101 protein-coding genes, 1 tRNA gene and 1 pseudogene (2 of these 103 cut by a window edge) are annotated in these 113,318 nt (G+C 72.6%); 54 read left to right on the top strand and 49 right to left on the bottom strand.

Annotated elements, in window-relative coordinates:
• The 3 genes from GBN72_RS07355 to GBN72_RS07345 all read right to left on the bottom strand — a co-directional run.
• Nucleotides 1–831, bottom strand: the 5' portion of a protein-coding gene (locus GBN72_RS07355; protein WP_151770753.1) for a hypothetical protein. 201 nt of this gene lie to the left of the window's left edge; the window shows 831 of its 1,032 coding nt (coding positions 1–831); its start codon is at nt 829–831; its stop codon lies beyond the left edge, outside the window.
• 124 nt (nt 832–955) lie between these two features.
• A tRNA-OTHER gene (locus GBN72_RS07350) sits at nt 956–1,074 on the bottom strand.
• 379 nt (nt 1,075–1,453) lie between these two features.
• Nucleotides 1,454–2,302, bottom strand: a complete 849-nt coding sequence (locus tag GBN72_RS07345; protein ID WP_151770752.1) for a LysR family transcriptional regulator — start codon at nt 2,300–2,302, stop codon at nt 1,454–1,456.
• Between the two features lie 104 nt (nt 2,303–2,406).
• On the opposite strand from GBN72_RS07345, the gene GBN72_RS07340 reads away from it, so the two are divergent.
• Nucleotides 2,407–3,150, top strand: a complete 744-nt coding sequence (locus tag GBN72_RS07340; RefSeq protein WP_151770751.1) for an SDR family oxidoreductase — start codon at nt 2,407–2,409, stop codon at nt 3,148–3,150.
• 386 nt (nt 3,151–3,536) lie between these two features.
• Here GBN72_RS07340 and GBN72_RS07330 read toward each other — a convergent pair whose 3' ends face one another.
• Entirely contained in the window at nt 3,537–4,268 is a 732-nt protein-coding gene (locus tag GBN72_RS07330; protein ID WP_151770750.1) for a dienelactone hydrolase family protein, read from the bottom strand.
• Between the two features lie 322 nt (nt 4,269–4,590).
• Here GBN72_RS07330 and GBN72_RS07325 point away from each other — a divergent pair, with 322 nt between their 5' ends.
• The 5 genes from GBN72_RS07325 to GBN72_RS07310 all read left to right on the top strand — a co-directional run bounded on the left by GBN72_RS07325 (nt 4,591) and on the right by GBN72_RS07310 (nt 10,244).
• On the top strand, nt 4,591–5,130 hold the full coding sequence (locus GBN72_RS07325) for an ArsR/SmtB family transcription factor (protein WP_151770749.1): 540 nt from the start codon (nt 4,591–4,593) through the stop codon (nt 5,128–5,130).
• Nucleotides 5,127–6,422 carry an MFS transporter gene (locus GBN72_RS07320; protein ID WP_151770748.1) on the top strand — a complete coding sequence of 432 codons (1,296 nt, stop codon included), beginning with the start codon at nt 5,127–5,129 and terminating at the stop codon, nt 6,420–6,422. Before GBN72_RS07325 ends, GBN72_RS07320 begins: the two co-directional genes overlap by 4 nt.
• 353 nt (nt 6,423–6,775) lie before the next feature.
• The gene (gene rsgA, locus GBN72_RS34785; protein WP_246212296.1) at nt 6,776–7,873 is read left to right on the top strand and encodes a ribosome small subunit-dependent GTPase A; all 1,098 of its coding nucleotides are present in this window, start codon (nt 6,776–6,778) and stop codon (nt 7,871–7,873) included.
• Nucleotides 7,870–9,186 (top strand): bifunctional class I SAM-dependent methyltransferase/N-acetyltransferase, encoded by a 1,317-nt coding sequence (locus tag GBN72_RS07315; protein WP_246212295.1) that lies wholly within the window; start codon nt 7,870–7,872, stop codon nt 9,184–9,186. The genes rsgA and GBN72_RS07315 overlap by 4 nt, the downstream gene beginning before the upstream one ends.
• 569 nt (nt 9,187–9,755) lie before the next feature.
• The gene (locus GBN72_RS07310) at nt 9,756–10,244 is read left to right on the top strand and encodes a phosphatase domain-containing putative toxin (protein WP_151770746.1); all 489 of its coding nucleotides are present in this window, start codon (nt 9,756–9,758) and stop codon (nt 10,242–10,244) included.
• 869 nt (nt 10,245–11,113) lie between these two features.
• Here the strand turns inward: GBN72_RS07310 and GBN72_RS07305 are convergent.
• Nucleotides 11,114–11,767: a YwqG family protein gene (locus GBN72_RS07305; RefSeq protein ID WP_151770745.1), complete on the bottom strand. Its 654-nt coding sequence runs from the start codon at nt 11,765–11,767 to the stop codon at nt 11,114–11,116.
• Between the two features lie 104 nt (nt 11,768–11,871).
• Nucleotides 11,872–13,431, bottom strand: coding sequence for a S1 RNA-binding domain-containing protein (locus tag GBN72_RS07300; protein ID WP_151770744.1), 1,560 nt, complete (start codon nt 13,429–13,431; stop codon nt 11,872–11,874).
• Between the two features lie 168 nt (nt 13,432–13,599).
• Here GBN72_RS07300 and GBN72_RS07295 point away from each other — a divergent pair, with 168 nt between their 5' ends.
• From GBN72_RS07295 to GBN72_RS07280, 4 genes are all read left to right on the top strand, one after another.
• On the top strand, nt 13,600–14,133 hold the full coding sequence (locus tag GBN72_RS07295; protein ID WP_151770743.1) for a hypothetical protein: 534 nt from the start codon (nt 13,600–13,602) through the stop codon (nt 14,131–14,133).
• A gap of 500 nt (nt 14,134–14,633) precedes the next feature.
• Complete coding sequence (locus GBN72_RS07290; RefSeq protein WP_151770742.1) at nt 14,634–15,221, top strand: SMI1/KNR4 family protein; 588 nt, start codon at nt 14,634–14,636, stop codon at nt 15,219–15,221.
• Between the two features lie 271 nt (nt 15,222–15,492).
• Entirely contained in the window at nt 15,493–16,596 is a 1,104-nt protein-coding gene (locus GBN72_RS07285) for a hypothetical protein (protein WP_151770741.1), read from the top strand.
• A gap of 273 nt (nt 16,597–16,869) precedes the next feature.
• The gene (locus GBN72_RS07280; protein WP_151770740.1) at nt 16,870–17,712 is read left to right on the top strand and encodes a helix-turn-helix domain-containing protein; all 843 of its coding nucleotides are present in this window, start codon (nt 16,870–16,872) and stop codon (nt 17,710–17,712) included.
• 12 nt (nt 17,713–17,724) lie between these two features.
• On the opposite strand, the gene GBN72_RS07275 is transcribed toward GBN72_RS07280, so the two are convergent.
• Nucleotides 17,725–18,141 (bottom strand): hypothetical protein, encoded by a 417-nt coding sequence (locus tag GBN72_RS07275; protein ID WP_151770739.1) that lies wholly within the window; start codon nt 18,139–18,141, stop codon nt 17,725–17,727.
• Between the two features lie 189 nt (nt 18,142–18,330).
• Between GBN72_RS07275 and GBN72_RS07270 the strand changes: the two genes are divergently transcribed.
• Nucleotides 18,331–18,837 carry a hypothetical protein gene (locus GBN72_RS07270; RefSeq protein ID WP_151770738.1) on the top strand — a complete coding sequence of 169 codons (507 nt, stop codon included), beginning with the start codon at nt 18,331–18,333 and terminating at the stop codon, nt 18,835–18,837.
• A gap of 27 nt (nt 18,838–18,864) precedes the next feature.
• Here the strand turns inward: GBN72_RS07270 and GBN72_RS34005 are convergent, their stop codons facing one another.
• Nucleotides 18,865–19,011, bottom strand: coding sequence for a hypothetical protein (locus tag GBN72_RS34005; RefSeq protein ID WP_164540426.1), 147 nt, complete (start codon nt 19,009–19,011; stop codon nt 18,865–18,867).
• Between the two features lie 50 nt (nt 19,012–19,061).
• On the opposite strand from GBN72_RS34005, the gene GBN72_RS07265 reads away from it, so the two are divergent.
• Nucleotides 19,062–19,454: a VOC family protein gene (locus GBN72_RS07265; protein WP_151770737.1), complete on the top strand. Its 393-nt coding sequence runs from the start codon at nt 19,062–19,064 to the stop codon at nt 19,452–19,454.
• 148 nt (nt 19,455–19,602) lie between these two features.
• Here the strand turns inward: GBN72_RS07265 and GBN72_RS07260 are convergent, their stop codons facing one another.
• A complete protein-coding gene (locus tag GBN72_RS07260) occupies nt 19,603–20,469 on the bottom strand; it encodes a GNAT family N-acetyltransferase (RefSeq protein ID WP_246212294.1) in 867 nt (288 codons plus the stop codon).
• A 205-nt stretch (nt 20,470–20,674) separates the two neighbouring features.
• Between GBN72_RS07260 and GBN72_RS35095 the strand changes: the two genes are divergently transcribed.
• Nucleotides 20,675–21,253 (top strand): hypothetical protein, encoded by a 579-nt coding sequence (locus GBN72_RS35095; RefSeq protein WP_246212293.1) that lies wholly within the window; start codon nt 20,675–20,677, stop codon nt 21,251–21,253.
• A gap of 96 nt (nt 21,254–21,349) precedes the next feature.
• Here the strand turns inward: GBN72_RS35095 and GBN72_RS07250 are convergent, their stop codons facing one another.
• Nucleotides 21,350–21,703: a hypothetical protein gene (locus tag GBN72_RS07250; protein WP_151770735.1), complete on the bottom strand. Its 354-nt coding sequence runs from the start codon at nt 21,701–21,703 to the stop codon at nt 21,350–21,352.
• 214 nt (nt 21,704–21,917) lie between these two features.
• On the opposite strand from GBN72_RS07250, the gene GBN72_RS07245 reads away from it, so the two are divergent.
• Nucleotides 21,918–23,069 carry an SMI1/KNR4 family protein gene (locus GBN72_RS07245; protein ID WP_151770734.1) on the top strand — a complete coding sequence of 384 codons (1,152 nt, stop codon included), beginning with the start codon at nt 21,918–21,920 and terminating at the stop codon, nt 23,067–23,069.
• 87 nt (nt 23,070–23,156) lie between these two features.
• On the opposite strand, the gene GBN72_RS07240 is transcribed toward GBN72_RS07245, so the two are convergent.
• The 4 genes from GBN72_RS07240 to map all read right to left on the bottom strand — a co-directional run bounded on the left by GBN72_RS07240 (nt 23,157) and on the right by map (nt 27,371).
• A complete protein-coding gene (locus GBN72_RS07240) occupies nt 23,157–23,585 on the bottom strand; it encodes a VOC family protein (protein WP_151770733.1) in 429 nt (142 codons plus the stop codon).
• A 165-nt stretch (nt 23,586–23,750) separates the two neighbouring features.
• On the bottom strand, nt 23,751–25,130 hold the full coding sequence (locus GBN72_RS07235) for an MFS transporter (RefSeq protein WP_151770732.1): 1,380 nt from the start codon (nt 25,128–25,130) through the stop codon (nt 23,751–23,753).
• 436 nt (nt 25,131–25,566) lie between these two features.
• On the bottom strand, nt 25,567–26,253 hold the full coding sequence (gene xynA, locus GBN72_RS07230; protein WP_151770731.1) for an endo-1,4-beta-xylanase XynA: 687 nt from the start codon (nt 26,251–26,253) through the stop codon (nt 25,567–25,569).
• A 350-nt stretch (nt 26,254–26,603) separates the two neighbouring features.
• On the bottom strand, nt 26,604–27,371 hold the full coding sequence (gene map, locus GBN72_RS07225) for a type I methionyl aminopeptidase (RefSeq protein ID WP_151770730.1): 768 nt from the start codon (nt 27,369–27,371) through the stop codon (nt 26,604–26,606).
• A 60-nt stretch (nt 27,372–27,431) separates the two neighbouring features.
• On the opposite strand from map, the gene GBN72_RS07220 reads away from it, so the two are divergent.
• Nucleotides 27,432–27,704, top strand: a complete 273-nt coding sequence (locus GBN72_RS07220; protein WP_151770729.1) for a helix-turn-helix domain-containing protein — start codon at nt 27,432–27,434, stop codon at nt 27,702–27,704.
• A gap of 160 nt (nt 27,705–27,864) precedes the next feature.
• On the opposite strand, the gene GBN72_RS07215 is transcribed toward GBN72_RS07220, so the two are convergent.
• On the bottom strand, nt 27,865–28,812 hold the full coding sequence (locus GBN72_RS07215) for a helix-turn-helix domain-containing protein (protein ID WP_151770728.1): 948 nt from the start codon (nt 28,810–28,812) through the stop codon (nt 27,865–27,867).
• 103 nt (nt 28,813–28,915) lie between these two features.
• Between GBN72_RS07215 and GBN72_RS07210 the strand changes: the two genes are divergently transcribed.
• The 3 genes from GBN72_RS07210 (at nt 28,916) to GBN72_RS07200 (ending at nt 31,762) form a co-directional block, all read left to right on the top strand.
• Nucleotides 28,916–29,944, top strand: coding sequence for a saccharopine dehydrogenase family protein (locus tag GBN72_RS07210; protein ID WP_151770727.1), 1,029 nt, complete (start codon nt 28,916–28,918; stop codon nt 29,942–29,944).
• 162 nt (nt 29,945–30,106) lie between these two features.
• The gene (locus GBN72_RS07205; protein ID WP_246212292.1) at nt 30,107–30,946 is read left to right on the top strand and encodes an aminoglycoside adenylyltransferase domain-containing protein; all 840 of its coding nucleotides are present in this window, start codon (nt 30,107–30,109) and stop codon (nt 30,944–30,946) included.
• A gap of 87 nt (nt 30,947–31,033) precedes the next feature.
• On the top strand, nt 31,034–31,762 hold the full coding sequence (locus tag GBN72_RS07200; RefSeq protein WP_151771003.1) for a formylglycine-generating enzyme family protein: 729 nt from the start codon (nt 31,034–31,036) through the stop codon (nt 31,760–31,762).
• 84 nt (nt 31,763–31,846) lie between these two features.
• On the opposite strand, the gene GBN72_RS34580 is transcribed toward GBN72_RS07200, so the two are convergent.
• The 4 genes from GBN72_RS34580 to GBN72_RS07180 all read right to left on the bottom strand — a co-directional run bounded on the left by GBN72_RS34580 (nt 31,847) and on the right by GBN72_RS07180 (nt 41,339).
• Complete coding sequence (locus GBN72_RS34580) at nt 31,847–33,688, bottom strand: N,N-dimethylformamidase beta subunit family domain-containing protein (RefSeq protein ID WP_246212290.1); 1,842 nt, start codon at nt 33,686–33,688, stop codon at nt 31,847–31,849.
• A complete protein-coding gene (locus tag GBN72_RS07190; RefSeq protein WP_164540424.1) occupies nt 33,685–34,977 on the bottom strand; it encodes a condensation domain-containing protein in 1,293 nt (430 codons plus the stop codon). Before GBN72_RS07190 ends, GBN72_RS34580 begins: the two co-directional genes overlap by 4 nt.
• On the bottom strand, nt 34,974–35,222 hold the full coding sequence (locus GBN72_RS07185) for an acyl carrier protein (protein WP_151770726.1): 249 nt from the start codon (nt 35,220–35,222) through the stop codon (nt 34,974–34,976). The genes GBN72_RS07190 and GBN72_RS07185 overlap by 4 nt, the downstream gene beginning before the upstream one ends.
• Before the next feature lie 123 nt (nt 35,223–35,345).
• On the bottom strand, nt 35,346–41,339 hold the full coding sequence (locus tag GBN72_RS07180; RefSeq protein WP_151770725.1) for a non-ribosomal peptide synthetase: 5,994 nt from the start codon (nt 41,337–41,339) through the stop codon (nt 35,346–35,348).
• A gap of 620 nt (nt 41,340–41,959) precedes the next feature.
• Here GBN72_RS07180 and GBN72_RS07175 point away from each other — a divergent pair.
• Genes GBN72_RS07175 through GBN72_RS07155 form a run of 6 tightly spaced genes read left to right on the top strand, consistent with a single transcriptional unit; the run spans nt 41,960 to nt 53,311 of the window.
• Nucleotides 41,960–43,354, top strand: coding sequence for a class I adenylate-forming enzyme family protein (locus tag GBN72_RS07175; RefSeq protein WP_151770724.1), 1,395 nt, complete (start codon nt 41,960–41,962; stop codon nt 43,352–43,354).
• Entirely contained in the window at nt 43,351–44,874 is a 1,524-nt protein-coding gene (locus GBN72_RS07170; protein WP_151770723.1) for a condensation domain-containing protein, read from the top strand. The genes GBN72_RS07175 and GBN72_RS07170 overlap by 4 nt, the downstream gene beginning before the upstream one ends.
• On the top strand, nt 44,871–45,785 hold the full coding sequence (locus tag GBN72_RS07165) for a thiamine pyrophosphate-dependent dehydrogenase E1 component subunit alpha (RefSeq protein ID WP_151770722.1): 915 nt from the start codon (nt 44,871–44,873) through the stop codon (nt 45,783–45,785). The genes GBN72_RS07170 and GBN72_RS07165 overlap by 4 nt, the downstream gene beginning before the upstream one ends.
• Nucleotides 45,782–46,747, top strand: a complete 966-nt coding sequence (locus GBN72_RS34575) for an alpha-ketoacid dehydrogenase subunit beta (RefSeq protein ID WP_174887075.1) — start codon at nt 45,782–45,784, stop codon at nt 46,745–46,747. The genes GBN72_RS07165 and GBN72_RS34575 overlap by 4 nt, the downstream gene beginning before the upstream one ends.
• Nucleotides 46,740–47,921 (top strand): 2-oxo acid dehydrogenase subunit E2, encoded by a 1,182-nt coding sequence (locus GBN72_RS34570; RefSeq protein ID WP_174887074.1) that lies wholly within the window; start codon nt 46,740–46,742, stop codon nt 47,919–47,921. Before GBN72_RS34575 ends, GBN72_RS34570 begins: the two co-directional genes overlap by 8 nt.
• Nucleotides 47,921–53,311: a non-ribosomal peptide synthetase/MFS transporter gene (locus GBN72_RS07155; RefSeq protein WP_151770721.1), complete on the top strand. Its 5,391-nt coding sequence runs from the start codon at nt 47,921–47,923 to the stop codon at nt 53,309–53,311. The genes GBN72_RS34570 and GBN72_RS07155 overlap by 1 nt, the downstream gene beginning before the upstream one ends.
• 51 nt (nt 53,312–53,362) lie before the next feature.
• Here GBN72_RS07155 and GBN72_RS07150 read toward each other — a convergent pair whose 3' ends face one another.
• A complete protein-coding gene (locus GBN72_RS07150; RefSeq protein WP_151770720.1) occupies nt 53,363–55,498 on the bottom strand; it encodes an MMPL family transporter in 2,136 nt (711 codons plus the stop codon).
• A gap of 92 nt (nt 55,499–55,590) precedes the next feature.
• Here GBN72_RS07150 and GBN72_RS07145 point away from each other — a divergent pair, with 92 nt between their 5' ends.
• Nucleotides 55,591–56,091 (top strand): MarR family winged helix-turn-helix transcriptional regulator, encoded by a 501-nt coding sequence (locus GBN72_RS07145; protein WP_151770719.1) that lies wholly within the window; start codon nt 55,591–55,593, stop codon nt 56,089–56,091.
• A 72-nt stretch (nt 56,092–56,163) separates the two neighbouring features.
• Here the strand turns inward: GBN72_RS07145 and GBN72_RS07140 are convergent, their stop codons facing one another.
• Nucleotides 56,164–57,012 (bottom strand): helix-turn-helix domain-containing protein, encoded by an 849-nt coding sequence (locus tag GBN72_RS07140; RefSeq protein WP_151770718.1) that lies wholly within the window; start codon nt 57,010–57,012, stop codon nt 56,164–56,166.
• A 270-nt stretch (nt 57,013–57,282) separates the two neighbouring features.
• Here GBN72_RS07140 and GBN72_RS07135 point away from each other — a divergent pair, with 270 nt between their 5' ends.
• Entirely contained in the window at nt 57,283–57,543 is a 261-nt protein-coding gene (locus GBN72_RS07135; protein ID WP_151770717.1) for a hypothetical protein, read from the top strand.
• A gap of 205 nt (nt 57,544–57,748) precedes the next feature.
• Nucleotides 57,749–58,363, top strand: a complete 615-nt coding sequence (locus tag GBN72_RS07130; RefSeq protein WP_151770716.1) for a DUF4865 family protein — start codon at nt 57,749–57,751, stop codon at nt 58,361–58,363.
• A gap of 43 nt (nt 58,364–58,406) precedes the next feature.
• On the opposite strand, the gene GBN72_RS07125 is transcribed toward GBN72_RS07130, so the two are convergent.
• Nucleotides 58,407–59,489 (bottom strand): DUF2332 domain-containing protein, encoded by a 1,083-nt coding sequence (locus tag GBN72_RS07125; RefSeq protein ID WP_151770715.1) that lies wholly within the window; start codon nt 59,487–59,489, stop codon nt 58,407–58,409.
• A gap of 161 nt (nt 59,490–59,650) precedes the next feature.
• On the opposite strand from GBN72_RS07125, the gene GBN72_RS07120 reads away from it, so the two are divergent.
• A complete protein-coding gene (locus tag GBN72_RS07120; protein ID WP_164540422.1) occupies nt 59,651–59,995 on the top strand; it encodes a DUF6233 domain-containing protein in 345 nt (114 codons plus the stop codon).
• A 27-nt stretch (nt 59,996–60,022) separates the two neighbouring features.
• On the opposite strand, the gene GBN72_RS07115 is transcribed toward GBN72_RS07120, so the two are convergent.
• Nucleotides 60,023–60,847, bottom strand: a complete 825-nt coding sequence (locus GBN72_RS07115) for a MurR/RpiR family transcriptional regulator (RefSeq protein WP_164540420.1) — start codon at nt 60,845–60,847, stop codon at nt 60,023–60,025.
• Nucleotides 60,848–60,912: 65 nt separating this feature from the next.
• On the opposite strand from GBN72_RS07115, the gene thrC reads away from it, so the two are divergent.
• Complete coding sequence (gene thrC / locus GBN72_RS07110; RefSeq protein ID WP_151770713.1) at nt 60,913–61,977, top strand: threonine synthase; 1,065 nt, start codon at nt 60,913–60,915, stop codon at nt 61,975–61,977.
• 125 nt (nt 61,978–62,102) lie between these two features.
• Here thrC and GBN72_RS07105 read toward each other — a convergent pair whose 3' ends face one another.
• The 4 genes from GBN72_RS07105 to GBN72_RS07090 all read right to left on the bottom strand — a co-directional run bounded on the left by GBN72_RS07105 (nt 62,103) and on the right by GBN72_RS07090 (nt 66,948).
• Entirely contained in the window at nt 62,103–63,539 is a 1,437-nt protein-coding gene (locus GBN72_RS07105; RefSeq protein WP_151770712.1) for a GH1 family beta-glucosidase, read from the bottom strand.
• A 61-nt stretch (nt 63,540–63,600) separates the two neighbouring features.
• On the bottom strand, nt 63,601–64,530 hold the full coding sequence (locus GBN72_RS07100) for a carbohydrate ABC transporter permease (protein ID WP_151770711.1): 930 nt from the start codon (nt 64,528–64,530) through the stop codon (nt 63,601–63,603).
• Nucleotides 64,531–64,544: 14 nt separating this feature from the next.
• Nucleotides 64,545–65,543 (bottom strand): carbohydrate ABC transporter permease, encoded by a 999-nt coding sequence (locus GBN72_RS07095; protein ID WP_151770710.1) that lies wholly within the window; start codon nt 65,541–65,543, stop codon nt 64,545–64,547.
• A 94-nt stretch (nt 65,544–65,637) separates the two neighbouring features.
• Entirely contained in the window at nt 65,638–66,948 is a 1,311-nt protein-coding gene (locus GBN72_RS07090; protein ID WP_151770709.1) for an ABC transporter substrate-binding protein, read from the bottom strand.
• 332 nt (nt 66,949–67,280) lie between these two features.
• Here GBN72_RS07090 and GBN72_RS07085 point away from each other — a divergent pair, with 332 nt between their 5' ends.
• A complete protein-coding gene (locus tag GBN72_RS07085; protein WP_151770708.1) occupies nt 67,281–68,297 on the top strand; it encodes a LacI family DNA-binding transcriptional regulator in 1,017 nt (338 codons plus the stop codon).
• 104 nt (nt 68,298–68,401) lie between these two features.
• On the opposite strand, the gene GBN72_RS07080 is transcribed toward GBN72_RS07085, so the two are convergent.
• A complete protein-coding gene (locus tag GBN72_RS07080; RefSeq protein WP_151770707.1) occupies nt 68,402–69,184 on the bottom strand; it encodes a DUF899 family protein in 783 nt (260 codons plus the stop codon).
• 228 nt (nt 69,185–69,412) lie between these two features.
• Between GBN72_RS07080 and GBN72_RS07075 the strand changes: the two genes are divergently transcribed.
• The gene (locus GBN72_RS07075) at nt 69,413–69,664 is read left to right on the top strand and encodes a hypothetical protein (protein ID WP_151770706.1); all 252 of its coding nucleotides are present in this window, start codon (nt 69,413–69,415) and stop codon (nt 69,662–69,664) included.
• Nucleotides 69,664–70,035, top strand: coding sequence for a toxin Doc (locus GBN72_RS07070; RefSeq protein WP_151770705.1), 372 nt, complete (start codon nt 69,664–69,666; stop codon nt 70,033–70,035). Before GBN72_RS07075 ends, GBN72_RS07070 begins: the two co-directional genes overlap by 1 nt.
• Nucleotides 70,036–70,104: 69 nt before the next feature.
• Here the strand turns inward: GBN72_RS07070 and GBN72_RS07065 are convergent, their stop codons facing one another.
• Nucleotides 70,105–71,145, bottom strand: a complete 1,041-nt coding sequence (locus GBN72_RS07065; RefSeq protein ID WP_151770704.1) for a hypothetical protein — start codon at nt 71,143–71,145, stop codon at nt 70,105–70,107.
• Between the two features lie 158 nt (nt 71,146–71,303).
• On the opposite strand from GBN72_RS07065, the gene GBN72_RS07060 reads away from it, so the two are divergent.
• The 3 genes from GBN72_RS07060 to GBN72_RS07050 all read left to right on the top strand — a co-directional run bounded on the left by GBN72_RS07060 (nt 71,304) and on the right by GBN72_RS07050 (nt 74,394).
• The gene (locus tag GBN72_RS07060) at nt 71,304–72,515 is read left to right on the top strand and encodes a glycosyltransferase (RefSeq protein WP_174887073.1); all 1,212 of its coding nucleotides are present in this window, start codon (nt 71,304–71,306) and stop codon (nt 72,513–72,515) included.
• Between the two features lie 190 nt (nt 72,516–72,705).
• Complete coding sequence (locus tag GBN72_RS07055; RefSeq protein ID WP_151770703.1) at nt 72,706–73,569, top strand: alpha/beta fold hydrolase; 864 nt, start codon at nt 72,706–72,708, stop codon at nt 73,567–73,569.
• A gap of 27 nt (nt 73,570–73,596) precedes the next feature.
• The gene (locus GBN72_RS07050; protein WP_151770702.1) at nt 73,597–74,394 is read left to right on the top strand and encodes an alpha/beta hydrolase; all 798 of its coding nucleotides are present in this window, start codon (nt 73,597–73,599) and stop codon (nt 74,392–74,394) included.
• Between the two features lie 35 nt (nt 74,395–74,429).
• On the opposite strand, the gene GBN72_RS07045 is transcribed toward GBN72_RS07050, so the two are convergent.
• The gene (locus tag GBN72_RS07045) at nt 74,430–74,897 is read right to left on the bottom strand and encodes a MarR family winged helix-turn-helix transcriptional regulator (protein WP_151770701.1); all 468 of its coding nucleotides are present in this window, start codon (nt 74,895–74,897) and stop codon (nt 74,430–74,432) included.
• Between the two features lie 30 nt (nt 74,898–74,927).
• Here GBN72_RS07045 and GBN72_RS07040 point away from each other — a divergent pair, with 30 nt between their 5' ends.
• From GBN72_RS07040 to GBN72_RS07030, 3 genes are all read left to right on the top strand, one after another.
• Complete coding sequence (locus GBN72_RS07040; protein WP_151770700.1) at nt 74,928–76,004, top strand: bifunctional NAD(P)H-dependent oxidoreductase/GNAT family N-acetyltransferase; 1,077 nt, start codon at nt 74,928–74,930, stop codon at nt 76,002–76,004.
• A 125-nt stretch (nt 76,005–76,129) separates the two neighbouring features.
• On the top strand, nt 76,130–76,681 hold the full coding sequence (locus GBN72_RS07035; protein WP_151770699.1) for a hypothetical protein: 552 nt from the start codon (nt 76,130–76,132) through the stop codon (nt 76,679–76,681).
• 145 nt (nt 76,682–76,826) lie between these two features.
• Nucleotides 76,827–78,131, top strand: a complete 1,305-nt coding sequence (locus GBN72_RS07030) for a vanadium-dependent haloperoxidase (RefSeq protein WP_151770698.1) — start codon at nt 76,827–76,829, stop codon at nt 78,129–78,131.
• Between the two features lie 106 nt (nt 78,132–78,237).
• On the opposite strand, the gene GBN72_RS07025 is transcribed toward GBN72_RS07030, so the two are convergent.
• From GBN72_RS07025 to GBN72_RS07005, 5 genes are all read right to left on the bottom strand, one after another.
• On the bottom strand, nt 78,238–79,041 hold the full coding sequence (locus GBN72_RS07025; RefSeq protein WP_246212289.1) for a phosphotransferase: 804 nt from the start codon (nt 79,039–79,041) through the stop codon (nt 78,238–78,240).
• Between the two features lie 32 nt (nt 79,042–79,073).
• Nucleotides 79,074–81,203, bottom strand: coding sequence for a HelD family protein (locus GBN72_RS07020; protein ID WP_151770697.1), 2,130 nt, complete (start codon nt 81,201–81,203; stop codon nt 79,074–79,076).
• Nucleotides 81,204–81,333: 130 nt separating this feature from the next.
• On the bottom strand, nt 81,334–82,434 hold the full coding sequence (locus GBN72_RS07015; RefSeq protein WP_151770696.1) for an ABC transporter substrate-binding protein: 1,101 nt from the start codon (nt 82,432–82,434) through the stop codon (nt 81,334–81,336).
• A gap of 316 nt (nt 82,435–82,750) precedes the next feature.
• Nucleotides 82,751–83,554, bottom strand: coding sequence for a hypothetical protein (locus GBN72_RS07010; RefSeq protein ID WP_246212288.1), 804 nt, complete (start codon nt 83,552–83,554; stop codon nt 82,751–82,753).
• 120 nt (nt 83,555–83,674) lie between these two features.
• Nucleotides 83,675–84,094: a nuclear transport factor 2 family protein gene (locus tag GBN72_RS07005; RefSeq protein WP_151770695.1), complete on the bottom strand. Its 420-nt coding sequence runs from the start codon at nt 84,092–84,094 to the stop codon at nt 83,675–83,677.
• A 137-nt stretch (nt 84,095–84,231) separates the two neighbouring features.
• Between GBN72_RS07005 and GBN72_RS07000 the strand changes: the two genes are divergently transcribed.
• From GBN72_RS07000 to GBN72_RS06985, 4 genes are all read left to right on the top strand, one after another.
• Nucleotides 84,232–84,801 (top strand): PadR family transcriptional regulator, encoded by a 570-nt coding sequence (locus GBN72_RS07000; protein ID WP_151770694.1) that lies wholly within the window; start codon nt 84,232–84,234, stop codon nt 84,799–84,801.
• A 96-nt stretch (nt 84,802–84,897) separates the two neighbouring features.
• The gene (locus GBN72_RS06995) at nt 84,898–85,845 is read left to right on the top strand and encodes an aldo/keto reductase (RefSeq protein WP_174887072.1); all 948 of its coding nucleotides are present in this window, start codon (nt 84,898–84,900) and stop codon (nt 85,843–85,845) included.
• Between the two features lie 31 nt (nt 85,846–85,876).
• On the top strand, nt 85,877–86,224 hold the full coding sequence (locus tag GBN72_RS06990) for a MerR family transcriptional regulator (protein ID WP_151770692.1): 348 nt from the start codon (nt 85,877–85,879) through the stop codon (nt 86,222–86,224).
• Nucleotides 86,225–86,274: 50 nt separating this feature from the next.
• A complete protein-coding gene (locus GBN72_RS06985; RefSeq protein ID WP_151770691.1) occupies nt 86,275–86,787 on the top strand; it encodes a DinB family protein in 513 nt (170 codons plus the stop codon).
• A 132-nt stretch (nt 86,788–86,919) separates the two neighbouring features.
• On the opposite strand, the gene GBN72_RS06980 is transcribed toward GBN72_RS06985, so the two are convergent.
• Nucleotides 86,920–87,768, bottom strand: coding sequence for an NAD(P)H-binding protein (locus tag GBN72_RS06980; protein WP_151770690.1), 849 nt, complete (start codon nt 87,766–87,768; stop codon nt 86,920–86,922).
• A gap of 146 nt (nt 87,769–87,914) precedes the next feature.
• Here GBN72_RS06980 and GBN72_RS06975 point away from each other — a divergent pair, with 146 nt between their 5' ends.
• Nucleotides 87,915–88,307 carry a winged helix-turn-helix transcriptional regulator gene (locus GBN72_RS06975; RefSeq protein ID WP_151770689.1) on the top strand — a complete coding sequence of 131 codons (393 nt, stop codon included), beginning with the start codon at nt 87,915–87,917 and terminating at the stop codon, nt 88,305–88,307.
• Nucleotides 88,308–88,447: 140 nt separating this feature from the next.
• On the opposite strand, the gene GBN72_RS06970 is transcribed toward GBN72_RS06975, so the two are convergent.
• A complete protein-coding gene (locus tag GBN72_RS06970) occupies nt 88,448–88,642 on the bottom strand; it encodes a hypothetical protein (RefSeq protein ID WP_151770688.1) in 195 nt (64 codons plus the stop codon).
• 175 nt (nt 88,643–88,817) lie between these two features.
• Here GBN72_RS06970 and GBN72_RS06965 point away from each other — a divergent pair, with 175 nt between their 5' ends.
• On the top strand, nt 88,818–89,729 hold the full coding sequence (locus tag GBN72_RS06965; protein WP_151770687.1) for an NAD-dependent protein deacetylase: 912 nt from the start codon (nt 88,818–88,820) through the stop codon (nt 89,727–89,729).
• Between the two features lie 93 nt (nt 89,730–89,822).
• Here GBN72_RS06965 and GBN72_RS06960 read toward each other — a convergent pair whose 3' ends face one another.
• Nucleotides 89,823–91,583 (bottom strand): glycoside hydrolase family 6 protein, encoded by a 1,761-nt coding sequence (locus tag GBN72_RS06960; protein ID WP_151770686.1) that lies wholly within the window; start codon nt 91,581–91,583, stop codon nt 89,823–89,825.
• 442 nt (nt 91,584–92,025) lie between these two features.
• Here GBN72_RS06960 and GBN72_RS06955 point away from each other — a divergent pair, with 442 nt between their 5' ends.
• Nucleotides 92,026–93,177 (top strand): glycoside hydrolase family 12 protein, encoded by a 1,152-nt coding sequence (locus tag GBN72_RS06955; RefSeq protein WP_151770685.1) that lies wholly within the window; start codon nt 92,026–92,028, stop codon nt 93,175–93,177.
• 119 nt (nt 93,178–93,296) lie between these two features.
• Here the strand turns inward: GBN72_RS06955 and GBN72_RS06950 are convergent, their stop codons facing one another.
• Nucleotides 93,297–93,701 carry a VOC family protein gene (locus tag GBN72_RS06950; protein ID WP_151770684.1) on the bottom strand — a complete coding sequence of 135 codons (405 nt, stop codon included), beginning with the start codon at nt 93,699–93,701 and terminating at the stop codon, nt 93,297–93,299.
• Between the two features lie 98 nt (nt 93,702–93,799).
• The gene (locus tag GBN72_RS06945) at nt 93,800–94,255 is read right to left on the bottom strand and encodes a nuclear transport factor 2 family protein (RefSeq protein WP_151770683.1); all 456 of its coding nucleotides are present in this window, start codon (nt 94,253–94,255) and stop codon (nt 93,800–93,802) included.
• Nucleotides 94,256–94,387: 132 nt separating this feature from the next.
• Between GBN72_RS06945 and GBN72_RS06940 the strand changes: the two genes are divergently transcribed.
• From GBN72_RS06940 to GBN72_RS06925, 4 genes are all read left to right on the top strand, one after another.
• Nucleotides 94,388–95,203, top strand: a complete 816-nt coding sequence (locus GBN72_RS06940; protein WP_164540417.1) for a helix-turn-helix transcriptional regulator — start codon at nt 94,388–94,390, stop codon at nt 95,201–95,203.
• A gap of 110 nt (nt 95,204–95,313) precedes the next feature.
• Complete coding sequence (locus tag GBN72_RS06935; protein ID WP_151770682.1) at nt 95,314–96,057, top strand: FG-GAP repeat domain-containing protein; 744 nt, start codon at nt 95,314–95,316, stop codon at nt 96,055–96,057.
• Between the two features lie 136 nt (nt 96,058–96,193).
• Nucleotides 96,194–96,544: a hypothetical protein gene (locus GBN72_RS06930; RefSeq protein WP_174887071.1), complete on the top strand. Its 351-nt coding sequence runs from the start codon at nt 96,194–96,196 to the stop codon at nt 96,542–96,544.
• Nucleotides 96,545–96,652: 108 nt separating this feature from the next.
• Nucleotides 96,653–97,750, top strand: a complete 1,098-nt coding sequence (locus GBN72_RS06925; RefSeq protein ID WP_164540415.1) for a MerR family transcriptional regulator — start codon at nt 96,653–96,655, stop codon at nt 97,748–97,750.
• Between the two features lie 55 nt (nt 97,751–97,805).
• Here GBN72_RS06925 and GBN72_RS06920 read toward each other — a convergent pair whose 3' ends face one another.
• Nucleotides 97,806–98,297: an NUDIX hydrolase gene (locus tag GBN72_RS06920; protein WP_164540413.1), complete on the bottom strand. Its 492-nt coding sequence runs from the start codon at nt 98,295–98,297 to the stop codon at nt 97,806–97,808.
• Between the two features lie 178 nt (nt 98,298–98,475).
• On the opposite strand from GBN72_RS06920, the gene GBN72_RS06915 reads away from it, so the two are divergent.
• Nucleotides 98,476–99,105, top strand: a complete 630-nt coding sequence (locus GBN72_RS06915; protein ID WP_151770679.1) for a DinB family protein — start codon at nt 98,476–98,478, stop codon at nt 99,103–99,105.
• Nucleotides 99,106–99,186: 81 nt separating this feature from the next.
• Here GBN72_RS06915 and GBN72_RS06910 read toward each other — a convergent pair whose 3' ends face one another.
• Nucleotides 99,187–102,528 (bottom strand): tetratricopeptide repeat protein, encoded by a 3,342-nt coding sequence (locus GBN72_RS06910; protein ID WP_164540411.1) that lies wholly within the window; start codon nt 102,526–102,528, stop codon nt 99,187–99,189.
• 210 nt (nt 102,529–102,738) lie between these two features.
• Here GBN72_RS06910 and GBN72_RS06905 point away from each other — a divergent pair, with 210 nt between their 5' ends.
• Nucleotides 102,739–102,969 carry a hypothetical protein gene (locus tag GBN72_RS06905; protein ID WP_151770677.1) on the top strand — a complete coding sequence of 77 codons (231 nt, stop codon included), beginning with the start codon at nt 102,739–102,741 and terminating at the stop codon, nt 102,967–102,969.
• A gap of 688 nt (nt 102,970–103,657) precedes the next feature.
• Here the strand turns inward: GBN72_RS06905 and GBN72_RS35090 are convergent.
• Nucleotides 103,658–104,521: a TrbL/VirB6 family protein gene (locus tag GBN72_RS35090; protein ID WP_246212287.1), complete on the bottom strand. Its 864-nt coding sequence runs from the start codon at nt 104,519–104,521 to the stop codon at nt 103,658–103,660.
• 291 nt (nt 104,522–104,812) lie between these two features.
• Between GBN72_RS35090 and GBN72_RS06890 the strand changes: the two are divergent.
• Nucleotides 104,813–104,968 (top strand): annotated as a pseudogene (locus GBN72_RS06890) (IS5/IS1182 family transposase); the annotation flags it as partial.
• Nucleotides 104,969–105,254: 286 nt separating this feature from the next.
• On the opposite strand, the gene GBN72_RS06885 reads toward GBN72_RS06890, so the two are convergent.
• Together GBN72_RS06885 and GBN72_RS06880 are read right to left on the bottom strand one after the other, a co-directional pair.
• On the bottom strand, nt 105,255–105,620 hold the full coding sequence (locus GBN72_RS06885) for a hypothetical protein (RefSeq protein WP_151770676.1): 366 nt from the start codon (nt 105,618–105,620) through the stop codon (nt 105,255–105,257).
• A gap of 426 nt (nt 105,621–106,046) precedes the next feature.
• Nucleotides 106,047–106,454 carry a hypothetical protein gene (locus GBN72_RS06880; RefSeq protein ID WP_151770675.1) on the bottom strand — a complete coding sequence of 136 codons (408 nt, stop codon included), beginning with the start codon at nt 106,452–106,454 and terminating at the stop codon, nt 106,047–106,049.
• A 166-nt stretch (nt 106,455–106,620) separates the two neighbouring features.
• Here GBN72_RS06880 and GBN72_RS06875 point away from each other — a divergent pair, with 166 nt between their 5' ends.
• Nucleotides 106,621–107,532 carry an ADP-ribosylglycohydrolase family protein gene (locus tag GBN72_RS06875; RefSeq protein WP_151770674.1) on the top strand — a complete coding sequence of 304 codons (912 nt, stop codon included), beginning with the start codon at nt 106,621–106,623 and terminating at the stop codon, nt 107,530–107,532.
• 71 nt (nt 107,533–107,603) lie between these two features.
• Here GBN72_RS06875 and GBN72_RS06870 read toward each other — a convergent pair whose 3' ends face one another.
• From GBN72_RS06870 to araD, 3 genes are all read right to left on the bottom strand, one after another.
• Nucleotides 107,604–108,248, bottom strand: coding sequence for a dihydrofolate reductase family protein (locus tag GBN72_RS06870; RefSeq protein WP_151770673.1), 645 nt, complete (start codon nt 108,246–108,248; stop codon nt 107,604–107,606).
• 286 nt (nt 108,249–108,534) lie between these two features.
• Nucleotides 108,535–110,097 carry an alpha-1,2-mannosidase gene (locus GBN72_RS06865; protein ID WP_151770672.1) on the bottom strand — a complete coding sequence of 521 codons (1,563 nt, stop codon included), beginning with the start codon at nt 110,095–110,097 and terminating at the stop codon, nt 108,535–108,537.
• 199 nt (nt 110,098–110,296) lie between these two features.
• Complete coding sequence (gene araD, locus GBN72_RS06860) at nt 110,297–111,052, bottom strand: L-ribulose-5-phosphate 4-epimerase AraD (RefSeq protein ID WP_151770671.1); 756 nt, start codon at nt 111,050–111,052, stop codon at nt 110,297–110,299.
• A gap of 320 nt (nt 111,053–111,372) precedes the next feature.
• Here araD and GBN72_RS06855 point away from each other — a divergent pair, with 320 nt between their 5' ends.
• A complete protein-coding gene (locus GBN72_RS06855) occupies nt 111,373–112,395 on the top strand; it encodes a LacI family DNA-binding transcriptional regulator (protein ID WP_174887089.1) in 1,023 nt (340 codons plus the stop codon).
• 151 nt (nt 112,396–112,546) lie between these two features.
• Here the strand turns inward: GBN72_RS06855 and yjfF are convergent, their stop codons facing one another.
• On the bottom strand, nt 112,547–113,318 hold the 3' portion of the coding sequence (yjfF, locus tag GBN72_RS06850; RefSeq protein ID WP_151770669.1) for a galactofuranose ABC transporter, permease protein YjfF. Its footprint extends 254 nt past the window's final position; 772 of the gene's 1,026 nt are visible here — the last part of the coding sequence; its start codon lies off the right edge, out of view; it ends in the stop codon at nt 112,547–112,549.

Below are 113,318 nucleotides of genomic sequence, written 5' to 3'. Positions count from 1 at the left end.
CCCGCAGGTCCGACAATTCATGGGGTACGGGTCGGTCTTGTGCCAGGAGGCGAAGCCACCGACGCGCCATCCCGGCGGGATGGACAGGTCGTACTGGTAGCCGACCGGATCGGCCGCGTTCTCGTCGGTCGACTGATCGGCCTCCGCCTCCTGGGCTTCCTCCCATGCGTCGAGCCGGGCGCACAGCTCCTCGGGCAGAACGCCGGCGAACGGGTAGCTGACCACCTGCTCCGGGTGCAGTACGCAGGGCTCGGGCACGAAGTCGTCGGACCCGACGACCGGCGGTTGTGGGGGTGTGGCCAGCACGCCCCCGACTTCCCACGACCGTCGCCAGCGCAGGTGCAGCTCCAGGTCGTATCCGCTCGGGCCGTGCGCGTTGAAAGGGCACCAGAACACCTGGAGCAGGTCGCAGTCGTCCGGCCCCGCCGACAGGTCCGGGACATCCCGCCGGTACAGCTGGGCCAGGCCGATCATCGGCAGCGGATCCGTCTCCGACACCTGAGGGAGCCGGTGCTCCAGGTGCAGCTCGGCCAGGAGCTCTCGTTCCTCCTCCGTGGGGCCCGGGGTCTGTTCCCGGGCCCACGCGGCAGCCTGGATCCGCCGGTAGCGGTGGATGTCGGCGGGGCGTCGACCCCACCCGCGGCCGTGGGCCTCACCGCATACCGGCCACGGCTCGTCCGCCGGCCACAGCATCGGGCCGCCCACCGAGCCGGCCGACATCTGAGGGCTGCCCGGCCGCGGGTGGAGCCGCGTCGTCGTACCTCGGTAGGCAGTCAGTTCCGGAAAGAGCACCTCGATATCGAGCGGGCGTGGGGGCGTGGTCCTCGTCATGGGACTCGACCTTAGGCACCCGGTTGCCCCGGCCCCCGAGCACCCCGGCAGCAATTTCGCATGACCAGTGCTGCGACCTGGGTCGACTCGCAGTGCCTGCGCTGCACAAGTTCCAGGTCGGCTGCGGTGCCGACGGGATTTGAACCCGCGGACGGATAGGGGCAGGCCCGCCCCATCTCCGTCAGTCGCCGTGAGCGGGACCTCGTCCACGGCGATCGCAATGGGCCGCTCTGCCACGGCACCGCAGCCTGCGAGAATGCGCGCCATCCCGCTCCGGCCCAAGGTAGAGGATCGTCCGGTGTGCGGCGAGCCCTCGTCCAGCACGAACCGGCGTCGGGGCCGGTCCTGCTGCGGCCGATCTGGAAGGAGGCGCGGTCCAGCAGACTCCCGTTGGTGTACAGGCGAGCCTCCTTCGAAGGCGCCGACCCAGTCACCGTCCCGGACGAGGCCGGCGCAGCCGACGCGCTCACCCTGCACGGAGGTGGCGTCCCGACGGACACCTGGCAGGTCGACGTGGACGGACTGTCGCTGGACGGACTGTCGCTGGACGGCACCGCCAGGCTCCGACGCGCAGTGACAACAGCACCTGCCAGCACGGTGTCCCGGCGTTCACCGCCGTCGGTCACAGGGCAGTCGCGGCGCGGACCAGCCCCGCGACCGCCGTTGAGCGGCTGTGCGGTGGCCAGGCGATGACCGTGGTGACGCGGGGGGCGTCGGGGACCGGTACGGCGGTGAGGTCCTCGCGCAGGCCGGTGCGGCCCGACTCCGGCACGACCGCGCAGGCGCGTCCGAGGGCGATGAGCTGGGTGAGTTGCGTGTGGTCGCGCACCTGCGGTCCGGAGCCGTCCGGGAAGGTGCCGTCCGGGTGTGGCCAGCGGGGCAGGGGCAGGTCGGGAAGGCCGGTGACCTCGGCGAGCCGCAGGTAGGGGCGGGCGCTGAGAGGGTGGCCCGCCGGGAGGATCGCGACCTGACCCTCGGAGTGCAGGTCCTCGGTGTCGAAGCCGGCTGTGTCGTCGAACGGCCGATGCAGCAGGGCTATGTCGGCCCGGCCGTCGTGCAGCAATCGTGTTTGCTCGCCCGGCCCGCACAGCGCGACGTCCACGGCGACGGCGCCGGGCTCGGCGGCGTAGGCGTCGAGGAGTTTCGCCAGCAGTTCACCGGAGGCGCCCGCCTTCGCGGCGAGGACCACGGCGGGGCGGCCGGTCGCCGCGAGGGCGGCCCGGCGGGTGCGCCGTTCGGCGGCGTCGACGGCGTCCAGCGCCGCCCGCGCCTCCCGCAGCAGCACCGCCCCCGGCCCGGTCAGGGCGACACCCCGGCTGCCGCGCTCCAGCAGGAGGGTGCCCAGGCGCCGTTCGAGCCCGCCGATCGCCCGCGACAGCGGGGGTTGGGCGATCCCGAGCCGCTGCGCGGCCCGGCCGAAGTGCAGCTCTTCAGCGACCGCGACGAAGTACCGCAGCTCACGTGTCTCCACCCAGCCAGCCTAACCGGGACGGCCAGGCGCGATACCCGGGCGGTATCGCCGTCCACCCAGTCGGTCTTGGACGCCCTGCCCCGCGAGGGAGAAGTATCGATGTCATGAGTGAGACGAACACCGTGAACCACCACAAGGTCGCGCTGGTGACCGGGGCCAACAAGGGCATCGGGTACGAGATCGCCGCCGGGCTCGGCGCCCTCGGCTGGATCGTAGGAATCGGCGCGAGGAACGAGGAGCGGCGCGAGGCCGCCGTGGACAAGTTGCGCGCGGCCGGGGCCGACGCGTTCGGCGTGCCGCTGGATGTGACCGACGACGCCGGCGTGACAGCGGCGGCTCGGCTGCTGGAGGAGCGGGCCGGGCGGCTCGACGCGCTTGTCAACAATGCGGGGATCACCGGCGGCGGGCCGCAGGAGCCCACCACGGTCGACGTGAACCGGGTACGGACGGCCGTGGAGACCAACGTGATCGGCGTCATCCGCGTCACCAACGCCCTGCTCCCTCTGCTGCGCCGCTCGCCGTCGCCGCGGATCGTGAACGTCTCCAGCCGCGTCGGCTCCCTCACACTCCAGACCACGCGTGGCACCGAGACGGGCCCCATCGCCATCGCCTACGCGCCGTCGAAGACGTTCCTCAACGCCGTCACCGTGCAGTACGCCAAGGAACTGGCCGACACCCACATCCTGATCAACGCCGTCTGCCCCGGCTTCACAGCGACCGACCTCAACGGCTTCCGGGGAGTGCGCACGCCCCAGCAGGGCGCAGCCGCCGCGATCCGGCTGGCCACCGTATCGGCCGACGGGCCGACGGGCCGCTTCTTCGACGACGAGGGAGAGGTGCCCTGGTGACGCGCTTCGGGTTCGCGCCCCCGGGGCAATGGCGCATGGCGTTGCCGTGTCGAGGCGGGCGCGGGGGTGTCCAGCCGAGGGGCGGTCGGCGGTGACAACGCCTTGCGCGGTGTCGTTCACCGCCGGTCCCCGCTGGTGAACGACACCCCCGCGACCTTCGCCACAGGCATGCCCTGCGCGGACAGCGGGAGCATGTGGGCCGCCGCCATGTCACCGCTGACCCTGTGCCTTTGCGGATGATCCGCAGCAGGGCGCTACCCCTTCGTCATCGTCGGTCTGTCTACTTGTCGACCTGTCGAGGCTGAACACTTCGGCCGTGCCGACCAGTTCCGGTGGACGCGCCGATCGGGATCCGTTTCGCGATCGGCGCGTCGCGGGCCGAGATGTCAGACGAGGTGCCGGGCGAAGAACCTCAGCGTGCTCTCCAGCTCGAATGTCGGGATCTCCCCGTGCTTGCCGGGGTTGGCGTGCAACGTTTTCTCGGCCGAGCCCAAGGCGTCGAACAGCGCCAGGCTCTGCACCCGCGGCACCCGCTCGTCGTCCCACTGCACCAAGAACTCCACCGGGACGGTGATCCGCGCGGCGGCCTCGGCCGACGCCAGCACCCCGCCCAGGCCCAGCACCGCCGCACGGACCCGCGGTTCGGCAGCGACGAACGGAACGCCGAGTCCGCATCCCAGCGAGACCCCCCAGTAACCCACCGGGCCGGCGCCGACGTGCTCGAGTTGTTGCACCGCGTCCAGGACCGCCCGCCATTCCGGCACGGTCTGTCGGGCCACGAGCGCCTGGAAGCCGGCGATCAGCGGGGCCAACTCTTCGCCGGCTTCCACGCGAGCTTGGTTCTCAGTCGCGATCCGGTCGTACTCCGCAACGCTCGGCCGGTCGCCATGGGCGGGAACGTCGACCGCCACGACCGCGAAACCGCATTCGGTCACGAAGCGGCGTGCACGATCCAGCATGTCAGGGGCCTTCTTGTGCTGACCGCCACCGTGTCCCATCAAGACGAGCGGACGAGTGGTGGCAGCACCTCCCGGCGTCCACAACACGCCAGGGATCTCATCAAGGATGAAGAGCTGTTCGCGGACGCCGTCGAACGACGTCTCAGAGATGAAGCGCATAGCGGTTGGTGCCTTTCGGGATGCCTTTGCGGGCGCTCCCTAGGCAATGCGAGGGAGGGAGGCCCGACCTGTCACAGCGTTGATCGGTCTCACCTCCTCAGTTCGCAGCGGTACACGGCGGTGCACGGCGGCAGGAACGTATCACGAAGGACTCCGCCCTGACACGACCGGGAACGCCGACAGGGCGAACGTCGCCTGGACACGGCACCAGCTGCCCATTAGCCAACTTCGGGCCGCGGCTGCTCACACCGGGACGCGGCAGCACTTCTCGCGGACGAAAACCCCCTTGCGTAATGGTCAAGAAGTGTTGACCATTGGTCCCATGACCGACGATGATCTGCCCGAGACCTTTCACGTCACCACTGACGAGCAGCTACGCGCCGTCTCCAACCTCACGCGTCACCGGATCATGGCCGTGCTCCGCTTCGAGCCCGCGACGATCACGCAGATCGCCGAGCGCGTGGGCCTCGCGAAGGGGAGTTCCAGTTACCACGTACGACTGCTCGAACGCGCCGGCCTGGTGAAGGTGGTGCGGACGCGGAAGGTGCGGGGGGTCACCGAGCGGTACTACGCGATGGCCGCGCGGACGATCGAGCTGCCGGATCCGGGCGAGGGAGGGCCGGATGTGCTGATGCGGCACGCGGTGGCGGACCTGGAGGCAGCGCCCGCGGCAGGTGAGCGCCACGTGAAGATGGCGCATCTGCGGCTCACCGAGGAGCAGTTCGCGGAGCTGGGGGCGCGGCTTCAGGCACTGGCCGACGAGTACCGGGAACTGTCCGATCCGTCGCTGCCGGACGCGTCGCTCGTCTTCGCGCTGTTCCACCCCGCACCGCGCAAGCAGGCCGAGGGAGACGCCAGGTGACCCAGTACGCCCAGAAGTTACCGACCGGGTTCGGACGGCTGTGGACCGCGCAGACGGTGTCCTCGCTCGGTGACGGTGTGTCGCACGCCGCGCTGCCGCTGCTCGCGTTGACGCTGACGCGGGATCCGATGGCGCTCGCCGTCGTCACGGCCGCCGGGACGCTGCCGTGGCTGCTCTTCGGGGTGCTCGGCGGTGCGCTGGTGGACCGCTGGGACCGGCGGCGCACGATGTGGATCACCGACGTGGTGCGCGCGGTGTCGCTCGTGATACCGGCGGCGGCGGCCGTGCTCGACCTGCTGAGCATTCCCCTGCTCGCGGCCGTCGCCTTCCTGCTCGGCCTCGGTGGACTGTTCTTCGACACGGCTGCCACGGCCTACCTGCCGGCTCTGCTCGGCCGGGACCCCGCGCTGCTGGAGCGCGCCAACTCCCGCCTGCGCGGCACCCAGACCGCCGCGTCCGGCTTCGCGGGGCCGCCCGCGGGCAGTGCCCTGCTCGCGCTGGGGCGGGCGTTTCCGCTGCTCGTCGACGCGGTGTCGTTCGCGCTCTCCGCACTGCTCGTACGGTCGCTGCCTGCCGCACCCCGGCCCGTGCCGAAGGCCCGTGAGTCGCTGCTGCGACAGGCGCGGGCCGGCGCCGCGTACGTGTTCCGGGACCAGCTGCTGCTCGGGCTCGCGCTGCGTCCGGCGGTCGGGAACGTCGCCTTCCTCGCTGTGGAGACCGTCCTCGCCCTCTTCGCGCACGATCGTCTCGGCATCGACACCTTCGGCTTCGGCCTGCTCCTCACCGCGGAGGCCACCGGCGGTCTGCTCGGCGCGGGCATCGCCTCCTTCCTCGGCCGACGACTGGGCACCGGCACCGCGCTCACCTGCACGGCCGCGGTCGAGGGACTCGCCATCCTGTGCCTTGCCGTCGCCCCGAACCCGTACGTCGCCGGCCTCGCGCTCGCCGTGTGCGGAGCGGGCATGGGCGCCACGATGGTGCTCGGCCCCTCCCTCCGGCAGGCGATCGTCCCCGCCCACCTGATGGGCCGGGTCGCCTCCACCTCCCGCATGCTCGCCATGTGCGCCGCCCCGCTCGGCGCCTTCCTCGGCGGCTGGCTGGCCACCGCCTACGACGTGCGCACCCCGCTCTACGCCGCCGCCGGCCTCCTCCTCACCATGACCGTCATCACGGCGACCATGACCAGCAACCGCCGTGTCGAGGCGGCGCTGTCCGCTGCGGCCCCGGCCGAGGGTCCTGAGGACCCGGTGTCCGAGGATCCCGCCCGGAAGAGCGCACGCAAGGTGTTGTGACGCCTGCCGCGATGGCGTCGTCACGAGACCCCGCGCCCGCTGCCCTGCGGATCCGACCAGATCCCCGAGACCTGCCTCCGTCCGACCCACCTCCGTTTCCGGCATTGTCCGGACGCTGCGGGAACGGAGGTGCTAGCCTCACCGGTGCAGAGACAACCAGGTCGCTGCGGGACCAGAATGGGGAGGTGAGTTGATGTCTGTCGCCAAGGCCACTGCCGTGTGCAGTGCCCGCCGGACCATCCTCACGTCCCGGGCCCCGGTCTGACCTGACATCGATGCCCCCGCAAGAGCTTTGACAGCTCGCGGAAGGCAATCCTCCGTGCCGATCGGGGTCCCTTTTCAAGGGTCCTACGTTGTCTCAATCCTCTTGGCATCATGCTCAGCCGTATTCCCTGGCGGACTACGGCTGGGACGAGGCGTGTGAGCACGCCTTCTCACCCCATCGCACCGCCGGACTGATCCCCGCCCGCGTCGTGCGGGCCGAACGCGGCTCGTGCGAAGCGGTCACCGACGCCGGAATCGTCCGTGCGGAGATTCCCGGCACCGCCGATCACGGAGATCCGTCGTCGGCGCCGTGCACGGGAGACTGGGCGGCGCTGCGCTCCGTCACCAGCGGCCGCGCGCCGGTGGTGCACGCGGTGCTGGAACGTCGCACCGCCCTGGTGCGCTCGTCTTCCTCGCGTACCTCGCACGGCCAGGTCCTGGCCGCCAACGTCGACACCGTCGTGGTGGCGGTGTCGCTCGCGGCACCGCTCAAACACGGTCGAACCGAGCGCATGCTCGCCCTGGCATGGGAGAGCGGCGCCCAGCCGGTCGTGGTGCTCACCAAGGCCGACGCATGCGCGGACCTGCCCTCCGCCGAGGAGCAGGTGTCCGCGGTGGCCGCCGGTGTGGACGTGCTGGTCACCAGCGCCGTGACCGGACAAGGCCTGGACACCCTGACCGCCGTCCTGAACGGCACCGTCGTGTTGCTCGGCCCTTCCGGAGCGGGCAAGTCCACCCTGGGCAACCGGCTGCTGGGCGAGGACCGGCTGGACACCGGCGCCGTCCGCGAGGTGGACGGCAAGGGCCGGCACACGACTTCCTGGCGGGAACTGCTCCCGCTACCCGGCGGCGGGGTCCTGCTGGACACCCCCGGCCTGCGCGCGATCGGTCTCCACGACGCCCGGAGCGGGCTGGAACAGACCTTCGCCGAGATCGAGCACCTCGCACAGGCCTGCCGGTTCACGGACTGCGCACACGTGAACGAGCCCAGCTGCGCGGTGCTGGCCGCCGTCGAGGCAGGCGAGATTCCCCAACGCCGTCTGGACAGTTACCACCGGCTGCAGCGGGAGAACGCCTACTCCGCTTCCCGCACCGACTCGCGGCTGCGCGCCGACCGCGAGGCCACCAGGAAGGAGATCACGCGCCACCTGCGCGCCACCTACCGGTTCCGGGAGCACCTGCAGTGAACAACGACGACACCCCCACCCCCGGCGGCGACCCGGTGACGCAGGCGTTCTTCACCCTGCACCGCGACCTGCCCCGGCAGGGCCCCGGCTCGGACGCCACCACACGGCACGCGCTGGAGACGGCCGGACCGCTGCCCGAGCACCCCCGGGTCCTGGACGCGGGCTGCGGCCCCGGCCGCTCCGCACTGCTGCTGGCCGACGAAGCCGGCGCGCACGTGACCGCGGTCGACCTGCACCAGCCGTACCTGGACAGCCTGGCCGCCGAAGCGGCCCGCCGGGGCCTGGACGACCGGATCACGGTGGTCAACTGCTCGATGGACCGGTTGCCCTTCCCCGATCACAGCTTCGACGTGATCTGGGCCGAGGGGTCCGTCCACACCATCGGCTTCGACGTCGCCCTGCGCGCCTGGCGTCGCCTGCTCGCCCCGGGCGGCGTTCTCGTCGTCACCGAAATGGAATGGACCGTGCCCAACCCAGCCGCCCCGGTGCGCGCCTACTGGGAAGCGGCCTACCCGCTGCGCACCCACACCGCGAACACCGACGCCGCACAGGCCGCGGGCTACCGTCTCCACGCGCACCGGCCGCTGCCGGAAAGCGACTGGTGGGACGAGTACTACACGCCGCTCACCCAGCGCATGGAGCGGGCGGACCCGCAGCACCCCGGCATGCCGCAGGCCCTGGCCGCACACCGGACAGAGATCGACATGCGGCGCGAATACGGCGGCGACTACAACTACGCCGTCTACATCCTCCGCCCCCACGACCACACCCCCGACACCACCGACGCCACCGAGGACGTAACCGTGACGACCTGGACCGCCCGTTCCGAGACCACCGAGGACATCCCCGCCATCCGTGACATCCTCCTCGCGGCCTTCCCCACCGCCCTGGAGGCCGACATCGTCGACGCCCTGCGCGCCGACCCGAAGGCGTGGATCGACGGACTGTCCATGGTCGCCGCGACCCCCGACGGCACCGCGACCGGGTACGCGCTGCTCACCCGCTGCCACGTCGAGGGCGTACCCGCTCTCGCCCTGGCACCCTGTGCGGTCCTGCCCTCGGCCCAGCGCACCGGTGCCGGCTCCGCCGCCATCCGCGCCGCACTCGACGCCGCCCGGGCCATGGGCGAAAACCTCGTCCTCGTCCTGGGACACGCCGACTACTACCCGCGGTTCGGCTTCACACCGGCCTCCCGCTTCGGCATCCGCGCACCCTTCGAGGTGCCGGACGAGGCCATGATGGCCATGGCCCTCGACACCACCCGCACGGTCCCCGCCGGAACCATCCAGTACCCCGCCGCGTTCGGCGTCTGACCCCTCCTGTGGTGCCCCGGGGCTCGCACGCCCGGGGCACCACCTCGCCACGGTCGGCGTTCGTGTGCGCCACGGCCGGCTCCGCCAGGCAGGCATTCGGGGGGCCAGTGGGTCGCGGCCCGCGCCGTTCGTCACGGCGGCCCGCACCGTCGGTGCTTTCCGGGGCGAGTGCGGCGGCGGCGCACAGCGCCGCCGGCACCGGCGAGCCACGGCAGTACTACCATCTCGCTCACGGGCTGTGCTCCTACTCGTTCTTCGAACAATGCCGGCACCGGATGGCGGGCGCCCCGCTGCGACTCGTACACCCCCAGGAGTCGACGAGAGGCCAACTCGTCGAAGCCAGGGTCGACCTGCGGCGCATGCTCGCGGGGATTTCCGCCCACCGACGAGGTACGCACGCGCCGCCGTCAACGACGGCCGCAGCGCACTCGACCGTCTCCTCGAGCACCTCGCCGAAGTGGCCACCCCGGCCGGCCCGACACCGAACGAACTGCGCGCCGAACCGGGCCGGCTTCTGCCGCCGGCCGTGCGATCACCACCTGTCCCCCTCGACCGAAAGCACTCCTGACATGCGACCGACTCTGTTCACCATCGACTTCCCCGGCCCTGGACGGGTGAGCACCATGGCCAGACCTCGCGGCGGCGACTGGCTCGAGGACGAGATGACCGCGCTGAAGCGCTCCGGCGTCGACATCCTGGTCTGCGCACTCACCCGGCATGAGCTCGACGACCTCGGCCTCGCGGAGGAGCCACAGGCGGCCGCCACGGCCGGGCTGCGGTTCGTCGCCATCCCCATTCCCGACCGCACCGTCCCCGATCTCGCCACGATCCTTCCCACACTGAACACGCTCACCGGACAACTCCGCGAAGGCGCGCACGTCGTCACCCACTGCCGAGCCGGCATCGGACGCGCGTCCCTCCTCGCCGCCGCACTCCTCATACTCAGCGGGACCGGCCCTGACCTCTGCTGGAACCTGATCGAACGCGCTCGTGGGCTCCCCGTCCCGGACACCGCCGAGCAGCGCGAATGGACGAAGCGACTCCTCGAAGAGGCATGATCGGCGGCAGGGTCCGTTCAAGGCCGTTGACGAGGGCGTGGAGGCTGGGCAGGGCGTCGGCGCAGACCGCCTGGGGCCCCGGCTGTTCGACACCGGACACCGAAGTAGCCGCCAGAACGAGGTCGGCTCCGGCCCGGACGATCTCGGCAGCCGGGGGAACCCGGACGCGGTTCAGGCCCTCTGCGGGGGGCCGAGCCGTTCGACGACCTCGCGCATTTCCTTCTCGTCGGCCTCGTAGACCGTCCGGCCCATGCGCGGGTCTCGAGCGTGGAGCGTGTGTGGGAGGATGCGGTCCATGACTTGCGTGCGAAGGGGCCGTGCCGCGTAGAACACCATCCTCACTCCGGCCGCGGGTACGTGGCGGGGGAAGACCCTGGGTGCGGTATCGCGATGTCCCCGGGCTGTCGGGGGCGGCGAATGCCGCCGTGCGTGTGCTCGAACGGGAGCGACTGGCTCCGGGCGTCGTGGCGGTGGCGTTGAGCGTGTGGTCCGTGCGCGTCCATGGCACCGAACGCCGTTGGAGGCGGTGGGAGGCTGAGTTCACCTGCCCTTGCTGCGGTGAGGGCTGGGCCCGGGACACACTGCAGGTCGCTTTGTGCATGCTTCCGCCAAGGGCCGCCGCCGAACTCCGGGTTCAGGTGGAGCGCCTGGACGTGGTGCTCCTCGGGCGAACGCATCACGAGCCGATGGCAGACCCGGAGCTGGCGTGGTGGCATCGCAGGGGCTGAGCGTGCGGTACGACAAGCGCGCGGACGCCCACCTGCGCACCGCCACCGTCGCAGCAACCTCATCTGCCTCCGGACATGACCGACCGGACGGAAGCCTCACGTTCTCCATTCGTACCGCGGCGCCCAGAGCGACTGGTGTGCTCAGTCGGTGAGAAAGGCGCCTTGGCGGCAAGCGCGGCAGACGAAGACGTAGCCCAGCTGGCCGCCGAGGTTCATCGCGGTCTGCGCGGAGATCCCTTCCTCCAGATGTGCCGCGAAGTCCATCGTGCCGGTGCAGGAGGGACATGCGGGCACTCGGTCGTCCTCCAGGTAGGAGGGGCTGCCTCCGAGCGATCCGAGCACTTCGCGTTGCTTGCCGAAGCGGTCGCCGGGTTCCAGCTTCCATCCCGAACGGGCAAGGTCGTACGGGTCGGGGACGACATCGTCGTCATCGTCGTGCTCTTCGAGGTCGGGAGTGACGACCTGCGTGCGGATGGCCGAGGTGACGGGCAGGAGTGTCAATCCGGTCTCGGGCACGGCCACCGGCTGCAGTTCCTCCCGTGGAAACAGGTAGACCCGGTTCGCACCGGAATACGCGTCCCAGTTCTCGCATGCGCCAGGGTCGTTCTGGCAGACGAACACCGACAGGACGCCGTCCTCGACGGGGAGATGGGCGAAGAACTGCAGGGGCTCCCCGCAGCAGGAGCCGCACAGCGGCCAGGTGAAGCCCGCAGGAGCCAGCGGCACGCCGCCGGTACGCGGGACGTCGGAGTCGGCCGAGGTGATGCCGTCGTAGATCATCAGAGTTGTCTGCATGGCCAGAGGTTACGGGCGGCAGCCGACAACACAGCAGCGGGGCGACAACGGAGGTCGTCAGGGGCGACGCCCTGTGATCCGGACCTCGGCTACAGCGCCAACGCTCATCCCGGTTGGGCGCGCTTGAGGGAAAGGCTGATGCGGCGACGCCGGCGGTCCACGTCAAGGACGACCACACGGACCTGGTCGCCGACCGCGAGCACCTCCTGCGGGGACTCGACGGCGTGACCGGCCAACTCGCTCAGGTGGACAAGGCCCACGACGTCTTCCTCCACCTGGACGAACGCGCCGATCGGCACCAGCTCGGTCACCGTCCCCGAGACCGTGTCCCCGACCCTGTGGGTATCGGCACGGTGCTGCCAGGGATCGGGCCGCAGCGCCTTCATGGACAGGCTCACCTGCTCCCGTGCGAAATCGACTCCGATGATCTCGGCACGGATTTCCCGGCCGATCGGGGCGATGTCGTCCACCGAGTCGAAGCGGGTCCAGGACATCTCGGGAACACGGAGGAAGCCGAGGAAGCGGCCCAGGCCGTCATCGAGGTGCACGTACACCCCGATGTCGTGGAGACCCGTCGCGACTACGCCGGTGACGGCCTCGCCCACTCGCAGCGAGCCGAGGAACGTCCGCCGCTCCTCGGCCCGGCTGCGATTGGTGCGCCAGCGGGCCCGAAGAACACCGTCCCCGTCGGGCAGCACGGCCGCGAGCAGGGGATGGCGATCAGCTCGTTCCAGCGGAATCAACGCAGCGCGGTGTCCCGGGCCGTCCGTGATCTGGGGGTTCGGCACATCGGCTCGTCCCATGTCCGGCTGGGCGACACACTCCTTGTGGAACCCCCCGCCCGGATACTGCCGTACGAGCAGTTGCAGGCGTTCCCCGCGCACGACGGCGGCGCGGATCGCCTCGACGTCGTCGGTGAGGTCCGGCCATACCGCCAGCCGCGCCCGCGGGGTCAGACGCTCACGCACAGCCTCGACCTCGTGAGCGGCGGTCAGGCGGTGCCAGCGGTAGGCGTTGCCGGTCGGACGCTCCTCCAGCAGGGCCCCGCCGCGGTCCGCGACCAGCGCACGGACCTCGGACCAGAACTCCTCGTCCGCGGCCCGCGAGGTGTCGGTCTTGTCGAGGGCCGGGTCGTAGGGCGAGCCCGCGACCCGGTGTGCGAACAGCCCGAGAAGGCGGGTGCGGGACACGGCGTTCTCCTGGTCCTGGCCGCCGCGGCCGCCGCCAACGCCGACGCCGACGCCGACGCCGACGCCGACGTAGATGTCGTCCCGGTCTCCGACATGGACGAAGAATCCGTTGTCCGCCCGCAGCCGGCACCAGACACCCTCGCGCAGCACCATCGCCCGCAGCAACCCGAGACCGGTGGCGAGCGGGACGCGCGCGCCGTCGTGGAACCCGACGCCGTCATGGGGGAAGAGACCGCTCAGCCCATGTCCTCCTCTTCCCGCGACGACGGAGAAGGAGAAGAACCCCTCGGTCATGGGGTTGTCGATCGTCACGTGCTGGACGGCGGCATCGAGCGCGAACCCGGCCACGGCCGCCACACACGCGGCGGCGACGCGTTCTCTCGAGTCATGGGCGACGAAGGTGCTGTCTCCCCGAGCCGCCGCGTCGAGGTCAGCAGGGTCGTACGGGGTGACGCGGTACACGGTGGGCGCCATGTCAGCGGCCCGGGATGCTCGTAGTCGTCCTGAGGGCCGGTCGCGCAGGGACAGAGGGAGTGATCACCCGGACACTCTACGGGCACCGGGGACGGCATGATCAGGTTCGTCCTCGGCAACGGCGACCCCGATCGGTGGACGCAGAGTCGGGGCGGCTTGACTACGGACATGGACTCCCCGATCTGGGCCGCGCTGCCGGCCGCTGAGCGCTCCGCCGTGGACAGCATGATTCAGCAGGACCAGCGGCTTGCGGCAGTCGCCCGTATCCGCGAGGCGTTCCCGGCCGAGTCCAGGCCAGGCCTGTACGACACACTCGACGTGGTCGCGGAGCGTTACCGGGAACTGGGCCGGCGGTTCGAGCGCTATCCGACCCCTCCGCTGGACCTGGTGACACTGGTGCAGACGGTCGAGGCTCTGCCCGGCCGGACGGTCGCCATCGAAGCGGTGTGGGACGGTGACACCGATGGTTGGTGCGTGGACCTGATGGCGCTCACGGACGATCCGCCCGCCGAGCACCGGCTCGCCATGATCCGGCACGGCAGTGACATGCGACTGTTCAACGGCACGGTCCCGCCGTGGCCGGAGGCGCAGGAAGCGGAGAAGGTCGGTCGCGCCCTGGCCGAGCAGTTCGCGGTGCCGTTCAACTTCGCCGGCCCCGGCCAACCCGACCTCGACGCTCCCCGCTGGCGGACCACCTCGTGACACGCGCCGCCGCCCGGCCGCGGCGGTGAAGGCAGCGAGGGGCCTTCCGGAGTGGACGAGGACCCCACGGACATGATCCCGATCCAGCACCACCGGGTTGTCCGACCCGTCCGATCCGGCCACCACGACGGGTCGGCGTCCTCGACCGGCACATGGGAGAAGGCCCAGGCTTCCAGTGGGCAAGGCAACTGCGGATCGTCGAAAGCCAGGAAAGGGGCCGCCTCTTCGGGAATCCCGACGTCTGCCAGTACGGCGACATGCCGCTTGGGCATGTCCAGCGCCTCCATCTGGCCAACGGTGCATTTCCTGAGCCTGAAGAAGCCACCCATCGGCCATACACGGCGAAAACGCTCCGGGTCGAACTGATCACTCGACTGCGTGGAGGGCTCTGTCCGCCGACCCGACCGGAAAGAGGACGGCTTCCGAGGAAGCGAGTCCTGCTCGCAGGTGAGCTCCGGTGCCGTGCGATAGGTTGCGGGCGACACGAGAGAAGAGCCCGCATGGACTCCCGCATCCCGCGGTTGCGGCGCAAGCTGGCACGCATCCCCTACGCGCCCGGCCGAAGCCACTCCTTCGGTGAGGAGCGGCACGAATTTCGTCTCGGTCCCCGCCTCACCGAAGGTCAGGCAGACGCCTTTCAGGCCGAGCACGACGTGGAACTCCCACAGCCCTATCGAGACTTCCTCACCGACATGGGCGGCAGTGGTGCGTCTCCGTGCTACGGACTGATTCCGTTGCAGGACTGCACGCTCTTCACGATGAACTCCGGAGACGCAAGCACGGGCTCGAGAGGATTCAGCCGGGCCTATCGCCCCACCCGCCGTGGTGACCTGTTTCTGCACATCATCGAACGCGGCTGCAGCGATCTCGTCCTCCTGGGCATGACCGGCCCTCTCACCGGGCGCATGCTCATCGGCAACGCAGACGGCTTCTGGGGCCCGAACGTCTCCTCGGCCCCGGACTTTCTCTCCTGGTACGAACGATGGCTCAACCACATGGCTGCCGGACAGGACAACCGGGCCCTGGGACTCACCTCACCCCAGCTCCGAGCTCATCCGATCAGGCAGCGGATCGCTCACTCATCATGACCACTCCACAGAACCTGAGCCAGAACCCGGGCTTGGACAGCGCCCTGCCTCGGTCACGGGCCGGGCGCGTTCGACCAGGAGGTCACCTCCGGTGGGACCCGGTCGAAATCGCGTGGCGGATCGGTGCCCGGGTCGGGCAGGGTGCCGGGTGATGAGCGATGAGTACGCGACGTCATACGCCCTCCCTGATTCCGTCGAGGGTCTACTGCAACGGGGGCGCGGCCTGGGCGCGGCTCGAGCGCTCCAGGACCCGCGGGGATCTGCCGCGTTCGTGTACGACGGAATCCGCCGTGACTGGCGGTGGGACCAGACCGACGAACGCTCTCTGTATCTGGCACGCCTGCTCCATGACCTGGATCTGTCCCCCACGCCGGTCGTTGACCGGCTGGCGGGGGACGAGGAGGCTTGCCTGCGGGCCTGCGAAGTACTGGAACTGCTGGCTCTCGCCGGATCGGACGAAGCCAGGGAAGGGCTTCGGGCGTATGTCCGCGAAGGCGAGCACTGGGGCCGTGTACTGGAGTCGATGTCCATTGGCTGGCCGGCGGACTGGTGGGAGGACCTCGGCGACGTCGCACGCGCACGGATCGGCGCGGAAGCGGAGCTTCCGTGGCTCTCCGAGCCGTGGACGCGCTTCGGTATGGAGGTCCAGAGCCGTCCGTCCGTACCGCGGCCGTCACTTGCCGGGCTCAGCACCGCGGAACTCCTCGCTCTGCTCGCCGACACCGGTACGGGAACGGTCACGAAGGTCGACGCGCTGTGTGCGTTGAAGGGGCGAGAACCTGCTGAAGGGCTGATCCCGCTGATCCCTTCGTTGGGCACGTCGGACGGCCGCCGGCCCTTGCCCATGCTCACCCCGGTTGTTGAGCGCCTGGGAGTCCTCGCCGTACCGGCGGCGCGTAGCTGGGCACAGGATGCCCGCGCCTGGCTGGCCCAGCTGGGTGCGGATGTCCTGGCCGATCATGCCGGCCCCGAGGCGTTGCCGGGACTGGTGAACGAACTCGCCGAACAGTGGACGGCGCGGGCCTGGTGCGGTCCCGACCGAACAGCTCGGCGTCTGGCCCGGTTCGGCCCTGACGCGGCCGGGGCGGTGCCCTACCTGCGGCGCTTCTGGCTGCACACGCCACACTCGTACGAGCGCACCGCGTACCTGGAGGCACTCGCCACCATCGACCCGGACGGCCTGGAGTTCGTGTACGCCGAATGCCTCTGGGACTGCGAGGAGAAGACGCGACTGCTGGGGATCACCTCGGCACCCAGGAGCCCGGAGACCCTGCAACGGATCGCCGTACTGCGCGACGATCCGATGGAGACGACGGAGGTGAGAGCCGCGGCCCGGGCACGGCTGGTGGCCTCTACCGGCCGGCATCAGTCCTGACCCTCTTCGCACCACCTCTCCATGCTCGCGATGCGTCTCTCACTGGTGGCCGGCCCCCTTCGCCTGCTCGATGGCGACTTCCCGCACCGCACGTTGATGCAGGGAATCGCCGAGCACAACGCGAAGGAGGCCCTGGCTCTGTTGATCTCACAGCACCGTATCGGCATCATCGGCGCCGCCTTCGCCGCCCTCGCTCGGCGGCCGAGTGCCGCGGCGATGCGGGCGGCGTCGCGCTCGTCCTTCCGTGACGGGGGACCGCGATACGGTCATCACATGACGACTGCCTCCCTCGACAAGGGTGTGGGAACGCTGTTGCGCGGTTGGCGCGAGCGGCGTCGGCTCAGCCAGCTGGAACTGGCGCTGCGCGCCGACTCCTCGGCCCGTCACATCAGCTTCATCGAGACGGGGCGCTCCCGCCCGAGCGAACCGATGATCCTCAGACTCGCCGAGCACCTCGAGATACCCGTACGGGATCGCAACGCGCTTCTCCTGGCGGCCGGTTACGCGCCGCACTACTCGGAGACGTCCCTGGAGGACCCGGCGATGGGCGCGCTGCGGGAAGGCATCGAGCGGCTGCTGCGCGGCTATGAGCCCTATCCGGCGATCGTCGTCGACGGCTGCTACAACGTGGTGGCCGCCAACCAGGGGATCCTGATGCTGCTGGAGGGTGTGCCGGAGGATCTGCTCACTCCCCCGCTGAACGCCATGCGGCTCACCCTGCATCCGCAGGGCATGGCGTCCAAGATCCGCAACCTGGCGGAGTGGCGCGGTCACCTGCTGTCCCAGATGGAGCGTCAGATCGGGCACCTGCGCTCGGATGCACTGCGCGCCCTGTACGAGGAGGTGGCCGCCTATCCGGTGGCCGCGCCGGTGACCGCGGATCAGGCCAGTCGGGCGGCCGGGAACGGCGTCGGGCAGCCGCAGGACGAAGGTTCGACGCATCCGTACTTCGCGCTGCCCCTCCAGGTCGAGCACGACGGGCGGGTGCTGTCCTTCGTCTCCTCCATCAGCACCTTCAACACCCCCATGGACGTGACCGTCTCCGAGCTGGCCATCGAGACGTTCCTCCCGGCCGACGCGGAGACGGTCGCCTACCTGGGCCGCCGCAGCCGCTGACGGCGTAGCCCCTCAGCCTTCGACAGCGCGCAGCGCCATGTGCTGGAGCACGGCGAATCCGAAGACGGTGAGGGCCTGCGCCGGGATCCACACAGTGCCGGCGGCGCTGGCGTCGAACCAGGCGAACAGTGCGACGAGGCTCGCCACCGCCCAGGCGAGGTTGGACTCGATCACCCACTTCACGGCGAGGACAGGAGGCAGTCTCCGCACCGCCAGGGAGCCCACGCCGGCGCCGAACAGCACCAGGAACGCCCCGAGCCCGAGCAGCAGCCCGGAGTCGACCCCGAGCAGCCGCCCGAGGGGGCCGGACGCGGCAAGGTAGGCCAGGCCGTTGGCGGTGGTGATGACGGCGTCGAGGGCGAGGAAGCGGCGGAGCAGGGTGACGGGCTGATTGCTGCGCCCGAGGGCGGTGATGAGGGTCGCGGTCATGGTTGATCGTCCTCCGGTGTGGTGGTGTGCGCGCTGAAGTGCGCTCGTCGAGGCGTGGGTCCTGGCCGTGTGAGCTGGTCAGGCCCTGCAGCGCAACCGTGCCAGGCCGTGCGGAGAGGGTCGATTACCCCTCAGGTAATCGATACTCCGCGCGTCAGCGGGCAGGGTGACCGGAAGAAGGTCGAGAGGTTGGAAGGCCTGATCACCCCGAACGCATGCGCGTTCATCAAGCGGCAGATCGCCTTCGGTGAGACGCCGACCGGGACATTGCCGGCCCCGGGCGAGTGCAACCACCCATGGGTGCGTGCCTGTCCGGACATGTTCGACGAGGAGGCGACCCTCCGGGAGGCCGGTGGTGCGCCGCGGAGGGGGCACACCACGATCGGCAACTCGATCGTCGGGTCGCTGCGGCTCGTCCCTGACCTGCGGTACACGAGGACCGAGGTGGTGGGCGCCGGTGCGGTGATGATGATCGGGCAGTGGAACGAGGCCACGATCAAGGGGCAGAAGGTGGCCTATCCACAGACTGCGAGGAACGTGCTGTCCGACGACGGCAAGACCATCCGGGCCCGGCGCTACTACGACCGGTACACCGTGTACAGGTCGGCCGCTCCAGGACTGCGCGACCTGTTCGAGGGGGTCGCCGACTCGGGTCCTGTGACCGGCGGGGCACCGAGATGCCGGCGCTGTTCCTGAGGCTTACGCAGCCCTGAGGGTATGGGCTCACCGGCGGAACGTGACGTGGACGTAGTCGGAGTGGGCGCCGGACGCGGTGTTGGGGTCGTCGAGGCCGGTCTCGTAGGCGCGGCCCCAGCCGCCGTCCTGGTCCATCCGGCTCGCGGCCCCGATCAGGCTCTGCCCTTGCCACAACCGCTCGGACCTCACTATCTTGACATCAAGATACCTAGTGGGGAGAAGATGTGGCCCAGGAAACGTTCGGATACGCCTTCGGTGCCCTGCACCACGTGCAGCTCGCGATCCCCCCAGGTGCGGAGGACCGCTGCCGCGAGTTCTGGGTGGGCGTCCTCGGCATGACGGAGCTCGAGAAGCCGCCTGTGCTGTCAGCTCGCGGAGGGTGCTGGTTCCGGGGCGGTGGCTTGGAGGTGCATCTGGGCGTCGAAGAGGACTTCCGCCCGAGCAGGAAGGCGCATCCAGGCATCCTTGTGACCTCGATCCACGCGCTCGCCAAGCGCCTGGAGGACAACGGAGTCGACGTCACCTGGGACGACAACTTCCCTGGCCACACCCGCTTCCACGCGTTCGACAAGCTGGGCAACCGGCTGGAATTCCTTGAGCCCGTCCGCGATTGCTGACGTCAGGATGAACCGATCGGGCGACCCGGGCCGGAAGAGGATGCGCGAAGTGAGCCGGAGGCGTTCGCGGGCCCGGTCGGCAACGGTCCGACGACCGCGCCGCCTTCCGGACCCGCCGAGCTCAGCGACGGGCGAGCAGGCTCCCGAGTCAGCTGATCTCGTATCCGGCCGAGCGCAGCGCGGCCAGCGCCTGGTCCTGGCGCTGTTCGGGGACAAGTACCAGGTCCGCGTGGTAGGTCGAGGCGCTGAACACCGGAATCGCGGCGCGGGCCAACGGCGTGAGGACGGCGGCCAGCAGACCCGGCTCGTCGAGTCCGTGGTTCGGATCGGCGTCATACAGCGCGATCCAGCGATCGGTCGAAGATGTCGAGCTGCCCGCGGCACGGATCACCGTCAGGCCCTCCGGCGCTCGCACCAGGGCAAGCCAGTCGTCGTCGCGCGGTTCGCGTAGCCCGGGGTGGTGTTCGACGGCCAGGACCTCGTCCAGCACCCGGAGCCGACGCGCGGAGCGGGTCGGGGACCGGCCCAGGTCGACGGTGAAGGCCACACGGTCGAGTCCGGGGCCGTCGTAGTCCGGCCGGGTGGGTGCGGCCATGAACCCGAGCCGGGTGTGGAATGCCTGCGAGGCGGTGTTCTCCGGGCTGGTGATGCAGTGCACGTACCGGCGGCCGTGCGCCCTCACGAGCGCGAAGAAGGCACGGTAGAGGGCGCGCCCGAGCCCTTGCCCGTGCAGGGCCGGGTCGACGCCGACGAAATGCACATAGGCGACGTCCGGCTCGGACTGTGACATGAAGCCGACGAGGAACGCGCTGAGCTCCCCGTCGGAGCGCTCGACGAGGAAGCTGGTGGTGGTGAAGTGCTGGAAGTACAGGCGGGGAAGCAGCAGCGCGCGCTCGATCGCCCCTGCCTCGCCCTTGAGGCCTCCCCACCACCTGTCCAGCACGGCCAGCACCCGCAGGTGATCGGCGGCATCAGGGTGTCGGGCCGTCAGTCCCGCAGGAAGGTCATTGATCACGCGCGCAGTGTAGAAGGCGTTGGGGGGACCGCGCCAAGGTCCACCGACCCGGCAGCCCTGGCCCGGCGAATGCCGGTCGGGTGCCACCGTGGTCCCGTCGATGCCTGCCGGGTGCAGGCCGTGTCTCGTAATTGATCTTACGAGTGGCGCCGCGACGGCCACCCCGGCCCGGTGGCGCTGCGCCGCGCATGCACCCCTGCACGACGTGCGAAAGGCAGGCGTCCTGCTGGAAGTTCTGGGCGAAGTCGGAGCCCGCGAAGCGCCGGCCGGTCTCGCCGAGCGTGTCGCCTCGACGACCCCTCTCGACGACCCCGAGGACGCCGGGTCCCTGATCCGCCACCTGAACGACGCCGGTGCGGCCGGCCAGGCCCACGCCCTCGCCCGCCGCGCTGCCGCACTGGCCCCGCTGGACCGTCCGGAGGCCGTGGGCGAACTGCTGGAGGGCATGCACAGGGTCGCCGCCCAGGACCAGGCCGTCGAACTGGCCCGCCGCGCCGCTCTGCGCGCCCCTCCGCACGACCAACGGGGAGTCGGCCACCTGCTGCACAGCCTGAAGGAGGCCGGGACGCCCGAGGCGGTCGCGATCCTCGCCGAGCGCACCGCCGGCTCTGCCGCCCCGGTGACCGACCCGGCACCCCTGGCCGTCCTGCTGCGCGGTGTGTACGCCGTCGAGGCCCACGACCAGGCCGAGGCGCTCGCCGGACGCGGCGCCGGCGACGCCCCGCTGGAAGACCTGGACGCTGTGCTCCGCCCGTCGGCCGTACGCCCCGGTGGTGACGGGTAGCAAGGTGTCGGCCACCTGCTGGACCGGGCAACGACAGGAGGTGTCTTCCACCGGTCCTGCGGGCCCCCAGCCTCCCTCCCCGCCTCCCTCCCCGCCTCAGCGGAACTCGTGGACCACTTGGATCTCGCCGACGATGTGGGCGTTGAAGTCGTCCAGCTCCTCGGCCGGAACCCAGAGTTCGAGGATCGTCCGCCCGCCGGCCTGCTGGACCGGATAGCGGCTCAAGAACTCCGACTCGACCTCGAATCGAGTGACGAAGCCGGCGCCGTCGTGCTTCACGTTCCAGTCCCGGGCGATCCTGATCGCGTAGTCCTCGTTCAGGACCGGGTAGAAGATCGGCTGCTCGGGCAGCCGGGGCGGCCACGCACGCCAGTTCAGCTCCCGCACCAGGTCCAGCTCCTTGGGGCCGGTGGGGCGCCACAGGGTCGTCGTTGCCTGCCTGCTGGTCATGTGCATCGCTCTCTGTACGAAGGCCGCCGGTAAGGCCGGGGCGAGGAGGCGGACGATACCGGCACCGCTGACTCACAGGCGACGCAGTTCCCGCCGCCCGGGCGGCTCCGTGACCGCGGTGGGCGCTCCGCGGTGGCGAGTGCGCACTTGATCCGACGGGCAGGGCTGGTGGGCGGTGACCCAGCTGTCAGTGTCTGTCCTTAGGGTCGACCCCATGACGGAGGACCTGGTCCAGGATGCGTGGAACCGTATAGACGGGTGGCTGCGCGAGCACGCCCCCCGCACCTTCGCGACGCTCGGGCAGCCCGCGGGGCATGAGGAGATCGCAGCGGCGCAGGAGGAACTGGGTGTCACCTTCCCTCCCGACCTGATCGCCTCGCTGCTCCGGCACGACGGGGCGGTGGAGGGGGCGGAGGCCTTCCTGTTCAGCACGCACGACCGGCTGCTCGGAGTGCCCGGGATCCTCGAGGACACCAGGTTCATGCGCTGCGTCGCCGACGACCTTGACGAGGAGGAGAGCGAGTCCTACTGGCACCACGGCTACGTGAAGTTCGGCTCCTACGGGGCGACGTCCGACGGTCTCATGATCGACTGCCGTCCTGGGCGGGACTCGTTCGGTGCAGTCGGACGGTTCTTCGACGAGACCGGCACCAGCTTCGGGCACGCCGACTCTCTGGGTGAGTATCTGGCGGGGCTGGCCGACCAGCTTGAGCGCGGCCCGGACGGGGGCGCCGTCACGTTCAACGGCCGGCTCTTCTGGGAGTGGGCGAGCCCTGCCCGCCCGGAGTGGGGCGATGCCGGCGACCCCCTTCCCGCACCCGACGAGCAGCTGCCGGAGCTGGACCTTTCCTGCAGCCCCACCGACCTCCTCCACGCGAGCCACCTGGACGGGCTGGAGGAACTCGGTGCGCTGCTCGCGGTCCTGCCGCGTGAGCAGGTGGCAGAGGCCGCGCGGAGGCAGCTGCGCAGACTGGCCGTCGAGACGGGGCTGGCCAAGTACCCGGAGGTCGAGTCGGCCCTGGACGCGTGGGAGCGCGGCGAAGCTCCGCCGCGGCCGGACCGGACCGGCCCGCTGGCCCTGCGACTGCGCAAGGTACTGGTGGAGGCGGACGCCCACCGGGACCACCATCGCAAGTGGGCCGCGGAGAAGATGGTCCAGGGGATCTGGGGCTCGCCCCACAGGTCCGTGTACGAGGTCGCGGGGATCCGTAGCCGCCTCACCGTCGACTGGCGTGCAGATCTGCACGCGGACCTGGGTGACCCGCCACTGCCGTCGATACCCGACGAGCGGTTCTGGGGTACCCTCCGCAACCCCGCCATCGACTCCAGCTGGTATGCGGCTCAGTACACCCAGGATCACCGCTGATCCCCGGGGGCGGGCTCCCGTTCCGCGTGAGCGTTTCCTGTGGAGCAGCCAGGGTCCTCGCGTCCGGCGGGAGGGCCGACGCGGCCCTCAGTCGATGCAGAACTCGTTGCCCTCGATGTCCAGCATCGGGATGCACGCGTCATGGCCGTCGTACAGCGTGCGCACGTGCACCGCGCCGAGCGGGACCAGCCGTGCGCGTTCGGCCTCGAGTGCGGCGAGGCGTTCGGCGCCCACGAGTCCGGTGCCGACCCGCACGTCGAGGTGCACCCGGTTCTTGACGGCCTTCCCCTCCGGGACACGCTGGAAGTACAACCGCGGGCCCACGCCCGAGGGGTCGACGCAGGCGAACCAGGAGTCCTGCTGCTCGGGTGGCTGCGAGGCCTTGAAGTCGTCCCGGTCGGCGAACCCCTCCGGCGGCGGCGGTACGACGTACCCCAGCACCTCGCACCAGAAACGAGCCAGGCGTTCGGGTTCCGCGCAGTCGAAAGTGACCTGGAATTTCTTGATCGAAGGCATCGGCCCACCCTATTGCCGTCTGCCCTACGCCGAAATCCCGGGTCCCACGGAGTGCGGGCCGGGCCGTCACGTGTTCTTCCCCTGGGCAGCGTAAGTCGGTGGCTCGCCCAGGGGTTGCGGTTGCGGCCGGTCGGCCGGACGAGGGTCGCACGCGAGCGGTGGGCATCACCTGCGGGCCCGCTGCGAAGAACCCGTTCGCCTCTTGGCGTGCTCCCGCTTGCCCTGCCTTCGCCGTGGGGGTGGTACGCCCGCGCGGGTGCGCTCCTTGCGCGGTGCCGGGTTGTCGTTCTCGCCAGGGAGTCTGCCGAGGTGGCGGATCCAGATGACGCCCGCCGCGGAGATGAGACCGAGGACCGCGCAGCACGACCAGGGGAGCCACAGCCGGCCGGTGCGTTCGCCGACGTCCATGGCCCAGCCCACCGCGCTGGTGCAGGCGGACGCGGCGATGCCGGAGATGACGTAGAAGAAGCCGAAGTATGTTCCGACCAGGCCACCGACCGAATGGCGGGTGACCAGCTCGAGGTACGACGGTTGGGCGGCCATCTGACCGAGGGCCAGCAGGAAGGCGCCGACCGCCAGTGGGACCAGAAGCAGCACGGTGTCCGTCCGGCCGCCCGTTGCCGGATGGCCGGAGGACACCGTCAGGAGCGGGGGTACGAAGGCGAGGCCCATCAGGGCCAGGCCCGGGGCGATCCAGGCGGCGGGCCCGCCTCTGGCCCGGACCAGGCGGGTCACCCGCAGTTGCAGGGCCAGGCTCGCCACCGCGCCGACCATGGGCATGACGGCCGCGGCCGCGAGCTGACCGGACACCTGTTGGGAGGCGCTGACGAAGAGCAGGTAGATCTGGTTCTCCAGGGCCGTGAGGGCGGTCATGGTGAGGGAGAAGGCCAGGAAGTTCCTGTCCCGCAGGATGAAGAGCCAGCCGTGCACGGCGGATCGGCTGTGGCAGCGGCGGTTGGCCCAGTCCAGGGTGGCCAGGGCGGGGAGGGCGAAGAGCTGGATCATCGTCATCACCATCAGCACCGCGGCCGCCGTGACCGCGGTCGCCCGGAAGTCGATCATGCAGAGCACGCTGCCCACGGCCAGGCCCATGAGGCCGCCGGTCGCGGTGAAGACGTTGAGCATCGCGAACACCTCGGCGCGGCGGTCCGGCGGCGCAGCCTGGGCGGCGCAGGCCCGCATCGCCGGGTAGAGCAGCGCCCCGGCGACGCCGGTGAGGACGGATGCGACGAGTACGGCGCGGACGCCGTCCACGAGGGCGAACAAGGCGAACCCCGACAGGCGCATCAGGCATCCGATCGGGATGACGCGGTGCCCGCCGAACCGGTCGGACGCCGTGCCTCCGACGACGACCAGGCCCTGGTGGCTCAGCTGGATGGTGGCCAGGACCACACCGACGGTGGCCGAGGACATGTCGAGGTCGCCGGTCAGGTGGCCGGCGAGGAAGGGGAACAGCAGAAACGTGCCGATGTCGATTCCGAGTTGGTTCACCAGCAGGAACCGGACGGCCGGCGGGAAACTGCGGACCGTGCGGAAAGTGTCCATGGAGCTTCCTTGCGCACGGCCCGTCGGACTGGCCCGGTGCGCAGGGAGGTCCGTGCATATGCCATTCACGCTAGGAAACGACGCGCGTCGCTTCGACCGTAATGCCAGAACAAGAACACCTTCGGGCGACGGGGTTGATATGGCCTCACCATCAGGTGGTGTGACGCCCGTGCGCGGGCTCACCGCAATCGCCCCGAGTGGTGCGATTTCGCGCCCCTGCCCGGGTGATGGGCGGAACGGGACACCCCGGGCAGGGCTTTCCGGCTGGTGGGGCCGCGGGGCCGAGGAACCAAGGGGGCGCACTCGCGGCCTTGGCGTCAGGGTGCGCCGGGGCCTGCCGCGTGCTCGAGGTGTCTGCGCATGCGAATGCTCGAGTGTGCGCCTCCCGCGGTTGCCCCGAGGCGCGGCGCGGCCTGCCGGCGGCGTCCGGCGTGGTTCAGCCGACGCTGATGCTGGAGCTGCCGGAACTCTGGTAGCCCTCGGTCGCCATGATCATGTAATGGTCGAAGCTGCCCAGACGCATACCGAGACGGGACCAGGCGTCGAAGTGGTTGCCGGTCGTGATGGTGCCGCCGGTCCGCTTCTGCTGACGGACGCTCCAGTACTGGCTGAACGTCCTGGTGCCCTCCACCGAGGGGGCGTTGTACCGGGTGGTCTGGTAGACGTCGTAGGTACCGCCGTCACTGGTGACCGTGCCCCTGTGGGTGCCGGTGGGCCGGTAGGTTCCCCAGTTGTCGACGACGTAGTACTCGACCAGCGGGTCCGCCGTCCAGCCGTAGAGGCACAGGTAGGCGTTGCCGGACGGCGCGAAGCTGCCCGAGTAGCCGACCGTCCTGCGGCTGCCGTTGCTCCAGCCCTTGCCGGCGACGAAGTTGCCGGTGTTCCGCCACGACGTGCTGTAGGCGCCGCCCCTCTGGAGGGTCATGGAGACGGTGTTGGGGGCGTCGGTCCAGAACGAGTAGGAGTACCCGTTGTCGGTGCCGGTCCGATTGGCCGTGACGGTCGTGTCGGCGTGGGCCGTGCCGGGCAGCAGCAGCCCGGACGTGGCGGCGACCAGGGCACCGGTTCCCCCGACGAAACCCCTGCGGCTCAGGCCGCGGGCGGAGGTGCTGTCGCCGTACATGTTTCCTCCTGCTGAAGCCTTGCGGGGGAACCGGACGGCCGCGTGCCGGCTGGCGGCCTGTCGGAGAACGTGACGTGAGTGTGGTGACAGGCGTGTGGCATGTCAATAGTTTCGACCACCGTTACGAAACATGTGTCTGCCGTGGCGGATTGACTGGGTTTCATCTCCGCAGGTCACACCTTTGTCAACGCGTGCAGCGCTGGATGTGGCCACGGCTCGCCCAGTTTCCGGAGGGAAACCGATTCGAAGGTGTCCGACAGTTTCGGACTGGTCGGCGAAACCGGTCGGGGCCGCTGGGGCGCGAAGTGCTGCCGGTGCGCTGGAGCGCCGGAGCACTGGAGCGCCGGAAGTCAGGGCAGCGTAAGGATGCGCGGACCCTGGTCCGTGATGGCGACCGTGTGCTCGATGTGCGCCGCCCGGCTCCCGTCGGTCGTGCGCAGGGTCCAGCCGTCGGCGTCAGTGCGGTAGTGGTCGCTCCCGCCGGCCATCAGCATGGGCTCGATGGCGAGGACCAGGCCGTGGCGGAGCCGGTAACCGCGGCCGGGGCGGCCCCGGTTGGGGACGTGAGGGTCTTCGTGCATGCTGCGGCCGATGCCGTGGCCGCCGAAGTCGGCGGGCATGCCGCACCGGGCCCGGCCGGCGACGGCCCCGATGGCGTGGGAGATGTCGCCCATGCGGGCTCCGGCCCGGGCCGCGGCGATACCGGCGTCGAGGGCCCGCCGGGTGGCGTCGATCAGGTCCAGGTCGGCTGGGCGCGGTGTTCCGACGGTGAAGGTGATGGCCGCGTCACCGGTCCATCCTTCGAGCCGGGCGCCGCAGTCGACGCTGACCAGGTCCCCGTCCCGGAGGCGGTAGGCGGTCGGGATGCCGTGGACCACGGCGTCGTTGACCGAGGTGCAGATCACCGCCGGGAAGGGCGTCGGCGCGAAGGAGGGCCGGTAGCCGAGGAACGGCGAGGTGGCCCCCGCGTCGTCCAGGACGGACCGGGCCGCTTCGTCGAGTTCCTTCAAGGACACGCCGACACCGGCCGCGTCGCGGGCCGCGGCCAGCGCCCGCGCCACCACGCGCCCCGCCTCCCGCATCGCCTGAAGCGCGGCATCGCTCTTGATCTCCACCATGTGCTGTGACTCCCCACCACGACGTGACCCAATACTTATACCGGTATTAGTATCACGGTCATGGTGCGAACTCCTCTGACGGCGTGGGAACGGGAACGCGGCGAACGGTTCGGCGCGCTGCTGCGTCGGGCGCGTGGCGGGCGGAGCATGGCGGACGTGGCCGCGGCGGCGGGCGTCTCGGCGGAGACGCTCCGCAAGATCGAGACGGGCAGGGCCCCGACCCCGGCCTTCTTCACCGTGGCGGCGCTGGCGGCAGCGCTGGACGTGTCCCTGGACGAGCTGGCGGCGGCGTGCGCCGAGGACACCGCGTGGCAGGAGCGGGCGTCCGCCTGAGGCGCCCGCGAGGGGGCTCGGCCTCGGTTCTCCGGGACGGGACGGGCTGCGGTGCGGAGCGGGAGCGGCGGGCCCCGTCAGGGCTCGGTCACCCGCGTGAGGGGCGGGTCGGCCGCGTGAGGGGCGGGTCGGCCTCCTCGATGCGCGGGTCGGGCCGGGGTCAGTGGCCTGCCGCGCGGAAGGTGCGCCGGTAGGTGTCCGGGGGCACGCCCACCGTGCGGTGGAAGTGCCGGCGCAGGGTGGTGGCCGTACCCATGCCGGTGGCCGCCGCGATCGAGTCGACGCTGTCGGCGGTGGTCTCCAGGAGTTCCTGGGCGTGGCGGACGCGCTGGGTGAGCAGCCACCTCAGCGGGGTGGTGCCGCTGACCGCCCGGAAGTGACGGGTGAGGTGGCGCGAGCTCATCCCGGCGCGCCGGGCCAGGTCCTCCACGGTCAGCGGCTGGTCCAGCCGTTCGAGCGCCCACGGCAGGAGGTCGGCGAGGGGGTGGTTCTCGGGGGCGGGCACCGGCGTGGTGACGAACTGGGCCTGGCCCCCGTCGCGGTGGGGTGGCACGACCAGCCGGCGGGCGACCGCGTTGGCGACCCCGGAGCCCCGGTCCTGGCGCACCAGGTGCAGGCACAGGTCCATCGCGGCGGCCTTCCCGGCGGAGGTCAGCACGCTGCCGTGGTCCACGTACAGCACGTCCGGGTCGACCTCGACCAGCGGGTGGCGGGACTTCAGCTCCTCGGTGTGGGCCCAGTGCGTGGTGGCGCGCCGGCCGTCCAGCAGCCCGGCCGCCGCCAGCACGAACGCGCCGGTGCAGAGGGACACCACGCGGGCGCCCGCCTCGTGGGCCGCGCGCACCGCGTCCACCAGGTCGTGCGGCGGAGGCCGGTCGATGTCGGCCCAGCCCGGCACGATCACGGTGCCGGCGTCCGGCAGCCGGTCGAGGCCGTGATCCGGTGCGAGCAGGAAGCGGCCGCTGCCGACCGGCCGCGGGCCGCAGACGGTGACCTCGTACCAGGGGCCGTCGACGGCGGCCGGCGCGCTGCCGAACACCTCGAGGGCCAGAGCGAGTTCGAAGTTGAGCATGCCGTCGGTGACGGCCACCGCCACGGTCCGGTCCATGTCCGGAAGTGTACGGGTCGTGTCGTTCGGGACACTCACGTTCCGATGATCCGCTGCCGCAGGATGACTGCCGCAGGCACACGAAGCTACGGAGGAGAGACACATGCGTGAGGTTGCGGTGTTCGGGGCGTACGGGCACACCGGCCGGTTCGTGGTGGCCGAACTGCTGGCCCGCGGGTTCGTCCCGGTGCTCAGCGGGCGGAACGCCGAGCGACTCAAGGCGCTCGCCGTCGCCGAGGGCGGGCTGGAGGCGCGACCCGCCGCCGTCGACGATCCGGCCGCCCTGGATCGCGCCCTGGCCGGGACCGCCGCCGTGATCAACTGCGCCGGCCCGTTCGCCGACACGGCCGGGCCCGTCGTCGAGGCGGCGCTGCGTGCGGGCGTCCCGTACCTCGACGTGGCCGCCGAGATCGAGGCCAACGCCGACACCTTCGACCGTTTCGAAGAGCGCGCCCGGGCGGCCGGCGCGGTGGTGGTCCCCGCCATGGCGTTCTACGGCGGTCTCGGCGACCTGCTGGTGACCGCCGCCCTCGGTGACTGGGCCTCCGCGGACGAGGTCCACATCGCGTACGGCCTCGACAGCTGGCACCCGACCGCCGGCACCCGCGAGGCCGGGGCGGTCTCCCGCCGCCGTCGGGGCGGCCGCCGGGTCCGCTACGCCGCGGGCCGCCTGGAGTACCGGGACGACGCCTCTCCGCGGCTCACCTGGCAGTTCCCGGAGCCGATGGGGCCGCGGGAGGTGATCGGCGAGTTCTCGATGGCCGACATCGTCACGGTGCCGAGCCACCTCGACGTCCCCGACGTCCGTACGTACATGACCGTGCGGGCCGCTGAGGACATCGCCTCCCCCGACACGCCCGCGCCGGTGGCCTCCCCGGCCGACGGACGGGGACGCTCGGACCAGACCTTCCTCGTCGACGCCGTGGTGCGCCGTGGCGGGGCCGAGCGCCGCGCCGTGGCGCAGGGACAGGACATCTACGCGGTGACGGCGCCTCTCGTGGTGGAGGCCCTGGACCGCGTCCTGTCCGGCCGCGTCCGCACGACGGGTGTCGCCTCCGCCGGCGAGATCTTCGACGCGGTGGACTTCCTGGGCGCGCTGTCGGGGCATCTGTCGGTGGAGCTGAGCGTCTGACGCCGCTCGCGTGGGTGCGTGGGTCCCGGCCGGGCCGGGACCGGCCCCCGGGACAGGACCCCGACGGCGACGGCGAAGTGAGGGCAGCGGTCCGCACGGGCGGCGGCGGAAGCCGGTGGGAAATCGCGTGCGGCCACGGGGACGACGGAGGATGCTGGCGCAGTGGATCTGGTGCGGGAGATCGTGCGGCTGACGGACGGTGTGCTGGGCCCGGACATGGTCGGGGCCTACCTGCACGGGTCGTCCGTGCTCGGCGGTCTGCGACCGGCCAGCGACGTCGACGTGCTGGTCGTCTCCCGCAGGTCGATGGACGAACGCCGGCGACGGGCCCTGCTCGGCGGGCTGCTGGGGATCTCCGGCTCCCGGAACCGGGCGCGCCCGGTGGAGCTCACGGTGGTCGTCCGGTCCGAGGTCCGGCCGTGGCGGTACCCGCCGGTCGTTGACTTCCTCTACGGCGAGTGGCTGCGCGCCGCGTACGAGGCCGGGCGGGTTCCCCGGCCGGAGGCCATGCCGGACCTGGCGCTGACGGTCGGCATGGCGCTGGCCGGTGACCGTCCCCTCACCGGTCCGGGACCGGCCGAGGTCCTCGACGCCGTCCCGCACGCCGACGTCGTACGGGCGAGCCTGGCCGGGGTACCCGGCCTGGTCGAGGACCTGGAGGACGACGTCCGCAACGTCCTGCTGACCCTCGCCCGTGTGTGGACCACGCTCGCCACGGGCCGGGTGCGGTCCAAGGACGGCGCGGCCGGCTGGGCGCTGGCCCAACTTCCCCCCGAGCACCGCCCGGTCCTGCGGCACGCCCGCGATCTCTACCTGAACTGCCGTTACGACGAGGAGAGCTGGAGCGAGGAACTGCGGGGGCGGGTGCGGCCGCACGTGGCCCATGTGCTCGCCGAGATCGACCGGCTGCGTCCCGGACGGGACGGGCAGGACGGGCGGACCGGGTGGACCGGGCGGACCGGCTCTCCCGATCGGCACGGCGGGTCGCACGGCACGCTGTGACCGGTGCCCCGGCCGGGGCCGTGAGGGCGGCGCGGCGCGGCGTCGCCGCGTAAGGTGCCTGTCGTGGACGGGGCTCGGGTGGGGACGATGGTCGCGGTGCCGCCGGGGCGGGTGGTGCTGTCGGACCGACGGACGCTGCGCAGCTGGCCGGTCGAGGTCGCGCCATACCTGATGTCGGCGTTCCCGGTCACCCAGGGGTGGTACGCGCAGGTCACCGGTCTGCGGCCGAGCACGGCCCGGGGTGACCTGCTGCCCGTCGAGGGCGTCTCGTGGTGGGACGCGGTGCGGTTCTGCGACGCGTTGTCCCGGAGCGAGGGGCTGACGCCCGCGTACGGTCTCCTGTCCGACGGCGACGCGGCCGACGCGACCCGGTCGGCCGACGCGACCGGGTCGGCCGGACCGGCAGGGCCGCTCGGGCCGGTCACCTGGGACACCGCCGCGGACGGGTATCGGTTGCCGACCGAGGCCGAGTGGGAGCACGCCTGTCGCGCCGGCACGACGGGTCCCCGGTACGGACCGCTGGACGAGGTGGCCTGGTACCGGGACAACTCGGCGGGGCGGATGCGACCGGTCGGCGGGAGGCGGCCGAACGCCTGGGGCCTCCACGACATGCTGGGCAATGTCTGGGACTGGTGCTGGGACGTCTACGACGCCGAGGTGTACGGCGCCTACCGGGTGCTGAGGGGCGGCGGCTGGGCCGACGAACACTGGAGCTGCCGGGCGTCGGTGCGGCGGCGCAGCCATCCCTCCTTCCGGATCGACGACGTGGGCTTCCGCGTGGTGCGGTCGGGGCGGTCGGTGCCGTCGGGGCCCTGACGGGGGCGCCCGGGAGGCGTGCGGCCGGCGCCTGTGGCGGGCACGGGCGCCGGATCCGTCCGTTCCCGGGGCCTCCGGCCCAGGTCACCTCGGCCGGGGCGGGCGCCGGACGGGGCGGCGGCGCAGCAGTTCGTCGTCGCCGGACGTGATCAGCCAGCCGGCGTGTGCGGTGAAGGCGCGGACGGCGGGGGCTTCGGCGAACGGCGTCCAGTGGGGGTCGGTGGGGAGGCGGCTGAGCAGCGTGCCGTCGGGGTGCAGGGCGAAGAGTCTGCCGTTGGCCGCCGCGAGGCCGCGGGCCGGTATCCCCGCGGCGGTGCGCTCCCAGACGCCCGGTGGGGCGAAGGGCCGTGTCCACAGCTCGCCGGAAGCGGTGAGCAGGTGGAACGCGCAGTCGGCGACGGCCAGGCCGATCGCGTCGCGCGGTGCGGGGCACAGGTCGTGCCAGCCGTCGTGGTCCAGGCGGCGCAGCCTGCCGTCGGCCGTCACCCCGTGGAGGCAGCCGGCCACGTCGCCCGCCGCCTCCCGGGGCGCCGCCAGGGCCACCACTCCCCCGCCGGGCCCGGTGGGCTGCCACGGCAGGTTCTGGCCGCACAGTTCACGGCTGAGCAGCCGGTCGTCGTGGCTGACGCCGTGGAGGGTGCGGCCCTGGGCGGCGAGTGTCCGCAGGCCGGCGGCGTCGCCGATCACCTCCCACTCGGGCGGGGCGGTGGAGAGCCGGTCGAGGACGTTGCGGGTGATCCGGTCGACGACGGGATCGTCCAGGGCGTGGCCCCAGTTGACGGTCGCGGCGTTGAAGACGGTGCCGGCGCCGTTGGTGAAGACTCCCATGGTGGCCATGCCGCCCTGGCCGTGGGCGCTCCAGTGCGCGAGGTCGGCGGTGGCCAGCACCACGAAGGACGGCGGGGTGCCGTCGTGGCAGGTCACGCGGGGTACGCCGAGGATGTCGCGGTACTCGGCGGCGTCGGTCTCGTAGCCGAGGGTGCCTTGGCCGAACTTGTCGCCGTCGCCGAGTCCGGTCCCTTCGAAGACCCAGTGGGCGGCGAAGCGCGCGGTGTACGCCTCGTCCAGCATCCGTGCCATGTGGGGGCCCCAGATGCCGGCGCCCGCGCGGAAGCTGAGGCCGGTGAGACTGTTCTCGGGTCGGCCGGTGGCGGACCATTCGACGGTGCTCAGGGCGGGGTCGGGCTCGGGGTCGCCGAGGGCGTCGCGGTGGCAGACCATGGTGCGTGCGCGGTCCTCGAGCCTGATCTGCCACCAGGCGGTGTTGCCGGAGAAGAAGGCCGCGTTGCCGCCGTCGCGGACGAACTCCTCGACGGCGTCTCGCATGTCGGCCGACCAGTACTCGTCGTGGCCGTTGACGATCAGCAGCCGGTGTCCGGCGAGCAGGTCGCGGCCGTCGTGCAGGTCGAGGTTGGAGCAGTAGGCGACCTGGTAGCCGGCCGTGCGCAGCCAGCGCATCAGGCCTTCCTCCCAACGCTCCGGCGGGGGTCCGCCGCCGGGGCGGTCGAAGGTGACCCGCCTGGCCCGGGTGGGCGCCTCGGTCCAGTAGAGGCCCTGGCCGGGTTCTCCGGCGCGGTTGTACGCCTGCCAGGTGGTGAAGGGCACGCTGACCAGGACGGGGGCGGTGGGGACGGCTTCGCGGACCACGAACCACACCTCGTGGTCCGCGGGTTCCGGGGTGCCGGGGAGTTCGCGGGGCCGGGTCGTCGCGGGGAGGTCGCCGAAGCGGGCGGTGTAGAGGGAGCTGGTCCAGTCGGCGGGCACGTCCAGGTCCCACCAGGGTCCGGTGGCGGTGCTCCGCAGGACCTGTCGGCCGTCGGTGGCGTCGGTGACGGTGACGGGGACCGGGCCGGGGGCGTCCAGGCGGAACCTGAGGGGCGAGCCCTGCGGGCAGGAGGTGCTGGTCGCGTAGGCGGTGACGGTCATGCGCCGGCCTCGACGGCGAGCAGGAACTCGAGGTCGCGCAGGAAGCGTTCCATCTGCGGGCGTGGCAGGTGGTCGGTGTCGGCGGTGACGGAGACCTCCAGGTCGCCGCCGATGTGGACGCAGAAGCGGCAGTTGAGTCTGTCCTGGCTGAGCGGCCAGGACAGGGTGGTGGCCGGGAGGGCCGCCCGGATGTCCTCGGGCGTGCAGGGGGCCGGGCCCGGTTCGGCGAAGCGCTGGTCGTTGAAGCAGCACAGTGGCTGTACCCAGTCGCCGCGCAGCCGGTCGAGCGGGTCGTGGAAGGCGCTGCGGTAGGCCCTCAGGGTCGCGGAGCCGGCGGCTCGCACCAGGGTGTCCAGGCCGCGGTCGGCGCCGTCGAGGACGAAGACGCCTTCCTGCGACACCATGCTGACCATGCGTGCGGTGTCCTTGCGGAAGCGGTTGTGGACGATGGGCAGCACGACGCACCGGTCCTGCCCGGTGGCCGCGCCGACCAGGGCGGCGGTCGCGGTCAGCAGCACGGTGGAGGTCGAGGTGTGGTGGCGGGCGGCGACGGCTCGGGCGGCCAGGCCCAGTGCCGGGGAGGACAGCTGGGCGCGCCACACCCGTGGCCCGTCGGCAGGACCGGCAGGACCGGCGGGGTCGGCGGGGTCGGCGGGGTCGGCGGGTGCGGTCCTCCGGTCGAACATCACCTGGTGGGGGACGCTCTCCCAGAGGGCGGCGGCGCGTCGTGCGACGCGTCGGCCTTCGGGGCCGGCCTGCCAGTGGGCGAGGTCGAGGGGGCTGGGCGCCGGGGGCCGGCCGGTGGTGGCGGCGCCCCGCAGCAGGAGCATCCGCAGGTCGCGGACGGCGACGTCGGCGCCGAGCCCGTCGGCCGCGAGGTGGCAGAAGACGAGCACGATGTGGGTGACCCGGGGCCCGTCGGTGACGAGGGCCACCCGCAGCGGCCACTCGCCGCCGTAGTCGAACCGCGTGGCGGAGAGCTGTGCGAGCAGTTTCCCGGGGTCCTCGGTGGACAGCAGCACCGGCAGTTCGCCGCCCGCCGCGAGCCGTTGGCGCGGGTGGTCCCCGGTGAGGTCCAGCCGGGTGCGCAGGGAGTCGTGGGTGCCCAGCAGTGCGGCGAGCGCGGCGGCCGCCTCGTCGGGGGTGCGTTCGCCGGGGACCTCCAGGACGCGGCCGAAGTTGAAGTAGTGGTCGTCGGGGGCGGTGCGTTCGATGGCGTCCCAGATCGCCAGCTGGCCCCAGGTGAGCGGGCCGGTGCCGTCGGACGGCCCGGTGAAGGGGATGATCACCGGTTCTCCAGGTGGGCGGCGAGGGCGCTGAGGTCGTCGAGCAGCTTCCAGTTCCGCTCGTCGAGGTCGAGTTCGACGTCGTACTCGGACTCCACCGCGTCGATCAGCCGCATCCGGGAGAGTGAGGTGAGGCCCAGTGCGGAGAGCGGCGTCCCGGTGTGGAGCGCCCGTTCGGCGGGGATGTCGCCGTCCGAGGACTCGGCGACGAGTTCCGCGAGCCGCTGTCTGATCTCGTCCCTGGTCATGCGCGCTTCCTTCCTGCGACGGGTACTGCGGGGTGTGGTGCCGGGGGTGCGGTGCTGAGGGTGCGGTGCCGGGGGTGCGGTGCCGGGGGTGCGGTGCGGGTGCCGTGGCGGTGGTACGGCAGGTCAGGGGGCCTGCTCGGCGAGCAGCCGGGCGGCTTCCTCCTCGGAGAGCTCGTCGATCTCGGCGAGCAGCCGGTCCTCGAGTGCCCGGGCCACGCCTTCGACGGTGCCCTGGTCGAAGAGGGTGCGGATGGGCAGGTCCACGTCGGTGGCGGCGCGCAGCCGTGCGATCACCTTGACCGCGAGGAGGGAGTGGCCGCCGAGGGCGAAGAAGTCGTCCAGTGCTCCGGCCCGGGGGGTGCCGAGGACTTCGGCGTACACCTCGGCGACCAGGTGTTCGGCGTCGGTGCGGGGTGGGGTCCACTCCTGGGTGCGCAGGGGTGCGGGCAGCGCGGCCCTGTCGAGCTTGCCGCTGGGGGTCAGGGGCAGGGCGTCCAGGCGCACCCAGGTGGTGGGCACCAGGTGCGGGGGGAGGACGGCGCGCAGTTCGCCGGGGAGGTCTCCCGGGTCTCCGGCGGTGTAGCCGACCAGGGTCTCGCCGTGGACGGCGACGGCTCCGCGGCCGCCGAGGTGGGCCTCGATCTCGCCGGGTTCGATGCGGAAGCCCCGTAGTTTGATCTGGTCGTCGAGGCGTCCGAGGAACTCCAGGCGGCCGTCGGGGCGCAGCCGGGCGCGGTCTCCGGTGCGGTAGTGGCGCTGTCCGTCGATGACGGGGAAGCGTTCGGCGGTGAGTTCGGGCCGGCCGAGGTAGCCGTCGGCGAGGCCGGCGCCGCCGACGCAGAGTTCGCCGGGGGTTCCGGGCGGGACGGGCTCGCCGTGCGGGCCGAGGAGGAGGGCGCTGGTGCCGCCGAGGGGCCGTCCGATGGGGGGCCGGCCGGTCGTGGGCTCGCCGGTGAGTTCGTCGGCGGTGCAGATGACGGTGGCCTCGGTGGGGCCGTAGGTGTTGACGAGCCGGACCCGGTCGCCGAACCTGTGGCGCCAGCGGGTGACGGCGGTTTCGTGGACCTGTTCGCCGCCGAGGACGACCAGGCGCAGGGTGTCGGGCCAGGGGATGTCGTCGATCACCTCGACGAGGTGGTGCCAGTAGGCGGTCGGGAGGTCGAGGACGGTGACGCCGTCGAGGTGTTCGGGCAGGGTGACGGCGCCGTCGGGGAGCAGGTCGACGCGGGCGCCGCAGGTGAGCGCGGGGAAGATCTCCTCGACGTGGGTGTCGAAGCTCAGGGCGGCGAACTGCACGATCCGGTCGGTGGGCCGCAGTCGGTAGGCCTCGCGCATCCAGGCGACCCGGGCGGCGAGGGCGGTGTGGCCGACGACCACGCCCTTGGGGGTGCCGGTGGAGCCGGAGGTGTAGATGACGTAGGCGGCGTCGGTGTCGGTGGTGCCGGGGTGGGACCGGGGCCCGTCCGGGGTCAGGACGACGCGGGCGCCGCTGTCCTCGGTCATGTGGGCGAGGCGCTGCTCGGGGTAGTCGGGGTCGAGGGGGAGGTAGGCGGAGCCGGCGCGCCAGGCGGCGAGCATGGCGGCGACGGCGTCGGGGTGCCGTCCGATGCGGATGCCGACGACCGCGCCGTGCGGGAGGCCGGCGGCGATCTCGGTCGCGCGGGCGTCGAGCCGGCGGTAGGTCAGGTGCTGGTCGCCGCAGGTGATCGCGACGCGGTCGGGGTGTTCGCGAACGGCGCGGGCGAGGAGTTCGGGGACGGTGGGGGTGGTCTCGGGCAGGGGCGGGCCGTGGACGGCCGTGGTGTCCTCGGGGGTGAGCAGCGGGAGGGCCGAGAGCGGGGTGTCCTGGTGGTCGGGGAGGGAGCGCAGGAGCCGTCCGAAGCGCTCGGCCATCCGTTTGACGGTGGATTCCTCGAACAGGGTGCTGTCGTGGACGAGGGTGACGACCAGTTCGTCCCCGTCGTGCCAGGCTTCCATCATCAGTTCGAACTTGGCCTGCTGGAAGCCGTGTTCGAAGGGGGTGCTGTGCAGGCCGGCGAAGGCGTCGGCCGGGCGGTGGGTCTGCTGGTTGTGCAGGATCGCCATGGTCTGGAACAGCGGGGTGCTGGTGAGGTCGCGCTCCACGCGGAGTTCGGCGACCAGTTGCTCGAACGGTATGTCCTGGTGGGCGAAGGCGCCGAGGACGTCGGCACGGGTGCGGCGCAGCAGTTCGGCGAGGTGGGGGTCTTCGGAGAGGTCGCCGCGCAGGACCAGGACGTCGGTGAGGTAGCCGACGACGGGTTCGAGTTCGAGCCGTTCCCGGCCGGCGGTGGCGGTGCCGACCAGGATGTCGTGGTGGCCGGTGTGCCGGGCGAGCAGGGTCTGGTAGGCAGCGAGCAGCACCATGAAGAGGGTGCAGCCGTGGTCGCGGCCGAGTGTGACGAGGGCGTCGGTCTCCCGGGCGTCGAGCCGGATCGGTACGAGGGCGCCGCGTCGGGCGGGTACGGGGGTGCGGGGGTGGTCGGTGGGGAGGTCCAGGGGGGTGGGGTCGGCGAGGTGCGCACGCCAGTGGGCGAGCGCGCCGGTGGTGTCGCGGTCGCGCCGCCAGGCGGCGACGTCGCCGAACTGCAGGGGGACGGGGGCGAGTCGCCGGCCCGAGTAGAGGGCGGCGAGTTCGTCGTGGAGCAGGTCGAGCGACCAGCCGTCGCCGAGGATGTGGTGGAGGACCAGGCACAGGACGTGGTCGTCGGGGGTGATGCGGATGAGGGCGGCCCGCAGCGGTGGCGCGGTGGAGAGGTCGAACGGGGCGTTGGTGCGGGCGGCGACCGCGTCGAGGGCCGCCCGGTCGTCGGCGGCGGTCAGGTGTTCCAGGGGGACGGGGCGGGCGGGTTCGACGACGGCGGTGGGGGCTCCGTCGGTCTCGGGGAAGCGGGTGCGCAGGATGTCGTGCCGTGCGGTGAGTTCGTCGAGGGCGTGCTGGAGGGCGTCCTGGTCGAGGGGGCCGTGGAGCCGGTGGACGATCCACATGTTGTAGGCGGCGTCGTGCGGGTCGAGCCGGTGGAGGAACCAGAGGCGTTCCTGGCTGTGGGAGAGCGGGGCCGGGCTGCCGGCGGGCAGGGGCCGGGGCCCGGTGTCGGCGTCGGTGCCGGGGCGGGCCGCGTCGAGCAGGGCGGCGAGCGCCTCCACGGTGGGGCGCCGGAAGAGTTCGCTCACGGCGACCTGGGCGCCGGTGCGGGCGGTGAGGCGCGCGGTGACCATGGCGGCGCGCAGCGAGTGGCCGCCGAGGGCGAAGAAGTCGTCGTCGGCCCGGACGTCCTCCAGGTCCAGCACCTCGCCGAAGACCGCGGCGACGAGTCGTTCGTTACCGGTCCCCGGCGGCCGGCCCCCGGTGGCGCGTGCGGCGGGCCGCGGGTAGGGCAGTGCCTTGCGGTCGACCTTCCCGTTGGGGGTGAGCGGGAGCTCCGTCAGGGCGACCCAGCGGGTGGGCACCATGTAGCCGGGGAGCCGGTCGGCGAGGTGTTCGCGCAGTTCGGCGGCGAGCCGGCCGGTGTCCTGTCCGGGGGCCTGGGGGCCGCTCACGTGGAAGGCGACCAGTTGTTCGTCGCCGACCCCGACCACCGCCTGGCGTACCCGGGGGTGGGTCTCGAGCACGGCGGCGATCTCGCCGAGTTCGATGCGGTGGCCGCGCAGCTTGACCTGGTCGTCGGTGCGGCCGAGGAACTCCAGGGCGCCGTCGGGGAGCCGGCGGACCAGGTCACCGGTGCGGTACACCCGTTCACCGTGGTGGTCGACGAAGCGCCGGGCGGTCAGTTCGGGGCGGCCGAGGTAGCCGTCGGCGACCCCGGCGCCGCCGATCAGCAGTTCCCCGGGCACGCCGACGGGCGCCGGGGCGCCGGCCTCGTCGACGACGTGGAGGGTGGTGTTGGCGAGGGGGGTGCCGATGCTGACGCGTTCCGGGTGCGGTGGCACCTCCCAGGCGGTGGACCAGATGGTGGTCTCGGTCGGGCCGTACATGTTGACCAGCCGGCGTACCCGGCCGCGGAGTTCGGCGGCCAGCCGTGACGGCAGGGGTTCCCCGCCGGTGAGGGCGGTGACCGGTGGCAGGTCGCCGGTGAGCAGCACGCGCCAGCCGGACGGGGTGGCCTGGACGTGGGTGACCTGTTCGGCGCGCAGGAGCCGGGTGAGGGCGGCGCCGTCGCGGGCGGTGTCGGCGTCGGCGACGACGACCCGGCCTCCGGTGATCAGCGGCAGGTAGAGCTCGAGGGCGCAGATGTCGAAGGAGAGGGAGGTGAGGGCGAGCCAGCGGTCGGCGGGTGTGCTGCCGACCAGGGTGCGCATGGCGAGCAGGAAGTTGGTCAGGGCCCGGTGCGGGACGACGACGCCCTTGGGGTTGCCGGTGGACCCGGAGGTGTAGAGGACGTAGGCGGTGTCGGACGGCGCCGGCCGGCGGGCGGTTGCGGGGTCGGCGGCCGCTTCGGGGTCGAGGACGTCGTCGAGGTCGGCGTCGGTGAGGACGAGGGCGGCGCCGCAGTCCTCGGTCACGTAGGTGACGCGGGCGGGCGGGTAGTCCGGGTCGACGGGCACGTAGGCGGCGCCGGCCATGGTCACGCCGAGCAGGGCGACGATCATCTGGGCCCGGCGGGAACTGCGCACCGCGACCAGCGCGCCGGGGCCCACGCCCTTCTCCCCCAGCCGCCGGGCGAGTCCCGCGGCCGCGCCGGCCAGCTGCCGGTAGGTGGTCCGGGTGTCCGCGTCGACCACGGCCACGGCGTCGGGTGTGGCACGTGCCTGGGCCAGCACCAGGTCGACGAGCGTCTGCTCCGGGAGTTCGGTGGCGGTCCCGTTCCAGGAACGCAGGAGTGCCCGCTCCTGCGGGGGCAGCAACTCCAGGCGTCCGACGGTCTGTTGCGGGTCCGCGACGACGGAGGTGAGCAGGTGCCGGTAGCGCTCGCACATCCGCAGGGCGGTGGCGGGGTCGAACAGCTCGCTGCTGTGGATCAGGTAGGCCTTCAGCGAGCCGTGGGGTTCTTCGAAGAGGTCGAGGGAGAGGTCGCAGCGCGCGGGGTGCCAGCCCAGCGGGAACGGCTCGGCCGCGAGGCCGGGCAGCGGGTCGGTGGCGTCTCCCTCGCTGTGCAGGGCGAACATCGCCTGGTACAGCGGTGTCCGGCTCAGGTCGCGTTCCCTGACGAGGGCCCCGACCAGGTACTCGAACGGGGTGTCGGGCTGGGTGAGCGCGGTCAGCACGCTCCTGCGGGTGGCGCGCAGCAGGTCGGCGAAGCTGGGGTCGCCCGAGAGGTCGCAGCGCAGCACCAGGGTGGTCGACAGGAACCCGACCACCCGCTCGAGTTCGGGGCGTCGCCGGCCGGCCGCGGGGGTGCCGACGCAGAACTCGTGCTGCCCGCTGTGCCGGGCGAGCAGCACCTGGTAGGCGGCGAGCAGCACCATGTACGGGGTGCAGCGGGCCCGTGCGGCCAGGTCGCGCAGGCCCGAGACCAGTTCCGCGGGGAGGCGGAACTCGGTCTGGCCGCCCGCGGATCCCCGCTCGGCGGGGCGCGGCCGGTCGGTCGGCAGGTCGAGGTCGGGGGCGCCGGAGAGCCGGTCGACCCACCGGTCCAGGTCGGCGGGCCGCTCCTGGGCGGCGGCCAGTTGGCTGTACTGGAGCGGCCGGTCGGGCAGTTCCCGGCCCGCGTAGTGGGCCGCGACCTCCTCCCACAGGACGTTGAAGGACCAGCTGTCTCCGTTGATGTGGTGCAGCACCGCGCACAGCACGTGGTCGTCGGGCGCCAGCCGTACCAGGGTGACGCGGAACGGGGGTGCGGCGGCCAGGTCGAAGCGTGTGTTCGTGCGGGCGGCCACGATCCGTCCGGCCTCCTCGACGGAGGCGGCGTCCACCAGTTCGACCGTGACCGGGGCCGGGTCCTCCACGACCGCCCTGGGTTCGCCGCCGGACCCGGTGAACCGGGTGCGCAGGGCGTCGTGCCGCTCCACGACCGCGGTGAGCGCCCTCTCCAGTGCCGCGACGTCCGGCCTGCCGCGCAGCCGGAAGGCGTACGCGAGGTTGTTGGAGGGGTCGTCGGGGTCGAACTGGTGGAGGAACCACAGTCGCTGCTGGCCGATCGAGAGCGGGCCGGTCTTCACTCGTTGCCTCTTGGGGGTCGGTGGGCGGCCTGGACGGGGCCGGGGGCGTCGGACCGGTACCCGGCCCCGTCCGGGCCGCCTGCGCCGCCCGGCGGCGTGCGGTCCGGTGGGCGGGGGTGAACGGATGCGCGCCGCCGGGCGCCGACCACGCGGACCGGAAGCGGGCGGCGGGGAGGGGCGGGCGGGAGCGTCGGGGAACTCTCCATGATCCGGGGTGCTTCCGGTCCCTCCGTCGCGCCGGCCCGGACCGGCCGTCCGGACACCGGTGCGCGCTGTGTCATTCGCGTGCGTCCCACCCGTTCACGGACGCGCCGGAGGACCGGCCGTCCAGATTTCGCCACTCGTGTGGGGGGAGGAGTGCGCTTGGATGCGCGCCACTATGGACAGTCGCCCGTCCGGCAGTCAAGGGCTCGAGGAAGCGGCGGGGAATCGGGCCGGGGAACGGGCTTCCTCCACGCGCCGCGCGTTCACTGAGTGTGACATGACAGCGATGCGCCGGCCGAACAAGATCGTCAACTTTCCCCCGGAAACTCAGGGTTGACGTTCCCTCACACCGCTGACAAGCTGCTGCCTCGCGACCCCCACAATGGTCCATACCACTACGGTTGCGTAGGAGCACCATGAGCGTGACGCTCTGCCATCTGCTTCGAGCACGTGCCGACGCCGAGCCGGAACGGGAGGCGCTCGCCCTCGACGGCATGGGAGCGCTCCCGTTCGCCTCATGGGAGAAACGTTCCGACGCCGTGGCCTGCGGGCTGCTCGCCCAGGGAGTCACCCCCGGCGAGCGGATCGGCCTGGTCTTCGGCAACGGCGACTGGCTGGAATACGCCGTCGCGTTCCTCGGCGTGCTCAAGGCGCGGGCCGTCGCCGTCCCGCTCTCCGACCAGCTCGCCGAGGCCGACGTCGAGGCGATGCTCCGGCACTGCGGCGCGGCCCGGGTGCTGCGCCCCGGCGCGCTGCCCGCCGCAGGGGGGACGCCGGACCTGCCGGGGCCCGCCGACCCCGCGCAGATCCTCTACACCTCCGGAACCACCGGGCGTCCCAAGGGCGTGCTGGCCACCCACGCGAACCTGGCGTACGGCTGGGGCGGGCGGCGAAGACCCTTCGCCCACTCCCGGCATCTGGCCCACGCCTTCCCGGTCGGCACCAACGCCGGTCAGTGGATGCTCGCCAACGCCATCGGGGCCCACCCCACCGTGGTCACCCTCGGCCGGTTCACCCCCGGCCGCTTCGCCCGCATGATCGAGCGGTACCGGGCCGGCACGGTTTTCCTGGTCCCCACCATGGCGATCGAACTGCTCGCCGCGGGCGCGCACACCAGGCACGACCTGTCGAGCGTGCTGCTGCTGGGATCCGCCGCGGCCCCCCTGCCGGCCAAGGTCGCGGGCGAACTGACCACCGCCTTCCCGAGCGCGACGATCGCCAACTACTACACCTCCACCGAGGCCGCGCCGGCCCAGACGGTGATGCTCTACGACGCCGGACGTCCCTCCAGCGTCGGGCGTCCCGCCTCGGGCGGAGCCGTCAGGATCACGACGCCCAGGGGCGAGCCGCTGCCCGCGGGAGAGACCGGCGAGGTGTGGATGCGCTCGCCCACCGCCGTCCGGACCTACTTCGGGGACGCCGCCGCGACCGGCGAGGTCTTCCGCGACGGCTGGGTCCGGATGGGCGACCTCGGCCGCCTCGACGGCGACGGATACCTCTACCTGGTCGACCGGGAGAGCGACGTCATCAAGTCCGGGGCGTACAAGGTCTCCACGCTGCACGTCGAGGAGGCCGTGTACCAGCATCCCCAGGTCGTGGAGGCCGCGGCCTTCGGGGTACCGCACCCGGCGCTCGGCAAGGCGGTGGCGATCGCCGTGGTCGGCGCCGTCGGCCACCCGGAACTGCGGGCCTTCCTCACCGGGCGGCTGGCCCCGCACGAACAGCCCTACCGCCTGGTCACCCTCGACACCCTTCCCCGCAACCACGGCGGCAAGGTCGACAAGCGCGCGCTCCGAGAGGCCGTCCGATGAGCCAGCTCTCCCCCGCACAGCACGGCATGTGGATCGCCGCCCGGCAGGGCGCCGGCACCGCGTACCACATGCCCGTGGTGATCCGTCTCTCCTCACCGCCGGACCACGACGTCCTCGCCAAGGCCTGCCACGCCCTGGTGGAACGCCATCCGGCGCTCGCCGGTGCGGTGGCCGAGCGCGACGGGGTCCCGCACCTGGTGGCCGCCGCCGAGCCGCCGGCCCTCCGGCGGGCCGCCTCGGTCGACGAGGTGGTCACCCGGCCGTTCGACCTCGCCGCGGGCCCGCTCAGCCGCTTCGCCCTGGTCGGTTCCGACACCCTGGTCTGCGTCGCGCACCACCTGGTCCTCGACGGCGGCTCCAAGGACGTGCTCGTCGCTGGCCTCGGGACGCTGATCGGCGGCGGCGCCCTCGGCGGCCCCCGCCCCGCGGACGCGGACCACGGCGCCGGGCGGACCTCCGGCGAGCGGACGTCGGCCGTCACCGCGGAGGCCACCCGCTTCTGGGCCGGCCGCCCGCACCGGGCGGAGGCCACCGTCGTCGCCGGCGAGGTCCTGCGTTCCCGTTCCACCGCGGACGGGGCGCTGCTGGAGTTCTCCCTCGACATTCCCCGGCTGGACGGGCTGAGCCGCTTCGAGGTCCTGACGGCCGCCCTGCACGCCCTGCTGGCCTCCTACGGCAACCCCGAGGTGGTCACCGCCCTGGACCTGTCCACCCGCCCCGAGGGACGGGACAGCGAGATCGGCTGCTGGGTCAACGAACTGCCGCTGTCCTCCCGCCCGTCGGCCGGCGCCCCGTTCCGCGGCTTCGCCGAGCAACTGCGCGCCGAACTGCGGGAGATGTACGCGTACCGCGACGTGCCGCTCGCCCGCGCCGTCCCGGGCCTGCGCCCGCACGCGGCGCTCGCACCCGTCTCGCTCAGTTACCGCCGGCTCGCCGCCGAGCGCCCGGCGCTCGGCGAGGTCGAATGGCTCGCCTTCAACCACGGCGTCCGCGGGGCGCTGCAACTGCAGGTCGTCCAGGCAACGGACGGCGCGCGGGTGAGCCTGCGTCACGATCCGCGGGAGCTGACCGTCCCCGGGCGGTTCGCCGACGACCTCACCGGCCTGCTCGCCGCCGTCGCGATCGCCCCGGACCGGCCGCTCGGCGACCTCCTGCCGTTCGCCTCGGCGCCCCCGACGGCCGGCGCGCCGGCCGCGCCCACCGCCGCGCCCGTCACCGAGGCCCCGGCGGAAGCCGCGGCGGACGCCACCCCCGCCCCGGCCGACGCCGTAGCGGCCGTCCCCGCCACCTCCGGCTCCCCGGACGACCCGCTGGTCGCCCAGGTACGCGAGATCTGGGAGACCGTGCTGGACTGCGCGCCGATCGCACCGGACGACGACATCTTCGACCTGGGCGGCCACTCACTGACGATCACCCAGATCATCTCCAGGATGGAGCAGCGGCTCGGCGTGGAGATCTCGCTGGACGACTTCTTCGACAACCCGACCATCGCCGGTGTGGTGGCGGTGGTCCGCGGATGACCGCCACCGCCCCGGAACAGGAGCACGCGCCGCCGCTCGAGGAGCCGGCCGACGAGGACCTGTCGCTGATGCTCGCCATCCGCGCGTTCGAGCTGAAGCTGCTGGAGCTGTTCGGCCAGGGCATGCTCAACGGCACCACCCACACCTGCCTCGGCCAGGAGTACATCCCGGTCGCCCTGCGGCCGCTGCTCCGGCCGGACGACCACGTCTTCAGCAACCACCGCGGCCACGGCCACTACCTGGCCCGCTTCGAGGACCCCGAGGGCCTGCTCGCGGAGATCATGGGCCGCCGCGGCGCGGTGTGCGGCGGGGTGGGCGGGAGCCAGCACATCCGCCGGGACCGCTTCCTGTCCACCGGGGTCCAGGGCGAGAGCCTGCCGGTGGCGTGCGGGGTCGCGCTGCACCTGAAGCGCGCCGAGCCCGGCGCGCTGGCCTGCGTCCACATCGGCGACGGCACCTTCGGCGAGGGCGGCGTGTACGAGGCGCTCAACCTCGCCGCCCTGTGGCGGCTGCCGCTGCTCGTCGTCGTGGAGAACAACGGCATCGCCCAGACCACCCCCACCTCGGCCGCCATGGCCGGCACCGTCGCCGGACGCGCCGCCGCCTTCGGCATCGCACACGCGTTCACCGACGAGGTCGACCTCGCCGTGATCCGCCGGCGACTGGCGCCCGGGATCGCGGCGGTCCGTCAGGGCAGGCCGCTGGTGGTGGAGTTCGCCACCCACCGGCTCGGACCGCACAGCAAGGGCGACGACACCCGGCCCGCCGAGGTCGTCGAGCGGGCCCGGGAGGCGGACTGGTACCGGCGCTACGCCGCGGCCTGCCCGGACCCGTTCGCACGCCTGGACGCCGCGGCGCGGACGTACATCGACGAGGTGGCCCGGGACGTGGCCGGCCGGGAGCCTTCATGAGGGTCGCCGAGAACCTGAACGCCGCCCTGCACACCGCGCTGGAGAACGACCCGGGGCTGCACCTGCTGGGCGAGGACGTCCTCGACCCCTACGGCGGCGCCTTCGGCGTCACCCGCGGGCTCTCCACCCGCTTCCCCGACCGGGTGCTCACCACCCCCATCAGCGAGAACGCCGTCACCGGCGTCGCGGCCGGGCTGGCACTGGCCGGCGACGCCGCCGTCGTGGAGATCATGTTCGGCGACTTCGCCACGCTCGCCTTCGACCAGCTGGTCAACTTCGCCGCCAAGTCGGTCTCCATGTACGGCTCCCGGGTGCCGATGCGGATGGTGGTGCGCTGCCCCGTCGGCGGAGGGCGCGGGTACGGTCCGACGCACAGCCAGAGCCCGCAGAAGCACTTCATCGGCGTCCCCCACCTGGCGCTCTACGAGGTCTCGCCGTTCCGGGACAACGCCGAGGTGTTCGCCGAGATGCTGGCCCGTGAGGAGCCCTGTGTGCTCTTCGAGGACAAGGTGCTCTACACCCGTGCGATGGACGAGGTGGAACCGCCGTTCACGCTCGAGCGCGACGGCGGCGTCGCCCGGGTCGGGCTCACCGACGAGCCGGACTGCGTGATCGTGGCGGGCGGCGGGGTGGCGCACCGTGTGCTGCGGGCGATGCGCGATCTGCTCCTGGAGGAGGAGATCGTCTGCACCCTGCTGGTGCCCTCCCGGCTGTACCCGGTCGAGCTCGACCTGCCTCCCGCCCGGCACGTCTTCGTGGTGGAGGAGGGCACCGCGGGCGGCACCTGGGGGGCCGAGGTGGCGCATGTGGTCCACCGGCGCCACTGGCGGCAGCTCGCGGGGCCGGTGACCCTGATCCACTCCGCGGACTCGGTGATCCCCACCGCCCCGCATCTGGAGCGCGAGGTGCTGGTCGGCGCCTCGGCCGTCCGTCGCGTCATCCGGGAGACCCTGCGTGGCTGAGCTGCTGATGCCCAAGCTCAACAACAACGACACCGACTACGTGCTGACCGCCTGGCTGGTCGGGGAGGGGGAACGGGTCGCCGAGGGCCAGCCCGTCGCGGAGGTCGAGACCTCCAAGGCGAGTCAGGAACTGGAGGCGCAGGCCGCCGGAACACTCCGTCCGCTGGTCCCGGAGGGCGCCCGCTGCCGGCCCGGCGAGGTGATCGGGGAAGTGGTGGCCGAGGGCGCGCGGCCCTCCCGGCCCCGGCCGGCGGCCCCGGCCGCACCGGCGGCGTCCGCGCGGGCCGAGGGTGGGCCGGCCGCGCGGGCCGAGGGTGGGCCGCTGGTCACCCGGCCCGCGCGGGAGCTCGCCGACCGGCTGGGCGTGAGCGCCGACCGGCTCGCCGCGCTGGACGTGCCCGTGGTCCGCCGCGAGGACGTCCAGGCGCTGGCCGACGCGATGCACGGGCCCCGGGAGCCGGGCGCCGCGAACGGGCCGGGCGCCGCGGAGGCGTCCGAACCGTCCGGCGCTCCGGCCGCCCGCGCTCCGGCCGCCGCCGGGGAGGCGAACGGCGTCCCGCTCACCCGGGTGCAGAAGGCGGTGGCACGGGCGGTGGAGCTCTCCCACCGCACCGTCCCCGCCGCGTACACCGTGGTCCGGATGGACCTCGGGCCCGCCCTCGCCCGGGCCCGGGAGCTGACCCGCGAGGTCCGCCGCCCCGTGGGCCTGGCGGAGCTGTTCGTCCAGCGGGTCGCGGCGCTGCACGGCGACTTCCCCCGGTTCTTCTCCTCGATCGACGGTACGACCGCCTTCCCCGCCGAGGCCCCGAACATCGGCGTCACCGTCGATCTGGGCGAAGGACTGTACGTGCCCTGCCTCCACGACGCCGGCAACCTCACCCTGCGGGAGATCGCCACCCGGCTCACCGCCCACCGGCTGGCGGCCACCAAGGGCGGCTTCGACGAACGCGACCTCACCGGCGCCAACTTCGTCATCACGCTCCACACCGAGGGGGACGTGGTGCTCGCCATCCCCTTCGTCTTCCCCGGCACCGCCTGCGCACTGGCGGTCACCGCCCCGTCGGACGGCACCCTGGCCCACATCGGGCTCGCCTACGACCATCGTCTGATCAACGGCCGGGATGCCGCGCTGTTCCTCAAGGCGTTGAAGAACTCCGTCGAAGGAATTGTCTGATGCCGCCCGTCGAGATGTCCGAAGCCAAGAGGGAACTGCTGCGCAGACGGCTCGCCCGCCGCGGCGTCCAGGAGATACCGCGCAGGCCCGAGGGCAGCGAGCCGGTGCTCGCGCCCGCCCAGGAACCGCTGTGGTTCATGGAGCAGTTCGTTCCCGGGACCTCCACCTACACCGTCGTCCTGCCGGTCCGGCTGCGCGGCCCCGTCGACCTGCCGCGGCTCAAGGAGGCACTGGCGGAGCTGCCCCGGCGCCACGACAGCCTCCGCCACCGGTTCCCCGCCGACGCGGACGGCCGTCCGGCCGTCCGGGAGGTGGCGGAGTGCGAGGTCCCGCTGGTGCGTGCCGAGGCGGCGGACGACGCGGGGACGAGGGCCGCGATCGACGCCCAGAGTGCCCTCCCGCTCGACCCCGCCGAAGGCCCGCTGCTGCGCGCGCTGCTGGTGACCCGCGGCCCCGAGGACCACGTCCTGGCGCTGCTGGTGCACCATCTGGTGGCCGACGGCCAGTCGGCGCAGCTGCTGGTGCGGGATCTGCTCGCCCTGTACCGGGGCGAGGCGGCGGCCCCGCCCGCCGTCCGGTTCGCGGACGTCGCCGCCTGGCAGCGCGACCGGACCCACGAACGGGACAGTGCCTACTGGCGCGGGCAACTGGCGGACCTGCCCCGGCTCGACCTCACCACCGACCGGCCCAGGCCGCCCCGGCAGCGCTTCGACGGCGCGTCGGTCACCCGCACCCTCGACCCCGGACTCACCGCCGCCATCGGTGAGCTGGGACGCGCGCACGGGGCCACGCCCTTCATGACCGTCCTGGCCGCCTTCACCGCGCTGCTCGCCCGGTGCACCGGCCGGGACGACTTCGGCGTGGGCACGCCGGTGGCCGGACGGACCAGACCGGAGTTCGAGAACACCGTCGGCATGTTCGTCAACACGCTGGTGCTAAGGGCCCGGCTGTCCGACGACCCGACCTTCGCCGACCTGCTCGCCCGCACCCGCGACACGGTCATCGACGCCCTGGACCACCAGGAACTGCCCTTCGCCCGGCTGGTCGAGGAACTGAACGTGCCGCGCGATCCCAGCCGGCAGCCGCTCGTGGACGTCCTCTTCTCCCTGCACGACCTGCCCCCTGGCGGCGGACCCGGGAACGCCGGGGACTCCGGGGACGCCGGTCCCGAGGCCGCCGGTCCCGAGGCCGCCGACTACCCCCTGCCGCCCGGCTCCGCCCGGCACGACCTCGAGCTGTACCTCACCCCGGCCGCCGACTCCGCGCTCGACTGCACGTTCGTCCACAAGACCACGCTGTTCGAGGCGGACACCGTCGCCCGCATGGCCGGGCACCTGGAGACCCTGCTGCGCGCCGCCGTGGCCCGGCCCGGTACGCCCGTCAGCCGGCTCCCGCTGCTGGACGACGCCGAGCGCGCGCTGCTGACGCGGTGGAACGACACGGAGGCGGACTTCCCCTCCGACCGGACGCTGCACGGCCTGATCGAGGAGCAGGTCCGGCGGACCCCCGGGGCCACCGCGGTCACCTTCGCCGGGAGCTCGCTCGACTACGCCGGGCTCGACGCGCGGGCCAACCAGGTCGCCCACCGGCTGCGGGCGCTGGGCGTCGGCCCCGGCACACTGGTCGGCGTCTGCGCGGAACGTTCCTTGGAGCTGGTGGCCGGGCTGCTCGGCGTCCTCAAGAGCGGCGCCGCCTATGTGCCGCTCGACCCCGAATACCCGGCGCAGCGGCTGGAGTTCATGCTGGCCGACGCAGCCGCACCGGTGGTCCTCACCCAGTGCCGGATCGCCGACGGGGAGCTGGGCCCGGCCCTCGGCGCGACCGGCGCGGCCGTCCTGCCGCTCGACCGCGCCGAGGAGTGGGGCGGACACCCCACCACGCCGGTGGAGCCGGCCGGCGGTCCGGACACGCCCGCCTACCTGATCTACACCTCGGGCTCCACCGGGCGCCCCAAGGGCGTACCCAACCGGCACCGGTCGGTCGTCAACCGGCTGGACTGGATGCAGAAGCGGTTCGGACTCACCGCGGACGACACCGTGCTGCAGAAGACCCCGGCCGGCTTCGACGTGTCGGTCTGGGAGTTCTTCTGGCCGCTCATGACCGGCGCCCGGCTGCTGCTGGCCGAGCCCGGCGGCCACCGTGATCCCGGCCACCTGCGCGAGCTGATCGAGGCGGAGGCGGTCACCACCGTCCACTTCGTCCCCTCGATGCTGGGCGTCTTCCTCGCCGAGGACGGCGTCGAGCGCTGCGCCTCGCTGCGCCGGATCGTGTGCAGCGGCGAGGAACTGCCGGTCGACCTGGCCCTGCGCTGCCTGCGCGCCCTGCCCGCCGAACTGCACAACCTGTACGGCCCGACCGAGGCCGCGATCGACGTCTCCGCCTGGCGGTGCACCGAGGAGAACCTGCGCGGCCGGGCCCGGGTGCCGATCGGCCGGCCGATCCAGAACGCCGAGCTGCACGTCCTCGACGCCCACCGCGAACCGGTGCCCGTCGGGGTGCCGGGCGAACTGTACCTGGGCGGCGTGCCGGTGGCGGCCGGCTACCACGACCGGCCGGAACTGACCGCGGAACGCTTCGCCGGCGGCCTGTACCGCACCGGCGACGCCGCGCGCCGCCTGCCCGACGGCAGCGTGGAGTTCCTGGGCAGGCTGGACGACCAGGTGAAGCTGCGCGGCCTGCGGATCGAGCTCGGCGAGATCGCGGCGGCGCTGCGCGAGCGGGCCGGCGCCCGGGAGGCCGCGGTCGTGGTCGGCGAGGACCGGAGGCTGATCGCCTACCTGGTCGGCGGCCCGGCCGACCCCGCCGAGGCCCGCGAGGCCGTCCGTGCGGTGCTGCCGGAGTACATGGTGCCGTCGGCCTTCGTCCCGCTGGACGCGCTGCCGCTGACTCCCAACGGCAAGCTGGACCGAAAGGCGCTGCCCGCGCCCGCCGTCACCACCGCCGAGTACCGCGAGCCTGCCACCGCGACCGAGCGGGTGGTCGCCGCCGTCTGGGCCGAGGTGCTGGAGGCCGAACGGGTCGGCCTGGACGACGACTTCTTCGACCTGGGCGGTCACTCGCTGCTGGCCATCCAGGTGGTGGCCAGACTCCGCAGGGCACTGCCGCCGGGCGGCCGGCAGGTCGGCGTGGTCGACATGTTCTCCTGCCGTACCGTCGCCGAACTGGCCGCGCTCGCCGCGGAACCGGCCCCGGAGGGTCCCCGCCCCCTGCTCCAGCGGCTCACCCCGGCGCGGCCCGCCGCGCGCGTCAGCTACGTCTGCGTGCCGTACGGGTCGGGCAGCGCCATCGTGTACCAGCCGCTCGCTGACGCCCTCCCGGCCGACGAGGCCCTGTACGCGTTGTCGATCCCCGGCAACGACATCGGTCTCGACGAGGAGCCGATGGACTTCGACGAGCTGGCCGCGCGGACCACCGAGGAGATCCTGGCCGTCGAGGGCCCGCTGGTGGTCTACGGCCACTGCGGGGTCGGCGCCGCGCTCGCCGTGGAGCTGGCCCGCCGGGTGGAGGCGGCCGGCCGGACGGTCGACGCGGTCTACATCGGCGCGATCTTCCCCTTCGCCCGCCCCGGCGGGCTGCTGCGCCGCCTGTCGCGGCCGGACTTCCTCGACCGCTGGCGCAGCAGCCGGAGCGACCTCGACTCGCTCAAGGCCCGCGGCGTCGACCTGGACGAGCTGGAGCCGGGGGTCGCGGACCGGATCATCCGCACCATGCGGCACGATTCTCGGGCGGCCGAACGCTACTTCACCCGGCTCTTCGACACTCCGGACCGCGAGCGGCTGCGGGCGCCGGTCGTCTCGGTGATCGGCGAGCGCGACCCGGCGACCCAGATGTACGAGGAGCGCTTCCGGGAGTGGCACTTCCTCACCGACACCGCCGCGTTGGTGGTGCTGGACGAGGGCGGTCACTTCTTCCTGCGGTACCGGGCCGAGGAACTGGCCGACGTGCTCCGGGTGCACACCCGGCTCCAGGCGCCGCCCGCGCGCGGGGACGACGACACCTGGTGGGTCCACGAGGTCGCTGCGGCGGGCCGGGACACCTCCGGGGCGGACGGGGTCAGGCCCGGCATGGGCCGCTTCATGGCGATCGCGGCGGGCCAGCAGGTCTCGCTGATCGGGTCGGCGCTGACCGGTTGGGCGCTGCCGATCACGGTGCTGCTGGACTCCGGATCGATCGCCCAGTTCTCCACCCTGGCCGTGCTCAACCTGGCCGGCCTGCTGCTCTCCCCGCTGGCCGGGGCGATCGTGGACCGGGGCAGCCGGCGCAAGGTGATCCTGTTCGCCGACATCGCCTCCGCGGCGGTGACGGCGGTCCTGGCGGCACTGGTGCTGACCGGCGCCCTGCAGTACTGGCAGACCTACGTCCTGGTCGCCGCGCTGTCGGTGACCACCACGTTCCAGCGGCTCGCCTTCGGCTCGGCGGTGCCGCAGCTGGTCCCCAAGCACTTCCTGGGGCACGCCATCGGGGTCACCCAACTGACCAACGGTGTGGCGCAGTTGATCGTGCCGCTGGTCGCGGCCGGGTTGCTCAGCCTGATCGACCTGGGCGGCATCGTGCTCATCGACGTGGCCAGCTACGCGTTCGCGATCCTCACCGTGGCCCTGGTCCGCTTCCCGAACACCCTGCCGTGGCGCCCCCGGGAGCCGCTCACCACCGAGATGGCCAAGGGGTTCGCCTACACCTGGCGGGACCGCGGGCTGCGTTCGATGCTCGGTTTCTTCGCCGTCCTCAACCTCTTCCTCTCGCCGCTGATGCTGCTGGTGTCGCCGCTGGTGCTGTCCTTCGCGGGACTGGCGGAGGTGGGCACCGTCTCCGTCGTCTCCGGCCTCGGGGTGCTGCTGGGCGGCGGCGTCATGGCGGTGTGGGGCGGTCCGGGCCGCCGTCGCTTCCAGGTGGTGCTGGTGACCACGGTCTGCATGGCCGCCGGCGGTGTCCTCGTCGGCGTCCGGCCGTCGCTGGTGACGGTGGGGGTGGGTGCCTTCGCCCTGACCTTCTTCCTGACCCTCATGAACTCCGTCTACACCACGATCGTGCAGCTCAAGGTGCCGTTCCGCTACCACGGCCGGGTGTTCGCCCTGAACACCCTGGTGGCCTGGTCGACGCTGCCGATCGGCATGGGGCTGATAGCGCCGCTGGGCTCGGGCCTGTTCGAACGGCTGCTCGCCGAGGACGGGGCGCTGGCCTCCACGGCGGGTCTGCTGGTCGGGACCGGTCCGGGGCGTGGCATCGCGCTGATGTTCCTGCTCTGTTCGGCCGGCATGGCTCTCGTGGTGGCGGGCGCCCTGCGGATGCCGCGGCTGGCCCGGTTCGACACCGAGATGCCCGACGCGCTGCCGGACGACCTGCTGGGCGTGGAGACCCTGAAGGAAAGGCGGCGCACCGCCGCGGTCTGAGGCGCCCCGTCGCGGTCCCGCCGACGGGCGGGACCGGGACGGGGCGACCGGTCAGCCCAGCCTCGCCTCCGCCTTCGCCTCCTCCTGCCGGGTCGTCGGCCCGTCCCCCTCCGCCGCTTCGCGCGTCAGACGGCTGGGCCACCACACCTTGGGGCCGATGTCGCGCACCAGGGCCGGCACCAGTAGCGATCGCACCACGATGGTGTCCAGCAGCACGCCGAACGCCACGATGAAGGCGATCTGCGCGAGGAACGCCAGCGGGATGACGATCAGCGCGGCGAACGTGGCGGCCAGCACGACACCGGCCGAGGTGATCACCCCACCGGTGGCGATCAGTCCGCGCAGGACCCCCTGCCGCGTTCCCAGACGCAGCGTCTCCTCCCGCACACGGGACATCAGGAAGATGTTGTAGTCGACGCCCAGGGCGACCAGGAAGACGAATCCGTACAGCGGGACGGAGGCGTCCGTGCCCGAGAAGCCGAAGCCGTGTTCGAACACCAGGCTCGCGATTCCGAGCGTCGCCAGGTAGTTGAGCGCCACGGTCGCCACCAGCAGCACCGGGAGCAGCAGGGAGCGCAGCAGGACGACCAGGATGAGCAGGATGATCGCGAGGACGACGGGGATGATGAGGGTGCGGTCGTGCTCCGCGGTGCTCTGGGTGTCGTACTGCTGCGCGGTGTAGCCGCCGACCAGGGCACTGGCGTCGACCGTGCCGAGCCGTTCCCGCAGTGCGCTCACGGTGTCCTTGGCGGCGTCGCTGTCCGGTGCGGCGGTGAGGGTCGCGTCGACGCGCACCCGGCCGTCGGCCACCAGGGGCGCCGCGCCGGGCCTGCCGGACTCGGGGACCACCCGGACGTCCGCCACGCCCGCCGTGGCGGCGGCCGCCTCCTCCACGTCCGCCCGCTTGTCCGCGTCGGCGATGATCACGGCCGGCTGGCCGGACCCGCCGGGGAAGTGCTCGCCGAGGGTCTGCTGCGCGGCGACCGACGGCGCGTCGTTGACGAACAGTTCGTCCAGCGGCACGCCCTTCGACTGCAGGGTGGGGAAGAGCGCGGCCCCGGCCACGAGCAGGGCCATGGTGCCCAGCCACAGCCGTCGCGGGCCGGTGTCCACCCGGTGGGCGACCCGACGCCAGACTCCGTGCCCGCCCGTCTCCGCGTCGGCGGAACGGGGCTTGGCCGGCCAGAACGCGGCCCGGCCCGTCAGGGCGAGCACCGCGGGCAGGAACGTCAGCGTGGTGAGCACCGCGCAGACGATGCCGATCGCTCCGACCGGCCCCAGCGCGCGGTTGTTGGTCAGGTCGCTGAGCAGCAGGGCGAGCAGACCCAGGGCGACGGTCGCGGCGCTGGCGGTGATCGCGCCGAAGGACCCCCGCGTCGCGGCGACGGCCGCGGCCACCTTGTCCCCGCTGTGCGACAGCTCCTCCCGGAAGCGCGCCGTCAGCAGCAGTGCGTAGTCGGTGGCCGCGCCGATCACGAGGATCGACAGGATGCCCTGGACCTGGCCGTCGACCCGCACGATGTCGTGGTCGGCGAGGACGTAGACGACGGCGCATGCGACACCGAGTGCGAAGACGGCGCTGATGATGATGGCGAGGGGCAGCAGGATGCTGCGGTAGACGAGCAGCAGGATGAGGAGGACGGCGGCGAGCGCGACGCCGAGGAGGATGCCGTCGATGCCGGCGAAGGCCTCGCTCAGATCGCCCTGGGTTGCGGCCGGACCCGCGAGTTGCGCGCGGGCGCCGGGGACCTCCGCGGCGGCCGTCTCCACCTCCTCCAGCACCTCGGCGAGCCGGTCCCCCAGCTCGGGGCTCAGCGGGACGACGCCCTGGAGGGCTTCCCCGTCCTCGGAGCGCAGCGCCGGCGAGGGTGCGCCGGCCACGCCGTCGGCGCCGGCCAGTGAGGCCAGCTGCCGGGTGGCGGCCTCCTGCTGGGCGGTGTCCAGCTGCCCTCCGCCCTCGGCGGTCCAGACGACGATCGCGGGGAGCGTCTCCTCCTGGTCGAACGCCTTCTGCTCTTCGATGACCTTGGTGGACTGGGCGTTCTGCGGCAGGAACGCCGCCTGGTCGTTGGTGGCGACCTCCCCGAGCTTGCCCGCGTAGGAGCCGAAGGCTCCCCCGAGGCCGAGCCAGACGACGACGAGAACGAGAGGGACCAGCCGGCGGACTGGTCGACGCAGGGTGTTCATGCACTTCCCAACGGACGCGGAGCGGACGACGAAGGTCAACATATCTCAAAGAGAAAGTATCTCAATCATCGAGAGATCGTAGAGTGGGCCCCATGGAACGGACCAGTCCGGAGAGCCGGAACGCCACCGCGCACGACCTGCAGGCCTACGCCGTCCTGCTGCGGACGCTGACCAGCGAGATCAACCGACGTGCGCACTCCTTCGCGCAGAGCCACGATCTGCACGCCACCGATGTCCACGCACTGGCGGCCATCATGGATTCCGCGGTCTCGGACGGCCGCCCGATGACCCCCTCGCGGCTGGCCGAGCGCCTGAGCCTCACCTCCGGCGCGGCCACCGCCTGCGTCGACCGGCTGGAACGCGCCGGGCACATCAGCCGGACGCGGGACAGCGCCGACCGCAGGGTCGTGCACCTGGAGTACAAGCCGGCGGCCCGCGCGCTGGCCCGTCAGTACTTCGGCCCGCTGGCGCGCAGCACCGAGGCGGCGATGCGGCAGTTCACGCCCGCGCAGCTCGCCACGGTGGCGGACTTCCTGCACACGCTCAACCAGGAACTGGCCGCCGACCGGGTCGACGGGGAACCGGCCCTGTAGAGCGGGGCGCGGGGCCGTACCCTCCTGCCCGCGGCCTCGGCGGGCCTGCGCCTTCCGCGGTCTCCGAGGTGCTCATCCCACGGGAGGGCAGTGGGGCAGAAGCCGGGCGAGCTGGTTCAGGTCGTCGGGGGCGACGCGGATGCCGGGGAGCCAGACATGCCTGCCGTCGCGCGTGACCTGGATCCAGATGCTGCTGTGCTTTCCGTTCTCGTCGGTGACGGTGACGCCGTCGGCGACCGTGCAGCGCGCCTGGAGCAGGTCGTGGTGCCAGACACGGCCCGCCGCGTTGGATCTGACGTAGGGGCGATAGGGGTCGTGGGCCAGGGCGAGCGCGCAGTCGTGCGTGCGCGGCTTCCGGCATGCCTCCTCCGCGTTGTGGACGACGACACCGGCCTCGCCACCCTCCCCCACCGCCCTGCCCGCGGCGCCCTGCGCCGACTGGGCGCCGGACCCGCCCAGCGGGAGAAGCAGCGCAGTCAGCGCCCAGGCCGCCAGACCTCCCGCGGCGGCGGCCGCCGAGGCCACCGCGACGACCCCACCGCGGGACAGTCCCCCGCTCGACCGGCGCCACCACGCCCGGCCGCGGGCCTGAGGCGGACCGGCGGCGCCGGGGGCGCGGGCCTCGCCCTCCTCGCTCTTCTCGCCCTTCTCGCCCTCCTCGCCCGGGCGGGTGGCACGGTCGGCGGCCTCCCACAGGGCGCGGTACTCGGCCGGGTCCGCGCCCATCGCCCGGCAGAGATCCCGCACCACGGGCCAGACCGGCACGCTCTCGCCCCGGAAATAGCGGGAGAGGGACGAGTCGCTGACGCGCACCCTGGCCTCCAGGACGCGCAGTGTGCACCCCGACTGCCGCTGGAGACTCCGCAGCGCGTTCGCCAGCCGCCGTACCGCCTCGTCCCGCTCCGGGCGCGGACCGGTCATCGAAGGGCCTTTCTGCCGATCGGAGCGGCGGAACGACGCGTTCCCACGGCCGTCCCGTCTCCCGGGACGAGAGACGTCCCAGCAGGTCAGGACTGTATTTGTCCCGACATCGGTGAATCAAGCGGGATCAGGTGGTGAAAGCGCCGCTTCCTGCGCAAACTCGGCGTACCGGTCCGACGGATCACCCCCGAGGGTGAGCGCTCCGCCGGTCCCGGCCGTGACGGCGGATGCCGCTCGGCCGGCCCCACCCACCACCGAAAGGACATCACCATGCGTGCACGCACGGCATTTGCGGCCTTCGTGACGATCACCGTGACGGCGCTCGGTACCGCCTCGGCGGCGCCCGCCCTCGCCGCCCCCGACGACGTGGTCGCCGTCCGGGCGGGCGACGGCCTCGACGTCCACCGCGGCAAGTACGTCACGCTGGGAGGCTGCCAGACCGCCGGTCAGCAAGGCATCGAGCGCGGGCACTGGGACCGCTACCAGTGCGCCGAGGGCACCTTCTTCTGGAACCTGTGGACCAACCGCTGATCCGCGCCAGGCCGCAGGCGGCCCCTCCTCGCCCGCGAGGAGGCCACAGGCGGTGGAGGACGCCCCGTCGGTGACCGACGGGGCGTCCTCGTGCCGTCCGCGCGGCCTGCGGTGACGGTCACTTCGCCCCGGGTTCGGCCGTTCGGGCCGAGCGATCCACGGGATACTGGGACCGCTCGTCGCACCCGCCCGGAGGAAGAGCCTGATGTACGCCGCACAGTACGAGATCACGCTGCCAGCCGACCACGACATGCGGATCATCCGTGAGCGGGTGGCGGTGGGCGGCCATGCCCTCGACGACCGCGCCGGACTGGGACTCAAGGCGTACGTCATCCGCGAACGCGGCGTCGACGGCTCGCCGGTCAACCAGTACGCCCCCTTCTACCTGTGGGACGATCCCGGGGCGATGGCCCGCTTCCTCGTCGGAGGGGGCGGCTTCCAGAACATCGTCCGGGACTTCGGCCGGCCCTCCGTGCGGCACTGGACGGGCGTCGCCTGCCATGCCGGGCCGGCCCGCGGGTCCGTCGCGAGGGCGGCGTCGCGGCGCCTCACCGCGCTCCCCGCGGACTGCGACCCCGACGGCACCGGGCTGGGACTGTCCGCGCTGGTCGAGCGGGAGGCGGAGGACCTGCGCCGGCTGTCCCGCGGGGCGGGTGTGCACTCGGCCGCGCTGGCCGTCGACCCCCACCACTGGCAGCTGGTGCGCTTCGTGCTGTGGGCGGACGCCGCCGCGCCGGACGAGGAGGCGACCGAGCGCTACGAGGTGCTGCACCTTTCAGCCCCCGGCCTGGAGGAACTGCCCGAAGGGCGGACCTGGTAGCCCCCGGAGGCCGCGAGGGCGCGGACGGCCCGCCGCCCTGCCTTCAGTCCGCCAGCCAGGCCAGCAGGCGGCCCTGCGACCAGCAGCGGCCGACGGCCTCGGTGCGCAGTGCCGGGCCGTCGAGCAGTGCCAGGCCGATGATGCTGTGGCCGGAGGCGCGGCGGTCGCCGAGGGTCGGCACCGCCGGGGCGACCCCGACCCCCTCCGCCGACACCCATGCCACCGGCCGGCGGGCCGCCGCCTCGTCCAGACGGTGCAGGAAACGCAGACGGCTCTCGAGCGGGAGACGCGACAGGGTCCACGACGTGGTGACGACGGGCAGGGCGCCGTCCGGCACGTGGTCGAAGGCGTCGGACAGCGCCTCGACGGGGTCGCCCCGCAGCTGGAGCGGAGGGGCCGCGGCTGCCGAGGTGAGCTCCGCCTCGAACCCTGCGAGCCGCTCCGGCGGGTCCGGCGGGAGGCAGGCGCGCAGCCATCGGGCCTCCTCCGGGTCGGTGACGTCGACCGGGTCGCGGTCGACGCCGACCCGGGCGACGACCTCGGGCATCGCCCGCTCCGGGACCGGCCGGTCCCCCACGACCGAGGCTGAGACCTGGACGGGGGACGACGGATCGCCCAGGACCCGGCCGTCGCCGTAGTCGATGCGGACGCGGTCGACCTGGAGGTTGAGCCCGGTGGGGCGGCCCACGTCGATCAGCCCCACGGTCCTGGCGCCGAGGCGGTGCGCGGCCTCGGCGACGGCCGGGTACAGCACCGCGTGACGTCCGCTCTCGTCGGCCCGCGGCGGCCGGAGCGCGGCGACGGCCAGCACGGGGCCGGGCATGCGCAGCACCGTCTCGAGGGCCGCGGCGGCGGCCTCGCCGTCCCCGGCGGCGTACGCGGCGGCGAGCCGCGGGGCGCGGCCGTCGAGGGCGAGGTGGTGCAGCGCGGCCAGGATCACCGCGGGGTTGCGCTTGCGTGCCGGGGCGGCCTCGATGGCGCGCAGCGCCTCGCCGGACCCGCTCAGCGCCGCGGCGACGCGCGCGTACAGCGGCGAGGTCTTCGCCGCGTCGGCCTCCGCGTAGCGCCGGTAGGCCTGCGCGAGTGTCCGGGCCCCGTCCGTGGTCCCGCCTTCGTCGCCCGGCATCCGAGGAGTCCAACGGCGGGGCACCCGACGCGGGTGGCCTCTTGCGACGATGCTCGGGCGCCCTCACCGGTGACCGCCGTCACGAGCAGGGCGCCGAGGCGGTCCCGGCCCCGTCCGGGCGGAGGGGCGACACCAGGCAACTCGAACGTATACTCGAATATGTGACCGATCCCGACGCCGAGCCCTCACGGCTCGCCCTCCTGCGCTTCCTGGAACGGGTGCAGGAGCGCGACCTCGAGCGCACGCGCCGCTGGATCGCGCAGGAGGAGCGGCGCGAGGCCGTCACCCGGGAGCGGCCGGCACAGGGCGGGCGTCCGGCGGCCCAGTGGCTGATCGAGCACGGACTGAGCGGCCGCTCCCCCGTCTACGTCCATGTCGGCGGCTGCTGGAGCGGCGGCAGGCGCAGCCACGGCGTCGCCCGCGACCAGGCGCTGCGCGCGCTGGCCGAGGGCGTGCAGCCCTGCCCCCAGTGCCGGCCGGACACCGAGCTCGGGCTGCTGGAGTGAACGGGCGGCGGGCGTTGCGCCGCCCGTTCAGGCCTCGCGGGGCGGCTGCAGCGACCGGGTCAGCGCGTCGAGTTCGTCCAGGCGCCCCGACGCCTCGAGCTTGGCCGCCACCGCGACGAGCAGGAGTTCGGTCACGGCGATCTCGTGCGTGAGGGGGGCGATGGGACCGGCGGCCTCACGGGGCAGCGGCACGAGCGTGTGGGCCTCGTCCGCCAGCGGTGATCCCCAGGCGTCGGTGACCAGCAGGAGCCGGGCCCCCCGCGCACGGGCGGCCCGCACGAAGGCGGCCGTCTCCGCCGAGTAGCGGCGGAAGTCGTAGGCGACCACCAGGTCCGAGGAGGTCACCTCCAGCAGCGACCGGGCCCGCTCCGGCGCCGGACCGGTGACGAAGCGGACGGCGGGCCGCAAGGCCCCCAGCTGACGGGCCAGGTAGTCCGCCGCCAGCTCGCTCAACGGGCCGCCCAGTGCCCACACCGTCCGCGCCGAGACGAGTGCCGCGGCCGCCGAGTCCAGCAGGGGGCCGTTCAGGGCGGCGATCGTCTGTGCCAGACCGTGATGCAGGTCGGCCGCCGCGCTGCCGGGATCGGCGCCATGAGCGGTGAACTCGCGCAGCCGGGACTGGTCCTGCGCCTCGGCCCGTACCGCCGCCTGGAACTGCGAGAAGCCCTGGTAGCCGAGACGGTCGACCAGCCGTGACGCGGTGGGCGGACTGACTCCTGCCCGCTCCGCCAGCGCCCGGAGCGACCCCAGTGCGGCGAACGGGAAGTCGTCCAGCAACAGGCGGGCCACCGCACGCTCGCCGGGCGCGAGCCGCTGGTACATCTCCTCGAGCTGGGACACCACTCTCTCCATGCTGTCGAACGTTACATCAAAACGCCTTGGAAGGCATCGATGAAACATGTGTTACGTTTCCGCCCATGACTCCTTGGCAAGGACTGATCAACAGCGCCTACCGGAGCCGGCTCCCGGTCACCGACCGCACCCCGGCCGTGTCGCTCCACGAGGGCAACACACCTCTGCTGCGTTCCGGGTACCTGTCACGGCTGACGGGCTGCGACGTCCGCCTGAAGAACGAGGGCGCCAATCCCACCGGCTCGTTCAAGGACCGCGGCATGACCGTGGCGATCAGCCGGGCCGCCGAGGCGGGCGCCGAGGCGGTGATCTGTGCCTCCACGGGCAACACCAGTGCTTCGGCCGCGGCCTACGCCGCACGGGCCGGCATCGGCTCGGCCGTCCTCGTTCCGCGCGGGCACGTGGCTCTCGGCAAGCTCGGCCAGACCGTCCGCCACGGCGCGCGGATCATCGAGGTGGACGGCACCTTCGACGACTGCCTGCGGGCCGCCCGCGAGCTCGCCGACCGCCACCCGGTCGCCCTGGTGAACAGCGTCGGCAACGAACTGCGCCTGTCCGGCCAGCGCACGGTGGCCTACGAGGTCGTCGACGCGCTGGGCGACGCCCCCGACATCCACTGCCTGCCGGTGGGCAACGGCGGGAACGTCACCGCCACCTGGCAGGGCTACCGGGCGTACCGGACGGAGGGCCCCGCCACCCGCCTGCCGCGGATGTGGGGCTTCCAGGCGGCGGGCGCGGCACCGCTCGTCCACGGGAAGCCCGTCTCCCGCCCGGAGACGCTGGCCAGCGCCATCCGCGTCGGCGAACCGGCGACCTGGCAGGGCGCCGTCGCCGCCCGCGACGAGTCCGGCGGGCTGTTCGCGGCCGTCACCGACGAGCAGATCTTCGCGGCGTACCGGCTGCTGGCCCGCCACGACGGCGTCTTCGTCGAGCCGGCCTCGGCCGCGGGCGTCGCCGGCCTCCTCGACCGTCACCGGCGCGGGCTGCTCGATCCCGGGCAGACGGTCGTCGTCACCCTCACCGGCAACGGCCTCAAGGACCAGGACGCCGCGCTCCGGGACGGCTGCGCCACGACCGCGACCGGTTCCTCCGCTCCCGAGATCGCCCGCGCGCTCCGGCTCGCGGTCTGACCCGCCGCCCCGGGCCGGGAACAGGCCCGCCCCCGGCCCGGGGGAGCGGGCGTTCGGGGGCGGGTCCGCGGTGCGGCGACGTGCGGGCTGTGGGACGCCGCACCAGGCAGGGGGGGCGGGGAGGGTCAGACGCCGGGGAGGACTCCGGTGCGGGCCACCTCGGAGTACCAGCGGGCGCTGGCCTTGGGGATGCGCCTGCCGGTCGGGTAGTCGACGTAGACCGCGCCGAACCGCTTGCTGTAGCCGTAGCCCCACTCGAAGTTGTCCAGCAGGGACCACAGGAAGTAGCCCCGCACGTCCGTGCCGTCCTGGATGGCCCGGTGGACGGCGGCCAGGTGGTCCCGCACGTAGGCGATGCGGGCCGGGTCCTTCACCTCGCCGTTGGGGTCGGCGTAGTCGTCGAAGGCGGCGCCGTTCTCCGTGATCACCAGCGGCAGGCCGGGGAAGTCGGAGCCGAGGCGGCGCAGCAGGTCGTACAGGCCGGTGGCGTCGACCGCCCAGCCCATGGCGGTGGTCTCGCCGGGCGGCTGGTGGAAGGCGACCTCGTCGGCCGCGGGCCACGGGCTGTGGGAGCTGCGGCCGTGTCCGTCGGAGTTGTGGGTGCCGCTGCCGTCCGCCTTGGAGACGAGGGTCGGCGTGTAGTAGTTGACGCCGAGGAAGTCCAGCGGCTGGTGGATCTCCGTCAGGTCGCCGTCACGCACGAAGGACCAGTCGGTGAGGCCGGCGGTGTCCTTGAGGAGGTCCTCGGGGTAGGCGCCGCCCAGCATGGGGCCGGTGTACACGCGGTTGGCCAGCGCGTCGATGCGGCGGGCCGAGTCGACGTCCTCGGCCGCGTCGGTGAGCGGGCGCACGTGGTGGATGTTGAGCGTGACCGAGACCTGGGCGTCGGCGGGGATCCGGCTGCGCAGCGCCTGCACGGCGAGACCGTGGCCGAGGTTGAGGTGGTGCGCGGCGCGCAGGGCGTCGACCGGGTCGGTGCGGCCCGGGGCGTGCACGCCGGAGCCGTAGCCGAGGAAGGCGCTGCACCAGGGCTCGTTGAGGGTGGTCCACGTCGCGACCCGGTCGCCGAGGGCGTCGGCGGCGATGGCCGCGTACTCGGCGAACCGCTCGGCGGTGGCGCGCTCGGGCCAGCCGCCGGCGTCCTCGAGCTCCTGCGGCAGGTCCCAGTGGTACAGCGTCGCGACCGGCTTGATGCCCTTCTCCAGCAGCTCGTCGACGAGGCGGCGGTAGAAGTCGAGGCCCTTCTGGACGGCGGGGCCCCGGCCGGTGGGCTGGACGCGCGGCCAGGCGAGGGAGAAGCGGTACGCGCCGATGCCGAGGTCGGCCATCATCGCGACGTCCTCGCGCCAGCGGTGGTAGTGGTCGGTCGCGATGTCTCCGGTGTCGCCGTTGCGGACCTTGCCCGGGGTGCGGGCGTAGGTGTCCCAGATGGACGGCGTGCGGCCGTCCTCGGCGGCCGCGCCCTCGATCTGGTACGAGGCGGTCGCGGAGCCCCAGAGGAAGCCCTCCGGGAAGGTGAGTGCGGAGCCGGCGGTGGAGGCGTCCTGTGCAGCGGTGGCCATGTGTGTCCTTCTCGGGTTTCGCGATGCGGGGAGGAGTGGCGGTACGGGTGACGGTCGCCCGTCAGCCCTTGACGGCGCCCGCCATGACGCCGCTGACGATCTGGCGGCCGAAGACGATGAACATCGCCAGCAGGGGCAGGGTGCCCAGCAGCGCACCCGCCATGATCAGGGACTGGTCGCGGATGTAGCCGGCGCTGAGCTGGGTGAGCGCGACGGGGACGGTCGGGTTGGTCATGTCGAGTGCGACGAAGGGCCAGAAGAAGTCGTTCCAGGCGTGCACGAACGTGATCATGAAGAGGACCGCCATAGCGGGCCGCGCGATGGGGAGCACGATGCTCCAGAAGATCCGCAGCGAGTGCGCGCCGTCGACGCGGCCGGCCTCGACGAGCTCGTCGGGCAGGGCCTCCGAGAGGTACTGGCGCATGAAGAAGACGCCGACCGCGCTCACCAGGGTGGGGAAGATGACGGCGGGCAGTCGCTGCGACCAGCCCAGCTCGGCCATCATCATGAAGAGCGGCACCACGCCGAGCTGCGGCGGCACCATCATGGTGCCGATGACCAGCATCAGCAGGATGTTGCGTCCCTTGAAGCGCAGCTTGGCGAAGGCGAACCCGGCCAGCGTCGCGAACATCACCGTGGACATGGCGATGACTCCGGCGACGATCAGGCTGTTGATCATCGCCTGGCCCATCGCCGCCTCGTCCCAGGCGCGGGCCAGGTTGCTGAAGAGGTTCGGGCCGGGCAGGAACGGCGGCGGCGTCTCGCTGACGCGGGTGTTGTCGGTCGAGGCCGCCACCATCGTCCAGTACAGCGGGAAGATCGACAGGAGCGCCGTGATCCCGAGGAGGACGTAGGCGAGCGGGCCCGCGTGGTGCTGGCGGCCGGCGCGTCCGCGCACCTTCAGGCGGCCCGGGCGGCCGGCGGAGGGCTTCCCCGCGGCGATGGTCCCGGCCGGTGCGTCCGCCGCGACCGGGAGGCTTTCTGTGGTCATGGAGAGTCTCCTGGTCAGGACGTACGGGAGCGCAGGCGCTTGAACAGGGCCTGGGCCGCGAAGGCGATGAGGAGCAGCAGGAACATCGCCCAGGCGACGGTCGCCGAGCGGCCCATCTGGTAGTTCTTCCAGCCCTCCTCGTACAGCAGCAGGCCCAGGGTCTGGTACTGGTTGTCCACGCCGCCGGAGATGCCGTTGGGGCCCTGGCCGAAGATCAGCGGCTCACCGAAGAGCTGGGTCGCGCCGATGGTGGACAGCACGATGGTGAAGACCACGGTGGAGCGGATGCCGGGCACGGTGACGTTGGTGAACTGCTTCCAGCGGGAGGCCCCGTCGATGGCGGCGGCCTCGTAGCGCTCGGCCGGGATGGCCTGCATCGCGGCGAGGTAGAGCAGCGCGTTGTATCCGGTCCAGCGCCAGATGACGATGGTGGAGATCGCGAACTGGGCGGGCCACTTGTCGCCCTCCCAGTTCACCGGGTCGACGCCGAACAGGCCGAGGCCCCAGTTGATCATGCCGAAGTCGCGCTCGAAGATCATGGTGAACACGAGCGCCGCGGCGCCGACCGAGGTGGCGTACGGCACGAGCGAGGCGACGCGGAAGAACAGCGAGCCGCGCATCTTGTAGTTGAGCAGGTGGGCGAGCCCGAGCGCCATCAGCAGCTGCGGCACTGTGGAGATGACGCCGATGGTGATGGTGTTGCCGAGCGCGTTCCAGAACCGCGAGTCGCCCCAGAGTTCGACGTAGTTGTCGAACGCCACCCACTCCATCATGTCCAGAGTGGCCAGCTCCACCCGGTGCAGGGAGATCCAGGAGGTGTACACGAGAGGGTAGAAGCTGAACGCGGCGAACACGATGAAGAACGGCGCGACGAACACGTAGGGCGCGCCCTTGATGTCCAGCCGGTGCAGCAGCGCACCGCGCCGGCGCCGGCCGTCGCTGTCGGCGCCGCGCTTCGGGGCGGGGCCTTCGCGTCCCTCGCCGATCTGTGCGTTGGTGGTGGAGGTGGCCACCGGACTTCCTTCCTGAGAGCAGATGTACGAGCCGGTCCCCCGGGCCCGCCGGCGTGTGCCACCGGCGGGCCCGGGCGGCCGGGAGGAGCGACGGTCAGCCGACCGCCTTCTCGATACGCTCCGAGGTGGTCTGCCACGCCTTGTCACGCGCAGTGCCTTCCTCGACCAGGGTCAGCCCCTGGGAGAAGGTGTCCTTGATGGTGCCGTCCTTGCGCCCGAGGACCTGCTCGTCCGGGATCTCCTGGGCGGCCTGGCCGAAGATCTGGCCGATCGGGGCGTTGCTGAAGTACTCCGAGGTGCTGTTCTTGACGTCCGGGTTCTCCAGCGCCACCTGGGAGGAGGGCACGCTGCCCTGCTTCTCGAAGATGTGGGCCTGCTGCTCCGGCGCGGTGAGCCAGGCGACGAGCTTCTTGGCCTCCTCCTTCACCGGGCTCTTCTCGACCACGCCGAGGAAGGATCCGCCCCAGTTGGCGCCCTTGGGGGCCTTGGCGACGTCCCACTTGCCCTTGTTCTTGTCACCGGCCTTCTCGCCGATGTGGCCGAGCATCCAGGCCGGACACACGGTCGTGGCGAAGGTGCCGTTGGACAGACCGGGGTCCCAACCGGGCTGGAACTGGCGCAGCTTGGCGGACAGGCCGGCCTCGGCGGCGTCGGCCGCGAGGTTCCACGCCTCCTTGACGACCGGGTTGTCCTGGTAGATCAGCTCGCCCTGGGCGTTGTAGAACTGCTCGGAGTGGCCGTAGATCATGGCGTTGAACAGGCCGCTGGAGGCGTCCATGTAGGCGACCTTGTCGCCCTTGAAGTTCTTCTTGAAGGTCTTGCCGACCTCCACGAACTTGTTCCAGTCGCCCTCCCACAGCTTGGCGACCTCTTCGCGGTCGGTGGGCAGGCCGGCGGCCTCGAAGTGGTCCTTGCGGTAGCAGACGGCCATCGGGCCGATGTCGGTGCCCAGGCCGAGGACCTTGCCGTCCTTGGTGGTGATCTGCGACTGCTTCCAGGGCAGGAAGTGGTCGGTGTCCGCCATGCCCTTGAAGTCGGCGAAGTTGTCGGCCTGGGTGTCGACGACCTCCTTGGCGCGGCCGATCTCGATGCCCTGGATGTCCTTCAGGCCCTTGCCGGCGGCGAGCTTGGTCTGCAGCGCGGTGTAGTAGGTCTGCTCGTCACCGGCCACCTCGGCCTGGATGTCGACGTCGGGGTTCTCCTTCTCGTACTGCTCGAGGAGCCCGGTCTCCTTGAAGCCCATCACCCCGTACATGCCCATGGTGATGACGGTTTTGCCGTCCTTCTTGCCGCCGCCCGTGACGGAGTCGTCGTCGCCGCCGCAGCCTGCGAGGAGCGAGATCGCGCTGACCGCCGCGACGAGCGCGACCGCTCTCGTACGCGACGACCGGTTGACAGTGGTCATGTTTCTGCCTCCAAGCGACGGCGCTGACGCACCGGAGTTACGAGTTGTTCATGACTGCGGCAAAGCGGACGGTCCGGGAGGAACACGTCGGATCGCCGGGTGGGAACGTTCCCACAGCGCGGTGGGAACGTTCCCACCGGCGGTTGGAACACTCGTACTAAGAAACGCTCATGTCAATAACGTGAAAGCAACTTGTTGCCGAAAGCCGGTCCGCGGTTCACTCGGCGGGCCGCGTCGGGGTGTTCGCCCGGTGGATCGCGGGCGCCCCGGCGTCTGCCACAATTGCGCCGATCATGTACGCGGCCACGCCGCGCTCGCCGAGGGAGAAGTGCATGTCGGAGCGCCGTCCGCCTACGATCAAGACCGTCGCCGCCCGGGCCGGAGTGGGGCGCACGACGGTGTCCCGCGTCCTCAACGGCTCGGAACTCGTCAGCGCGGAGGCGCGGGCCAGGGTCCTGGAGGCGATCAAGGAGCTCAACTACGTTCCGAACTCGGTCGCTCGCGGACTGGTGACCAACCGCACCGAGGCGGTGGCACTGGTGATCCCCGAGTCGGAGAGCCGGCTCGGTTCCGAACCCTTCTTCGCCGCGCTGATCCGCGGCGTCAGCGGGGTGCTCACCGAGACCGGCACGCAGCTCCAACTGGTCCTGGTCCGCGACGAGTCGGAGCGGGACCAGTTGACGTCCTCGATCGCGACGCGCCGCGTCGACGGGGTGCTGCTGGTGTCGGTCCGGGTGCAGGAGCGGCTGGCCGCCATGCTCGAGGAGATGGGGCTGCCCACGGTGCTGGCGGGCCGGCGCGGTGAGGACGAGAGACTCAGCTACGTCACGTCCGACAACCTCGGCGGCGCCACCGAGGCGGTCGCGCACCTGCTGCGGCGGGGGCGCGTCCGGGTCGCGACGATCACCGGTTCCCTGGACATGGACGTCGGGCACTCCCGGCTCGCCGGCTGGCGCCGCGCCCACGAACAGGCGGGGCGCACGGCCGACGAATCCCTGGTCGAGGCGGGGGACTTCTCGGAGGAGGGCGGCCGCCGGGCGATGCGTTCGCTTCTTGAACGCGCGCCCGCCCTGGACGCCGTCTTCGCCGCGTCCGACCTCATGGCGGTCGGCGCGCTGGCCGAGCTGCGCCGTCAGGGGCGGCGGGTCCCGGACGACGTCGCCGTGGTCGGTTTCGAGGATTCCGTTCTCGCCCGGCACACCAACCCGCCGCTGTCCACGGTGCGTCAGCCGGTGGAGGAGGTCGGCCGGGCGATGGCCCGGATCCTGCTCTCCGAGATCGGCGAGGCCGACGCGGAGCGGCAGCGGCTGACCCTGCCGACCGAGTTGGTGGTGCGGGAGTCCTCCTGATGACGCGGCCTCGCGGAGGCTCCCGCGGAGGGCTCGCCCCGAGGGGGCTCATGCGGAGGGCTCCCGCCGAGGGGGCTCACGCAGAAGGGCTCCCGCGGGGCGGCTCAGTGGTAGGGGCCGTGCCGGCCGAGGGTCTCCACGGGGGTCGCGCCGGGGCGTGTCCACTGCGGCACCGGGCGGCTGGTCGGGCCCCAGGTCGCGTGCCCCTGCGCGTCCGTGCGCCAGTACCAGCACGGCTCGCGCCCCTCGGGCCGGTCCTCCGGCTTGTCCTCCCACGCCTCGCCGCGGCCGTAGGGCGTCATGTCCAGCAGGCCCATGGAGCCGTTGGCCCGCTCGGTGCCCCGGCCCGTCGTGGAGTAGGTGAGGAACGCGCGGTCGCCGTCGCGGAGGTAGGAGGCGAGGTAGCCCATCCTGCCGCCGACCGGCTCCCCGGCGTCGCGCACCGAGTACCAGGGCTGCGCGTAGCCCATGAACCGGACGTAGGCGGCCACCTCCTCCCACCGGCCGGTGGTGACGACGGCGAACGAGACGCCGCGGGCGTTGAGGTAGACGGCGTCCTTGAGGTGCCAGGCCGTGGTGGTGCAGCCCTCGCACTGGCCCTGGGGCGGCGCGTCGTCGTACCACATGTGCTTGTACACCACGAGCTCCTCGCGGCCCTGGAAGAGGTCCAGGAACGGGACGGGGCCGTCGGGTCCGACGACCTCGGCCGTGCCGTCGAACTCCACCATCGGCAGCCGGCGGCGGGCCGCGGCGATGGCGTCGCCCTCGTGGGTGTGGGCCTTCTCCCGAAGCAACAGCTCGTCGCGGGCCTCCTGCCAGGCCTCGAGGCCGACGACGGGCGGACGGCCGGGGAGTATGGCGGACGGGTCGTCGGGCATGGGCGTCATGGTGTCCTCCTGGTGTCCGGCCCGACGGGGCGTGGTGTCCGGCCCGACGGGGCGTGGTGTCCGGCCCGACGGGGCGCCGGCGCCCGGTCAGGGGGCGTCCGGCGGCGCCCGCCGTGGTCGCCGGTACGCGCCGGCGGCCCGGCCGGAACTCGTCGCCCGCCCGGGTACCCGCACCGCGCCCGAACCGACGCCCTCCCCCACGTACAGCATCCGCTGTACGCTGGACGCATGTCGAAGTCCGTGACCATCCGCGTCCCCGACGAGGTGCACGCCAGGCTCCAGGAGCGGGCGTCCCGGGAGGGCAGCACCGTGACCGCCATCCTGACCGAGGCCGCCCTGCGCGATCCCCGGCTCTCCGACCCGGCGTCGCTGGCCCGCGCCGCGGTGTGGGTGCGGCAGCACGCCGAGGAGTTCGCCGAGGCGTTCCCCGACGAGGAACCGGCCCTCACCCCGCGCGGCGCCGGGGCCGACGCCGCCTGATGGAGCTTCTGATCGACCTGGCGTGGCTGCTGGAGCGTCAGGCGCTGCTGATGCCGCGCGAGCTGGACGTGGCCGACTACTCCGCGCTCGCCGCCGCCGTCCAGCGCCACCGGGTCAACACGCCACGGATCGGCTACGAGCCCGACAACGCCTGGCGCGCCGCGGCCCTGCTCGTGACGATCGCGCGCGAGGAGCCGCTGCCCGCGCGCAATTCCTTCTTCGCCGCCCTCACCGCGGTGGAGTACATGGCGCAGGCGGGCGAGGCGGTGGACGCACCGCCCGGTGCGCTGCCGGAGCTGGTGGCCCAGGTACGGACGTACAAGACCGATGTGTACGGCGCGGCGGAGCGGCTGCGCGGCTGGCGGGGGTAGCCGGACCGGCCGTCCCGCGCCCCGTGGTCCCCGCGCGCCGGACCGCCCCTCCCCGTAACCGCACGGGGACTACCGGTCCCCCTCGCGGAACCTGCGCAGCCGGGGCGAGCGGATCTCGGGCAGTCCGGCCAGGGTGTCCGCGAAGGCGCGGCGGTGGGGCATGGGCCGGTCTCCTGGGCACGGCGGCAGGGGGTAGTCGTCACGCAGGACACCCTCCGGGAGCAGCCCGGTGGCGGGCACCGGCGAGGTCTCGCCCGGGTGGACGAGGTAGGCCCAGACCCCGCTGTCCAGCGGCACCACGGCACCGTCGTCGCCCGGCGGACGCCAGGGCGCGCCCGTCAGCGGGTGGCGGGGGACGAGGAGGACGTCGGGGCGGGGCGGCGGCGGGTGGATCCCCGGTCCGGCCAGTCCCACCGACCGGGCACCGGGCCCGGCGGGCAGGCACCGGGCGACGGCGTGGCCGAACAGGTCGGACACGGGGCCGGCGGGCAGGACCACCGGACGGTCCTCGGTGACCGCCACGAGATGGGCCAGCGCGACCCCGAGCGCCGCCTCCCAGCGACGGCTCAACGACCCGTCGGGCTCGACGGGCGGGACGCGGTGCTCGGGGTCGCGCAGGTCGTCCCAGCCGGGGGGCGGACCGGCCGGGCGTCCCGAGGGGCGGCGCACGACGGCGTCGGGCTCGAGCCACACCGTCTGCCACATCCCGCAGTCGTCCATGCGGGTCGCCACCGCCCGCCCGCACCCCTCGCACGCCAGGTTGGGACCGGCCCTGCCGTCCACGCCCCGGCAGTAGCCGTCGCACCTGTCGGGGATCAGGGTCATGGACCGGGAGTCGCCGGGGGCGATCACGATCCTGTTCCGCGCGCCGAAGGAGACGGAGTACACCCGCGTGTACACGCCCTGCCGGGCGGCCGCTTCCTCGCCGACCTCCTCCCACCGCCGCCAGGGCGGTCCGGTGGGCCGGGGGTCGACGGCGTACGTGGCGGGTTCCATCAGGGGCGGATGGAGCTCCTCCCAGGCCCCGTGGTGGGTGTGGACGGGGAGGGCGACCCGGGAGACCGGCGCCGTCAGTTCCGCGCCGCATCCGGCGCACACGAAGACGTCCAAGCGGTTCCCTCTCTCCACACCGCACCGGCTGTCACCGGTCCACCGGGATTGTGCTGCGCCCGCGGCGGCGGATCCACCGGATTTCCGTGCGGCCCGCGTGGTTCGCTCTCGGGGTGCGGGCCCGTGACCGGGCCGCAGTCGTCGAGGAGGAGCACCGCGTGCGCGTTCTGATCATCACCGCCGGTTCGCGGGGGGACGTCGCGCCCTTCACGGGTCTCGGGCGGCGTCTGCTGGACGCGGGCCATCAGGTCACCGTGGCCGCCCACCCGGCCTTCGGCCCCCTGATCGGCGGGTGCGGCCTCGCCCATCACCCGGTGCCGGGAGACCCGAGGGAGCTGATCCGGAGGTGGTCCCGGGCCGCGTCGCGCGAGGAGGTCCGGGCGCTGAACAGGGCGTACGTCGACGGGATCGCCGACGGGGTGCGGGAAGCCGCGGCCGACGGCACCGACCTGGTGCTGACCGCCTTCGGCCCGGCGCCGCTCGGCCGGGCCGCGGGCGAGGCGCTGGGCGTCCCGGTGATCGGCACCTACCTCGCACCGCAGTTCGCCACGCGGGAGTTCCCGCTGCCCGGTGGCGCGCGCGGCGGCGGCCCGGAACCGGCGGACAACCTGGCCGCGGGCCGGGCGGTGCTGCGGAGCGCGGAAGGACTCCTCGCGGGGGCGGTGGCCCGGCTGCGCGCCGAGTTCGGGCTGTCGCCCGCCGAGCCGTCGACGCCGACGGACGTCCGGCCGGTCTTCCACGGCTTCAGCCCGTCGGTGGTGCCCCGCCCCGCGGACTGGCCGTCCCACGTCGAGGTGGCGGGCTACTGGTGGCCCGCGCGGCCCGACCACTGGGAACCCCCGGCGGGGCTCCTCGACTTCCTCCAGGCCGGTCCTCCCCCGGTGTTCATCGGGTTCGGCAGCATGGCGGCGGGTCAGGGGGAACGGCTCGGCGAGCTGGTGGCCACGGCGGTGGAACGGGCGGGTGTGCGCGCGGTGGTGCAGGCGGGGTGGGCCGGACTGTGCGCCGACGGTGACGACGTCCTGGCCGTCGGCGACGTCCCTCACGACTGGCTGTTCCCCCGCACCGCCGCCGTCGTGCACCACGCCGGGGCGGGCACCACCGGGGCCGGTCTGCGGGCGGGAGTGCCCGCTGTGCCCGTGCCGGTCCTGACCGATCAGCCGTTCTGGGCGTCCCGGCTGCACCGGCTGGGGGTGGCCCCGCGGCCTCTGCCGTTCCAGGACCTCACCGCCGAGGCCCTCGGCGCGGCGATCACGGCCTGCCTGTCCGAGCCGGCCCACCGCCGCCGCGCCGCGGAGCTCGCCCGCCAGGTCGCCGCGGAGGATGGCGCCGGAAGGGTGCTCGCCCACATCGGTGCGGCGGCGGGGTGAGCCACCGGAAGCCGCGTTACCGCGGGCTTGGTGGTGCGAGCCCGCCGCACCGGTACCGTCACCCGATCGGTGGCCGCGCCGTGAACACTCACGGTGGTCACCGGCGCGCCTGATGGACGTCCCGCCGCTTCGGTGAACGATCGGGAATGCCCGGCCCGCCCGACTCCCGACCCCGGAAGGGACCCTGCCGATGATTCCCGAAGGTCACCCACGCCGCCGAGTGCTCGGCGGGCTGATCGCGGCGGGCGGCGCCCTCACGCTCGGCGCCGCCGCGACGCCCGCGGCGGCCGCCAGGTCCGCCACGCCCACCGCGGCCTCCTCCGGCTCCGGTGCCGGTGCCGGTGGTGCCACAGGTGCGACCGTCGTCCTCGTCCACGGCGTGTTCGCCGACGCGTCCGGCTGGAACGCCGTCACCGCCCGGCTGCTGAAAGCGGGTCACCAGGTCATCGCCCCGGCCAATCCCCTGCGCGACCCGGCCGGTGACTCCGCGTACGTCTCCTCGGTCGTCGCCACCCTGCCCGGCCCCGTCATCCTGGTCGGCCACTCCTACGGCGGGGTGGTCGTCACCAACGCCGCCCGTGGCCACGACCACGTCAAGGCCTTGGTCTATGTGGCCGCCTTCGCGCCCGACGAGGGCGAGAGCGCGCTGCAGCTGGCCGGAAGGTTCCCGGGCAGCGAGCTGGAGGGCGCGCTCCTGACCCGGCCGCTGCCCGGCGGAACCGACAACGACGGCTACATCGACCCGGCGAAGTTCCACGACGTCTTCGCCCAGGACCTGCCGCCCGCTACCACCGCGGTGATGGCGGTGTCGCAGCGTCCGGGCAGCCTGGGCGGGTTGTCCGGGCCCAGCGGTGTGCCGGCGTGGAGGTCCCTGCCGTCCTGGTACGTGGTGGCCGGCGCGGACCGTGTCATCCCGCCGGCCGTGCAGCGGTTCATGGCCGAGCGCGCCGGGAGCAGGACCGTCGAGGCGAAGGGAGCCTCGCACGTGGTGATGATGTCCCGGCCGGACCTCGTCGTGCGGCAGATCGAAGCCGCGTACCGCGCCACCCGCTGACCCCTTCCTCCGGAAGGACCGGCAGGCATGAGCACTCCGGACACCGTCGTCCTGATCCACGGCTTCTGGGTGACCCCCCGCAGCTGGGAGCACTGGATCGACCACTACGAGAAGCGGGGCTACCGTGTCCTCGCGCCCGCCTATCCCGGCTTCGAGGGGGAGGTCGAGGCCCTCAACGCCGACCCCGCCCCCATCGAGAAGGTCACCGTCGACCAGATCGTCGGCAGCCTGGAGACCCTGGTCCGCGGCCTGGACCGGCCTCCGGTGCTGATCGGCCACTCCGCCGGCGGCGTCTTCGTCCAGCTGCTGCTCGACCGCGGCCACGGAGCGGCCGGCGTGGCGCTCTGCTCCGCGCCCACGGAAGGCGTCGCCGTCCTGCCGCCGACGCAGATCAAGGCGGCCTTCCCGGTCCTGAGGAACCCGGCCAACCGGCACCGCGCGGTCGCGCTGACCGCCGGGCAGTGGCACTACGCCTTCACCAACACCTTCTCCGAGGAGGACTCCCGGGCGCTGTACGAGCGGTACGCGATCCCCGCCTCCGGAGGCATCTTCTGGGACAGCGCCCTGGCCACCCTGCGTCCCGGCCACCACAGCACGTACGTCGACTACCGCAACGACGCCCGCGCACCGCTGCTGTTCGTCTCCGCCGGGAAGGACCACCTGATGCCGCCCCAGGTCCAGCGGTCCAACGCCCGCCACTACACGTCCGACACGGTCACCGAGATCGAGGAGGTCGCGGGCATGCCGCACCTGCTGCCCGCGGCGCCCGGCTGGCAGCAGGTCGCCGACCGCGTGCTCGACTGGGCCGTCTCGCAGGCGCGGTGACCCGGTTCGTCGGCGCCCTCGTCCACCCGCGCCGGTCAGTCGTCGGCGTCTCTCAGTTTCCCGGCGATGCGTTCGACCGCGCGAAGGTCCTCGGGTGAGAGGCGGTCGATGAAATGGCGCCGGACCGAGGCCATGTGGGCCGGGGCGGCGTCCTCCAGCGTGCGGAGCCCGTGGTCGGTGAGGACGAGGAAGCAGCCCCTGCCGTCCGCGGGGTCCGGCTCGCGCCGCAGAAGGCCGCGCGCCTCCATGCGGGTGGCGTGCCGGGAGAGCCGGCTGCGCGACCATCGCATCTTGCCGGCCTGTTCCCGCAGCGTGCTCGTGTGGTCCGGCCGCTCGGACAGGGTGCTGAGCACCTCGTAGTCGGGGTCCGACAGCCCTACCGCGGCCAGGTCGCGCGCCGTCGCGGCCTGCACGGCGGTCACCGTCCGGCGGTAGGCCCGCCAGGCCCGTTCCTCGTCAGGATCCAGCCAGTTCACGGTGTCGGCCGACGTTTTCGTTGACATGGAACCAATCTACTCCCTAGGTTCATTTCTATGTCAACGAAAACGATCCGCGTCATCGTCCTGGTGTGCAGCACCCGTCCCGGCGCCCTCGGCCCGGCGATCGGCAAGTGGCTGACCGGGGCGATCGAGGCCCGCGCCGCCGAACTCGACGTCGAACTCGTGCCCCTGTCCCTCGGCGACCTGGGCCTGACCTTCCTCGACGAGGAGGAGGAGCCGTCCTCGGGCATCTACGCCCATGAACACACCAAGCGCTGGAGCGCGCTGGTGGACGCGGCGGACGGCTTCATCGTGGTGACGCCGGAGTACAACTACGGGATGCCCGCGACCCTGAAGAACGCGCTCGACCACCTGGGCCGCGAGTGGGCGTGGAAGCCGATGGGCTTCGTCAGCTACGGACACACCTCGGCGGGGACGCGTTCGGTGCAGCACGCCAAGCAGGTCGTGACCACCCTGCGCCTGGTGCCCCTGGGCTCCACGCTCGCGCTGCGCATCGGCGACACGGTGCGGGACGGGCTGGTCCGTCCCGGCGAGGCTGCCGCCGAGACGGCGGTCGGGGTGCTGGAGGAACTGGTCCGGGTCTCCCACGCCCTGCGCCCGCTGCGCGAGCGGTCGCGTCCCGGCGTGACGGCCGGCCCGCTGCCGGGCTCCTACCTGCGCGCGCTGACGCCCGACGACGCCGCCGAGGTGACGGTGCTGCAGCGCTGCTGCTGGGTGGAGGAGGCCCTGGTCAACAACAGCCTGGACATCCCGGCGCTGCACGAGTCCCCGGAGCGGGTCCGCGAGTGGATGGCGTCCTGGCACACCACGGGCCTGTGGCGGGACGGGCGGCTGCTCGGCATGGTGCGGACCCGGCGGGTCGACTCCGACTGGCATGTGGGCCGTCTCGCCGTCGTGCCCGACCTGCGGGGCCGGGGCGTGGGCCGCTGGCTGCTGCGCACCGCGGAGACCGGCATCGACCCGGAGTGCACCCGCGTGGTGATGCACACGGGGGTCGGCAGCGAACGGAACATCCGTCTCTACCTGAGCGAGGGGTACCTGTCCCAGCCCCCGTCCGACGACGGCACGGTGTGCCTGACCAAGGAGACGGTGCCGTCCATGGCGGTGTAGGAGGTGCGGGCCGCCCCGCCGCGGGGTGGCCGGAACCGGGTGTCATGCTTCTGCGGCACGGCCGACCGCCGTCGCTTCGAGCCGCCGCTCCCCGGGGTGCGCGCGCCTTTCAGGATGTGGGAGACATGCGGCTGATCGACGTGGAGAGCGCACGGCACGACTGGAGCGGCATGCTCTGCGGATGCGGCGGCACCGCGGAGCACGTCGCGGAGGATCTGCGGCGGCCGCCCGGCGGTCCGGGGCGGGAGTCGGCCGGGGCCGAGGTAGAGGCCGAGGTCGGCCTCGAGCAGCACGTGTGGTGTCCGACGCACCTCTGGGAGCCGGCTCCCGCCGTGACGTCCGTCGCCCTGGCGGCCCTCGCGGAGGACCTCGCGGCGCCGGCCCGCCTGTGGTTCCTGGACCTGCTCCTCGCCCTGGTGGGGGGCGAGGGCTCGGACTTCGCCTCCGCCCGGCGGGGGCTGGACCTTCCGGAGCTCTGCCGGGACGTAGCCCGGGGAGAGCTCCGGCTGCTGCACGGGCAGGTGATGACGTACCGCTCCCCGGGGATCGCCGGCAGCGCCTTCGAGATCCTCACCGTGGTGGAACCCGACAGGGAGCGACTGCGGCGTGTGCGCGAGACGGCGGCCGGCTGGCTCCCGGTGTGCTGCCGTACGGGCCTGTGCGACGAGGGGTCCTGACGATCCGGCCGGGGAGGGCCGTCCAGCCCTTGCCCCGGCCGGAGCACTCCGTCGCCCCTTCGGCCCAGCCACGGGTCTCCCGGGCTGCCGGTCACCACGGCGCGGGGGCAGAGTGCGGCGGGGGGACTCGTGCGAGGAGCCTCATATGCGGAAGAGAACCCGACGGGCGGCACCCGCCCTGATAGTGCGGCTGGCCGTCGGCCTGGCCGCGCTCGCGTCCACACTGCCGGTGGCGGCCACCGCCGCCGCGGACGGCACCGCGCCTCCGGCCACCCGGGACCCGGCGGTGGTGTCCGAGTGGATGCGTGTCGCCGCCGACACCATCGAGGCCGAGGTGGACGGCACCCCTCCCGACCGGATGTTCTGGGAGGCGTACGCCGCGACGGCCATGTACAACGCCGTGACGGGCATCGAGGGCCGCTACGTCCCGTACCGGTGGCGGGAGCACGGGCCGCGGCAGGCGTCCTCGTCGGCCGCCGCCGCGGCCGCCGCCCACCGGCTGCTCACCCACTACTTCCCCGCGGCGGGGGCCCGTCTCGACGCCGCCTTCGCGGCCACGCTGGCGAAGATCCCCGATGGCCGCGCCGAGCAGGAAGGCGTCGCGTTCGGCAGGCGCGCCGCCGACCACTTCGCCGAACTCCGCGAGCACGACGGCCGCGACGCGCCCGTATCCTTCGACCGGCCCCCCGTGCCGGGGATCTGGCGGCCGACCCCGCCGGCGTTCGCCCCCTTCTCCAACGCCTGGCTGGGCCGGATGCGCCCCCTGCTGCTCCACTCCCCCGACATGTTCCGTCCGGGCCCGCCACCCCCGCCGGCCTCCGCCCGCTACGCCCGGGACCTCGCCGAGGTCAAGGCGTACGGGGCGCTGGACAGCACGGTGCGTACACCGCAACAGACCGACACCGCGCGCTTCTTCACCGAACTGGACATCCCTGGCGCCCTCGCCGACCAGGCGGCCCGGCGCGGCTTCGACATCGCCGACACGGCCCGCCTGTACGCGGCGGCGCACTCCGCGCAGGCCGACGGCATCGTCGCCTCCTGGGACGCCAAGCTGCACTACGGGACGTGGCGTCCGATCACCGCGATCCGGCTGGCGGACCAGGACGGCAACCCGGACACCGAGCCGGACACCGGCTGGGAGCCGCTGCTGCCGACCCCCGCCCACCCCGACTACCTGAGCGGGCACGCCACCACCGCCGGGGCGCTGACGGGCACGTTGACCAGGCTGCTGGGCGACGACCGGATCGACTTCACGGTCCGCTCGGTGCGCGGCGGGTCGACCCGGCACTACGAGTACGCCGCGGACTACGACCGCGATGTGATCGACGCCCGGGTGTTCGGCGGCATCCACACCCGCACGGCGGACATCGTCGGCAACCGGGTCGGGCACCGCATCGCCGACTGGGCGCTGACCAAGTACTTCGTCCCCGCCCGGACGCACCGGCCCTGACCCCCTCCGGGGCTCGGCTCCGCCCCTCTCCCCCGCCCGATCCTGAGCCGTCTCCGGCCGGGCGGGCGGGGGGAACGGGCTGGAGCCCGCAGCGGGCCCGTGGCCGTCAGATCGCCGGTCCCGGGACGATCCGGCCGGTGAAGGTCTCCTCGATCCACCGGGCGTCGGTCAGGTAACGCCGGTCGTGCCCCTCCGAGACGTGACGGGCGAACGCCGGATGGCCCGCGGCGGCGTGTGCGTGCATCCAGTCCACCAGCGCCCTCAGCCGCTCCGCCGTGACCGCGGGCAGTTCGGCCCGCTCCGCGCGGGACAGCCCGTAGGCGTCGGCGAACAGCCGGAGCCGGCGGAGCGCCTCGGACACCGGCAGGGTGAGGGCCTCCTCGTCGGGTGCGTACAGCGGGACGAACCGGTAGGCGGTGTAGGCGACGTCCCACAGGCGCGGGGCCGGGTGGGCGGTGTCGAAGTCGATCAGGGCCACCGGCAGGCCCGCGGCGAACACCGTGTTGTAGGTCGCGGCGTCACCGTGGCAGATCACCTCCGCCGGCTCGCGCGGCGGCAGTTGCCAGACGTCGTCGGGGTGCCGCGGGAAGTCCACGGTGGCGTCGTGGAAGGCGCGGAGCAGCGTCGCCATTGCGGTGAGCGAGGCGTCGCTCCTCACCTGTGGTGCGCCGAAGTCGTGTCCGACCTCTCCGGGCAGGAACGCGACGCGTTCCTCCGTGCCGTCCGCGCTGATCCCGTGCGGGCGCGGGGCGCCCGCGAAACCCGCGCGCCCCAGATGGGCGAGCAGGCGCTGGACGGTGGGGCTCCACTCGCCGGCCGGCCGGCGGACCACGTCGCCCTCGCGGACGACCGCGTTCACCCCGCCGAGGAACACTTCGCTGCCTTCGGAGAACACTTCCCTGTCTTCCACGACGGCAGGCTACCGGGCGCGGGGGCACCGGCTCAGGCCGTCGCCGACGGGCTCGTGGCGGGCTGCGGTGCGGGGTGGACGGTGATCGTGCACAGCCTCTTGGTGGCGCGGGTGAGGGCGACGTACAGGTCCCGCTCACCACCGGCCCGGGCGGCGGCGATCTCCTCCGGCGCGACGACGACACTCGCGTCGAACTCCAGGCCCCTGGCCTCGGACGCCGGCACGAGGCGGGCCCACCGGGCGGCGCCGGCGGATGCCATGTCCTGGACGCGGGCGTCGGGGCAGATCACGGCGAGCAGTTCGCCGGGGTGTGCCGCGGCCTGCGCCCGCAGTTCGCCCGTCACGGTGCCGGCGAGGGTGCGCGGGCACGCGGTGAGGTGGCGGGGCACAGGGCCCTGGCGGATCGAACGGCTCGGGGTCCGGCCCGGGGCGATCCGGGAGAGCAGGTCGTGGGTGGTCGCCAGGATCTCGCGCGTCGTGCGGTAACCGACGGTCAGGGTGTGCAGGACGAAGCGGTCGCCGAGGTGCGGGCCCAGCGCCTGGGACCAGTCGTGCGCCGTCGTGGTGGGGCCCGCCTGGGCGAAGTCGCCGACCAGCGTCATCGATCTGGCCGGACACCGGCGCAGCACCATCCGCCACTGCATGGCGGTCAGCTCCTGGGCCTCGTCGACGACGACGTGTCCGAACGTCCGCTTCGGTGGCCCGTCGACCAGCTCCGCCGCCTCGTCCAGCAGCGGGACGTCGGCGTCGGTCCACGCGGCGCCGGGAGAACGCAGCAGCCGGGCCCGTTCGCCGTCGGTGAGCACCGGCAGGTGCGCGGACATCGTGCGGGCGTCCGTCAGCAGGGCCAGGACGACCGCTTCGGGCGCCAGCCGCGGCCACAGGGCGTCCACCGCCCGGTCCACGTGGGTGTCGTCCATGAGTTCCGCGCGGAGGGCGTCCGCGTCGAAGACCTCGGCCGGGTCCGCGGCCGGTGCGTCATCGGCGTCGAGGCCGAGGGCGCGCAGGTCGGCCGCGGCGGCGGCGTCGAGGTCCAGGCCGGTGCTCTGCGCGGTCTGGGCGTCGAGGTGCTCGAGGGCCTCGGCGGTACCGCGCTCCAGCGCGTCCGTGACCGCGTCGATCAGGTGCTCCTTGAACACCTCCCGCGCGCGGTTGTGTGCCAGGCCGCTCGTCGCCGCGGCCTGCCGCGCCGCGGCGACGTCCACGCTCCGCAGGCGGATCCGTTCCTGTCCGACGCGCACGGCGAACCCGTCGTCCGGTGGCGCCTGCCGGAACCGCACCAGGTCCGCCAGCGCGCCGGCCAGCGCGGGGTCCCCCTTCAGCCGCGCGATGTCGGACGGCTCCGCGGCCGCGGGCACCACCCCGGCCAGATCCGCGCACGTGGACAGGACCACGTCGTTCTCCCCGAGGGAGGGGAGCACCTGGGATATGTGGTCGAGGAACCGCGCGTTGGGCCCGAGCACCAGGACACCGCGCTCGGCGGCCCGCGGGAAGGCGTACAGGACGTACGCCGCCCGGTGCAGTGCGACGACGGTCTTGCCGGTGCCGGGCCCGCCCTGCACCACGGTCACGCCTGGGTGCCCGGACCGGACGATGGCGTCCTGTTCGGCCTGCAGCGTCGCCACCGCCGCACGCATCCGCCCCGTGCGCCGCGCCTCCAGCGCCTCGGTCAGCGGGCCGTCGCCGACGACGTCGCCGGCCGCGGGTGCGGATCCGTCCAGCAGCTCGTCGTTCACCGCGTGGACCGAGCGGTCGACGACGCGCAGGTGGCGGCGGCGCCGCAGCCGCATCGGGTGGGCCGCCGTCGCCGCGTAGAAGGGACGCGCCGCCGGTGCTCGCCAGTCGACGAGCAGCGGCAGGTCCCGTTCGTCGACGTGGAGGCCGAGCCGTCCGATGTGCAGGAAGGTTCCGTCCGCGTCGTCGATCCGGCCGAACGCCAGCCCGCCCTCGGCCCCTTCGAGCCGCCGGAGCTGCCGCGCCAGTCGCTCCGCGGCCGCGTCGCGCTCGTACACCTCGCCCGCGCCGTCGGCCGAGGACCTCAGCACGTCCGCGAGCCGGCCCCGCACGTCCGCCCTCTGCTCGTCGAGCAGCTGGTACATGGCGCGTACGTGGGCCTGCTCCACGGCGACCTGCCGGGCGGCATCCTCATCGAACTGCGGCAACGGGGGCCTTCCTTCCTCGGCGGGGCCTCCACTGTGCAGGCGGATTCCCGCGAAAGTAAGGCTTGACTTACCTGTCCGGGTCCGCCGCCTCGGCCCCGGCCGCCGTCACCGCGGGCGCACCGCGGTGCGTTCAGCCGACGTGGAGGATCCGGAAGCGGTCGGCTCCGGCCGGGTCCCGGTCCACCACCTGCACCGGAGGCCAGGTCCACTGCCACACGCCGATGCCGGGCGTGCGGGAGAAGCGGATCCGTCCGCGGGTGCCGTCCACCGTGACGTGCTCCCAGGGTGCGGACTCGTCCGCCCCGTGTTCCGCGCCGTGCGCACGGAGCAGTCCGGCGAGGGCGACGATCGTGTCGTAGCCCTCGAAGGCGACGAAGGACGGAGCTTCGGCCAGCTGCCCGCGGAGGGCCGTGTCGACGCGTGCGCCCAGCGGGCCGAGACGCTCCGGCAGATAGCGCAGGAACGGGATGCCGGCGCCCTCGGTCCCGAGCAGCGCCGCCCATTCGGCGAACTCCGGTTGTCCGGCGGGCGCGCCGATCAGGAGACCGGCAAGGCGGGGGTCGCGGCGGACGGACCGGACGACGGACACGGCCGGCTCCGGGTGACCTGCGAGCAGGAGGAGAGCGGACACACGGTGCGCGACGAGCTGGTCGCACAGCTCGGCGGGCGTGTGCGCACCGGTGTCGAGCTCGACGACGGTGCCGCCGTGCGGCGCGAGGCAGTCCCGCAGGATGCCGGTTCCCGACGCCCAGTAGACGCTCGGCTGCGTCGCCACGGCGATGCGGGTGTGACCCGCGCCGAGGAGGAAGCCGGCGTAGGTACGCCAGCCGTGGGACTGCGCCGGGGCGAGGCGTGCGACCCATGGCGTCGGCTGCTCGGTCAGCGTGTCGAGGACCGCCGACGAGCAGAGGTACGGCAGTCCGAGGGTGTCGGCCCTGGCGGCCGCGGCGCGGGCGACCACGCTGTGGTACTCCCCCGCCAGCGCGGCCACCCCCAGACCCGCCAGTTCGTCCACGGCGGCCGTCGCCGTACGGGGATCCGCCGCGGTGTCCCTGACCAGCAGTTCGACGGGCCGTCCGGCGACCCCTCCGGCGTCGTTGATCTCCCCGGCGGCCAGTTCGGCTCCGGCGACAAGGTGCCGGCCCGCCTCGGTCCAGCCGGGGCTGCTCAGCGGGGCGAGGAAACCGATGCGGACGGACGGTGCGTCGGAACGTGATGGTGCCTTGTTCATGCGCGGGCGTCCCCCGTGTGACCGGCCCGCTGCCCGCCGGCGTCGTGCGCGACGCGTTTCCCACTCACCGATGTCCCCCTCCGACGGTCACGGCCGAGGGCACAGCCTAGGCACAACGCGGCCGGTTCCGCGAAGCACTTGTCCCCGGGGGACCGCGGCACCGACGCGGAAGGCCTCCTCGTCACCGCGCGCGGACGCTCGGGGCGCCCGTGACTGCGGACCGCTCTCGCAGGCCCTGCCGAAGTGCTGGGCCGGTACCCGCACCTCCCGCGGACGCCGCTGCGCACGGGCAGGCGTCCTGGGGGGGTCGGGCGGGTCAGACGTGGCAGCGTACGTTGACCAGCAGCGTGTCGGCGGGCAGTGCGAGGAGGTAGGACTGGACGCCCGGGCGCCCCTCGTCGACGTCCGGCGCGTGGACGCAATCGGCGGGAGTGCGGCATGCGCCGTGCAGGGGCGCCTCACCCGGTTCGTACCACCATCCGCCCGCGGTCAGCACGTTGCGCTCGGGCAGGAGGCTGAACTCCCACTTCGCGACGTACTCCTCACGGCCGCGGCGGCCGATGTGGATCGCCTGCCCGTCGAAGGAGAAGTGGGCCGCGATGTCCGGCCGGGCCAATGCCGGTGCGATCTCGGCCCAGGCGCGGACGGCCGGCTGGGCACGGTAGGCGGCGGCTTCCTGTGACGTTTCGTACGAGGCGTGGGTGCCGCCGGCGGCGAGGTGACGGTGGAAGAACACCGACTCGTCGTCCGCGGCAGGGTGGCGGGAGGCCACTTCCCGCCACTGATCCCAGACGCGACCCGCGTGCTCGGCACCCCTCGCCCGGAGGGCATCGCTGAAATCGATCAGCCCTCTCGGCCCGCCCGCACACATGCCCGGCAGAACGGGCTCCGGAGTGCCGTCCCACCAGGGACGTCCCATGATCAGCCGCGGGTCGTCCTGGTGGCCGGCCAGTACCGGCAGGCCCGCGGACCCGCCGCTGATCCGGAAGGAGTCCCACACCTCCCGTTCCACGGCACCCACGCCGTCCCGCGCGAAGGGTGCCATCGCCTCCGCGACCGCCTCGTCCACGCTTCCCGCAGCCGAACCGGGCAGGCACACGACGATCGACATTCCAGCCATCCTGGGATCGTAGGCAGGACGATCACCGAACGCCACACCTCGCCCCGGCGGGCCCGGACGACGGGACCGCCTTTCGCGTGGGCCTGCGGACACCCGCTCCCGCGTCGGCCTCGTGCCACGTCAGGCCGGCGCGAGACCGTCCGCGACCAGGCCCGCGAGGACCGCCTCGCCGAGGGCGTGGACCGCGGACTGCGGGCGGACCATGACGGTGAACTCCTTGATCCGGCCGTCCTGGTCGAAGTGCAGCAGGTCGATGCCGTGGATCTCCTTGCCCTCGATCCCGGCGCGGAAGACCAGGACCGCCGCGTCGGCGGGCGAGCCGTCGGCACCGGTCAGCACGGTGCCGACGCAGTCGCCGACGTAGCGGAAGTCCTCGAAGGTGCGCAGCAGCACCCCGAAGAGGCCCATGACCATCGGCTTGCCCAGGAAGGGCGTGAACTTCACCGGGCTGTACAGGCGGATGTCGTCGGTGAACAGGTCGTCCAGCGCCGCGAGGTCACGGCGGTCCACGGCGGCCCGGAAACGGTCGGCGGTGTTCATGGCTTGCTGGCCTCCATAGTCCGTCCACAAATCCATAGTCATGAATCTGACTAGTCAGATTCATGACTATCATGGCCGGGCGTCGGGTGACAGAGCCAGGTCATGGACGGCACCGGAACGGGAGAGGAGGCATGGGGATGGCGCTACGGCACGCGGTGCTGGCCGCGCTGCTCGACGAGGAGCTCAGCGGCTACCAGTTGGCCAAGGCGTTCGATCTGGGGGTCGCGAACTTCTGGTACGCCCAGCCGCAGCAGCTCTACGCCGAGCTGACCCGCCTGGAGAGGGACGGGCTGGTGAGCGGCCGGGAGGTGGTCCAGGAGAGCCGGCCCAACAAGCGTCTGTTCCGCGTGACCGACGCCGGCCTGGCGGAGCTGGAGGAGTTCACGGCCGCGTCCACGAAACCGTCCTTCATCCGTGACGACCTGCTCGTCAAGGTCCAGGCGGCGGACCACGTCGACACCACGGCGCTCGTCGCGCAGCTCACCGAGCGCGCCGCCTTCGCCCGCGCCAGGATCGATCTCTTCGGCAAGCTGCTGCGCGGTATGCGCGGTGACCGTACGGAGGAGGAGTTCCTGCGCGACGGCGACCGGATCGGCCCGTACCTGACCTGCCTGCGCGGTCTGGCCTTCGAGGAAGGCAACCGCGACTGGTGCGAACGTACCGTCGCGACCCTGCGCGAGAGACGGCAGGCGTCCTCGCCGCGGTGAGGGACCCGCGCGCGACCGGGAAGCAGCACCGGGACCGCCCGCCCGCGAGGAATCTTCGCAGGCGCCCTTGACCTGGAGCGCGCTCCAGATCCGAGCATGGACCGCATGGACAACACCAACGCACAACTCGTGCTGGGCACGATGGACTTCGGTACGCGCGTCACTCCCGAGCGGGCCTTCGCGATCCTCGACGCCTTCGTCGCGGGCGGCGGTGTCTGGTTCGACACCGCCAACTGTTATTCGTTCTGGCACGACCCCAGCGGCGTCGGCGGCGCGAGCGAGCGCGTCATCGGTTCGTGGCTCGCGGCCCGGCCGGGCGTGCGCGACACGGTCCGGATCGCGACCAAGGTCCGGCAGAATCCGCTGGTTCCGCACTCCTGGCCGGAGAGCGCCGAAGGGCTCTCCGCCCACGCGATCCGCGCCGGCGTGGAGGGGAGCCTTGGGCGGCTCGGGATCGACCACGTCGATCTCCTGTGGGCCCACGCCGAGGACCGGACCGTGCCGCTGGAGGAGACGGTCGGCGCCTTCGGGGAACTGGTCACCAAGGGCGTGGCGCTGCGGGTCGGGGCGGCGAACCACGCCTCCTGGCGCGTCGAGCGTGCCCGGGCCGCGGCGCGGGAGCAGGGCGTGGAACCGTGGACGGCTCTCCAGCTGCGCCATTCGCTGGCGCAGCCGCGCCCCCTCACGCCGCTGGCGGAGGGCGGTCATCGCCTGCTCGCCGCGGAGGACCTCGACCTCGCGCGGTCGGAAGGGCTCGCCGTGTGGGCGTACAGCGCGCTGCTGTGGGGTTCCTACGTACGCCCGGACAAGCCGCTCCCGTCGACCTATGATCACCCCGGGACCACCCGGGTGCTCGCCGTCCTGGACGACGTCGCCCGCGAGCTTTCGGCGACCCCGAACCAGGTGGTCCTCGCCTGGCTGATGCGGCAGGGCATCGATCCCATCGTCGGCGTGAGCCGGGTGGAGCAGATCGAGGAAGCGCTCGCCGCTCGCCGTGTGCGACTGGAGGACGACCACCTGGCGCGCTTCGCCGACGCGCGGTAGCCCGCGGCAGCGCGGTCACCCAAGGAGTGCCATGACCACCCTCACCCCCGCGACGGCCGCGGACCGCACCGGGGTCTCCATCGACACCCTGCGCTACTACGAGAAGGAGGGGCTCATCGGCCCGATCCGGCGCTCGGCCGGCGGGCGCCGGGAGTACACCGAGGACGACGTCTTCTGGATCGGCCTGGTGACCTGCTTCCGCGACGCCGGGCTGGGCATCGCCGACCTGCGGGAGTTCGTGGCCATCCTGCGCTCCGACCACACACCGCGGGACCGGGTCGTCTTCCTCCGCGAACGCCGATCCGCGATGGAGCAGCGGGTGGCCGCGCTGCACCGTGCCATGGGGGTTCTGGACGAGAAGATCGCCTACTACAGCTGAGCGCCGGGGCCGGGGCCGCAGAGGGAAGCGGGGCGTACTAGCCTGTGGGCATGACGACTTGTACCGAGTGCGGCTTCGTCCACGACCTCGCGCTGGCTCCCACGGTCGCGGCGTCGGCGAAGGACTGCGCGGGCGCGTACGCGGACCTGCTGTCGGGCGAGCCGTCGCGGCTGCGGCGGCGCCCCGGCCCCGCGGTGTGGTCACCTCTCGAGTACGCCTGTCACGTCCGCGACGTGCTGCTCGTCCAGCGGGAGCGGGTGCTGGCCGCGCGACGCTCCGACACACCGGTCGCCGAGGCCATGGGGCGCGACGAGCGGGTGGAGCACGACGGATACCTCCGGCAGCGGCCGGCCGACGTGGCCCGTCAACTCCAGGACGCGGCCCTGATGTTCGCGGACGTCCTGGATCTGCTGCCGCCTTCCCACTGGGAGCGACGGCTGGTCTACGTCTATCCCGAACGCGAGGAGCGGACGCTGCGGTGGGTCGCCGTGCACACCCTGCACGAGTTGCGTCATCACCTGCTCGACATGCGCCGCCTCCTTTCGGAGCCGGTGGCGCTGTGACGCTCCCCGAGGCGGGCGTCCGCCGCTGAGCGCGCGGACCGTGTCGGCCGGGAGGACCGGGACGCGGCCGTGTGCCTCGGCGACGGCGCCCGCCTCCGGCGGTCACGCGGATGCCCGGCCCCGGACCGGCTTCTACCGGAAGGCGGCGACGTGACGCCGGGCCCAGTCGGCGAAGGCACGCGGTTCCCGGCCGAGGATCCGCGCGACGTCCGGGCTGATCCGCTGCTCGGCAGGGGTGGGCGCGCCGAGGATGGCGAGGGTGGTCTCGACCACGGGCCCGGGCATGAACCGCAGCATCTGCTCGCGCGCCTCGTCGCGGGTCTGCTCGACGAACCGGACCGGCTCGCCGAGCGCGTCGGCGATCGCCTCGGCCCGCTGCCGCGGCGTGCTGAGGGCCGGGCCGGTCAGTTCGTGGACGCGGCCGGCATGGCCGCCGTCACGCAGGGCCGCCGCCGCGACCTCGGCGATGTCCGCCGGGTCGATCACCGGCAGGCCGACGTCCGCGAAGGGCGCGGCGACCGTCCGCCGCGTGCGCACCGAATCGGCCCAGGCGTAGGCGTTGGAGCCGAAGCCGCCGGGGCGCAGGATCGTCCAGTCCGCGCCCGACTGACGGACCGCCTCCTCGAAGGACCGTCCGGTGCCCCCGTGGGAGACCGACCGCGGCCGGGTGGCGACTCCCTGGGACGACAGCAGCACGACCCGCTCGATCCCGGCGGACCTGGCCACGTCGACCACCTGCCGGGGATCGACTAGGTGGGCGCCGGCTCCGCCGTCCTGGAGGAAAAGGGCGGTGGCGCCGTCGAACACGGGCCGGAGGCTGTCCGGTTCGGCCAGATCCGCCCTCCGATGGCGGACGCCGTCCGGCGTGTCGTCGCCCGAGATCCCCCGGGACGTCGCGGTGACCCGCTCCCCCGCCGCCGCGAGGACCCGCACCAGCGGCCGCCCGACGTTCCCGGTCGCACCCGTCACTACGATCCCCATGAACTCCCCCTGGAATCACGTCTGTTGTGCACGCCCACGTGGGGGCGTGCGGGCTTCGCGGGAACTTCCCCGAAGCGACCCGGGGACGCTAACACCGCCGATAGAGTAGGTACCTACAGGAAAGTGACTACCCCTCGGGAATCCGCATGACCGGTGACATGACCTGGACGGCCTCCGGCTCGGCCGACCCCGAGAACGCCTGCCCGATCGCTCCGGTCGTGGACATCGTGTTCAGCCGGTGGACCACGCCGATCCTGTGGACCCTCAACGCCCACGGCCGCCAGCGGTTCGTCGAGCTGGAGCGACGGATCGCCAGGATCACGCCGAAGGTGCTGACGCAGCGGCTGCGGCAGCTGGAACGGGACGGGCTCGTCTCAAGGACGTACCATCCGGAGGTTCCGCCCCGGGTCGAGTACGAGATCACCGGCCTCGGCCGCAGCCTCGCCCCGCTCTTCGCGGGCCTCACCGAGTGGGCGTCGGCCCATCTCGACGAGGTCGAGCGGGCCCGCCACGACTACGACGGCACGCCGGGCAGGTAGGGCGGAAGTCTCCGGGACAACGCGCGGTGCGGCTCCACGGCGACCTGCACCCGGCCGACCTCCTCACCGCGGCCGGCGCCTTCCACGAGGCGTACGAGCCGGCGCTGGAGGGGCGGAGGTCCACGGCTCGTCGTCGCCGCTCACGACGGCAGGAACCCCGTCGCCAGGAGGACGCCCATGACCAGCAGGCATCCGCCGACGAGCCGGTACGCCGAAGCGCCGGGCCTCCCGGAGCGCCCGCCCGCCCGGCTGCCGAACAGGGCGGCCCATCTCTCCCCGCCCACGAGCGAGAACAGTCCCATCAGGGCGACGACCACTCCCACGGCGACCTGCACGACCGCACCCTCCCTCCCGGAACGACGGGTCGCTCCGGTGACGGCATCACGATGCGTATGGCTCGGCGGGGGCCCGGGAAACGAGCGGTTTCCCGCCATAGGAGGCAGCGGCCCGCCCCGCCGGGGTGGGGCGAGGCGCGGGGCGGCGGCGGAGTCCCTTCCGTACCCTGGCGTCATGCGTATGCGCCCCACCCTGAGCTGGACCCCTCCCGAGGACCTGCCCCCGGGCACCGTGGACCCGGGACCGGTCGTCGACGCCCTGAGCACCGGAGGTGTCCTGGTGCTCAGCGGTGCGGGCATCTCCACGGAGTCCGGGATCCCCGACTACCGGGGCGACGGCGGGAGTCTCAGCCGGCACACCCCGATGACCTACCAGGACTTCGTCGGCGACGCCCACGCCCGGCGGAGGTACTGGGCGCGCAGCCATCTCGGCTGGCGCACCTTCCGCCGGGCCCACCCCAATGCCGGTCACCGGGCGGTGGCCGCGTTCGGGGCCCAGGGCCTGCTGGCCGGCGTGATCACCCAGAACGTCGACGGGCTGCACCAGGCCGCCGGCAGCGAGGACGTGGTGGAGCTCCACGGCAGCCTGGCCCGCATCATGTGCCTCACCTGCGGCACCATGAGTCCGCGCCGTGAGCTGGCCGAGCGGCTGGAGGCGGTCAACGAGGGGTTCGCGCCGGTGGCCGCCGGCCTGAACCCGGACGGTGACGCGGACCTCACCGACGAGCAGGTCGGTGACTTCCAGGTGGTGCCGTGCACGATCTGCGGCGGCGTCCTCAAGCCGGACGTGGTGTTCTTCGGTGAGAACGTCCCGCCGGACAGGGTCGCGCACTGCCGTCGGCTGGTGGACGAGGCGGCGTCGTTGCTGGTGCTGGGGTCGTCGCTGACGGTGATGTCGGGTCTCCGGTTCGTCCGCCAGGCGGCCCAGGCCGGCAAGCCGGTGCTGATCGTCAACCGGGACCCCACGCGCGGTGACCGGTACGCCCTCACCCGTGTGGCACTGCCGCTGGGAACGGTGCTGACGACCGTGGCCGAGCGGCTGTCGTCCCCGCCTGAGCACCGGGCGACGGCCCGGACACGACCGTAGGGCGCCGACCGCGCGGGCGCGGGGAACGCGCGGGCCGCCCGCCCCGCCATGGCGTGGCGGGGCGGACGGCCTGTGTGCGGTACTGAAGCGGTGTTACGGCAGCGGCGGGTAGGCGTTGGCCACCAGCTGCTGGAACTGCGCCGAGAACCACTTGCCCGACAGGGGAGCGTTCGGCAGGGCGCCGGACTTGCTGTTGCCGTTGCGCGCGTTGCCCTCGTAGGTCGGGTCGCACATGCGGTCGAAGCCCTTGCCCTCGTCGTTGTCGATCACCTGGCTGGCACCGTCGGACTCACCCGGCGGCTTGATCCAGACGTAGGCGTCGATGCCCGGCTCGGGGTTGGCCTTCGGACGCTCGCCGATACCCGCACCCGACTGGTTGCACCAGTTGCCCAGGTGGATACGCCGGTCGACACGACCGCCGTTGACGTAGTTGTCGACGCTGGTCGTCGGACCCGCGGCGGTGGGACGCGCGGAGCCGCCCCAGCCGTTACGGGAGGTGTCGATCAGGAAGCCGATGTTGCTGGGGAAGCCGCTCTGGATGAGCTTCTCCCGGAACATCTGGGCGAAGGACAGCTCGTCCACGGACTGGTTCCAGTCCACCCACTTGGACTGGCGCACGGACGTGCCGTTCACCGAGTCGGAGATCTTGAAGTTGGGCTCCTTCAGGGCGCTGTAGTTCGCCGTGTTCACGATGAAGCCGTGCACGTCGGACAGCTGGGCGCCGTTGCTGGTCGCCGTGGTCTTGAAGAGCTCGGCCGTCGGGCCCAGGTTGGTGTCCCAGCCCAGCCAGCCGTGGTGACCGGCGTCGACGTAGTTGTAGACGTTGGGAATGCCGCCGAGGACGTCCAGCGCGTAGCCGATGCCCTTGACGTAGTTCCCGTTGCTCTTCATCGTGTCGCACATCGCCGTGGCGGTGTCACGGCCGGACACGTTGGTGATGAGGTTGGGCAGCGAGTCCACCTCGATCGTCGTGACGATCCGCAGGGACGCGTACTTCGGGTCCTTGAAGATCGCGGCGATCGGGTCGATGTACTGCGTCTTGTACTTGTCGATCTCCGTCGCACCGAGCTCGCCGTTGGAGGCCAGCGCGGCGCAGTCACGGCCGGGCAGGTTGTAGATCACGAACTGGATCGCGAGCTCGCCCGAGCCCTTCTGCTTCAGGGCCTCGTCCAGGTGCTCCCGGGCGCCCTTCGCACCGTTCGCGCCGTTGATCGCGGCGATCCGGTCCAGCCAGACACCGGTCGGCTGGTTGGAGATCTTGGAGCCGCCGGGCTCCGCGGCGGCCTTGGCGGACCAGTCCGGGTTCACGTACACCTTGGCGCCGGCGTACGGGTTGTCGACCTTGCTGCCCGGCGGCGGGGTGGTCGGCGGGTCGGTCGGCGGCGGGGTGGTCGGCGGGTCGGTCGGCGGCGGCGTCGTGGGCGTGCCGTTCCCGTCGGTGTCGCAGGCCGCGCCGTCGAGGGTGAAGGCGGTGGGCACGGCGTTGGTGCCGCTGTAGGTGGCGTTGAAGCCGAAGCTCACCGACGCCCCACTGCCCAGGTTGCCGTTGTACGACTCGTTGGCCGCGGTGACGGCGGTGCCGCTCTGGGTGATCTTGGAGTTCCAGCCCTGGCTGACCTTCTGGTTGCCGGCGAAGGTCCAGCCGACCTTCCAGGAGGACTTGGCACTCGAGTTGTTGATGAGAGTCACGTTGGCGGTGAAGCCACCGCTCCACGAGCTCTGCACCTGGTACTTGACAGTACAGGCAGCAGCTGCGGCGCTCACGTCGTTCGCGGGCGTCATGGCGGAAGCCACACCCGCGGCCCCCGCGACCATCGCGAAGGCTGAGAGTAAGGCTGTTCTGGTACGGCGCATCGTGTGCGGGTCTCCTTGTCCGTGCGGTTCGACTCCGCCCGGCATCCGGGAGCACACCGCGTCACGCCGGGGGGCGGGAACACGGGACTTTCGCATGGAGCGACTCCTGGCGGGCCGGACACGTCCAGGCGGTCGTGTCGACTGAAAACGGAATCGCTCCCACTGGTACGGAGGACGCTAGCGTCAACTCATGTACACGTAAAGATGGTTGACCCGCCTTTTCGTCGCCGGCTGCGGCTGAGTGCCTTCGAAACTTTTTCGAACGTCCAACACCTTGACCGCTCCGCCCCCCACCCACACCATGGGAGCGCTCCCACTGGTGTTCCACCCCCCACGGGCCCCTTCACGGGCCACCTTCCCCCCACACAAGGAGTGATGCGCGACCGGTTCCGAAACGCCAGAGCACCTCCCCCCACCAGCTCGTTTCGATGAAGGGACCCGCATGTCCGCCCTGTTGTCCAGGCTCCGCGCCCTGCACCCCGCACTGGCCGCGTTGGTCCTGACAATCGCCTCGCTGACCTCGGTCGGCCTGGTGTCGACGTCGGCCCAGGCCGACACCTTGATATGCGACCAGTACGGCTCGACCACCATTCAGGGCCGTTACGTCGTGCAGAACAACCGCTGGGGCACCAGCGAGCAGCAGTGCATCAATGTGACCAGCACCGGTTTCCAGCTGACCACGGCCAACGGCTCCGTCCCCACGAACGGCGCTCCGAAGTCCTACCCGTCGGTCTACAACGGCTGTCACTACACGAACTGTTCACCAGGCACCAACCTGCCCAAGCAGATCAGCACGATATCCACCGCGCCGAGCAGCATCTCCTACACCTACGTCAGCAACGCCACGTACAACGCGTCGTTCGACATCTGGCTTGACCCGTCCCCCAAGAAGGACGGCGTCAGCGCGACCGAGATCATGATCTGGCTCAACCGGGTCGGCTCCATCCAGCCGATCGGCTCCCGGACCGGATCGGCGTCGGTCGCCGGCCGCACCTGGGAGGTCTGGACCGGCAACAACGGCGGCAACGAGGTGATCTCCTTCGTCGCCCCGTCCGCGGTCAACAGCATGAACTTCGACGTCATGGACTTCGTGGACCAGGCGATCGCCAAGGGTCTCGCCCAGCAGTCGTGGTACATCACGAGCATCCAGGCCGGTTTCGAGCCCTGGCAGAACGGCGCGGGCCTGGCCGTGAACTCCTTCTCCTCCACGGTCAACTCCGGTGACGGCGGCAACCCCACCAACCCGCCCACCACCCCGCCCCCGACCAACCCGGCCGGATCCTGCCGCGTCACCAACACGACCAGCTCCTGGACCGGCGGCTTCACCTCCAACATCACCGTGACCAACACCGGTTCCACGGCGATCAACGGCTGGAAGGCGGGCTTCACCCTGCCGTCGGGGCAGACCGTGACCAACGCCTGGAACGCCACCGTCTCGCCGAACTCCGGCGCGGTCACGGCGACCAACACCTCGTCCAACGCGCAGATCGCGCCGGGTGCCAGCCAGTCGTTCGGCTTCCAGGGAACCTACTCGGGGTCCTTCAGCAAGCCGACCGCCTACACCCTGAACGGCACCACCTGCACCGTGGGCTGACGGGCTCCGCCCGCTCTTCGCCCTCCCCCTGCCCCTGCCCCGCTCCAGCACTGCGTGGAGCGGGGCAGGTGACACCCCCGGGCGGCCGGCCGTCCACGACCGCCCGTCCCGGGGACCGGTCATCCGCCGGACGGTGACGGTGCCAGGGTGCGCAGAACGTCGAACTCGTTGCCCTCGGGATCGGCCATGACCACCCAGCTCCGGCCGGGGCCCTGGCCCACGTCCACCCTGGCGGCGCCGAGGCCGAGCAGCCTGGCGACCTCCTCGTCGGTACTCCCGTCGACCGGGCTGACGTCGAGGTGGAGCCGGTTCTTCACGGTCTTGCCCTCGGGCACCCGCACGAACACCAGGGTGGGCGGCATCTGGCGGGCCCGGACCTCCTCGACGGTCGGAACCCAGGAACCGATCTCGACCTTGTCCTCGCTCCGGTCGATCACCGTGAAACCCAGGACCGCGCACCAGAAGGCCGCGAGCCGCTCCGGGTCCCGGCAGTCGACGACCAACTCGGTGAACCTACTGGTCATTGCTCCCCCCGGACAGTGCGGACGAGGCCCAGCCTACGGGCCTCCGCCGTCCGTCGCACGGGGGATCATGACGGTCACCACCGTCAAGAACCGATCACCTAGTGGTGCTCCCGCGCCGCCCCGAACCCCTCCGGGGCGCGGTCCAGGAAGACGGTGACGCCGCTGATCCGCCCGTCCTCCTCGATGCGGATCACGTCCGTGCCCGTGGCGAACGACGTCCGCGCGTCGCTTCCGGTGAGGAGTTCCCACTCGAGCCGGGCCCGGTCGTGGTGGAGCTGCGGCTGTTCACGCAGGCGGATCTCGGCCCCGCCCATGTGGGAGACGAACTGCTCCCTGAAGTCCATCAGGGCCTGCCGCCCCTCCAGCACACCGATGTGCGCCCGGTACTCGACGTCGTCGGTGAACACGGCCTCCGCCAGCCGGCCCCGGTCGTCGTCGGGGCCGGCGTTCCAGAACCGCAGGTACGGTTCCAGCTTCGCGGCGTTCTCGCTCGTGGCGTCGACACGGGGGGTGGTGTCCTGATGCGTTGTCGTCTGCTGTGCCGTTCCGGCCATGACGGTGGATCCCTTCGTTCGACGGATCGGTGCTGTGCGGTGTTTCACCTCCGACTGTGTGGCCCGCCGTGTGCCGTGTCGATGACCTCCGAGGTCATTGCCCCGCGACGCGCCGCGCGTCAGGCTGATCACATGACGACGACCCACGGCGAACCCGTCGGCATGCAGCTGAGGCGCTGGCGCGAACGTCGCCGCCGCTCCCAGCTGGACGTGTCGCTGGCCGCCGAGCTGTCCACCCGGCACCTCAGCTGCCTCGAGACCGGCCGGGCGAACCCGAGCCGGGACATGATCAGGCGGCTGTGCGACGAGCTCGACGTCCCCCTGCGGGACCGCAACGTGCTCTACCTGGCGGCCGGCTTCGCCCCGGCGCACCCCGAGCGCCCGCTCTCCGGACTCGGTGCGGCGCGCCACGCGGTGGAGGCGGTGCTGGCCGGGCACGCGCCGAATCCGGCCCTCGCCGTCAACGCGCGCTGGGAGCTGCTGGCGGCGAATCCCGCGGCACGGCTGTTCCTCGGCGAGGTCACGGGCGGGGCGGCGCGGGCGCCGTTCAACGTGCTGAGGGCCACGCTGCACCCCGACGGCCTGGCCGGGCGGATCCGCAACCCGGCCCAGTGGCGCGGGCACGTGCTGCGCCGGGTCCGCCGCCAGCTGGAGCGGACGGCGGAAGCCGGCCTGGCGGAGCTGCTCGAGGAACTGGAGGGCTATCCGGCGCCCGCCGACGACCGGCGGGTGCCGCCGTCCTCCGCGGACGGCGTGGCGTCCGACCTCGTCACGCCGCTGCGTCTGTCGTCCGAGCACGGCGCCCTCGCGTTCCTGTACACCACCACCGTGTTCGGCTCGCCGCGGGACGTCACGCTGGACGAGATCGCCATCGAGACCTTCTTCCCCGCCGACGCCGACACGGCGGCACTGCTGCGGGCGGCGGCATCGGCGGCCGAGGTGGGCTGAGGTAGCCGAGGCGGCTGGGCCCACGCACCCTGCCCCGCACCGGGCCGGATGGAAACGATCAGTTAGGCTCTGCGCCTTCTGCCGGTCAACTTCCACTCACATAGGGGCAGATGATGCGAGGTAGGGGACGCGCCGCACGGGCGCACGGTGTACTGGCGCTCGCGGTCTCGACCACCCTGGTGGCCGGGTGCGGGGACGGCAGGGGTGATCCGCCGCCGCGGCCGGCGGCCGGGCCGGCCGTCAAGACCTGCGTGACCTCCTCCGGCGGCCTCGTGGCGGACCTGAACGGCGACGGCTCGCCCGACCGGGTCTCGCCCCCCTCCCTCACCGGGACCGACCTGGTCCTGACCTTCGGTGCCGAGGACGGACGGGAGACGGAGGTGGCTCCCCGGCAACTGGTCGGAGACCGCGGTGAGGACACGGACATCGTCGTGGCCGTCGTGGCCGACTTCGACCAGGACGGCTGGGTCGACCTCTACATCTCCGCCACCCGGGACTCCATCGGCGACGACCCTGAGCTGCCGAGCGTGTCCGAACTGCGGCTCGGCCCCTTCTCGCCGCGCGGTCAGGGCCAGGGCGACCAGCACGTGGACCTGTACGAGCCGCACGCCGCCGCCGTCGCCGACTACGACCACGACCGTTACCCGGACCTCGCGGCGTACGTCTACGAGGGCGACGGCGTCTACTCGACGGTGGCCCGCCTCGGCGGTGCGAAGGGACTCGACCGGAGTGCGCAGGAGGAGAACCAGCGGTACGCGAAGCTGACCGAGCGGGGATCCGTTCCCGACGGCCCGGCCGTGACCGACTGGACGACGTTCCACCCCACCTGTGACGGCGACGACGCCCCGGCGTGACGCCCGGACCGTTGTTCCCCACGAAAACCGTGCGGCGGGCCGCCGTGGGCCTGTGTCAAGATCGCCGCGCCGGTGGCCGGGCGGCTGGCCCGGTGCGGAAGCACATCGGCCCACGCGGCGAGAGGAGCACGGCCCCATGAGCATCACGGAACCGCTGACCGGCGAGGAACTCGAGGAGCTCGAGGTACTTTCCCAGGCGGCCACCCCAGGCCCCTGGCACGTCCGCTTTCTCGACGACGACTACGCCATGAACCTCGTCGCCGTGAGCACGGTGCCCGACACCGGCCTCGGTGAGCGCTGGCCCCGCTTCGACCACCACGAGATCGTGGCCGCGACGCTGGTTCAGCAGCCCCGCTACGTCGACTGTGCCGACGAGCTGTGGGACGAGAACGCGCGGTTCATCGCCGCCGCCCGGGACGCTGTTCCCCGTCTCGTCGCGGAGATCCGGCGGCTGCGAGCACTCGAGGAGTCCCGGCCGTCGGCGTGAGGGCGCGACGGGGCCGCTCCGTCCCGTCGGGCCGTGCCGCCGTGAGCGCGGCTTGACCCTCACGTGGCGTCAGGCCGCATATTGGCTGCCGTGGAGGATCTCTGGACCGTGGGACGCGTGGCAGAGCTGGCCGGCGTGAGCGTCCGCACGCTGCATCACTATGACCAGATCGGGCTCGTTCGCCCGTCGGCCCGGACCGCGGCCGGATACCGGGCCTATTCGGCGGGCGACGTGGAGCGGCTGCGGGAGGTGCTGGCCTACCGGCGGCTGGGCTTCGGCCTGCGCGAAGTCGGGGAACTGGTGGACGACCCGTCCACCGACGCGGTCGCGCACCTGCGCCGGCTGCGCGCCCTGCTGCTGGAGCGGCGTGATCGCGCCGACGCCATGGCGGCGGCGATCGACAGGGAGCTCGCGGTACGGGCGAAAGGGCTGAGGGTGACACCGGAGAAGCAGCTGGAGGTGCTCGGTGCGCGGCTGTACGACACGATCGGCGACGCCTACACCGCGACACGGCGTACCGATCCACGGATCGCCGCGCAGATCCGGGACGCGCTCGGGGACGCGCGGACGGTGCTCAACGTCGGGGCCGGCACCGGTTCGTACGAGCCCGCCGACCGGGACGTGACCGCCGTGGAGCCGTCCGCGGTGATGCGGGCCCAGCGGCGTGCCGGGGCGGCACCGTGCGTGGCCGCCGCCGCGGAGTGCCTGCCCTTCGAGGACCGGTCCTTCGACGTCGCGATGGCCGTCTCCACGGTCCATCACTGGGGGGACCCGATGGCGGGACTGCGCGAGATGCGACGCGTGGCCCGGCACGTGGTGGTCCTCACCTTCGACACGGACGAGCCCGGATGGCAGGACCGGTTCTGGCTCACCCGCGACTACCTGCCCGAGTTCGCCGCCGTCCTCGCGGACTTCCCCTCACTGGCCGCGATGGCCGACGCCGTCGGCGCGCGTGTCGAGGCGGTACCCGTTCCCTGGGACTGTGCTGACGGCCTGTTCGAGGCGTACTGGCGCCGGCCGGCCGCGTATCTGGAGGACCACGTGCGCCGTGCGATGTCGGTGTGGACGAAGGTCGGGGCGGAGGCCGAACGGCGGGCGGTCCGCAGCCTCGGCGACGACCTCGGCTCCGGCCGGTGGGCCGAGCGCAACAGCGACCTCGCGGGCCTCGACGCGGCAGACCTCGGCCTCCGCCTGCTGGTCGCCTGACCCACCTCGCGGGCACGGCGCCACGGGGGCTCCGGCGCGGCTGCCCGCTGTCCTGTCACCCCGGTGGGGCGGCAGCGGGGACCACGGTCGGCGGTTGATCAGGGTCACCGGGCCAGATCCACAGGGTTCCGGGTGGCACGGTGCCGGTCAGGCAGGCGATCAGGGGATCCCTGCGCGCACGTGAGGGATGGGCGGCCACGCGCTCGAGCGCCTCACCGAGGGGCACCCATGCCGCCTCCAGGACCAGCCGGTCGGGGTCCCTTGGCTTTAGGGCGCCTGTGGTGGTGGCCGCGGCTGCCTCCGCACGGAAGGTGAACACCGTCCATGTGCCCTCCCAGCCCGGGTCGTCCGTGACCACGTGCTGCGAGACGCAGGCCAGGCCGGTCGGCCCGGCCACGGTGAGCCCGGTCTCCTCGAGGACCTCTCGTACAAGGGCGTCATGGGCGAGCTCTCCCGGCTCGGCGACCCCTCCGGGCAGGACCCACTGTTCTGCCTGCCCGGCCAGGCGTTCACGGACCATCAGCACATGGCCGTCCCGCTCGATCATGGCTGACACGATGGTGCCCGGCATCGTCGACCCCTCCCCTGCGACCCCTCCCCGGCGACCACTGCACGCGTGACCTCGCACGCGTGCCGCTCGTACCGGCAGCCCGGGCACCTGCCCGGCCCGGTGGCCGACCGGCGGACGTTGAGTCGGCCGGCGGCGCGTGACAGGCTCGTGCACCGTGATCGATGACTTCGCGAAAGACTACCTGCACGGCGATCTGCGAGCGATGCGCGAGACGATGCTCTGGAAGCTCGAGGGTCTCGGCGAATACGACGCCCGTCGGCCCCTGACCTTGACGGGCACCAACCTCCTCGGCCTGGTCAAGCACCTGACGCTGTGTGAGTCCTGGTACTTCGGCGAGGTCTTCGACCGCCCGTTCCCCGAGCCCTTGCCCCGGTGGGACGACGCCGGGGAGCGCGACGCCGACCTGTGGGCGACCGAGCAGGAGTCGCGCGCGGAGATCACCGACCGCTACCGTCGCGTCGGGGAGCACTCGGACGCGACGATCACCGGCCTCGCCATCGACTCCCCCGGCTACGTGCCCTGGTGGCCCAGCCCCCACGTGAAGCTGTTCAACGTCCTGGTCCACATGCTCACCGAGACCAGCCGGCACGCGGGACACGCCGACATCCTGCGCGAGCAGGTCGACGGCGTGACGGGGACCACGGCCCGGTACGCGACCCCGCACCACGACGCGGCCTACTGGGAAGCCCGGCGCGCGAGGATCGAGCGCGCCGCCGGAGCAGCCGCCACCGCACTCGGCCAGGAACCCCGGCCCTTCACGGCACCGCGGGTCCGGCCTCAGTAGCAGCGGGCCAGGTCGGTCGCCACCCCGGCCTCGCAGCAGCGACTGTCCGAGGCCGGCGCGCCCGCGGACGGAACGTCCGGCTCACTTCGTCCCGTCGGCGCCGCGATCCGTGGCCAACGCCTGCCGGATGCTGTCGATCCAGGCATGGTCGTCGGCGAGTACGCCGCTCAGCGCGGACAAGGTGTTCTCGAAGGCCGCCTCGGCGTCCTCGGGCGTGAGCAGCCCGAGGTCGAGCCGGCACTGGTCCCGCCGGAAGCCGGTCATCAGCGGTTCCTGATGGCGGGCGCCGAACTCGGCGATCTCGCCTTCCAGGACCTGCTCGTACAGCCCCAGCGCCTCGGCCTTGTCGCCGTGCAGGTGGCGCATCCGGGCCAGGCAGAAGGCGGCGTTGCGGGTCTGCTTGTCGCCGGGGCCCAGAACCTGCGTGTAGGAGGAGACCACGTGCCGCAGTTCGGTCTGGGCCTCGTTGTGGCGCGCCAGCTCCTGCAAGGTGTGGGCCAGACAGTGCCGCTCGGACAGCACGACGGAGTCCTCAGGGTCCACGAGCCGGAGCCGGTCCTCGAGCACCGAACGGATCTCGCGCTCGGCCTCTTCGGGGCGGCCGTCCTGACGTATCAGGTCGCCACGCTTGTGGCGGAGCCGTAGCGCCTGGGAATGCTGGGGAGAGCGCGCTTCATCGCTGCCGTCGAACCAGGTGAGGGCGGCGTCGAGGGTGTCGATGGCGTCCGGCCTGCGGCCTTGGTGCGTGAGGTTGTCGGTCAGGCAGTAGGTGAGGTCCCAGTAGAGGCTCACCCCCTTGCCGTCCGCCGCTTCCAGGTCGTCGAGCACCGACCGGTACTCGACCTCCGCCTCGGCCCACCGCTCGGCAGCGTCGAACGCGTGCGCCATCTGGTGTCGTTGATGCAGGGGAAGGAAACGGTGATCCGTCTGGGAGGAGGCGACGTATTCGATCATGGCCCGGTACTCGGCGTTGCCTCCCGCCCCGTCGTGGCTCCGGACCGCGATCAGGTTGGCGAGCGATCCGTGGATGAGCAGGTTGTAGGTGTCCGCGGGGCGGAGCCTCCGGCGACTCGCCATCAGCACCGCACGCAGTTCGGCCTCCGTCTCGGCGTCGGACGCCTGGCCGCTCAGGTGCCGGGAGACCGCGAGGTCGTGGCGGGTGATCAACGTCTCGGGGTGCTCCGCGCCCAGCTCGGCCGACTGCTCGGCCAGCAGTTCCTCGCACCTACGGGCATGTACCTCGGGGTGATCGCTCGCCAGGATCAACTGGCTGGCCACACCGTGCGTCAGCAGTGTGTACGGGTCGTCCGCGCCGAGTACACGGCGTCGGACCGCGCGCACCTGACGCAGTTCGGCGACCGTCTCGTCCTCCGAGGCCTTCCCGTGCTCGAACCGGAAACAAGCGAGGTCGTGACGGGTGATCAGGGTTTCCGGATGGTCCGGTCCCAGCCGCTCCACCTGCGCGGCGAGGACGTCCTCGTACTCCCGCTCCTTCTCCTCCCCGCTGGGCAGGACGATGAGAGCGCGGTGCCGGATGGAGAGCCTGGTGGGGTGGTCGGGACGGAGGGCGCTGCTGCGTCCGGTGAGGACGCGCACCAGTTCCTCGGCCGTGTCCGAGTTGGAGAAGACGTAGAAGGCGAACGCGGCGAGGCCGGCGCGCAGCAGGGGCAGCACCACTCGTTCCGCGTCGTCCTCCGGTGCCGCGCCGAGGGCGGCCCCGACGTGAGGGGCCAGCAGCCGCCACCAGGGCCAGTTGGCCGGCTGCTCGGGAGGGAGCGCGGCGCCCTCTTCGAGGATGCGGGCGACGGCACGCCAGATGGCCAGGCGGTCGGCAGCGGGACCGTCCGCCAGTCGCAACGCGTTGGCCTCGAGTACGAGCCGATGGCTGACGAGACACGGGACCGGGTTCTGTTCGACGTCCGAGCCGTGGGGCCCGATGTCCACGACGTCCACGAGGCTCAGGTCGATCAGCGCTTCCAGGGCCCGGTCCGCGCGGTCCGGGTCCAGGGCCGCACTGCCCTCACCGGTCCGTCGGGAGGTCTCGGCCGAGAAGACGTCCTCCGCCGCCGGAAGTGCTTCGGAGTGGAGCAGCTCGACGGGGAAGGGTGAGGGGGCACCGCAGGACAGCAACCGCATGAGGAGGCGGGCCTCCGGCAGCTGTTGTTCCTCCAGGAGGTCGAGGGACAGCTCCCAGGTGCGTCCCACCAGGCGCCTGTGCATCTGCTCCGTCCCCGCCTCGTCCAGGGGGCGGCGCTCACCCTCGTCGAGGAAGCCCGCTCCGGCCTCTCCGAGCGCCTCGGTGTAGGCGGCGAAGCTCCGCAGTCTGCCCCCGGGACGGGAACCGCGGTGGCGCAGCAGCCCGGCACCGCGGGCGGCCCTGGACAGGTAGGACCCCGCCAGTTTCAGCGCCAGCGGCAAGCCGCCCAGTCGTTCGGCGAGGACCTGGGCCTCGACGGGGTCGCCCGCCTCCCCGGCGAGGTCCAGGAGTACGTCCCGTCCGTCGAGCGGGCCGAGCACGTCGATCCGGTGGGTCTCCGCCTCGTGTCCCCACACACTCGGGTTGCCGACCCTCGAGGTCACCACGGTCATCCCCGCCCGGCTGGAGCGAAGCCAGCCGGTGCCGTCGCCCGGGACGCCGCTCTCCGCGGCCAGCCACCCCGGCTCGTCGGCGTTGTCCACCACCAGCAGCCAGGGCTGTTCGGCGGCGTCGAGTTCTCCCCAGACCAGGTCGGTGGCGCTGAGCCGGCCGGACCACGCCGCCTCGACGGCCTCCTCGTCGGCACCGAGCTCGCGCGCGACCTCCCGCATGCCGACGACCAGCCGGTCCGGAGTGGAGGCGGAAAGCCAGAAGACGCGGTACCCCCGGTCCCGGGCCTGCCGCGCCAGGTGGAGGGCCATGGTGGTCTTGCCGCAGCCGCCCATGCCGAAAAGGATCTGCGGCCTGCTCCCGCTCCCGCTCCCGTTCTCCGCGAGTCTGCTGCCCAGGAGGTCCAGCAGTTCGTCACGACCGCGTACCCGCAGCGGGAGTTCCCCGTAGGGCGGGCGGATGGAGAAGGTTCCGGGGCCCGGCCGGCCGGGTGGCGTGGGTGGTGCCGTCTCCTCAGGACCGCTGTCGGGCCGGCCGCCCTCCCGGGCCGCCTGCTTCTCCTCCTCCACGGCGTTCCTGGCGGCCTCGTAGGCGGTGCGCCAGCCTCGGTCGGGGACGGCATCGCAACCGCGCAGGAGAGCGGCGAGCGTCTCCCACCTGGGCACGTGACGGCCCGTCAACGCGTCGGAGATGGTCGTCCGGCTGATGCCCGTCCCGTCCGCCAGTTCCCGTACCCCGGCGTAACCGGCCCGCTGCGCCACGGTCCGCAGACCGTCCGCCAGGTCCCGCACCGCCCGGGGCGCCTCAGGAACGACCTTTCCGAATCCCGCCGCCATGCGGTTGCCTCCCCCTGTCCTGCCTGGCTCCGAGCTTATGTCCGTGTCCGCCCGGACGTCCCCCGGACGGCGGACAACACGTGTTCCCGCCGGTCCGCGGCGTCCTGTCCGGTGCTCGTCCGACGCCCGTTGGGGACAGCCGGACGCCTCGCTACCACAGAGGGGAGGCGGCGAACGGAGCCGCATCACCCGAGGGAGAGGGCAGGGGACATGGAACTGGTCATGGCGGCGGTGGACTTCGTACGTGAGCACGCCGCCGAGCTGTCGGTGGGGATCGGGGTCTGCCGGCTGGTCGTCGACACGGTGCGGGGTGTCCGGTCGCTGGTGAGGCGGCACCGGACGAACCGGTCGACGCGTGAGGAACAGACGCGCGAGGGACAGGTGGACACGGCTCGAGGCCCCCACGCCGGGGAGGGGTCCCACGACCTGCCGCCGTCCTGACCGGTACGGCTGGGCCCGCGGGTCCGGGGAGGGGACCCCGCGGGCCCGCGGGGGCGGGGCTTCCTCCCCGGGCGGGACAGCGTCCGATCGGGTGGGACGCGGTCTCGACGATCAGGCCCATGCAGACAGACGGCTTCATCGCACCGCTCCCGGCGGACCGGTTCCCGCAACCTCGTGGCGGCCACGTGAAGAGGCGTGTGCCACCCGTTCGCCGCACGCCGGGTTCGCCGCACGCCGGGGCGGCTGTGGGGTCGCTCCAGGGAACGCACCGTCCCCGTGCCCCGCTGCCCCTGCCGACGGCATGACCGTGCCCGCGCCGGTCGGCCGGGGGCAGCCGCGCTGATCAGCGCGGGCGCCCGTGTCGTGGCCCTGCGCGGCGAGACCGGCCACGCCGCCGTCCGTCCTGGTCCGCCGTCCGCCCGGCCTCCGACTCCCCGGTGAGACGACTGGCGAGGCGATACACGACGGTCACGTCGCGGTACTCCTGCCCGGGGGCCACACGAGGGGGCAGGTTGGTCCGCTCACTGCCGGATGCCGATGCACGTGCTCCAGCGCCGGGGAAGGAGACCCGGGTCCGTGGCGTCTCCTCGAAGCGCAGACGGTCGCCGCTGACGACCGCGTCGAAGGAGATGTCGGGGCCGTGCCCCCCGGCGGAGGCATCGGCCGGCGGGCTCGGCGGTGCGTCCGTTCACGGCGGCTCGCCGCGCTCCTTGGCGGCGCGGCGACCGGTGGGCCGGGTCGCCTCGGACGCGTCGTCACGCTTGCGGCGTCGGCCGGTCTCGGGGCGTCCGTCGTTCGCGCCGTTGGCCGTCCGCCTGGCCGGCTTCCGTGCCGGCGCCCGGCCCGCGGACGGTGTGCGGCTCCTGCCGCCTCCCGAGCGAGTGGCGGAGCCGGCGGTCGCTCCTGCCGTGCGCGTGGCCTCCCCCGCCGCGCCGCCCACCTCGCCGACGGCTTCTCCCGCGCTCCCGCCGACGTCCTCGACCAGCTCGCCGACGCCCTGCCCGAGATCTCCGACGGCCTCACCTGCACCGCCGCCGATCACCTCGACCGCGGACCCGGCACCGCGGCCCACGTCGCCGACGGCCGACCCGACGTTGCGGACCAGGTCCTCGATGATCCGCGGATTGCGGTCGAGCGTCGTGAGGACCCGGTTGATGATCAGTGCGACGTTGTCCAGCCGGACCTTGAGCTGGGCCTGTGCTTCCACCCCGGAGATCCCGAGGTGGACCTGCCCGAGCGCGACATCGGCACCCACGTTCAGCTTGAGCAGGTCGAGCACCTCGGCCTGGAGGGAGACGCGGGCCCGCAGGTTCTCCACGTCGAGGTCGATCTCGTCGACCTTGAGCTGGGGGACGTCCAGGAAGACGTCAGGGCTCCCCTCCTGCGCCGGACGCCCCTGCGCGGCGTCGCCGCCCTGGACCACCGTGCCTTCGCGGGCCTCCTCATGGCCGAACGGCTCGGCTCCGTCGTCGTCGATCTCGTCGTCGTACAGTTCCGGATCCTCGGCGGCGTCCGTCCTGTGGCCGGCACCGTCGTCGGCGTGCTGCTGCATCGCTGCGCCTCCGCGAGCTCGCCCGGGCTTCTCGTCCTGTGTGCGTCATTCTGGCGCGAACGGCGCCGGTGAGACGGAACCAGCGGGACCGCCGCGGAGCTCCGGCACCCGGGAAGCCGGGATGAGAGCCCGGACGCAGGGGGAGCACGATGAACGACACCGCCAGGGCCGTACGGGTGACGGGAACGGAGGACGACACGGGATCGCCCTCCTCGGTGGGGGCGATTCAGCTGTTGCCGTATCGGACGGGGTGGCCCTGTGATGAGCCTCCATGAGGACGGGGTGTCCGGGGCGGTGATCCCGGAGCGGGCGGAGCAGAACGCCGACCGTGTGCGGCGCGGACAGACGGGCGGCAGGCCGCCGCCCTTCGGCCGAGAGCCCCACAGGGCCCGCAACGTGGTCGAACGCCGCTTCAACCGCCTCGAGCGGTTCCGTGCGATCGCCACATGATTCTCTGGCTCCGCCAACCCGCCAAGATCGTTTGCCAGGCAGAACCCTGAAGGCCGCTTCGGGTCCCCGGTCGGGGTGAGTGTCCACGAGCCGCGCGATCGGACGTACAGAAGGCAGCGCTGCTTCGGAGTGACGGCCGCCGCCGTGAACGCCCCGGCCCCCTCGCACACCAGGTCCTCGGGCCGGAAGTCCGCCCGGAGGGTGCGCAGCGAGAAGGCCGATCCGGCGTGCCGGGCGCGATCGTCACCGGGACCGCAATCATCAAGGCTGTTCCGGCCACCGATCAGGTGGATGGTGACCGCCTGTCGGACACGACCTGGCCGACGCTGAACTTCTCGGCGACGATCTCGACCTCGCTCGGGCCGGTGATGGTCAGCCAGTGCAGCACGGAACGGTTGTTGTGATGGTGCAGAAGGTGGTGGGCCTCGACCGGCCACGGGCCGTCCACGGGCAGTTCCCGCACGACGACCTGGTCCACGAAGTCGCCGTCCGGGCTGCCGATGTCGGTCCTGGTATGCACGATGCCCGCGAGGCGGAGCGTCACGCCGGCGCTTTCCGACCTCAGCACGACAACGGCCTCGCTGGGCTCCAGATCGGTGCGCAGGACGATCGACGTCAACCAGTGGCCGCGCAAGTGCTCAAGCCTCACGGCCGCACACTACCCCGGCGGTCCCTCAAGGCCGTCCCACGAGACCGGGGTCAACACGGGATCAGCTTTCCCGGACGGCGGTCACGCCGTGAACGCCCCAACTGGCTGCTCCCGTATGGGCCGGCGCACACTTCGCACGCGGCCGACTCAACGAGCGCCCTTCGTCTGCTCGCCGAGCACGGACGGACCCGCCGTATCCGCACCGCGGCAAGCCTGCGCCTGCGTCGGCCGGAGCAGCCAACAGGAAGGCCGCCCGGCCGAGCGCTTCGCAGCCACCGGATCTGCCGTGACGGAAATGCGCCGTTCCCGTCCGGGGGCGGCGTCGCGCCGCGGACCCTCGGCCGTGCGGAGGGCGTGGCGGCCGGGCGGCGCCGGAGCGGGTGTTCGCGCCGCCGTGGGCGGTGGTGGCCGGTGATGACGGGACGGCTACGCCTTGCGGCCCTCGGCCACGAGCCGGCGGGCGTACTGGTCCTGCGGGCCGATGTCCTCGACTGCTCGCTCGGCCTCGTGCACCCGATTCGTCCTGCACAACAGCCGGACGAGGACGTACAGGGCGCCACGGTCACCGTCTTCGGCGCGGTGACGCAGTGCCGCATCCATCCCCCGCTCGCCGAGCGAACTGTTGAGTGCCCGACGCGCGTGGCCATCGTCGAGAGCGCGTGACGCGAGTTCTGTGAACCGTTCCGCTCGGGCCAGCAGATCCATGTGCCACAGGTGGCTGTCGTGCATGTCGGGATCGCTGGAATTGCACTCGGCATGAGCGCTCACCAGCGCGGTCGCCAGGTCCCAGTCCGCTGCCTGCTCGGCCGCCCGGGCCCGTTCGCGCCAGTTCACGGGATGAGTATGACAAGTCGGCGCACCGGACGACGCCGAAGGAGCCGCCCGCCTGCCCGGTGAGTGCGAGACGGTGCGGGCGCGCGATGCCGAGCGGTCCAGGTCGGAGGCCTGGCGGCGCCGAAACCGGAGTGAGGGAGGACCATCGCGCTGCGATACTGCGCCGATGATCAACGTGCCTACTGCCGCGCTGGACTCGTTGGACGGGCTCGCGTTCGGCGACGCCTTCGGCGACCGCTGGTTCGGCGTCCTGCGCCGGCACGGTCCGGCAGCCCTCGAGACGCGGACGCTGCCCCCGGAACCGCTGTGGCGGTGGAGCGACGACACCGCCCAAGCGCTGGTCCTCGTCCGGGAACTCGTCGAGGGCGGGGGCGTCGTCGACCAGGACCGCCTGGCCCTGCGCCTCGCGGCGGCCTACGCGCAGGACACGCACCGAGGCTACGGAGCCTCGATGCACGACGTGCTGCGCCGGATCGCTACGGGCGAGCCCTGGCAGGGGGTGGTCGCCGGACAGTTCGGCGGCCAGGGCTCCTGGGGCAACGGCGCGGCCATGCGAGCCGCCCCGCTCGGTGCCTGGCACGGCGCCGACCTCGATGTGGTCGCCGAGCAGGCCGCCCGCCAGAGCGCGGTCTCGCACCATCACCCGGAGGCGATCACCGGAGCGGTGGCGGTCGCCCTGGCCGCGGCGCTGGCGACCCGCAGCCGGGGCGGGCCCGCCCCGGCCAGGTCGGACTTCCTCCAGGCAGTCGCCGAGCGGCTCCCCGACAGCGACGTCCGGTCGGGGGTGCGGATCGCTTCCCGGATGCCGGAGCGCACCTCGGTTCGGCACGCCGCGGAGGTCCTGGGCTCCGGCTACCGGATGTCCGGGCCCGACACCGTCCCGTACGCCCTGTGGTGTGCGGCGGGGCACCTCGACGACCTGCACGAGTGCCTGTGGGTCACGGTCGCCGGGCGCGGCGACATCGACACCACCTGCGCCATCGCGGGCGGGGTCGTCGCCGCCCGGACCGGCGTCACCGCCCTTCCCCCCGCCTGGCACGCTGCCCGCGAACCGCTGCCCCCGGTCGTGACGCGGTAGGGACTCCTGCCGGGACGGGTTCACCCGCCGCCGGGGAGACGGAGGCGGTCGCCGCACGGGCCGGGCGGTCGCTACGGCCTGGTGAAGGTCATGTGTGTGACGCCGCTGGGGGTGGTCACGGACTCGATCCGAAAGCGCTCCTCCAGTCCTTCGAGTCCGTCCCACAGGCGCTCGCCACGGCCCAGGACGATCGGGACGACGGCGATGTGCAGGTGGTCGATCAGGTCTTCGGCGAGGAACGCGCGGATCGTGGTCGGCCCGCCACCGATTCTCACGTCCAGGCCGCCCGCGGCCTCGCGCGCCTGACGGAGCGCCTCCCGCGGCGTGGCGTCGATGAAGTGGAACGTCGTACCGCCCTCCATCTCCACCGAGGGGCGGGGGTGGTGGGTCAGGACGAACACCGGCGTGTGGAACGGCGGGTTGGGCCCCCACCAGCCGTTCCAGTCGTGGTTCTCCCACGGCCCGCGATGAGGGCCGAACTTGTTGCGGCCCATGATCTCCGCCCCGATGCCGGCGTCCCAGGTGGCAGCGATGGCGCCGTCGACCCCGGCGCTCCCCTCCGGCCTGCCCTGCATCTGCTGGAAGGTCCTGGTCGGGAAGAACCACTCGTGGAGTCGCTCGCCGGCGTGGCCGAACGGGGTGTCGAGACTCTGCCCCTCACCGGTGGCGAATCCGTCGATGGAGATGGAGAAGTTGTGGACCCTCACGCGGGACATTGCACGGACTCCTGCCGTCGGAGCGATGTGATGGCGCTCTGCCATCACCAGCCGCGGGTGAGCCTAGGGATGGTGATGGCAGCGCTCACGGAGGCTCACTGACACACTCCCCCGGTTCGGGATCGAGCTCGTCGAGGCTACCGGTCCTCCGCCGACACCCACGTGCCCCGGTGCGGGCGGCCTGACGACACGCGCGCGAACGCGGGCCCGCTGGGTGGCCCGACCTCTGTCCGCCCCGTCCAGGAACAGGCAGGCCGAGCGGCACCGGACGGGTCGAGGCGGCCGATCAGCCTCGGCCGTGGCGTAGTTGGGAGGCGAGCGCGGTCAGGGACCGGGCGGTCTCGGCCAGTCCCCGGGCGGCTGTCTCCAGGTCCACCGCCAGGCGGCGGGCCGAGCTGCCGGGGGACGCCGGGGCCGGCGTGCCGCGGTAGCCGATGGGGCCCTCGTCGAAGCGCTGGTAGTAGCCGGTGAACGCCTGCCCGTCGGCCGGTGCCGCGAGGCGCACCCGGGCGAGCTGGACCTCGCCCGCACCGCCGTTGCGGGTGATGTCGAGCCGGTAGTGCCGGTAGCCCCCGGTCTCCGCCCCGGCACCGGCGCCGAAGCCGCCGCCGGCACCGGCGCGGAGGGTGAACTCCCGTGTCTGGAACCGCGCGTCGAACGTCTCGCCGGTCCGCGTGTCCAGCGGCGTCCAGGTCCGGCCGTCGTGGGAGCCGTGGAGGGTCCAGTCCCGGGGGTCGCGGTCGGGGTGGTCGTTCGCCGTCGTCAGGGAGTACGAGGCGACGGCGGCGGGGCGGGCGAGGGTGAGGTCGAGGTGCGCGACGTCGTCAGGCGCCAGCCACTTGGCGCGGGAGTCCTCGAGGAGGTTGCCGGCCACCTCGTGCGCCTCACGGAGCTCGTCACTCGCCTCCACCCCGGCCACCTCGGCCTCGGCGGAGACGCCGTGCAGCACGGCCACCCCGGAGTTGCCCCGCTGATCGCGCCAGGTCACCCGCTCGACGGGCACCGCGCCGTCCTCGACCAGGAGCCGCAGTTCCTCGGAGGCGTGCCAGCCGCCGCCCCACCCCTCCTCCGTGCGGAAACGGTGCAGGGCGGCCGTGGACAGGTTCTCGGTCTCCGCCGTGAACGGCCACCGGCCGGTGAGCCGCCCCCGGTACTCGTACGCCGCCCCGTCCGCCGTGCGGTAACAGCCGTGGAAGTCCGACATGTTGGACTGGAAGCTGATGGCGGCCTCGGCGCCGTCCGTGCCTCGCCAGCCGAGCTGCGCGGGCAACGACCGCTCGCCCCGGTCGACGTGGAACAGCAGCCTCGGGGCGGACTGCCAGGGGGCCGACGCGGCTGCATGGGCGGGGCGGCGTTCGGTGCGGAAGGCGAACACGGAGTCCCGGGCGGCCTCCGCCGTCCGCGCGCGCTCCGAGCGGCCCCGCTCGAAGACGGGGTCCAGGGTGATGCGGTGGAGCCAGAGCATCGTGCGCGCCTCGGGGGACGACCGTATCTCCAGCGTGTTGGTCCCCCGCTTCAGCAGGCGTCCGGGCACCGCGAAGACGTTGTCCTGCGGTAGGTCTCCGCCACCCGGCACGGTGAGGTTCTCGGCCAGCGCCTCGCCCTGGAACAGCACGTCGACGGGTGCGTACCCGGGAGAGCGGCCGGACTTGGAGACGAGGGCGGTGACGGTGAGCGTGACCTGGGGAACACCCTCCGGGTCCGCCACCTCGAACTCCAGCGTGACGCTCCCGCCCGCGTCCACCACCAGGTGCGACCCGGCGGGCCTGGCCCGGTGGAGCGTGACGCCGACGTTGGACAGCCGCGCCGGATCGGCGGAGAAGTCCGCGTAGGTGGCTTCGAAGCTCATGCTCTGGCCCACTCCCGGGGGGATCGACGACGGCAGCCGCCCGCCAGGGCCGCGGGCGACTGCGTGGTGATCCGAAACCTAGTGCGCCGGTCCGACAACTCCCCTCGCGGGTGGGCCCGACGGAGTGCGGCCGGTGTCCCACGGAGGGCCGGGGGCGGTGCCGCCCCCGGACCCACACCGTGTCCCTGGGCGTATCCGCTCAGGGCGCGGGCACCGGGGCGGGAGCCGAGGCGGGGCCGGTGTTGCCGTAGTACGCGTCGGGTCCGTGCTTGCGGGTGTAGTGGCGCTCCAGCAGATGGCCCGGGGGCTCGGAGACGCTCCCCAGCTGGGCGCGGAGGGCGAGCGTGTGCAGGGCCATCTCGGCGACGGCCTCGCAGACGACCGCGTTCTCGAGCGAGGCCGTGGCGGTGGGGCCCCAGGTGAAGGGGCCGTGGCGGGAGACCAGGGCGCCGGGAACCTCCTCGGCCCGCCGCGGGTCGGACCGGAGCATCGAGACGATCACCTCGCCCGTGTTGAACTCGTAGTCCCGGGCGCACTGTTCGGGGGTCAGGTCCTCGGTCACGGGGACGGGGCCGTTGAAGGTGTCGGCGTGGGTGGTGCCCAGGACGGGGATGGGGCAGCGGGCCTGGGCGAAGGCGACCGCGTGGGTGGAATGGGTGTGGGTCACGCCGCCGATGAACGGGAAGGCCCGGTAGAGGCAGCGGTGCGTCTCGGTGTCCGTGGAGGGCCGGAGTTCGCCCGCGACGACGTGGCCGTCGTCGAGCGACACCACGACCAGGTCCTCCTCGGTCAGGTCGTCGTAGGAGACCCCCGAGGGCTTGATGACGAAGACTCCCGCCTCCCGGTCCACGCCGCTGACGTTCCCCCAGGTGAGGGTCGCGAGGCCGGCCTCGGGGATCCGGAGGTTGGCCGCCAGCACCTCGCGCCGCAGGTTCTTGAGGGGAGTCTTGTTCACTACGCTCTCACCGTCCTTCCAGGATCGGCCGCGGCTCTCGGGAGAGATCTCGCGGGACCCCGCGGCCGAGTATGGGTGGGCCTGAGAATTGTGAGCGCTAACATGGCGCTGACTCAAGGGTGGAGACAAAATTGCGGCGTGCGGTTGACGGTTTGCCGGAAGCACGATGTGAGCGCTCGCATCGAGTGTTCGCCGCGTGACCCGCGGACCGGTCCGCACTCCGGAGCGCCGCACTGCGCGGGACGGCACCCCGGGACCGGCCGCCCATCGAGGAAGGAAGAGGATTGATCCAGCTACCGGACGGCTCCAGGGCGCCCACGATGGCGGACGTCGCCCGGGTCGCCGGCGTGTCCCACCAGACGGTCTCGCGTGTCATCGGCGGCCATCCGAACGTCAGCGCCAAGACTCGCGCGGCGGTGACGGCGGTGATCGAGGAGTTGGGCTACCGCCGCAATTCGGCGGCTCGCGCGCTCGCCACCCGGCGGACGCACACGCTCGGGGTCATCGCCGTGAACACCACGCTGCACGGGCCCGCCAGCACGCTGGCGGGGGTGCAGGAGGCGGCCCGTGAACGCGGCTACCTGACCTCCGCCGTCACACTGCGGGCGGCCACGGAGGAGGCGCTCACCGAGGCGGTGCAGCACCTCTCGGGGTGGGGTGTGGAGGGGATCGTCGCCATCACGCCCTGGCGGGACGCCGTGCGGGCGCTGGCGGCCCTGGAGGCGCCGTGCCCGGTGGTCACCGTGGAGGGCGGTCACGACCTGGATCTGCCCGGGGTCTCCCTGGACCAGCATCTCGGCGCGCGGATGATCACCGAGCACCTGCTGACCGCCGGCCACTCCACCGTCTGGCACGTGGCGGGCCCCGCCGACTGGCTGGAGAGCGAGGCGCGGACGGCCGGGTGGGAGGCGGCGCTGCGGGACGCCGGAGTCGAGGCGCCCCCGTTGCTGCGGGGCGACTGGAGCCCGTTGTCGGGGTACCAGGCGGGACAGCAGCTCGCGGGGCGGGTGCTGTCGTCGCCCGGTCAGGGTGACGGCCTCACGGCGGTGTTCGTCGCCAACGACCAGATGGCGCTCGGAGTGCTGCGGGCCTTCCGGGAGGCCGGGCTGGAGACCCCGGCGGACGTGGCGGTCGCCGGCTTCGACGACATCCCCGAGGCGGAGTTCTTCCCGCCGCCGCTGACGACCGTGCGGCAGGACTTCGCCTCGCTCGGGCGGAGCAGCATAGGCCTGCTGCTGGAGCACATCGAGGGCACGGCGGAGGGCACCACCCACCTCACGCTGGCCCCCGAGCTCATCGTGCGCGCGAGCACCGCGCGGCGGCGGCCGACGCCGGGGGACTGACCGCGGGCCCGGCTCGGGCGTCGTCGTCGCGACGGCCCGGGCCGGGCCGAAGGTGCCGCGCCCACCCGCCGCCCGGAGGGCGGCGGGTGGGCGCGGCACGTCGGGAAGGACGGCCGGGACGGGCGGCCGCGCGGGCCGCGGTGGGCCCCGGTCAGTCGGTCTCGGCCCGGCGCCCCGTCATCAGCCGCTGGAGCACGATGAAGACCAGCAGCAGGCCGCCGATGACGATCCGGGTCCACCAGGAGCTCAGCGTGCCCTGGAAGTTGATCACCGTCTGGATCATGCCGAGGACGAGGACGCCGAGGGCGGTGCCCAGGACGAAACCGGAACCGCCGGTCAGCAGGGTGCCGCCGATGACGGTCGCGGCGATGGCGTCCAGTTCCATGCCCATGGCGTGCAGGGCGTAGCCCGAGAGCATGTAGAAGGTCATCAGGACGCCGCCCAGCGCGGAGCACAGACCGCTGATGGCGTAGACCGCCACCTTGGTCGACCCCACCGGCAGGCCCATCAGCCGTGCCGAGGTCTCGTTGCCGCCCAGGGCGTAGACGCCCCGGCCGAAGCGGGTGTGGTGCAGCACGACGAAGGCGATCAGGAGCACGACCAGGGCGATGATGACGGAGACGGAGACGAAGAGCCCGCCGGATCCGTACAGCCGGGCCTGGGCGATGCTCACCGTGGTCGGGTCGTCGATGGTGATGGACTCGGTGCTGATGGTGTAGCAGAGGCCACGGGCGAGGAACATGCCGGCCAGGGTGACGATGAAGGGCTGGATCTCGAAGGTGTGGATGATCCACCCCATCAGCGCGCCCCCGCTCGCCCCGATCGCCAGGACCAGCGGGATCACCGCGCCCAGCGACCACCCCTGGTGCTCGACCAGCGAGGCGGTGATCATGGTGGAGAGCGCGACCATGGAACCGACCGAC

Origin of the sequence: Streptomyces abyssomicinicus (assembly GCF_008974245.1) — a bacterium.
GTDB lineage: Bacteria > Actinomycetota > Actinomycetes > Streptomycetales > Streptomycetaceae > Streptomyces > Streptomyces abyssomicinicus.
The sequence above is the reverse complement of the archived record's forward strand: the minus strand, read 5'-3'. Positions and strand labels throughout refer to the sequence as shown.

Coding starts and splice junctions, on each gene's coding strand:
- GBN72_RS07340 (WP_151770751.1), top strand. CDS start 2,407: ATGAGTGAGACGAACACCGTGAACCACCACAAGGTCGCGCTGGTGACC.
- GBN72_RS07330 (WP_151770750.1), bottom strand. CDS start 4,268: ATGCGCTTCATCTCTGAGACGTCGTTCGACGGCGTCCGCGAACAGCTC.
- GBN72_RS07325 (WP_151770749.1), top strand. CDS start 4,591: ATGACCGACGATGATCTGCCCGAGACCTTTCACGTCACCACTGACGAG.
- GBN72_RS07310 (WP_151770746.1), top strand. CDS start 9,756: ATGCGACCGACTCTGTTCACCATCGACTTCCCCGGCCCTGGACGGGTG.
- GBN72_RS07305 (WP_151770745.1), bottom strand. CDS start 11,767: ATGCAGACAACTCTGATGATCTACGACGGCATCACCTCGGCCGACTCC.
- GBN72_RS07300 (WP_151770744.1), bottom strand. CDS start 13,431: ATGGCGCCCACCGTGTACCGCGTCACCCCGTACGACCCTGCTGACCTC.
- GBN72_RS07295 (WP_151770743.1), top strand. CDS start 13,600: ATGGACTCCCCGATCTGGGCCGCGCTGCCGGCCGCTGAGCGCTCCGCC.
- GBN72_RS07290 (WP_151770742.1), top strand. CDS start 14,634: ATGGACTCCCGCATCCCGCGGTTGCGGCGCAAGCTGGCACGCATCCCC.
- GBN72_RS07280 (WP_151770740.1), top strand. CDS start 16,870: ATGACGACTGCCTCCCTCGACAAGGGTGTGGGAACGCTGTTGCGCGGT.
- GBN72_RS07275 (WP_151770739.1), bottom strand. CDS start 18,141: ATGACCGCGACCCTCATCACCGCCCTCGGGCGCAGCAATCAGCCCGTC.
- GBN72_RS07250 (WP_151770735.1), bottom strand. CDS start 21,703: ATGACCAGCAGGCAGGCAACGACGACCCTGTGGCGCCCCACCGGCCCC.
- GBN72_RS07245 (WP_151770734.1), top strand. CDS start 21,918: ATGACGGAGGACCTGGTCCAGGATGCGTGGAACCGTATAGACGGGTGG.
- GBN72_RS07240 (WP_151770733.1), bottom strand. CDS start 23,585: ATGCCTTCGATCAAGAAATTCCAGGTCACTTTCGACTGCGCGGAACCC.
- GBN72_RS07235 (WP_151770732.1), bottom strand. CDS start 25,130: ATGGACACTTTCCGCACGGTCCGCAGTTTCCCGCCGGCCGTCCGGTTC.
- xynA (WP_151770731.1), bottom strand. CDS start 26,253: ATGTACGGCGACAGCACCTCCGCCCGCGGCCTGAGCCGCAGGGGTTTC.
- map (WP_151770730.1), bottom strand. CDS start 27,371: ATGGTGGAGATCAAGAGCGATGCCGCGCTTCAGGCGATGCGGGAGGCG.
- GBN72_RS07220 (WP_151770729.1), top strand. CDS start 27,432: ATGGTGCGAACTCCTCTGACGGCGTGGGAACGGGAACGCGGCGAACGG.
- GBN72_RS07215 (WP_151770728.1), bottom strand. CDS start 28,812: ATGGACCGGACCGTGGCGGTGGCCGTCACCGACGGCATGCTCAACTTC.
- GBN72_RS07210 (WP_151770727.1), top strand. CDS start 28,916: ATGCGTGAGGTTGCGGTGTTCGGGGCGTACGGGCACACCGGCCGGTTC.
- GBN72_RS07200 (WP_151771003.1), top strand. CDS start 31,034: ATGGTCGCGGTGCCGCCGGGGCGGGTGGTGCTGTCGGACCGACGGACG.
- GBN72_RS34580 (WP_246212290.1), bottom strand. CDS start 33,688: ATGACCGTCACCGCCTACGCGACCAGCACCTCCTGCCCGCAGGGCTCG.
- GBN72_RS07185 (WP_151770726.1), bottom strand. CDS start 35,222: ATGACCAGGGACGAGATCAGACAGCGGCTCGCGGAACTCGTCGCCGAG.
- GBN72_RS07175 (WP_151770724.1), top strand. CDS start 41,960: ATGAGCGTGACGCTCTGCCATCTGCTTCGAGCACGTGCCGACGCCGAG.
- GBN72_RS07170 (WP_151770723.1), top strand. CDS start 43,351: ATGAGCCAGCTCTCCCCCGCACAGCACGGCATGTGGATCGCCGCCCGG.
- GBN72_RS07165 (WP_151770722.1), top strand. CDS start 44,871: ATGACCGCCACCGCCCCGGAACAGGAGCACGCGCCGCCGCTCGAGGAG.
- GBN72_RS34575 (WP_174887075.1), top strand. CDS start 45,782: ATGAGGGTCGCCGAGAACCTGAACGCCGCCCTGCACACCGCGCTGGAG.
- GBN72_RS07155 (WP_151770721.1), top strand. CDS start 47,921: ATGCCGCCCGTCGAGATGTCCGAAGCCAAGAGGGAACTGCTGCGCAGA.
- GBN72_RS07150 (WP_151770720.1), bottom strand. CDS start 55,498: ATGAACACCCTGCGTCGACCAGTCCGCCGGCTGGTCCCTCTCGTTCTC.
- GBN72_RS07145 (WP_151770719.1), top strand. CDS start 55,591: ATGGAACGGACCAGTCCGGAGAGCCGGAACGCCACCGCGCACGACCTG.
- GBN72_RS07140 (WP_151770718.1), bottom strand. CDS start 57,012: ATGACCGGTCCGCGCCCGGAGCGGGACGAGGCGGTACGGCGGCTGGCG.
- GBN72_RS07135 (WP_151770717.1), top strand. CDS start 57,283: ATGCGTGCACGCACGGCATTTGCGGCCTTCGTGACGATCACCGTGACG.
- GBN72_RS07130 (WP_151770716.1), top strand. CDS start 57,749: ATGTACGCCGCACAGTACGAGATCACGCTGCCAGCCGACCACGACATG.
- GBN72_RS07125 (WP_151770715.1), bottom strand. CDS start 59,489: ATGCCGGGCGACGAAGGCGGGACCACGGACGGGGCCCGGACACTCGCG.
- GBN72_RS07115 (WP_164540420.1), bottom strand. CDS start 60,847: ATGGAGAGAGTGGTGTCCCAGCTCGAGGAGATGTACCAGCGGCTCGCG.
- thrC (WP_151770713.1), top strand. CDS start 60,913: ATGACTCCTTGGCAAGGACTGATCAACAGCGCCTACCGGAGCCGGCTC.
- GBN72_RS07105 (WP_151770712.1), bottom strand. CDS start 63,539: ATGGCCACCGCTGCACAGGACGCCTCCACCGCCGGCTCCGCACTCACC.
- GBN72_RS07100 (WP_151770711.1), bottom strand. CDS start 64,530: ATGACCACAGAAAGCCTCCCGGTCGCGGCGGACGCACCGGCCGGGACC.
- GBN72_RS07090 (WP_151770709.1), bottom strand. CDS start 66,948: ATGACCACTGTCAACCGGTCGTCGCGTACGAGAGCGGTCGCGCTCGTC.
- GBN72_RS07085 (WP_151770708.1), top strand. CDS start 67,281: ATGTCGGAGCGCCGTCCGCCTACGATCAAGACCGTCGCCGCCCGGGCC.
- GBN72_RS07080 (WP_151770707.1), bottom strand. CDS start 69,184: ATGACGCCCATGCCCGACGACCCGTCCGCCATACTCCCCGGCCGTCCG.
- GBN72_RS07075 (WP_151770706.1), top strand. CDS start 69,413: ATGTCGAAGTCCGTGACCATCCGCGTCCCCGACGAGGTGCACGCCAGG.
- GBN72_RS07070 (WP_151770705.1), top strand. CDS start 69,664: ATGGAGCTTCTGATCGACCTGGCGTGGCTGCTGGAGCGTCAGGCGCTG.
- GBN72_RS07055 (WP_151770703.1), top strand. CDS start 72,706: ATGATTCCCGAAGGTCACCCACGCCGCCGAGTGCTCGGCGGGCTGATC.
- GBN72_RS07050 (WP_151770702.1), top strand. CDS start 73,597: ATGAGCACTCCGGACACCGTCGTCCTGATCCACGGCTTCTGGGTGACC.
- GBN72_RS07045 (WP_151770701.1), bottom strand. CDS start 74,897: ATGTCAACGAAAACGTCGGCCGACACCGTGAACTGGCTGGATCCTGAC.
- GBN72_RS07040 (WP_151770700.1), top strand. CDS start 74,928: ATGTCAACGAAAACGATCCGCGTCATCGTCCTGGTGTGCAGCACCCGT.
- GBN72_RS07035 (WP_151770699.1), top strand. CDS start 76,130: ATGCGGCTGATCGACGTGGAGAGCGCACGGCACGACTGGAGCGGCATG.
- GBN72_RS07030 (WP_151770698.1), top strand. CDS start 76,827: ATGCGGAAGAGAACCCGACGGGCGGCACCCGCCCTGATAGTGCGGCTG.
- GBN72_RS07015 (WP_151770696.1), bottom strand. CDS start 82,434: ATGAACAAGGCACCATCACGTTCCGACGCACCGTCCGTCCGCATCGGT.
- GBN72_RS07010 (WP_246212288.1), bottom strand. CDS start 83,554: ATGGCTGGAATGTCGATCGTCGTGTGCCTGCCCGGTTCGGCTGCGGGA.
- GBN72_RS07005 (WP_151770695.1), bottom strand. CDS start 84,094: ATGAACACCGCCGACCGTTTCCGGGCCGCCGTGGACCGCCGTGACCTC.
- GBN72_RS07000 (WP_151770694.1), top strand. CDS start 84,232: ATGGCGCTACGGCACGCGGTGCTGGCCGCGCTGCTCGACGAGGAGCTC.
- GBN72_RS06995 (WP_174887072.1), top strand. CDS start 84,898: ATGGACCGCATGGACAACACCAACGCACAACTCGTGCTGGGCACGATG.
- GBN72_RS06990 (WP_151770692.1), top strand. CDS start 85,877: ATGACCACCCTCACCCCCGCGACGGCCGCGGACCGCACCGGGGTCTCC.
- GBN72_RS06985 (WP_151770691.1), top strand. CDS start 86,275: ATGACGACTTGTACCGAGTGCGGCTTCGTCCACGACCTCGCGCTGGCT.
- GBN72_RS06980 (WP_151770690.1), bottom strand. CDS start 87,768: ATGGGGATCGTAGTGACGGGTGCGACCGGGAACGTCGGGCGGCCGCTG.
- GBN72_RS06975 (WP_151770689.1), top strand. CDS start 87,915: ATGACCGGTGACATGACCTGGACGGCCTCCGGCTCGGCCGACCCCGAG.
- GBN72_RS06965 (WP_151770687.1), top strand. CDS start 88,818: ATGCGTATGCGCCCCACCCTGAGCTGGACCCCTCCCGAGGACCTGCCC.
- GBN72_RS06960 (WP_151770686.1), bottom strand. CDS start 91,583: ATGCGCCGTACCAGAACAGCCTTACTCTCAGCCTTCGCGATGGTCGCG.
- GBN72_RS06955 (WP_151770685.1), top strand. CDS start 92,026: ATGTCCGCCCTGTTGTCCAGGCTCCGCGCCCTGCACCCCGCACTGGCC.
- GBN72_RS06950 (WP_151770684.1), bottom strand. CDS start 93,701: ATGACCAGTAGGTTCACCGAGTTGGTCGTCGACTGCCGGGACCCGGAG.
- GBN72_RS06945 (WP_151770683.1), bottom strand. CDS start 94,255: ATGGCCGGAACGGCACAGCAGACGACAACGCATCAGGACACCACCCCC.
- GBN72_RS06940 (WP_164540417.1), top strand. CDS start 94,388: ATGACGACGACCCACGGCGAACCCGTCGGCATGCAGCTGAGGCGCTGG.
- GBN72_RS06935 (WP_151770682.1), top strand. CDS start 95,314: ATGATGCGAGGTAGGGGACGCGCCGCACGGGCGCACGGTGTACTGGCG.
- GBN72_RS06930 (WP_174887071.1), top strand. CDS start 96,194: ATGAGCATCACGGAACCGCTGACCGGCGAGGAACTCGAGGAGCTCGAG.
- GBN72_RS06920 (WP_164540413.1), bottom strand. CDS start 98,297: ATGATCGAGCGGGACGGCCATGTGCTGATGGTCCGTGAACGCCTGGCC.
- GBN72_RS06910 (WP_164540411.1), bottom strand. CDS start 102,528: ATGGCGGCGGGATTCGGAAAGGTCGTTCCTGAGGCGCCCCGGGCGGTG.
- GBN72_RS06905 (WP_151770677.1), top strand. CDS start 102,739: ATGGAACTGGTCATGGCGGCGGTGGACTTCGTACGTGAGCACGCCGCC.
- GBN72_RS35090 (WP_246212287.1), bottom strand. CDS start 104,521: ATGCAGCAGCACGCCGACGACGGTGCCGGCCACAGGACGGACGCCGCC.
- GBN72_RS06875 (WP_151770674.1), top strand. CDS start 106,621: ATGATCAACGTGCCTACTGCCGCGCTGGACTCGTTGGACGGGCTCGCG.
- GBN72_RS06870 (WP_151770673.1), bottom strand. CDS start 108,248: ATGTCCCGCGTGAGGGTCCACAACTTCTCCATCTCCATCGACGGATTC.
- GBN72_RS06865 (WP_151770672.1), bottom strand. CDS start 110,097: ATGAGCTTCGAAGCCACCTACGCGGACTTCTCCGCCGATCCGGCGCGG.
- GBN72_RS06855 (WP_174887089.1), top strand. CDS start 111,373: ATGGCGGACGTCGCCCGGGTCGCCGGCGTGTCCCACCAGACGGTCTCG.